At 64.1% G+C, this 111,308-nt stretch carries 108 protein-coding genes, 1 tRNA gene, 4 pseudogenes and 1 riboswitch (2 of these 114 only partly in view); of the genes and pseudogenes, 57 read left to right on the top strand and 56 right to left on the bottom strand.

What is annotated here, in order from left to right; translation table 11 throughout:
• The 4 genes from FNL56_RS02895 to FNL56_RS02880 all read left to right on the top strand — a co-directional run.
• Positions 1-1,240 carry the 3' portion of a cytochrome P450 gene (locus FNL56_RS02895; protein ID WP_143571513.1) on the top strand. The gene continues 137 nt to the left of window position 1, outside the view, so only the last 1,240 of its 1,377 coding nucleotides appear in the window; its start codon lies beyond the left edge, outside the window; the stop codon is at positions 1,238-1,240.
• Between the two features lie 197 nt (positions 1,241-1,437).
• Positions 1,438-2,847, top strand: coding sequence for an adenylate/guanylate cyclase domain-containing protein (locus FNL56_RS02890; RefSeq protein ID WP_143571512.1), 1,410 nt, complete (start codon positions 1,438-1,440; stop codon positions 2,845-2,847).
• 113 nt (positions 2,848-2,960) lie between these two features.
• Positions 2,961-3,434, top strand: coding sequence for a TerB family tellurite resistance protein (locus tag FNL56_RS02885; protein WP_143571511.1), 474 nt, complete (start codon positions 2,961-2,963; stop codon positions 3,432-3,434).
• Positions 3,435-3,552: 118 nt separating this feature from the next.
• Positions 3,553-4,332: an SDR family NAD(P)-dependent oxidoreductase gene (locus FNL56_RS02880; RefSeq protein ID WP_143571510.1), complete on the top strand. Its 780-nt coding sequence runs from the start codon at positions 3,553-3,555 to the stop codon at positions 4,330-4,332.
• Positions 4,333-4,451: 119 nt separating this feature from the next.
• Here the strand turns inward: FNL56_RS02880 and FNL56_RS02875 are convergent.
• Positions 4,452-4,527 (bottom strand) — tRNA-Ala (locus FNL56_RS02875).
• A gap of 193 nt (positions 4,528-4,720) precedes the next feature.
• Between FNL56_RS02875 and FNL56_RS02870 the strand changes: the two genes are divergently transcribed.
• Genes FNL56_RS02870 through folD form a run of 3 tightly spaced genes read left to right on the top strand, consistent with a single transcriptional unit; the run spans position 4,721 to position 6,247 of the window.
• Positions 4,721-5,011 (top strand): YggT family protein, encoded by a 291-nt coding sequence (locus FNL56_RS02870; protein WP_143571509.1) that lies wholly within the window; start codon positions 4,721-4,723, stop codon positions 5,009-5,011.
• Between the two features lie 7 nt (positions 5,012-5,018).
• The gene (locus FNL56_RS02865) at positions 5,019-5,366 is read left to right on the top strand and encodes a DUF167 domain-containing protein (RefSeq protein WP_143571508.1); all 348 of its coding nucleotides are present in this window, start codon (positions 5,019-5,021) and stop codon (positions 5,364-5,366) included.
• Entirely contained in the window at positions 5,363-6,247 is an 885-nt protein-coding gene (folD, locus tag FNL56_RS02860; protein ID WP_143571507.1) for a bifunctional methylenetetrahydrofolate dehydrogenase/methenyltetrahydrofolate cyclohydrolase FolD, read from the top strand. The genes FNL56_RS02865 and folD overlap by 4 nt, the downstream gene beginning before the upstream one ends.
• Positions 6,248-6,368: 121 nt before the next feature.
• Here the strand turns inward: folD and ppa are convergent, their stop codons facing one another.
• Positions 6,369-6,905, bottom strand: coding sequence for an inorganic diphosphatase (gene ppa, locus FNL56_RS02855; RefSeq protein ID WP_143571506.1), 537 nt, complete (start codon positions 6,903-6,905; stop codon positions 6,369-6,371).
• A 103-nt stretch (positions 6,906-7,008) separates the two neighbouring features.
• Entirely contained in the window at positions 7,009-7,518 is a 510-nt protein-coding gene (locus FNL56_RS02850; protein ID WP_143571505.1) for a GNAT family N-acetyltransferase, read from the bottom strand.
• A gap of 335 nt (positions 7,519-7,853) precedes the next feature.
• Between FNL56_RS02850 and FNL56_RS02845 the strand changes: the two genes are divergently transcribed.
• The gene (locus FNL56_RS02845; protein ID WP_246660839.1) at positions 7,854-8,261 is read left to right on the top strand and encodes a thiol-disulfide oxidoreductase DCC family protein; all 408 of its coding nucleotides are present in this window, start codon (positions 7,854-7,856) and stop codon (positions 8,259-8,261) included.
• A 7-nt stretch (positions 8,262-8,268) separates the two neighbouring features.
• On the opposite strand, the gene FNL56_RS02840 is transcribed toward FNL56_RS02845, so the two are convergent.
• Positions 8,269-9,522: a flavin monoamine oxidase family protein gene (locus tag FNL56_RS02840; RefSeq protein WP_143577454.1), complete on the bottom strand. Its 1,254-nt coding sequence runs from the start codon at positions 9,520-9,522 to the stop codon at positions 8,269-8,271.
• Between the two features lie 141 nt (positions 9,523-9,663).
• Here FNL56_RS02840 and maiA point away from each other — a divergent pair, with 141 nt between their 5' ends.
• Positions 9,664-10,326, top strand: a complete 663-nt coding sequence (gene maiA, locus FNL56_RS02835) for a maleylacetoacetate isomerase (RefSeq protein ID WP_143571502.1) — start codon at positions 9,664-9,666, stop codon at positions 10,324-10,326.
• A 197-nt stretch (positions 10,327-10,523) separates the two neighbouring features.
• Here the strand turns inward: maiA and typA are convergent, their stop codons facing one another.
• Together typA and FNL56_RS02825 are read right to left on the bottom strand one after the other, a co-directional pair.
• A complete protein-coding gene (gene typA / locus FNL56_RS02830; protein ID WP_143571501.1) occupies positions 10,524-12,347 on the bottom strand; it encodes a translational GTPase TypA in 1,824 nt (607 codons plus the stop codon).
• A 228-nt stretch (positions 12,348-12,575) separates the two neighbouring features.
• Complete coding sequence (locus FNL56_RS02825; RefSeq protein ID WP_143577453.1) at positions 12,576-14,129, bottom strand: alkaline phosphatase D family protein; 1,554 nt, start codon at positions 14,127-14,129, stop codon at positions 12,576-12,578.
• A 181-nt stretch (positions 14,130-14,310) separates the two neighbouring features.
• Positions 14,311-14,519, top strand: a riboswitch (cobalamin riboswitch).
• A 31-nt stretch (positions 14,520-14,550) separates the two neighbouring features.
• Between FNL56_RS02825 and FNL56_RS02820 the strand changes: the two genes are divergently transcribed.
• Positions 14,551-16,896 (top strand): TonB-dependent receptor, encoded by a 2,346-nt coding sequence (locus FNL56_RS02820; RefSeq protein WP_365947503.1) that lies wholly within the window; start codon positions 14,551-14,553, stop codon positions 16,894-16,896.
• Between the two features lies 1 nt (position 16,897).
• Entirely contained in the window at positions 16,898-18,346 is a 1,449-nt protein-coding gene (locus FNL56_RS02815) for a PepSY domain-containing protein (RefSeq protein ID WP_143571498.1), read from the top strand.
• Positions 18,347-18,473: 127 nt separating this feature from the next.
• Here the strand turns inward: FNL56_RS02815 and FNL56_RS02810 are convergent, their stop codons facing one another.
• A complete protein-coding gene (locus tag FNL56_RS02810; protein ID WP_246661054.1) occupies positions 18,474-19,802 on the bottom strand; it encodes a TAXI family TRAP transporter solute-binding subunit in 1,329 nt (442 codons plus the stop codon).
• A gap of 294 nt (positions 19,803-20,096) precedes the next feature.
• Here FNL56_RS02810 and FNL56_RS02805 point away from each other — a divergent pair, with 294 nt between their 5' ends.
• The 3 genes from FNL56_RS02805 (at position 20,097) to FNL56_RS02795 (ending at position 21,369) form a co-directional block, all read left to right on the top strand.
• On the top strand, positions 20,097-20,402 hold the full coding sequence (locus FNL56_RS02805) for a 4a-hydroxytetrahydrobiopterin dehydratase (RefSeq protein WP_143571496.1): 306 nt from the start codon (positions 20,097-20,099) through the stop codon (positions 20,400-20,402).
• 86 nt (positions 20,403-20,488) lie between these two features.
• Positions 20,489-20,869, top strand: a complete 381-nt coding sequence (locus tag FNL56_RS02800; protein WP_143577450.1) for a YkvA family protein — start codon at positions 20,489-20,491, stop codon at positions 20,867-20,869.
• A 104-nt stretch (positions 20,870-20,973) separates the two neighbouring features.
• A complete protein-coding gene (locus FNL56_RS02795) occupies positions 20,974-21,369 on the top strand; it encodes a host attachment family protein (RefSeq protein ID WP_143571494.1) in 396 nt (131 codons plus the stop codon).
• A 162-nt stretch (positions 21,370-21,531) separates the two neighbouring features.
• Here FNL56_RS02795 and FNL56_RS02790 read toward each other — a convergent pair whose 3' ends face one another.
• A complete protein-coding gene (locus FNL56_RS02790) occupies positions 21,532-22,506 on the bottom strand; it encodes an NADPH:quinone oxidoreductase family protein (RefSeq protein ID WP_143575995.1) in 975 nt (324 codons plus the stop codon).
• Positions 22,507-22,738: 232 nt separating this feature from the next.
• Between FNL56_RS02790 and FNL56_RS02785 the strand changes: the two genes are divergently transcribed.
• The 6 genes from FNL56_RS02785 (at position 22,739) to FNL56_RS02760 (ending at position 29,585) form a co-directional block, all read left to right on the top strand.
• Positions 22,739-23,323 (top strand): invasion associated locus B family protein, encoded by a 585-nt coding sequence (locus FNL56_RS02785; RefSeq protein WP_246661053.1) that lies wholly within the window; start codon positions 22,739-22,741, stop codon positions 23,321-23,323.
• Between the two features lie 191 nt (positions 23,324-23,514).
• Positions 23,515-24,771 carry a 23S rRNA (adenine(2503)-C(2))-methyltransferase RlmN gene (rlmN, locus tag FNL56_RS02780; protein WP_143571492.1) on the top strand — a complete coding sequence of 419 codons (1,257 nt, stop codon included), beginning with the start codon at positions 23,515-23,517 and terminating at the stop codon, positions 24,769-24,771.
• Between the two features lies 1 nt (position 24,772).
• On the top strand, positions 24,773-25,240 hold the full coding sequence (locus FNL56_RS02775) for a hypothetical protein (protein WP_143571491.1): 468 nt from the start codon (positions 24,773-24,775) through the stop codon (positions 25,238-25,240).
• A 115-nt stretch (positions 25,241-25,355) separates the two neighbouring features.
• Positions 25,356-26,153, top strand: a complete 798-nt coding sequence (locus FNL56_RS02770) for a phosphatase PAP2 family protein (protein ID WP_143571490.1) — start codon at positions 25,356-25,358, stop codon at positions 26,151-26,153.
• 72 nt (positions 26,154-26,225) lie between these two features.
• Positions 26,226-27,563 (top strand): argininosuccinate synthase, encoded by a 1,338-nt coding sequence (gene argG / locus FNL56_RS02765; RefSeq protein WP_143571489.1) that lies wholly within the window; start codon positions 26,226-26,228, stop codon positions 27,561-27,563.
• Between the two features lie 267 nt (positions 27,564-27,830).
• Positions 27,831-29,585, top strand: a complete 1,755-nt coding sequence (locus FNL56_RS02760) for an alkaline phosphatase (protein ID WP_143581754.1) — start codon at positions 27,831-27,833, stop codon at positions 29,583-29,585.
• Positions 29,586-29,833: 248 nt separating this feature from the next.
• On the opposite strand, the gene FNL56_RS28695 is transcribed toward FNL56_RS02760, so the two are convergent.
• From FNL56_RS28695 to FNL56_RS02745, 3 genes are all read right to left on the bottom strand, one after another.
• The gene (locus FNL56_RS28695) at positions 29,834-30,757 is read right to left on the bottom strand and encodes an OmpA family protein (protein ID WP_368039328.1); all 924 of its coding nucleotides are present in this window, start codon (positions 30,755-30,757) and stop codon (positions 29,834-29,836) included.
• 1,247 nt (positions 30,758-32,004) lie between these two features.
• Positions 32,005-32,226, bottom strand: coding sequence for a hypothetical protein (locus FNL56_RS02750; protein ID WP_143571486.1), 222 nt, complete (start codon positions 32,224-32,226; stop codon positions 32,005-32,007).
• Positions 32,226-32,711, bottom strand: coding sequence for a pyridoxamine 5'-phosphate oxidase family protein (locus FNL56_RS02745; RefSeq protein ID WP_143571485.1), 486 nt, complete (start codon positions 32,709-32,711; stop codon positions 32,226-32,228). Before FNL56_RS02745 ends, FNL56_RS02750 begins: the two co-directional genes overlap by 1 nt.
• Before the next feature lie 115 nt (positions 32,712-32,826).
• Between FNL56_RS02745 and FNL56_RS02740 the strand changes: the two genes are divergently transcribed.
• Complete coding sequence (locus FNL56_RS02740; RefSeq protein WP_143581752.1) at positions 32,827-33,201, top strand: MAPEG family protein; 375 nt, start codon at positions 32,827-32,829, stop codon at positions 33,199-33,201.
• Between the two features lie 110 nt (positions 33,202-33,311).
• Here the strand turns inward: FNL56_RS02740 and FNL56_RS02735 are convergent, their stop codons facing one another.
• The 15 genes and pseudogenes from FNL56_RS02735 to sdhC form a co-directional block, all read right to left on the bottom strand.
• Positions 33,312-33,896, bottom strand: a complete 585-nt coding sequence (locus FNL56_RS02735; protein WP_143571483.1) for a DUF1989 domain-containing protein — start codon at positions 33,894-33,896, stop codon at positions 33,312-33,314.
• Positions 33,893-34,567 (bottom strand): guanitoxin biosynthesis heme-dependent pre-guanitoxin N-hydroxylase GntA, encoded by a 675-nt coding sequence (gntA, locus tag FNL56_RS02730; protein ID WP_143571482.1) that lies wholly within the window; start codon positions 34,565-34,567, stop codon positions 33,893-33,895. The genes FNL56_RS02735 and gntA overlap by 4 nt, the downstream gene beginning before the upstream one ends.
• Before the next feature lie 124 nt (positions 34,568-34,691).
• A complete protein-coding gene (locus tag FNL56_RS02725; RefSeq protein WP_143571481.1) occupies positions 34,692-36,647 on the bottom strand; it encodes an ABC transporter ATP-binding protein/permease in 1,956 nt (651 codons plus the stop codon).
• Between the two features lie 250 nt (positions 36,648-36,897).
• Positions 36,898-37,668 carry an ABC transporter permease gene (locus FNL56_RS02720; RefSeq protein WP_143571480.1) on the bottom strand — a complete coding sequence of 257 codons (771 nt, stop codon included), beginning with the start codon at positions 37,666-37,668 and terminating at the stop codon, positions 36,898-36,900.
• Positions 37,665-38,453, bottom strand: a complete 789-nt coding sequence (locus tag FNL56_RS02715; protein WP_143571479.1) for an ABC transporter ATP-binding protein — start codon at positions 38,451-38,453, stop codon at positions 37,665-37,667. The genes FNL56_RS02720 and FNL56_RS02715 overlap by 4 nt, the downstream gene beginning before the upstream one ends.
• Positions 38,454-38,480: 27 nt before the next feature.
• Complete coding sequence (locus FNL56_RS02710) at positions 38,481-39,497, bottom strand: ABC transporter substrate-binding protein (protein ID WP_143571478.1); 1,017 nt, start codon at positions 39,495-39,497, stop codon at positions 38,481-38,483.
• A 364-nt stretch (positions 39,498-39,861) separates the two neighbouring features.
• A complete protein-coding gene (locus FNL56_RS02705; RefSeq protein WP_143571477.1) occupies positions 39,862-40,752 on the bottom strand; it encodes a LysR substrate-binding domain-containing protein in 891 nt (296 codons plus the stop codon).
• A gap of 188 nt (positions 40,753-40,940) precedes the next feature.
• Positions 40,941-44,171 carry an efflux RND transporter permease subunit gene (locus FNL56_RS02700; RefSeq protein WP_143571476.1) on the bottom strand — a complete coding sequence of 1,077 codons (3,231 nt, stop codon included), beginning with the start codon at positions 44,169-44,171 and terminating at the stop codon, positions 40,941-40,943.
• A gap of 3 nt (positions 44,172-44,174) precedes the next feature.
• On the bottom strand, positions 44,175-45,287 hold the full coding sequence (locus FNL56_RS02695) for an efflux RND transporter periplasmic adaptor subunit (protein ID WP_168202841.1): 1,113 nt from the start codon (positions 45,285-45,287) through the stop codon (positions 44,175-44,177).
• A gap of 109 nt (positions 45,288-45,396) precedes the next feature.
• Entirely contained in the window at positions 45,397-45,729 is a 333-nt protein-coding gene (locus FNL56_RS02690; protein ID WP_143571474.1) for a hypothetical protein, read from the bottom strand.
• Between the two features lie 690 nt (positions 45,730-46,419).
• Positions 46,420-47,925, bottom strand: a pseudogene (locus FNL56_RS27540) (methyl-accepting chemotaxis protein).
• 570 nt (positions 47,926-48,495) lie between these two features.
• The gene (locus FNL56_RS02675) at positions 48,496-49,278 is read right to left on the bottom strand and encodes a succinate dehydrogenase iron-sulfur subunit (protein ID WP_143571472.1); all 783 of its coding nucleotides are present in this window, start codon (positions 49,276-49,278) and stop codon (positions 48,496-48,498) included.
• A 21-nt stretch (positions 49,279-49,299) separates the two neighbouring features.
• Complete coding sequence (sdhA, locus tag FNL56_RS02670; RefSeq protein ID WP_143571470.1) at positions 49,300-51,123, bottom strand: succinate dehydrogenase flavoprotein subunit; 1,824 nt, start codon at positions 51,121-51,123, stop codon at positions 49,300-49,302.
• Positions 51,124-51,126: 3 nt separating this feature from the next.
• A complete protein-coding gene (sdhD, locus tag FNL56_RS02665) occupies positions 51,127-51,501 on the bottom strand; it encodes a succinate dehydrogenase, hydrophobic membrane anchor protein (protein WP_210245509.1) in 375 nt (124 codons plus the stop codon).
• 41 nt (positions 51,502-51,542) lie between these two features.
• Positions 51,543-51,941, bottom strand: a complete 399-nt coding sequence (gene sdhC / locus FNL56_RS02660) for a succinate dehydrogenase, cytochrome b556 subunit (RefSeq protein ID WP_143571467.1) — start codon at positions 51,939-51,941, stop codon at positions 51,543-51,545.
• 317 nt (positions 51,942-52,258) lie between these two features.
• Between sdhC and FNL56_RS02655 the strand changes: the two genes are divergently transcribed.
• From FNL56_RS02655 to FNL56_RS28945, 5 genes and pseudogenes are all read left to right on the top strand, one after another.
• Positions 52,259-53,221 (top strand): cation diffusion facilitator family transporter, encoded by a 963-nt coding sequence (locus FNL56_RS02655; RefSeq protein WP_143577447.1) that lies wholly within the window; start codon positions 52,259-52,261, stop codon positions 53,219-53,221.
• Positions 53,222-53,266: 45 nt separating this feature from the next.
• Positions 53,267-53,629 carry a ferrichrome ABC transporter substrate-binding protein gene (locus FNL56_RS02650; protein WP_143571464.1) on the top strand — a complete coding sequence of 121 codons (363 nt, stop codon included), beginning with the start codon at positions 53,267-53,269 and terminating at the stop codon, positions 53,627-53,629.
• Positions 53,630-53,751: 122 nt separating this feature from the next.
• Positions 53,752-53,931: a hypothetical protein gene (locus tag FNL56_RS02645; RefSeq protein ID WP_143571463.1), complete on the top strand. Its 180-nt coding sequence runs from the start codon at positions 53,752-53,754 to the stop codon at positions 53,929-53,931.
• Positions 53,928-54,239: a hypothetical protein gene (locus tag FNL56_RS02640; RefSeq protein ID WP_143571462.1), complete on the top strand. Its 312-nt coding sequence runs from the start codon at positions 53,928-53,930 to the stop codon at positions 54,237-54,239. The genes FNL56_RS02645 and FNL56_RS02640 overlap by 4 nt, the downstream gene beginning before the upstream one ends.
• Positions 54,240-54,418: 179 nt before the next feature.
• Positions 54,419-55,951 (top strand): annotated as a pseudogene (locus tag FNL56_RS28945) (efflux RND transporter permease subunit).
• A 70-nt stretch (positions 55,952-56,021) separates the two neighbouring features.
• Here FNL56_RS28945 and FNL56_RS02630 read toward each other — a convergent pair.
• Positions 56,022-57,545 carry a malonate--CoA ligase gene (locus FNL56_RS02630; protein ID WP_143571461.1) on the bottom strand — a complete coding sequence of 508 codons (1,524 nt, stop codon included), beginning with the start codon at positions 57,543-57,545 and terminating at the stop codon, positions 56,022-56,024.
• A 291-nt stretch (positions 57,546-57,836) separates the two neighbouring features.
• On the opposite strand from FNL56_RS02630, the gene FNL56_RS02625 reads away from it, so the two are divergent.
• From FNL56_RS02625 to FNL56_RS02615, 3 genes are all read left to right on the top strand, one after another.
• On the top strand, positions 57,837-58,424 hold the full coding sequence (locus FNL56_RS02625; RefSeq protein WP_143571460.1) for a fasciclin domain-containing protein: 588 nt from the start codon (positions 57,837-57,839) through the stop codon (positions 58,422-58,424).
• 206 nt (positions 58,425-58,630) lie between these two features.
• Complete coding sequence (locus FNL56_RS02620; RefSeq protein WP_143571459.1) at positions 58,631-59,260, top strand: cytochrome b/b6 domain-containing protein; 630 nt, start codon at positions 58,631-58,633, stop codon at positions 59,258-59,260.
• 10 nt (positions 59,261-59,270) lie between these two features.
• Positions 59,271-60,053, top strand: coding sequence for a molybdopterin-dependent oxidoreductase (locus FNL56_RS02615; RefSeq protein WP_143571458.1), 783 nt, complete (start codon positions 59,271-59,273; stop codon positions 60,051-60,053).
• Positions 60,054-60,104: 51 nt separating this feature from the next.
• Here the strand turns inward: FNL56_RS02615 and FNL56_RS02610 are convergent, their stop codons facing one another.
• Entirely contained in the window at positions 60,105-61,277 is a 1,173-nt protein-coding gene (locus FNL56_RS02610; protein WP_246660837.1) for a YbfB/YjiJ family MFS transporter, read from the bottom strand.
• Between the two features lie 141 nt (positions 61,278-61,418).
• On the opposite strand from FNL56_RS02610, the gene leuB reads away from it, so the two are divergent.
• Positions 61,419-62,525 (top strand): 3-isopropylmalate dehydrogenase, encoded by a 1,107-nt coding sequence (gene leuB, locus FNL56_RS02605; protein WP_143571456.1) that lies wholly within the window; start codon positions 61,419-61,421, stop codon positions 62,523-62,525.
• A gap of 176 nt (positions 62,526-62,701) precedes the next feature.
• On the opposite strand, the gene FNL56_RS02600 is transcribed toward leuB, so the two are convergent.
• Entirely contained in the window at positions 62,702-63,118 is a 417-nt protein-coding gene (locus FNL56_RS02600) for a hypothetical protein (protein WP_143571455.1), read from the bottom strand.
• 170 nt (positions 63,119-63,288) lie between these two features.
• Positions 63,289-63,546: a hypothetical protein gene (locus FNL56_RS02595; protein ID WP_143577446.1), complete on the bottom strand. Its 258-nt coding sequence runs from the start codon at positions 63,544-63,546 to the stop codon at positions 63,289-63,291.
• A gap of 180 nt (positions 63,547-63,726) precedes the next feature.
• On the opposite strand from FNL56_RS02595, the gene FNL56_RS02590 reads away from it, so the two are divergent.
• Positions 63,727-64,761, top strand: a complete 1,035-nt coding sequence (locus FNL56_RS02590) for an aspartate-semialdehyde dehydrogenase (protein WP_143571453.1) — start codon at positions 63,727-63,729, stop codon at positions 64,759-64,761.
• Positions 64,762-64,947: 186 nt separating this feature from the next.
• On the opposite strand, the gene FNL56_RS02585 is transcribed toward FNL56_RS02590, so the two are convergent.
• Complete coding sequence (locus FNL56_RS02585; RefSeq protein WP_143571452.1) at positions 64,948-65,583, bottom strand: carbonic anhydrase; 636 nt, start codon at positions 65,581-65,583, stop codon at positions 64,948-64,950.
• A 131-nt stretch (positions 65,584-65,714) separates the two neighbouring features.
• On the opposite strand from FNL56_RS02585, the gene FNL56_RS02580 reads away from it, so the two are divergent.
• Positions 65,715-66,590, top strand: a complete 876-nt coding sequence (locus tag FNL56_RS02580; RefSeq protein WP_143571451.1) for an HpcH/HpaI aldolase/citrate lyase family protein — start codon at positions 65,715-65,717, stop codon at positions 66,588-66,590.
• A gap of 157 nt (positions 66,591-66,747) precedes the next feature.
• Here the strand turns inward: FNL56_RS02580 and FNL56_RS02575 are convergent.
• The 3 genes and pseudogenes from FNL56_RS02575 to FNL56_RS02565 form a co-directional block, all read right to left on the bottom strand.
• Positions 66,748-67,537, bottom strand: a pseudogene (locus FNL56_RS02575) (hypothetical protein).
• Between the two features lie 67 nt (positions 67,538-67,604).
• Positions 67,605-68,210 (bottom strand): 3-isopropylmalate dehydratase small subunit, encoded by a 606-nt coding sequence (gene leuD, locus FNL56_RS02570; RefSeq protein WP_143571450.1) that lies wholly within the window; start codon positions 68,208-68,210, stop codon positions 67,605-67,607.
• A gap of 70 nt (positions 68,211-68,280) precedes the next feature.
• Positions 68,281-68,682: a metallopeptidase family protein gene (locus FNL56_RS02565; RefSeq protein WP_143571449.1), complete on the bottom strand. Its 402-nt coding sequence runs from the start codon at positions 68,680-68,682 to the stop codon at positions 68,281-68,283.
• 116 nt (positions 68,683-68,798) lie between these two features.
• Here FNL56_RS02565 and FNL56_RS02560 point away from each other — a divergent pair, with 116 nt between their 5' ends.
• The 4 genes from FNL56_RS02560 to FNL56_RS28670 all read left to right on the top strand — a co-directional run bounded on the left by FNL56_RS02560 (position 68,799) and on the right by FNL56_RS28670 (position 71,106).
• Positions 68,799-69,107, top strand: a complete 309-nt coding sequence (locus FNL56_RS02560) for a hypothetical protein (RefSeq protein WP_143571448.1) — start codon at positions 68,799-68,801, stop codon at positions 69,105-69,107.
• A gap of 182 nt (positions 69,108-69,289) precedes the next feature.
• Complete coding sequence (locus FNL56_RS02555; RefSeq protein ID WP_143571447.1) at positions 69,290-69,589, top strand: hypothetical protein; 300 nt, start codon at positions 69,290-69,292, stop codon at positions 69,587-69,589.
• Between the two features lie 189 nt (positions 69,590-69,778).
• Positions 69,779-70,303 (top strand): hypothetical protein, encoded by a 525-nt coding sequence (locus FNL56_RS02550; protein WP_143571446.1) that lies wholly within the window; start codon positions 69,779-69,781, stop codon positions 70,301-70,303.
• A 200-nt stretch (positions 70,304-70,503) separates the two neighbouring features.
• Positions 70,504-71,106, top strand: a complete 603-nt coding sequence (locus FNL56_RS28670; RefSeq protein WP_168202840.1) for a hypothetical protein — start codon at positions 70,504-70,506, stop codon at positions 71,104-71,106.
• A 65-nt stretch (positions 71,107-71,171) separates the two neighbouring features.
• Here the strand turns inward: FNL56_RS28670 and FNL56_RS02540 are convergent, their stop codons facing one another.
• Both FNL56_RS02540 and FNL56_RS02535 read right to left on the bottom strand, forming a co-directional pair.
• Positions 71,172-71,819 carry an NrsF family protein gene (locus FNL56_RS02540; RefSeq protein WP_246660836.1) on the bottom strand — a complete coding sequence of 216 codons (648 nt, stop codon included), beginning with the start codon at positions 71,817-71,819 and terminating at the stop codon, positions 71,172-71,174.
• A 2-nt stretch (positions 71,820-71,821) separates the two neighbouring features.
• Positions 71,822-72,391: a sigma-70 family RNA polymerase sigma factor gene (locus FNL56_RS02535; protein ID WP_143571443.1), complete on the bottom strand. Its 570-nt coding sequence runs from the start codon at positions 72,389-72,391 to the stop codon at positions 71,822-71,824.
• 136 nt (positions 72,392-72,527) lie between these two features.
• On the opposite strand from FNL56_RS02535, the gene FNL56_RS02530 reads away from it, so the two are divergent.
• The 4 genes from FNL56_RS02530 to FNL56_RS02515 all read left to right on the top strand — a co-directional run bounded on the left by FNL56_RS02530 (position 72,528) and on the right by FNL56_RS02515 (position 74,718).
• Positions 72,528-72,905, top strand: coding sequence for a thioredoxin family protein (locus tag FNL56_RS02530; protein ID WP_143571442.1), 378 nt, complete (start codon positions 72,528-72,530; stop codon positions 72,903-72,905).
• A 1-nt stretch (position 72,906) separates the two neighbouring features.
• The gene (locus tag FNL56_RS02525) at positions 72,907-73,632 is read left to right on the top strand and encodes a cytochrome c biogenesis CcdA family protein (RefSeq protein ID WP_246660835.1); all 726 of its coding nucleotides are present in this window, start codon (positions 72,907-72,909) and stop codon (positions 73,630-73,632) included.
• A 35-nt stretch (positions 73,633-73,667) separates the two neighbouring features.
• The gene (locus FNL56_RS02520; protein ID WP_143571440.1) at positions 73,668-73,913 is read left to right on the top strand and encodes a hypothetical protein; all 246 of its coding nucleotides are present in this window, start codon (positions 73,668-73,670) and stop codon (positions 73,911-73,913) included.
• Between the two features lie 88 nt (positions 73,914-74,001).
• A complete protein-coding gene (locus FNL56_RS02515; protein ID WP_143571439.1) occupies positions 74,002-74,718 on the top strand; it encodes a DUF6969 family protein in 717 nt (238 codons plus the stop codon).
• Positions 74,719-74,853: 135 nt separating this feature from the next.
• Here the strand turns inward: FNL56_RS02515 and FNL56_RS02510 are convergent, their stop codons facing one another.
• Both FNL56_RS02510 and leuC read right to left on the bottom strand, forming a co-directional pair.
• Positions 74,854-76,020 carry a winged helix-turn-helix domain-containing protein gene (locus FNL56_RS02510; RefSeq protein ID WP_143577445.1) on the bottom strand — a complete coding sequence of 389 codons (1,167 nt, stop codon included), beginning with the start codon at positions 76,018-76,020 and terminating at the stop codon, positions 74,854-74,856.
• Between the two features lie 163 nt (positions 76,021-76,183).
• On the bottom strand, positions 76,184-77,599 hold the full coding sequence (leuC, locus tag FNL56_RS02505; protein ID WP_143571437.1) for a 3-isopropylmalate dehydratase large subunit: 1,416 nt from the start codon (positions 77,597-77,599) through the stop codon (positions 76,184-76,186).
• Between the two features lie 51 nt (positions 77,600-77,650).
• On the opposite strand from leuC, the gene FNL56_RS27530 reads away from it, so the two are divergent.
• Positions 77,651-77,899, top strand: coding sequence for a hypothetical protein (locus FNL56_RS27530; RefSeq protein WP_168202839.1), 249 nt, complete (start codon positions 77,651-77,653; stop codon positions 77,897-77,899).
• Positions 77,900-77,907: 8 nt separating this feature from the next.
• Here the strand turns inward: FNL56_RS27530 and rplS are convergent, their stop codons facing one another.
• From rplS to ffh, 5 genes and pseudogenes are all read right to left on the bottom strand, one after another.
• Positions 77,908-78,306: a 50S ribosomal protein L19 gene (gene rplS / locus FNL56_RS02500; RefSeq protein ID WP_143571436.1), complete on the bottom strand. Its 399-nt coding sequence runs from the start codon at positions 78,304-78,306 to the stop codon at positions 77,908-77,910.
• A gap of 109 nt (positions 78,307-78,415) precedes the next feature.
• Positions 78,416-79,171, bottom strand: a complete 756-nt coding sequence (gene trmD / locus FNL56_RS02495) for a tRNA (guanosine(37)-N1)-methyltransferase TrmD (protein WP_143571435.1) — start codon at positions 79,169-79,171, stop codon at positions 78,416-78,418.
• A gap of 201 nt (positions 79,172-79,372) precedes the next feature.
• Positions 79,373-79,903, bottom strand: coding sequence for a ribosome maturation factor RimM (rimM, locus tag FNL56_RS02490; RefSeq protein WP_143571434.1), 531 nt, complete (start codon positions 79,901-79,903; stop codon positions 79,373-79,375).
• A gap of 137 nt (positions 79,904-80,040) precedes the next feature.
• A pseudogene (gene rpsP / locus FNL56_RS02485) lies at positions 80,041-80,364 on the bottom strand (30S ribosomal protein S16); the annotation flags it as partial.
• Between the two features lie 46 nt (positions 80,365-80,410).
• Positions 80,411-81,928, bottom strand: coding sequence for a signal recognition particle protein (gene ffh, locus FNL56_RS02480; RefSeq protein WP_143571432.1), 1,518 nt, complete (start codon positions 81,926-81,928; stop codon positions 80,411-80,413).
• Positions 81,929-82,325: 397 nt separating this feature from the next.
• Between ffh and FNL56_RS02475 the strand changes: the two genes are divergently transcribed.
• Both FNL56_RS02475 and FNL56_RS02470 read left to right on the top strand, forming a co-directional pair.
• The gene (locus FNL56_RS02475; RefSeq protein WP_210245456.1) at positions 82,326-83,240 is read left to right on the top strand and encodes a hypothetical protein; all 915 of its coding nucleotides are present in this window, start codon (positions 82,326-82,328) and stop codon (positions 83,238-83,240) included.
• A 274-nt stretch (positions 83,241-83,514) separates the two neighbouring features.
• Entirely contained in the window at positions 83,515-84,492 is a 978-nt protein-coding gene (locus FNL56_RS02470; RefSeq protein ID WP_143577443.1) for an MBL fold metallo-hydrolase, read from the top strand.
• Positions 84,493-84,592: 100 nt separating this feature from the next.
• Here FNL56_RS02470 and FNL56_RS02465 read toward each other — a convergent pair whose 3' ends face one another.
• A complete protein-coding gene (locus tag FNL56_RS02465) occupies positions 84,593-85,294 on the bottom strand; it encodes an SIMPL domain-containing protein (RefSeq protein ID WP_143577442.1) in 702 nt (233 codons plus the stop codon).
• A gap of 54 nt (positions 85,295-85,348) precedes the next feature.
• The gene (locus tag FNL56_RS02460) at positions 85,349-86,116 is read right to left on the bottom strand and encodes a GyrI-like domain-containing protein (RefSeq protein WP_143577441.1); all 768 of its coding nucleotides are present in this window, start codon (positions 86,114-86,116) and stop codon (positions 85,349-85,351) included.
• Between the two features lie 196 nt (positions 86,117-86,312).
• Here FNL56_RS02460 and dapF point away from each other — a divergent pair, with 196 nt between their 5' ends.
• Both dapF and FNL56_RS02450 read left to right on the top strand, forming a co-directional pair.
• Complete coding sequence (gene dapF, locus FNL56_RS02455; RefSeq protein ID WP_143571428.1) at positions 86,313-87,179, top strand: diaminopimelate epimerase; 867 nt, start codon at positions 86,313-86,315, stop codon at positions 87,177-87,179.
• Between the two features lie 126 nt (positions 87,180-87,305).
• Positions 87,306-88,007: a hypothetical protein gene (locus tag FNL56_RS02450; RefSeq protein WP_143571427.1), complete on the top strand. Its 702-nt coding sequence runs from the start codon at positions 87,306-87,308 to the stop codon at positions 88,005-88,007.
• A gap of 26 nt (positions 88,008-88,033) precedes the next feature.
• Here FNL56_RS02450 and FNL56_RS02445 read toward each other — a convergent pair whose 3' ends face one another.
• Positions 88,034-88,792 carry a pseudouridine synthase family protein gene (locus tag FNL56_RS02445; protein WP_168202838.1) on the bottom strand — a complete coding sequence of 253 codons (759 nt, stop codon included), beginning with the start codon at positions 88,790-88,792 and terminating at the stop codon, positions 88,034-88,036.
• A 28-nt stretch (positions 88,793-88,820) separates the two neighbouring features.
• Here FNL56_RS02445 and ftsY point away from each other — a divergent pair, with 28 nt between their 5' ends.
• Together ftsY and FNL56_RS02435 are read left to right on the top strand one after the other, a co-directional pair.
• Positions 88,821-89,765 (top strand): signal recognition particle-docking protein FtsY, encoded by a 945-nt coding sequence (gene ftsY / locus FNL56_RS02440; protein ID WP_143571426.1) that lies wholly within the window; start codon positions 88,821-88,823, stop codon positions 89,763-89,765.
• A gap of 13 nt (positions 89,766-89,778) precedes the next feature.
• Positions 89,779-90,390, top strand: coding sequence for a septation protein A (locus FNL56_RS02435; RefSeq protein ID WP_143571425.1), 612 nt, complete (start codon positions 89,779-89,781; stop codon positions 90,388-90,390).
• Between the two features lie 56 nt (positions 90,391-90,446).
• Here the strand turns inward: FNL56_RS02435 and FNL56_RS02430 are convergent, their stop codons facing one another.
• The 6 genes from FNL56_RS02430 to ccmA all read right to left on the bottom strand — a co-directional run bounded on the left by FNL56_RS02430 (position 90,447) and on the right by ccmA (position 94,188).
• Entirely contained in the window at positions 90,447-90,818 is a 372-nt protein-coding gene (locus FNL56_RS02430) for a ComEA family DNA-binding protein (RefSeq protein WP_143571424.1), read from the bottom strand.
• A gap of 306 nt (positions 90,819-91,124) precedes the next feature.
• Positions 91,125-91,709, bottom strand: coding sequence for a DsbE family thiol:disulfide interchange protein (locus tag FNL56_RS02425; protein WP_143581749.1), 585 nt, complete (start codon positions 91,707-91,709; stop codon positions 91,125-91,127).
• Positions 91,706-91,885 (bottom strand): heme exporter protein CcmD, encoded by a 180-nt coding sequence (ccmD, locus tag FNL56_RS02420; RefSeq protein ID WP_143575993.1) that lies wholly within the window; start codon positions 91,883-91,885, stop codon positions 91,706-91,708. Before ccmD ends, FNL56_RS02425 begins: the two co-directional genes overlap by 4 nt.
• Positions 91,885-92,622, bottom strand: a complete 738-nt coding sequence (locus FNL56_RS02415; protein ID WP_143571422.1) for a heme ABC transporter permease — start codon at positions 92,620-92,622, stop codon at positions 91,885-91,887. Before FNL56_RS02415 ends, ccmD begins: the two co-directional genes overlap by 1 nt.
• A 92-nt stretch (positions 92,623-92,714) precedes the next feature.
• Complete coding sequence (gene ccmB, locus FNL56_RS02410; protein ID WP_143571421.1) at positions 92,715-93,386, bottom strand: heme exporter protein CcmB; 672 nt, start codon at positions 93,384-93,386, stop codon at positions 92,715-92,717.
• 199 nt (positions 93,387-93,585) lie between these two features.
• Complete coding sequence (gene ccmA, locus FNL56_RS02405) at positions 93,586-94,188, bottom strand: heme ABC exporter ATP-binding protein CcmA (protein WP_143571420.1); 603 nt, start codon at positions 94,186-94,188, stop codon at positions 93,586-93,588.
• Between the two features lie 228 nt (positions 94,189-94,416).
• Between ccmA and acnA the strand changes: the two genes are divergently transcribed.
• The 3 genes from acnA (at position 94,417) to FNL56_RS02390 (ending at position 98,906) form a co-directional block, all read left to right on the top strand.
• Complete coding sequence (gene acnA / locus FNL56_RS02400; protein WP_143571419.1) at positions 94,417-97,134, top strand: aconitate hydratase AcnA; 2,718 nt, start codon at positions 94,417-94,419, stop codon at positions 97,132-97,134.
• Positions 97,135-97,305: 171 nt separating this feature from the next.
• Positions 97,306-98,058: a DUF1223 domain-containing protein gene (locus FNL56_RS02395; RefSeq protein ID WP_143571418.1), complete on the top strand. Its 753-nt coding sequence runs from the start codon at positions 97,306-97,308 to the stop codon at positions 98,056-98,058.
• Positions 98,059-98,546: 488 nt separating this feature from the next.
• The gene (locus FNL56_RS02390; RefSeq protein WP_143571417.1) at positions 98,547-98,906 is read left to right on the top strand and encodes a DUF2794 domain-containing protein; all 360 of its coding nucleotides are present in this window, start codon (positions 98,547-98,549) and stop codon (positions 98,904-98,906) included.
• Here FNL56_RS02390 and FNL56_RS02385 read toward each other — a convergent pair.
• The 4 genes from FNL56_RS02385 to FNL56_RS02370 all read right to left on the bottom strand — a co-directional run bounded on the left by FNL56_RS02385 (position 98,903) and on the right by FNL56_RS02370 (position 104,097).
• On the bottom strand, positions 98,903-99,451 hold the full coding sequence (locus FNL56_RS02385) for a GNAT family N-acetyltransferase (protein ID WP_143571416.1): 549 nt from the start codon (positions 99,449-99,451) through the stop codon (positions 98,903-98,905). The genes FNL56_RS02390 and FNL56_RS02385 overlap by 4 nt on opposite strands.
• Positions 99,452-99,745: 294 nt before the next feature.
• Positions 99,746-100,534 carry a Bax inhibitor-1/YccA family protein gene (locus FNL56_RS02380; protein ID WP_143581748.1) on the bottom strand — a complete coding sequence of 263 codons (789 nt, stop codon included), beginning with the start codon at positions 100,532-100,534 and terminating at the stop codon, positions 99,746-99,748.
• A 282-nt stretch (positions 100,535-100,816) separates the two neighbouring features.
• Positions 100,817-103,387: an ABC transporter permease gene (locus tag FNL56_RS02375; protein WP_143571414.1), complete on the bottom strand. Its 2,571-nt coding sequence runs from the start codon at positions 103,385-103,387 to the stop codon at positions 100,817-100,819.
• Positions 103,387-104,097, bottom strand: coding sequence for an ABC transporter ATP-binding protein (locus FNL56_RS02370; RefSeq protein ID WP_143571413.1), 711 nt, complete (start codon positions 104,095-104,097; stop codon positions 103,387-103,389). The genes FNL56_RS02375 and FNL56_RS02370 overlap by 1 nt, the downstream gene beginning before the upstream one ends.
• Between FNL56_RS02370 and FNL56_RS02365 the strand changes: the two genes are divergently transcribed.
• From FNL56_RS02365 to FNL56_RS02335, 7 genes are all read left to right on the top strand, one after another.
• Positions 104,084-104,794, top strand: coding sequence for an arylesterase (locus tag FNL56_RS02365; RefSeq protein ID WP_168202837.1), 711 nt, complete (start codon positions 104,084-104,086; stop codon positions 104,792-104,794). The two genes, FNL56_RS02370 and FNL56_RS02365, sit on opposite strands and share 14 nt — an antisense overlap.
• Before the next feature lie 203 nt (positions 104,795-104,997).
• Positions 104,998-105,534 carry an RNA 2',3'-cyclic phosphodiesterase gene (gene thpR, locus FNL56_RS02360; RefSeq protein ID WP_143571411.1) on the top strand — a complete coding sequence of 179 codons (537 nt, stop codon included), beginning with the start codon at positions 104,998-105,000 and terminating at the stop codon, positions 105,532-105,534.
• Between the two features lie 140 nt (positions 105,535-105,674).
• A complete protein-coding gene (gene zapE / locus FNL56_RS02355; RefSeq protein ID WP_143581747.1) occupies positions 105,675-106,859 on the top strand; it encodes a cell division protein ZapE in 1,185 nt (394 codons plus the stop codon).
• Between the two features lie 234 nt (positions 106,860-107,093).
• Complete coding sequence (mdh, locus tag FNL56_RS02350; RefSeq protein WP_143571409.1) at positions 107,094-108,062, top strand: malate dehydrogenase; 969 nt, start codon at positions 107,094-107,096, stop codon at positions 108,060-108,062.
• A 194-nt stretch (positions 108,063-108,256) separates the two neighbouring features.
• Positions 108,257-109,453: an ADP-forming succinate--CoA ligase subunit beta gene (gene sucC, locus FNL56_RS02345; protein WP_143581746.1), complete on the top strand. Its 1,197-nt coding sequence runs from the start codon at positions 108,257-108,259 to the stop codon at positions 109,451-109,453.
• A gap of 4 nt (positions 109,454-109,457) precedes the next feature.
• Entirely contained in the window at positions 109,458-110,342 is an 885-nt protein-coding gene (sucD, locus tag FNL56_RS02340) for a succinate--CoA ligase subunit alpha (RefSeq protein ID WP_143581745.1), read from the top strand.
• A gap of 681 nt (positions 110,343-111,023) precedes the next feature.
• A protein-coding gene (locus FNL56_RS02335) for a sensor histidine kinase (RefSeq protein WP_143581744.1) crosses the window boundary here: on the top strand, positions 111,024-111,308 show its 5' end (the start). It continues 837 nt past the right edge of the window; only the first 285 of its 1,122 coding nucleotides appear in the window; its start codon is at positions 111,024-111,026; its stop codon lies off the right edge, out of view.

Below are 111,308 nucleotides of genomic sequence, written 5' to 3'. Positions count from 1 at the left end.
GCGCGCCTACGAGGACGACATCGTCAAGGGTCGCTTCTTCGGCCATGCCAGCTTCATCCTGAACGCGCCAGACGACATCCGCCATGTGCTGGTGGACAATTACGAGAACTACACCCGGACCCCCGCCGGCATCCGCGTGTTGCGGCCGATGCTCGGTGAAGGCCTGCTGCTGGCCGAAGGGCGCGCCTGGAAGCACCAGCGCCGCACGCTGGCGCCGGCCTTCACGCCGCGCGCGGTCAGCACACTGATCCCACACATGCTCTCGGCAATCGACGAGACGGTCGCCGAACTACACAAGGTGCAAGGCACGGTCGATCTCCGCGAGGTGATGCAGCGGATGACGCTGGAGATCGCCGGCCGCACCATGTTTTCCACCGGCATGGCGCGCCATGGCCGCGCGCTGCGCGACTTCGTGATCGACTACGGCATGAATTTGGCGCGGCCGCATTTCCTCGACCTGCTGCTGCCATTGGGCTGGCCGACGCCGCAGGACATTTCGCGGCACTTCTTCCGCAAGCGCTGGACCCGCTTCGTCGCGATGCTGATCGCCGAGCGTCGCGCCGCCGGCAAGCTTGAGGGCGCCCCGCCGCGCGACTTGTTCGACCTGATGGTCGCCGCACGCGATCCGGAAACCAACGACGCCTTCTCCGATGCGCAGCTAGGCGACCAGGTGGCGACCATGATTTTGGCCGGCCACGAGACGACGGCCACGGCGCTGTTCTGGGCGCTGTATCTGCTGGCGCTCGATCCGGAGACGCAGGATCGCGTCGCCGCGGAAGCCCACGCCGCCGGGGATGGCGCCGGATTCGAGGCCTTGAAATTCACCCGCGCGGTGATCGACGAGACGATGCGGCTATATCCGCCGGCCTTCCTGATTGCGCGTGCAGCCGCCGGCCCGGATTCACTCGGCGGCGAGGCTGTTGTCAAAAACGACGTGATCCTGATCGCGCCGTGGCTGCTGCATCGCCACGAGCGGCTGTGGGAGCAGCCCAATGCGTTCATGCCGGACCGCTTCATGCCGGGCGCGCCGGCGCCGGACCGCTATGCCTATCTGCCGTTCGGCGTCGGCGCCCGGGTCTGCATCGGCGCGCATTTCGCGCTGGTCGAGGCGACGCTGGCGCTGGCTAAACTGGTCGGCGCGTTTCGCGTCGAACTCGACGAGACCGAGCCGGTGCTGCCGATCGGCATCGTCACGACGCAGCCGAACCGCTCGCCGAAGTTTAGAATTTCCCGGCGCTAGCGAGAAGCACCGCCCTCTCCTGTCGTCCCGGCGAACGCCGGGACCCATACACGCCAGCAATCCAAGTAGAGCGTGATTGCCGTCGCTCTGCAGCTTCTCTTTCACTGACGGAGGTTATGGGTCCCGGCGTGCGCCGGGACGACACCGGGTTGTGAAGCCGTCTTTGACACGTTACCGAACAATCCTATTTATATCCGATGAGCGATATCCAAGCCCAACTCGACGCCCTTCAGAAGACTAGCGATCCCACCGTCGTCGCAGCGATCGGACAACTGATCGCGGAGGGCGCCGACGATGCGCTGAACCGCATCAACCTGCTCGACTTCGCCTCCCGGACCGGGCTGCCGGAGGAGCGCGTGATCTCCGGCTTCCTGCAGGCCTCGCGGCTCGGCCTGTTCGACCTCTCCTGGAACGTGCTGTGCCCGGGCTGCCGCGGCGTGCTCGATGCATTCGGCACGCTGAAATCGCTGCGCGACGATGACTATCATTGCGGCCTGTGCGGCAGCGACCATGCCGCCTCGGTCGATGACCAGGTCGAGGTTGCCTTCACGGTGTCGCCAAGGGTGCGCCGGATCGCGGCGCATGATCCGGGCGCGCTGCCGATCTGGGACTATTTCAAGCAGGTGTTCTGGAGCTCGGGCGTCGATTTCGATGCGGCGGCCTTCGCCTCCCTGGCCGACGAGATCGTGCTCGATCACCGCGAAGTCCCGGCCTATCGCCAGAACGAACTGACGCTGACGCTGCCCGAGCAGTTCATGATCGTGTTCGAACCGGTGACCCACGCCGCCACGTTCATCGACGTGCAGGGCGAGCCGACCGACGAGATCCGGCAGCTATCCCTGCAGTATGACGGCGCGCATCGGCCGACCGAGACGATCACACTCCGGCCGGGGCCGCTGCATGTGTCGTTCGACAACCAGACCGATGTCCGCGTGCTGCCGGCGGTGTTCGTCGCCGCCGACGCGCTCCATCATCTGCTCGGCCGGCGCAAGTCGTTCCTGACCGCCAAGCGGATGCTGACCAACCAGACCTTCCGCGATGTCTTCAAGGCCGACAATCTGACCATCGACCAGCGGCTTAAGATCACCTCGCTGACTTTCCTGTTCACCGACCTCAAGGGCTCCACCGCATTATATGACCGGGTCGGCGACCTCGCCGCTTTCGATCTGGTCCGCGCGCATTTCCACGCCCTGCTGGAGATCATCGCATCGGAAGGCGGCGCAGCGGTGAAGACGATCGGCGATGCCGTGATGGCGACCTTCACCCGGCCGGAGCAGGCGCTCGCGGCGGGCCTGCGGATGCGCGCGGCGATGGAGCAGCTCAACGACCAACGCGGCACCCGCGACCTGATGGTCAAGATCGGCATTCATGAAGGACCCTGCCTGGCCGTGATGCTGAACGAGCGGCAGGATTACTTCGGCCAGACGGTGAACATCGCAGCAAGGGTGCAGGGCGTCTCGAATGCGCCGGCGATCCATATCACCGGCACGGTGCGCTCCGCGCAAGGCGTCGAGCAGATGCTGCGCACGGCCGATATCGTGCCGATCGAAAAACACGCGGCCTTGCGCGGCATCGCCGACAAGGTCGTGGTCTACGAGATTCCCTGAATGTGCCTGTCGTGCAGGCATTGCGGAATCGTAATTTGCGGATCGGGAACCCGGGTGGCACGCTTACGTTCCTTACCCACGCTCCGACCGGGGCTATTCGACGGGGAATTTAGATGCTCGAAAAATTGCGTGACTTCATTGCCGAGGTCGTATCGCCGGGCTCGCAGACCCAGGAGTTTGATGATACCGGCTACCGGCTCGCTGCCACGGCCTTGATGATTCATGTGATTTCCCTGGACGGCGAACCCTCCGCGGTCGAGAAGGCCAAGTTGCACAGCCTGATCGAAACCCGGTTCGGGCTTGATCCCGGCACGGCCGACAGGCTGATCGCTGCTGCGACTCTGGTCGAGGGCGAGGCCGTCGATCTCTATCACTTCACCAGCGTGATCATGCGCGCGGTGGATGAACCCGGTCGGATCCGCATCATCGAGATGATGTGGGAGCTGGTGTTCGCCGACGGCCGGGTGTCGGAATTCGAGGAGAATGTGGTGTGGCGCGCCGCCGACCTGCTCGGCGTATCGTCGCACGACCGCATCGAGCTGAAGCGCCGCAGCGCCGGCGGCGCCGCGTTGGACGTGACGGCCTGACGCTCGGTCGGTACCTTGGTGCGCCTTCGCACTTGCGGTTGTTCCGTATCCCTATATTAAAAGAGGATCGTTCATTTCGAGACCCTGCCTGTGATCGTTTTCGCAAGAGCATCGCATTGTGACTGAGCGCGTGGCGTTGATCACCGGAGCCTCGTCGGGCATTGGCACCGAACTGGCCCGAGTGTTCGCGTCACATCGTCATAGGCTGGCATTGGTTGCCCGCCGCGCCGACCGACTGCAGGCGCTGGCCGACGAAATTGTCGCCCGGGGCGGCACGGCCCCGCTCCTGATTACCTGCGATCTCGAAGCGCACGATGCCGGCGACCAGATCGCCGCCGCCCTGACGCAGGCAGGGGTCGAGGTCGAGTATATCGTCAACGATGCCGGCTTCGGCATGTTCGGCCTCGCCACCGAGATGGACCGCACGCAGCAACTCGGCATGGTGGACGTCAATGTCCGGGTGCTGACCGACCTGTCGCTGCGATTTGCCGATAGCATCATCCGCAACAAGGGCGGCATCCTCAACGTCGCCTCGATCGCCAGCTTCATGCCGGGTCCGGGGATGGCGGTGTATTACGCCAGCAAGGCCTATGTGCTGCATTTCACCGAAGCGCTGCATCAGGAGCTCGGCTCCAAGGGCGTCCGCGTCACCGCGCTGTGCCCGGGGCCGGTCCCGTCCGAATTTCAGAAGCGCGCCGGTTTCGAGCCGGGGCTGGATTCGGCCATCCTCAATGTTTCGGCGGCCGACGTCGCCGAGGCCGGTTATCGCGGGCTGATGGCGGGCAAGCGCGTCGTGTTGCCGGGCCTCGGCATTAAGATGGTGCCGTTCCTGCTGCGGTTCTTTCCGCGGGGATTTGTGGCGGGGGCGGTGGCGAGATTGCAGTTGCGGAGGGCGTGAGGCGATTGAGCCGAGGTCCGCCTGCGCCCTTCGGGCTACGGCGCGACATCCTTCGCTTGCTTCGCTTTCGATGGGACTGAGTGGCTTGCCGAGCCGGAGCTTGCGAAGCAAGCGAAGGATGGTGGAGCCAGGCGGGATCGAACCGCCGACCTCGTCATTGCGAACGACGCGCTCTCCCAGCTGAGCTATGGCCCCGATGCGGACCGGCTGCGCACCGCGCGGTCTGCAATCGGCGCCATTTACAATCCCTGTTAACGGCAAGTCAAGAACGACCGCAATCGCCCGTTGTCATGGCGCTTTTGCCGCCCGGTTCCCTTGTTTGCAGGGGGCCGAGACGATATTTACCGGACAGTCGAATCCACGACCAACCCCGCGAGTCCTCCCCATCATGCGTGCCGTTCTCGATATCGTGCTGATCGTTCTCGATCTCTACGTCTGGCTGCTGATTGCCTCGGCGATCCTGTCCTGGCTGATCGCCTTCAACGTGGTGAACACCCGCAACCAGTTCGTTTCGGCGATCGCCGAATTCCTGTTTCGCATCACCGAGCCGGTGCTGGGTCCGATCCGCCGGGCGCTGCCGAGCCTCGGCGGCCTCGACATTTCGCCCATCGTGCTGATCCTGATCATCATGTTCCTGCAGCGGGTCATCACCTATTATATCTACCCGAACGTGATCTGACCTCGCCATGGCTGATCCCTGGCGCTACTCGGCCGACGGGATCAGCATCGCCTTGCGCGTGACGCCACGCGGCGGCCGCGACGACATCGACGGCATCGAGACGCTGTCCGACGGCCGCCCGGTAGTGAAAGTGCGGGTCCGCGCCATCGCCGAGGGCGGCGAGGCCAACCGCGCCGTCACCGACCTGCTCGCAAAGGTTCTCGGCGTGCGAAAACGCGACGTCCGGGTGCTTTCCGGCACCACCTCGCGGCAGAAGCAGGTCGCCGTAGACGGCGATCCCCGGAAACTCGGCGAATTGCTGCGCAGCATTACCGCAGCAAAGCCTGCAAAATCCAGCGAACAGGACCCGACATGACCGCCCGCATCATCGATGGAAAGATCATTGCCGCTGAACTGCGCGAGCGCGTCGCCGGCGAAGTCGCGCGGGTCAAGCGCGACCACGGCCTGACGCCGGGCCTCGCGGTGGTGCTGGTCGGCGCCGACCCGGCCTCCGAGGTCTATGTCCGCAGCAAGCACAAGCAGACCCAGGCCGCCGGCATGGCGTCATTCGAGCACCGGCTGCCGGCCGACGTGAAGCAGGCCGACCTGCTAGCGCTTGTGGCCAAACTCAACGCCGATCCCACCGTGCACGGCATCCTGGTACAGTTGCCGCTGCCCAAGGGGCTCGACACCGACGCCGTGGTCAACGGCATCGATCCCTCCAAGGACGTCGACGGGCTGCATCCCAACAATGCCGGGCGGCTGGCCGGCGGGCTGCCGGCGCTGTCGCCCTGCACGCCGCTCGGCTGCATCATCCTGACCAAGAGCGTGCATCCCTCGCTGGAAGGCATGAATGCCATCGTGATCGGCCGCTCCAATCTGGTCGGCCGGCCGCTGGTGCAATTGCTGTTGAACGAGAACGCCACCGTGACCATCGCGCATTCGCGCTCGCGCGATCTGGCGAAGCTCTGCGCGCAGGCCGATCTGGTCTATGCCGCGGTCGGCCGGCCGGAAATGGTGCGCGGCGACTGGATCAAACCGGGCGCCACCGTGATCGATGTCGGCATCAACCGGCTGCCCGGCGAAGACGGCAAGACGCGGCTGGTCGGCGATGTCGCTTATGCGGAGGCGCTGGAAGTGGCCGGCGCGATCACGCCGGTGCCGGGCGGCGTCGGCCAGATGACGGTGGCCTGCCTCCTGGTCAACACGCTGCGCGCCGCCTGCGCGATCCACGGGCTGGCCAAGCCGGCGGTTTGAGCGTAGCCCGGATGAAACCGTCACGCCGCTTCAGCGGCGGGACGATCCAATCCGGGGATAGCGGACAGGCCGGCCCCGGATTGCCATCCGGGCTACCGACCGCGCTTTCGAAGAGTGAAACCTACTTCTTCGCGGCCTTGGCTCGCTCCATGCCTTCGAGGATCAGGCGGTGGGCGTCGGCAGCATCGCCCCAGCGCACCACCTTGACCCACTTGCCGGGCTCGAGATCCTTGTAGTGCTCGAAGAAGTGCTGGATCTGCTGCAGGGTGATTTCCGGCAGGTCGCTGTAATTCTGCACCTTGTCGTAGCGCTGGGTGAGCTTCGAGGTCGGCACGGCGATGATCTTCTCATCCTGACCACCTTCGTCTTCCATCAGCAGCACGCCGACCGGACGGCAGGCCATCACGGCGCCGGGCACGATGGCGCGGGTGTTGGCGACCAGCACGTCGCACGGGTCGCCGTCGCCGGAGAGGGTGTGCGGAATGAAGCCGTAATTGCCCGGGTAACGCATCGGCGTGTAGAGGAAGCGATCGACGAACAGCGCGCCGGATTCCTTGTCCATCTCATATTTGATCGGCTCGCCGCCGACCTGGACTTCGATCACAACATTTACTTCGTGCGGCGCCTTGGCGCCGGTCGGGATTGCGTCAAGGCGCATCGGAAACTCCGGATCTGGAAACAATGATTGCGACAGGCGTAGCCCGCCACGCGGCCGGATTCAACGCCCGCAAAGGGCTGAATGGCCGAATAGATTTAATGGCTTAATTGGTCCAGGCGAAGGCGACCTTGTCGAGCGACTTGGCCCCGAAACGCTCCGAGGAGCGCGCCACCATGCGCCCGCCGAGGGCGCGGTAGAATTCGGTAGCGCCTTCATTGTCGGACAGGGCCCAGATCACCATGCTCTTCAGCCCGCTCTGCGCCAGATCGCGCTTGGCGGAGGTGAACAGCCGGCGGCCGAAGCCCAGGCCCTGGAATTCCGGACGCAGATAGATCTCGTAGATCTCGCCCTCGAACTGCAGGCTGCGGGCGCGGTTGCGGCCGTAATTGGCGTAGCCGGCGACCTTGTCGCCGAAGCACAGCACGCTGACGCGGCTGCCCTTACGGATCGCCGAATCCCACCATTGCGGACCGCGGCGGTTGATAAGCTTTTCCAGCTCGGCACCGGGGATCAGTCCCTGATAGGCCGAACGCCAGGCTTCATCATGCGTGGACGCCACCGCGGAGGCATCCGCAGCTTTGGCCGGTCGAACCTCGATCAGGGTTGTGCTCATGAGCCAATCAAAGCAAGTCAGCGCGCCGTGTTCAAGCTGTATCGTTAATTATAGGTTACCGTGTGGATTTCACGCATCAGTGTGCAATGCGAATGTTTCAAAAAAATACACTCCGGGTCCCAGCCGGGCGCTCGGGACAGTTCCGGCGGGCCGATGTGTCCAATTGCGAAACGGGCCATCGCCATGTCAGCGAATCAGACCGCGGCGGCGCAGGTGATTCGCGGTCGTGCGGCGCGCCAATTTCGTCCTGCGGACGGATGGCTTAACATCGGAATTCGGACGACCGCTGAGCACCGGTACGCCCGGCTACAGATGCAAATGCGATGGGACCGACCGTGACCGAGCCATGGCCTGACGACGACGTGATCCTGTATGACGGCGTGTGCCTGTTCTGCTCGCACTGGATCCGCTTCATTGCGGCCCGCGACCATGGCCATTTCCGTTTTACCGCGATCCAGTCCGACTACGGTGCCCGCCTCGCCCGCCATGTCGGCATCGATCCGGCCAACCCCGACACCAACGCCGTGATCCATGGCGGCATTGCGCATGTGAAATCCGACGACGCGCTGACCGCGCTGTCGCTGCTGCCGGGCTGGCGCTGGGTGCGGGTGTTGCTCTCGCTGCCGAAGGCGCTGCGTGATCCCGTCTACAATCTGTTCGCGAAAAACCGCTACCGGATTTTTGGGCGAAGCGATGTGTGCATGATGCCGGATGCAGCATTGCGGGCGCGGGTGATCGGGTAGTGCGCAACTACACTTCGCGCGTTACCAGAGTAGCCATGATTTCCCTCGCCGCCCGCTCGCCGGAATCCCTGGCGCCATGCGCGGTCGAGAAGAAGTTCGCCGACGTCGCTTCGCCTGCGAAGAACAGCCGGCCATCCACCGGGGCGGCGAGGATGGCGCGGGCGCCGGCGTGGCCGGGGCGTGCTGCCGAATAGGCGCCTTGCGCGAACGGATCATGCGCCCAGCGCGATTCGGCGAGCGGCGACAGGCGCGTGCGAAAATCCGAACCGAGCAGCGCCACGACTTCATCGATGGCCTGTGCCGACAGCGCGCCGGGCCCGGCGTCTTCCAGCTCGCGCGCAAACGTGCCGCCATAGAAGCCTTCGATCGTGGGCGTGCCGAACGGCCGGATCTGGAAACTGCCGACGCGCGCGCTGACCGTCGGCCCGCGCAGGCCTGAATCGCCCGGCAGCGCGTCGGCGCCAGCAAGCGCCAGCAACACCTTGTTGTTGGTGCCGAGCGGCAGGCCGCGCGCGGCATCGACCTTCGCCGGCAGCGGCGGATCGAAGCGGATGGTTTCATCGGCCAGCAGATTGGTCGGCACGGTGACGATCACCCGGCCGGCGTTGAGCGTGCCCTTCGATGTCTCGATCCGGATGCGCGGGCCGGCATGATCGATCACACGGACCTGCGTAACCAGCGACACCGGACACGGCGCGCCGTAGGCGGCGATCAGCGCGCCGTAGCCCGCCTGCACCCGCCAATTGACCTCGGTATCCTCATAGGCGTCCATGTCGTGCAGCGACACATCGTCGAGTTCGAAACCGTTGATGTAGGTGCTGACGGCGTCGATCATCGGATTCCAGCGGTTGCCTGGTTCGAGGCAGCTAGCGGCGGGGCCGTCCGTGTCGTTTTCCGCGGCAGTTTCGGCGCGGTCGTAGAACGCATCCATCGCACGGAAAAAATCGATCCGGTCGGCCGTGGGAAAGGTGCTGTCGTAGCTCTGCTCGCGCCACGGCGCGCGGGCCTTGTTGATCGCGAAGCCGAGCTGTTGCGAAATACCGACAAACGAGTTGCGGTCGGCGGAATGCAGCCAGCCGCAGCCCATGTCGAACGGGATGCCGGGCGCAGCCATCACGGTATGCGCGCGGCCGCAGATGCGGTCGCGGGCTTCCAGGACGATCACCGACAGGCCGGAGCCCTGCAGCGCCCGCGCCGCGCCAAGCCCCGCGGCGCCGGCGCCGACGATGGCGACATCTATCTCGGAAGGCATGCGGGTCATGGCCGTGGTTCAAATCCCGGATTGCTGCGCGTTGCCTATTGGTCGGTCACGCGTGATTGTATCGACAGCTGGATATCGGCTTGCTTGGATTATTCAAGCGGCGGAATCCGACATCCAAGCCAAGCCAAAGGGAAACGTTCCATGTCTGACACACCCGACTATGCGCTCTACGGGTTCTGGCGCACGTCAGCGACCTATCGGGTCCGCGTCGCGCTCAACCTCAAGGGGTTGACGGCGCGCGAGCACGACATCAACCTCGATACCGGCGAGCAGCTCAGCCCGGAGTTTCTGAACATCAATCCGATGGGTGCGATCCCGGCGCTGGTCGAGACCGGCTATCCGCCGCTGACGGAATCGCTGGCAATCCTCGAATTCCTCGACGACACCCACCCCACCCCGCCTCTGCTGCCGGCCGATCCGCACGGCCGCGCGCGCGTACGCGCGATCGCCCAGATGCTGGCGGTCGATACCCATCCGCTGATCGTGCCGCGCGTGCGCAAATATCTGGCGGGGGTCGGCGGCTTCGACGACGCCGCGGTCAAGGCCTGGATGACGCACTGGTTCGCCACCGGCCTCGCGGCAGTAGAGAAGCGGCTGTCGTCCGAGCCCGGGACCGGCACGTTCTGCCACGGCGACGCGGTGACGATGGCCGATATCTGCCTTGGCAGCATTACCGTGCTGGCACGGGTCAACAAGCTCGTGCTGCCGCCAACGCCGACGATCGACGCCATCATGGCACGCTGCGAGGCGACGGAGGCATTCGCCAAGGCGGACCCGCTGAAGCAGGCGGGCGCGCCGGTTTAGGTTGTCATTCCGGGGCGCGAGGGCGTAGCCCGAGCTAACCCGGAATCTGGAGATGTTCAGCGCAAAACATGTCGGGATTCCGGGGCGCGGTCGGCTGGCGCCGTCCGCGCCCGGAATGACAAGGGCGGAGGCACAACAAACAAGAATGCCCGGCGTGAGCCGGGCATTCTTTAAAGCGCAGCAAAAGCAGCGTGGCGTTACGCCACCACTTCCTTCGACTTTTCAGCGCGCTTGCGGTCGGAAGCGTCGAGGAACTTCTTGCGCAGGCGGATCGACTTCGGCGTGATCTCGACGAGTTCGTCACCCTCGATGTAGGCCAGCGCCTTTTCCAGCGTCATGCGGATCGGCGGGGTCAGGCGAACCGCTTCGTCCTTCGACGTGGTGCGGATGTTCGACAGCTGCTTGCCCTTGAGAACGTTGAGTTCGAGATCGTTCTCGCGGGTGTGCTCGCCGATGATCATGCCCTTGTAGACCTTCACGCCGGGCTCGATCATCATCGGGCCGCGATCTTCCAGCTTGAACATCGCGTAGGCCACGGCCTCGCCGGCATCGTTCGAGATCAGCACGCCGTTGCGACGACCGGCGATCTCGCCCTTGTAGGGCAGGTAGGCATGGAACAGGCGGTTCATGATCGCCGTGCCCTTGGTGTCGGTCATCAGGTCGCCCTGATAGCCGATCAGGCCGCGGGTCGGCGCGTGGAACACCAGTCGCAGGCGGTTGCCGCCGGACGGGCGCATCTCGATCATCTCGGCCTTGCGTTCGCTCATCTTCTGCACGACGACGCCGGAGAATTCCTCATCGACGTCGATGACGACTTCTTCGACCGGCTCGAGGGTCTGGCCGTTCTCGTCCTTGGTCAGCACGACGCGCGGACGCGACACCGAGAGCTCGAAGCCCTCGCGGCGCATGTTCTCGATCAGGATCGCGAGCTGCAATTCGCCGCGGCCCGACACTTCCATCGCGTCGCGGTCGGCGGTTTCGACAACCTTGAGCGCGACGTTGCCTTCGGCTTCGCGCAGCAGGCGGTCACGGATCAGGCGGCTGGTGACCTTTGTACCTTCGGTGCCGGCCAGCGGCGAGTTGTTGACGATGAAGGACATCGACACGGTCGGCGGATCGATCGCCTGGGCCTGGATCGGGGTATCCACCGAGGGGTCACAGAACGTATCAGCCACGGTGCCCGTGGGCAGGCCGGCGATGGCGACGATGTCACCGGCTTCCGCCAGTTCCACCGGCTGTCGCTCGAGGCCGCGGAACGCCAGGATCTTCGTGATACGGCCGGTTTCCACGGTCTTGCCGTCGCGCGACAGCACCTTGACCGTCTGGTTCGGACGCACCGAGCCGGACGAGATGCGGCCGGTGATGATGCGGCCGAGATAGGGGTTGGCCTCGAGGATCGTGCCGAGCATGCGGAACGGGCCTTCTTCCACCACCGGCGGCGGAACGTGCTTGATGACGAGATCGAACAGCGGCTTCATGCCGACGTCATGCGAGGCGTCCGGGCTGTCGGCCATCCAGCCGTTGCGACCGGACCCGTACAGGATCGGGAAGTCGAGCTGGTCGTCGGTGGCATCGAGTGCGGCGAACAGGTCGAACACTTCGTTCACGACTTCGGTGATGCGCGCGTCCGAGCGATCGACCTTGTTGATCGCGACGATCGGGCGAAGGCCGAGCTTGAGCGCCTTGCCGACCACGAACTTGGTCTGCGGCATCGGGCCTTCCGCGGCGTCGACGAGCACGATCACACCGTCGACCATCGACAGGATGCGCTCGACTTCGCCGCCGAAATCGGCATGGCCCGGGGTGTCGACGATATTGATCTGGACATCTTCCCAATGCACCGAAGTGCACTTGGCGAGAATGGTGATGCCGCGCTCTTTTTCGATGTCGTTCGAATCCATCGCGCGCTCAACCTGGCGCTGGTTGTCGCGGTAGGTGCCGGACTGCTGCAGCAGCTTGTCCACCAGCGTCGTCTTGCCGTGGTCAACGTGGGCGATGATAGCAATGTTGCGAAGGTTCATAGGTCTTCTTCTGGTTTTACGGTCTGGGTGCCCGGAGCGGTTCAACAAGACAAGTTCGACAAACGGCTTCAAGCCTCACGCTCCCGCGTCGTCGGTTCTGCCTCGTCTGAAAACGCGCTGGGGCAATCCCTCCAAAAGCAAACCCGGCCAGAAGGGGCCGGGTACTCGGACGCGTTGCGGCGCAATATAGTCAGAACGCGCCGGAAAACAAGCAAATCCACTGTTCCGTTACGTGATTTTCGGGTCCAGAACGGTCGCCCACAGCGCCGTATCGTCCCGATCACGCAGAGTCACGGTCATTTGGCCGGTTTGGCCGTCGATTTTGACGTGTCCGAAGAACTGCATCCCGGCCGAGGGCGGCAGGTTCTGCTGGCCCGGACCCGGCGCCTTCACGAATTTCACCTCCGGACCGAAGGTATTGTCCATTGCGCCGGGCCCGAAAGTACCGGCGTGGAACGGGCCGGAAACGAACTGCCAGAACGGCTCGAAATCCTGGAACTGGGCCTTCTCGGGGCTGTAGTAGTGGGCTGCGGTGTAGTGCACGTCGGCCGTAAGCCACACCGTGTTGACGATCCCTGCCGTCTTGATGAAGCGCAGGATGTCGGCGATCTCCAGTTCGCGGCCGCGCGCCGGGCCGTCGCCCTGCGCGATTGCCTCGGAGCCGGTGTGATTCACCGCATCGTTCTCGACGATGATGCCGATCGGCATGTCGGAGGCGATCACTTTCCACGTCGCCTTCGAGGCCAGCAAGGCGCGCTTCAGCCAGGCCATCTGCTCCGGTCCGATGAAATACGCATCCGGCCCATAGCTGTCCTGCAGGTTCGGGCCGTTGGGACCGCGATAGCTGCGCTCGTCGAGCATGAAGACGTCGAGTTGCGGGCCATAGTTCAGCGTGCGGTAGACCCGGCCGGGCTCGGTCGGGTTTGCGCGGATCGGATACATCTCGTGAAAGGCGCGGGCGCCACGCGCGGCGAGCAGCGAGATGTCGCGGACCTTGTAAGAATCCGACAATTGCTTCGACAGCGACCAGTTGTTGGTGACCTCGTGATCGTCCCACTGGCCGAACACCGGGACCGCCGCGTTGAAAGCGCGGACATGCTCATCGAGCAGATTGTATTTGTGCGCGGCACGGAATTCATCAAGCGTTTCGGCGACCTTGGCTTTTTCCGGAACGGTCGTGGTGTTGTTCCAGACCTTGCCATCGCGCAGTTTGGTCTCTGCGGTGATGACGCCGTCGGCATAGATGGTATCGCCGGAATGGATCAGGAAATCCGGGCTATGCTTGCGCATGGTAGCGAAGGTTCTCATGCCGCCGTCCTCGGCATTGATGCCAAAGCCCTGACCTGCCACGTCGCCGCCCCAGACGAAAGAAACGTCGCGCATGTCGGCCGGCGCGGTACGGAAGCGGCCAATGACGGGCTCGCCGACGATGTCGGTGTGCGACAGGTCGCGGAAGTTGACGCGGTAGAAAATGTCCTGCCCGGCCGGCAGATTGTCGAGCAGTAGTTTTGCGGCGAAGTCGCTTTCCGGCAGAGCCGCGATCGGCGGCAGCGCGCGAACGTTCTTGAAGGACTCCGTGGTGGAGACCTCGACCATCATCTGCGCGGCGCGGTCGGCGCGCGACCAGATCATGCCGCTATCCATTCCGATGTCGCCGGACTGCACACCATGCGACACGATCGGCCGATCGGCGGCGCGGCTGAGATAGGGCATCGCGACCAGCGATGCGCCGGTTGCCGCGGCGGTGGAGAGAAAGCGGCGGCGCGAAAGGCGAATGGTCATGCCGAACTCCTGACGCAAGGCTCTGATGAGAACGGCTCTAGGGAAGTTGATTGACGTGGCTGTGACAGGGGGCCGAGCTGCGGTCGCCGGAGTTTGCATGGCGTTGCGGCAACGCCGGCCGGCAATCGCGTTCGCTGGGCAGTGCTGCCCGCCAAGCGCGTTGACTCGTATCGATCGCTCACCCTATCGTGATCGAGACGGTTCCCCTCGGGGATCAAAAGGGAATGCGGTGAGGGCGGAGTTCTTCGGACCGAGTCCCGATTCCGCGGCTGCCCCCGCAACTGTAAGCGGCGAGCCTTTCGCCATCAGCCACTGGACCTCGCGGTCTGGGAAGGCGGTGACAGGCATTGACCCGCGAGCCAGGAGACCTGCCGCCAGTCGTGGTCACACGCGAAGCGCATTGGGCGGGGTGTCCTGGTGGGTGTCGAGCCGTATTTCCCTGGAAGTATGGATCGACCTCGTTCGCGGTGACGTGCCACGTAACCGCGAGTCGATCATGATCTCCGCCCGTTCTGCATCCAGTCGATGCCATCCTTTCCTGTATTCCGTCGCGTTTTCCTGCCTGCTGGTGCCTGCCGCGGGCTGGGCGCAAAGCTCTCCTCCGACCCAATCGCTCGATCCCGTCGTGGTGCAATCGCCCGCCGCCGCCGCAAAACGTCGCGCCGCCACCGGCACCCCCGTCCGCGCCACGCGATCGCGGTCCAACCGTTCGGCGGCGACAAACGCCGCGCCCGTCGAGGCGCCGCGCGGGCCGGCCGGCTTCGCCGCGCCGACACTGAACCTCACCGGCACGACCTCGACCGGCAGCCGGCTCAATTTGACGCGGCTGCAGACCCCGGCCAGCGTCGAGATCATTACTTCCGAGACCTTGGCCGAACGCGGCCAGCAGAACCTGCTCGACGCGGTCACGCAGAACGCCACCGGCATCACGGCGATCGGAGAGCCCGGCAATGGCGGCGTCGCCTTCAGCAGCCGCGGCTTCACCGGCGTCGATTCGGTGAAGACGCTGTATGACGGCACGCGTCTTTATGTCGGATCGGGCACCGTCACCTTCCCGTTCGATACCTGGTCGGCCGAGCATATCGAGGTGCTGCGCGGCCCGGCATCGGTGATGTATGGCGAGGGCGCGATCGGCGGCGCCATCAACGTGATCTCCAAGATGCCGTCGTGGATCCCGCGCAACCAGGCCGAAATCTCGTTCGACAGCAATTTGACGCGCCGCATCGCGGTGGACTCGGGCGGCCCGATCAACAAGGACGTCGCCTACCGCCTTACAGCCACCGGCAACATGTCGGACGGCTGGGTCGACCGCGACAACAATTCGAATGTCGCCATCCACGCGGCGGTACAGATCAAGCAGACCGAGGACATCGTCTGGACGCTCTCCACGGATTACGGCGATCGCAACCCGTCGCGCTATTTCGGCACGCCGTTGATCAATGGCCAGTTCGACGAACGCCTGCGCTTCAAGAACTACAATGTTGGCGACAGCACCATCCGCTTCCAGGACAGCTGGAATCAGGTCAAGACCGAATGGCAGGTCGCCGACGGCGTCTCGATCCGCAACACGCTGTATTATCTGTACAGCAAGCGGCACTGGAAGGAGGCCGAGATCTATACGCACAATCCGGCGACCGGCCTGATCGATCGCGGTGACTATCTCGAGATTTTCCACGATCAGCAACAGATCGGCGACCGCATGGACGCGAGCTTCAAGGGCCATGTGCTCGGCATGGCGAACGAGTTCGTCGCCGGCTTCGACGTCAACCGCATCGAGTTCAAGCACACCAACAATTCGCCCTACGGCGGCTCGTCGTCGGTCAATCCGTTTAGTTTCGACCCCGGCGTGTTTGTCAGCCCGGATCCGACCACGCCGGGCTTCTCCAGCGTCGCCACGCAATATGCCTTCTTCGCCGAGAACCGGCTGGCCGTGACCGAGCAGCTCTCGCTGATCGCAGGCGTCCGGCAGGACCAGCCGAGCGTCGAGCGCACCGATCTGCGCAACCCCGCCAACAGCTACAACAAAGACTATTCCGCGACCTCGTGGCGCGCCGGCGCCGTGTTCACGCCGGTCAGGGATCTCGCCTTCTACGGCCAGTATTCCACCGCGACCGATCCGATCGGCGGACTGCTCACCGCCAGCAATGCCAATTCGAAATTCGAACTGGCCACCGGCAAGCAGGCCGAGATCGGCGTCAAGCAATCGTTCTGGGGCGGCCGCGGCGAGTGGACGCTGGCGGTCTATGAGATCGTCAAAAACAATTTGCTGACGCGCGATCTCAACAATCCCGGCCTCGTAGTGCAGGTCGGCCAGCAGTCGTCACGCGGCATCGAGGCCTCGCTCGGCCTTGCGCTCGACCACGGCTGGCGGATCGACGCTAATACCGCATTCCTGAAAGCGAAATACGATAACTTCCTGCAGCCGGGCAACGGCGGCACGGTAAATTATGCCGGCAACGTGCCGGTCAACGTGCCGCAGAACGTCTCCAACGTCTGGCTGGGCTGGGCCTTCGCGCCGGACTGGTTCGCCAATGCCGGCGTGCAGATCGTAGGCAAGACCTTTGCGGACAACGCCAACACGCTGGAGATGCCGGCCTACACGCTGGTCAATGCCGGCCTGCAATGGAAGCCCGACGTCAACACCACGGTGTCGCTGCGGGTCTACAATCTGTTCGACAAGATCTACGCGACGTCGAGCTACAGCGACAACCAGTGGATCCTCGGCATGCCGCGCACCGCCCGGCTCGCCGTCAACGTGAAGTTCTAGGGTGCGGCGCGCGGTCACGCGAAAACTGCGGCGGTGGCTGTATATCGGCCACCGCTGGATCGGCATCGTCACCTGCCTGCTGTTTGCGATGTGGTTCGCCTCCGGTGTGGTGATGATGTATGTCGCATTTCCCGGCCTCTCCGATCAGGAGAGGCTGGCGGCGCTGCCGGAAATCGAGTGGTCGAAGGTTGCGCTGTCGCCCGACCAGGCCATGGCGGCGGCCGGCGCGACGCGATATCCCCGTGACCTGCGGCTCACCATGCTTGCCGCCGTGCCGGTGTATCGGCTGACGGGCTGGGACGACAAGCGGCTGACGATTTCCGCCGTCGATGGCCGCGTGATCGACGGCATTACAGAGAACCAGGCGCTGGCGGTTGCGCGCCACTATCCCGGCGCAGCCGACGTGCGCCTGATCGAAATGGTCGATCGCGACCAGTGGAGCGTCACCGCGCGCTACGATGCGCTGCGGCCGCTGTACCAGATCGCGCTGAATGATGCCGCCGGCACAAGGCTCTACGTGTCGTCGCGTTCCGGCGAGGTCGTGCTCGATACCACCGCGACCGAGCGGGTCTGGAACTGGCTGGGCTCGATCCCGCACTGGATCTATCCGACTGTGCTGCGCCGGGACGGCGCGTTGTGGCGTCAGGTGATTTTGTGGGTCTCCGGCATCTGCCTGGTGGTGGCGGTGAGCGGCATCTGGATCGGCATTTTGCGGGTGCGGCTGCGGCTGCGCTACCATGGCGGCGCCATCACGCCCTACAGCGGTTGGATGGCCTGGCACCACGTCACCGGGTTTTTCGCCGGCATCTTTGTGCTGACGTGGATGTTCTCCGGCTGGCTGTCGGTCAATCCCGGCGCGTGGTTCACGGCGCGCGGTCCGTCGCCGCAGATGCTGCAGCTTTATGCGGGGCATGATGCGCCGACGATTGCGGCCGTCTCGCCGGCAACGCCTTCGATGGCGGCGGTCGAGGCGCGCTACGTCTGGGTTGGCGGCACGCCCTTGACGTTGCTGGCGGATCGGCGTGGCGCGCAGAGCGTCCGGGACCCCGTCAGCGGCGCCGCTGCGCCATTGACCGACGCCCGCCTGTTCACTGCTGCGCGCGCGTTGCTGCCGGAGGTGGCGATGCCGATGCAAGCGCGGCTGACGCAGTACGATTCATACTGGTACGCGCATCACGACACCCGGATATTGCCGGTGCTGCGCGCGGGCTTCGACGACGAAGCGCAGAGCTGGTTTCACATCGATCCCGTGACCGGCGACATTCTCGGCCGCAGCGATAGCAACCGGCGCTCCTACCGCTGGCTGTTCGATGCGCCACACCGGTTCGATTTTCCGTGGCTGCTGGCGCATCGGCCGGCCTGGGACATCGTGGTGTGGCTGCTGTCGCTGCTGGGGATGACGATCTCGGTCAGCGGCGTCGTGATCGGCTGGCGGTATTTGAAGAAGTGAAAAATTGTCATTCCGGGGCGTGTACGGCGACAGCCGGACGCGAACCCGGAATCCCAGATTGTTCATCGTCCCATGTCGGGATTCCGGGTTCGCTCGCGCTGGTGCGCTCGCGCCCCGGAATGACAGGTCAGGCCACCTGAACCCGGTTCAGCCGCGCCGGCTCGGGCGGCACCATGTCGATCAGCGCCTTGCGATCGGCGACCGCATTGTGGAACTGCTCGAGCGCGATGTTGAAAGCGGTCAGCGTGCCCTCCTCGATCGCGCCATATTCGTAGCAGTTCAGCGTATCGCGCAGGATCTGGTCGGCCTCGGTCTGCATGCGGTCGAGGTCTTCCAGCGAATTGCTCTTGCGCGCCACCGCCAGCATGTCGAGCAGGCGATCGCGCTGCGAGGTGTTGGCGTTGCGTTCGTCGCGCCGCATGAAGCTGGCAAACCAGGCGCCGGCCGAACCCATCGCGGAAAGCCCCATCAGGCTCCACCAGATGTAATCGCTGTAGCGATCGAGAAAGGTCTTTTCCTCGCCATCGACATAGGCCGCCGCGCCGGGATGCACCGGGATCACGGCGTCCTTGTCGGTATCCGGCGTCTCGATCTTCGCCGCCAGCGGAAAGTCGGCGATCAACTGCTGGCGGATGGAAAACAACTGCCGGGTGAACACCGACACCACGGCATCGGTCAGGCCCTGCCGCGCCACGATGTGGTGTGAGAAACTGATCGTCTTGATTTCATCGTCGGGCCGCGCCGGCGAGCCGCCGAATACGCCGGCGGGAATTTCCGACGCCTCATACACCGGAAAGTTCTGTGCGATCGCCGCGGCCGCATCGATGGCCAGGAAGGTCGGCGCGCCGTCGCGCGACGAGGCGGCGATGGCGTCCGAGGTGATCTTGCTGTTGACCGGGCCTGCCGCGAGGAAGGCATCGACCTTCTGGTCCTTGACGGCTTCCGCCACCTCGGTGGTCGAGAACTGTACCGTCTGCACCTTCTCGGGCTCGATGCCGTATTGCCGCAGCACCATGTTGAGCAGGTTGATATTGGCAGGCGTCCTGCCGATCACGCCGATCTTGCGGCCGGACAGTTGCGCGATCTTGGTGATCTTCGGCGCACCCTTCTTTCCCTTCGCCACGGCCGGCACCCACAGCACGGCAACGTTCTTGCGCAAGGTGGCGACCGCGCGGGCGTTCTTCGGTACTTCCAGATCGCCGCGAATGATGGCGAGATCGGCCTGACCGTCCGCCAGCGCCTTGGCGCTCGCGGTGGCGCCGTCGGTGAACATTGGCCGCAGCCGCACCTTGGAGTGATCGCGCGAGAAAGCCTGCACCAGCGCCTGCACGACCTTGACGTCATCGCTGTTGGTCGGCCCCACCGCGATGCGCAGCGGCACCGGCTTCATGGCAAAGTAATAGGAGCTTGCGACGGCCGCTACGATGGCGAGCATACCGGCGATCACGACCAGCATCATCTTGCGGCGCCGGTTGGTGCGCGGCGACGGCGGGGCTTCCGGCCCGATCACTTCGGGACCGTCCACGATCGATCTGGAAAACAATCGTTTCAGGCTCAAGGTCATCCCACCGTGCGGTTCAGTCGCCGTGTAACAAAGTTCCATCGTCCCCGGTCGGTTCCGTGGGCGGCATGGTGACCGTGCAGCTAGGTCTACAGGGTGAATGTTCCCTGCGCCGGCATTGCTGCCTTATTGTGGCATGGATCCGAACGATGTCATCGGATGTTGGGTTCTGGTAACAGGAGAGTGAGCATGGCTGAGAAACTGACGGCAACGGCCCGGGCGAATGCGCTTCAGGAACTGAGTGGCTGGAGCGAGGTCACCGGCCGCGACGCCATTGCGAAGACCTTCGTCTTCAAGGACTTCAACGAGGCCTTCGGCTTCATGGCGCGCGTTGCTCTGGTCGCGGAGAAGCACGACCACCATCCGGAATGGCGCAATGTTTACAAGACGGTGGAGGTGGTGTTGACGACCCACGACGCCAGCGGCGTGACGGCGCTGGATGTCGATCTGGCCCGGGCGATGAACAGCATCGCAGCCCCGTTCGGCGCGAAGTAACTCTGCCGGCGCTTGCAGCGGCGGGACAACATCACCAAATTGAACACGGACCGCCGCGCAGCGCGGCACTTCTTCTGAGGAAGCCGATGCCATTCGACCATAGCGTGGGTTTCGAGCCTGCCGACCGGCTGGCGGAGGACCAGGAAAGCGTTCGCCGCCGGTTCTGGCACAAATTGAAGCGTTTGGCGGTGAAGCTGCCATTCGTCGAGGATTTGCTGGCAGCGTATTATTGTGCCTTCGACCGGCAGACGCCGCGCCATGTCCAGGCGGCATTACTCGGCGCCATCGCCTATTTTGTCCTGCCGTTCGACTTCGTGCCTGACATGTTGCCGATCCTCGGCTTCGGCGACGACGCCGCGATTCTTGCGACCGCTTTGCGCATGGTCGCAACGCACATCACCCCCGAGCACCGCGAAGCGGCGCGGGCGGCGATGGAACGTGGCCTCGACAAGGGCGACGTGGCCTGATTGCCGCAGCCGCAGACCGGAACTTCGGGGGCTCCGATTTATTGGTGCTGTGAGCCGTACGGGTGAACTCGCCCCGGCACTCCATCGCATCACAGGAAATCCCCATGATCCTTCCCACGGATACTTATGTTGCCGTAGCCGACGGCGAAAAGCTCAACCTGTTCCGCAACACCGGCACCGAGACCGAGATGAAGCTGACCGCAGCTTCGGATCAGGATGTCGAGGTGGTTGCGGGCATGGGCGCAGGCAGCAGCGCCGGCAATCCGGAGGAGAGCCGCGTCGAGGAAGCCGGCTTCGCGACCGGTATCGTCGACATGCTGAACAAGCGCGTGCTGGCAGGCAAATTCAGCAAGATCGTCATCATCGCCGCGCCCAAGACGCTCGGCGAGATGCGCAAGCACTATCACAAGAAGCTTGAAGAAGCCCTGGTCGGCGAGATCGCCAAGGATCTGACGGGCCATTCGATCGCGGATATCGAAAAGTCGATCCACGCCTCGTAAGACACTTCGGAACGAACGGCCTCTCAGCCGTCATTGCGAGGAGCGAAGCGACGCGGCAATCCAGAAGCCACTAACTCGGCAAGGACTGGATTGCTTCGTCGCAAGTGCTCCTCGCAATGACGGTTGAGGGTTGGCGTCGTTTTGACGACGCAACAGTTGCGCCTACGGCTTCAGGATCACCTTGCCCATCGCCTGACGACCGCCAAGTACCTTCATCGCTTCTGCCGTCTGCGCCAGCGGGAAGGTGCGATCGACGTGGGAAGATATCTTTCCCTCCGCCGCCCATTGCACCAGCTTCTCCAGATTGGCGCGGTTCTTTGCCGGGTTCTTCTTCACCCAGGCGCCCCAGAACACGCCGCGGATGTCGCAGCCTTTCAGCAGCGCCAGATTAAGCGGCATTTTCGGAATGTCGCCGGCGGCAAAGCCGATCACCAGGAAGCGGCCTTCCCAGGCGATCGCGCGCAAGGCGGCCTCGGCATATTTGCCGCCGACCGGATCGAAGATGATATTGGCGCCCTCGCCTGCCGTAATGCGCTTCAGGCCTTCCTTGAGATCTTCCGTAGCGTAGTTGAGGCCGAGCTCGGCGCCGTGCTGCTTGGCGAATTCGATCTTCTCGTCGGATGACGCGCAGGCAATCACCTTCAGCCCCATCAGCGCGCCCAACTCACAGGCCGCAAGCCCGGTGCCGCCAGCGGCGCCGAGCACGGCCAGCGTCTCGCCGGGCTTCGGCGAAGCGCGGTCTTCCAGCGCATGCAGCGCGGTGCCATAGGTAATAATGCAGCCGGCCGCGCGATCGAAATCCAGATTGTCGGGAATCTTCACCACCGAGGCCGCCGGCACCGCGATCTTTTCGCGGGCGCCGTTGTGGCCGACCGACGCGATGACGCGATCGCCGACGCGCAGATCGGTGACACCGTCGCCGACGCTGTCGATCACGCCCGCCACTTCGGCGGCCGGCGAGAACGGGAATGGCGGCTTGATCTGGTACTTGCCCTGGATCATCAGGATGTCGAAGAAATTCAGCGCCGCAGATTTGATCGCGATCACCACCTGGCCTTCGGCGGCGACGGGATCCGCGATATCGGCGAGCACGAGATCGTCGGGTTCGCAAAATTGCGAGCAGAGAATAGCCTTCATCGACATTCTGACCTTCTGATCGAGACAGTTGAATCCTTCTTGCCGGATTTGCGCCCGCGCGACAATCTGATTCAGTCGGCGACGCGTACGGTTGCTTTCCAAGCTGGGCTTTCCCGGTTAAGTCAAACGCCGTGACGGCGGGGATTCGGGCATCTTTTCGGGCCATCTTGCAGTCACAATGATAGGGGATCGAGACTTCATGTCCTTCAGGCTAATCCTGACAGTTGTATCGATGAGTGTGGCGTTTGGCGCGGGCGCGAGCTTCGCGCAGGCGCAGACCCCTGCGTCCAAAGGCGCCAAGGCCGCGCCGGCGAAACCCGCCGCAGCCGCCAAGCCGAGCGCCCCCGCGGGCGCCGCGGGCGGCAATGCCGAGCCGACCCTGATCGGGCAGTTCGGCACCTGGGGGGCGTACACCGCGACCCCGAACGGCAAGAAGGTCTGCTTCGCGCTGGCCAAGCCGTCCTCGTCGAAGACCACCCCCGCCGGTCGCCCGCGCGACCCGGCCTATGCCTTCATCTCGACCCGCCCGGCCGAGAAGGTCACCAACGAAGTCTCGATCATGATCGGCTATCCCTTGAAGCCCGGCTCGGAATCGACGCTGGAAGTCGGCGGCGCGCGCTATGCGATGTACACCCAGGGCGACGGGCTGTGGATCAAGAATGCGGCCGAGGAAGAGCGCATGGTCGAGGCCTTGCGCAAGAGTGCCGACGTCACCGTCAAGGGCGTCTCCGCCAAGGGCACCGAGACCTCCGACACCTTCGCCTTGAAGGGCCTGGCCCAGGCGCTCGACCGCCTGGCGCAGGATTGCCGCAGATAGATCGTAGCCCGGATGGAGCGTAGCGAAATCCGGGACCAGCCAACGTCGGACACGCTGAATCCCGGATTGCGCTTCGCTCCATCCGGGCTACAGACCGACCGCCGTTAATATTGCCGCATTTAGCGCCTTTTCAGGGGGCGCCGGACAGCCTATTTGAGGCTGACCTTTCCGCGACATCACAGATCGACGCCATGAATCTTGTTTCAGCGACCCCTGTTTCCGCCGAGGCCGGTTCCATCGACGCCCCTGCGCATGTCCTGCCGCAGGACGCGCCGCTGGAGAAGATTGCGCTGGAGACCTATGTGGCGCTGGCCAAGCCGTCGCTGATCGGCCTGTCGCGCGCAGAAATCGCCGCCGAGCTTGGCCGGATCGGCGTCGCACCCGCCCAGCGCAAGATGCGCAGCCAGCAGCTATGGCACTGGATGTATCTCCGCGGCGCCCGCGAATTCTCGGAAATGTCCAGCATCTCCAAGGACATGCGGGCCGAGCTGGAAAAGCACTTCACCGTCGCGCGGCCCGAGGTGGTGGCCGAGCAGATCTCGAATGACGGCACCCGGAAGTGGCTGCTGCGGCTGCCCTCCGGCACCCAGGGCGAGAAGGCCCATGAGGTCGAGTGCGTCTACATCCCCGAAACCGACCGCGGCACTTTGTGTGTTTCCAGCCAGGTCGGCTGCACGCTGACTTGTTCGTTCTGCCATACCGGCACCCAGCGGCTGGTGCGGAATCTGACGCCCGGCGAGATCGTCGGCCAGATCATGGTCGCGCGCGACCGGCTGAACGACTGGGCCGACCGGGATACCGCCAATGGCAACCGCCTCGTCACCAATGTGGTGATGATGGGCATGGGCGAGCCTTTGTATAATTTCGAGGCGGTGCGCGACGCGCTGCTGATCGTCGCCGACAATGAAGGCATCGGCATCTCGCGCCGCCGCATCACGCTGTCGACCTCCGGCGTGGTGCCGAACATCTATCGCACCGGCGACGAGATCGGCGTGCAACTGGCGATCTCGCTGCATGCGGTTCGCGACGAATTGCGCAACGAGCTGGTGCCTATCAACAAGAAATATCCGCTGGAGCAGTTGCTGCAGGCCTGCCGCGATTATCCCGGCGCGTCGAACGCCCGCCGCATCACCTTCGAATACGTCATGCTGCGCGGCATCAACGATTCGCTGGAAGACGCCAAGCTGCTGGTGAAGATGCTGAAGGGCATCCACGCCAAGATCAATCTGATCCCGTTCAACCCGTGGCCCGGTACGCGCTACGAATGTTCGGACTGGGACCAGATCGAGAAATTCTCCGAATACGTCTTCAACGCCGGCTATTCCTCGCCGGTCCGCACCCCGCGCGGCCGCGACATCCTCGCCGCCTGCGGCCAGTTGAAGTCGGAGACCGAAAAACTCTCCGCTAGGGAACGCCAGGCGCTGCGCGCAATGGCGATGACGGACTAAGATGTCCCTGATCGGCCGCCTGTTCGTCATCGCCTTTGCGTTTCTGCTGGCCTGCTTCATCGCCGGCGCCATTGTCGTGGTCGCGATCCTGTTTCCGGAAGTCAGTTCGATCGACGTCGCCGGCATCGATCCCGCGGCGCTCAACGTCATTCTCGGCTTCGGCTTCATCTTCGTCAGCGGCTTTGCACTTATCCCGGCGGTCGCGGTGGTGACGATTACCGAGGCCTTCGACGTCCGCGGCGTGCTGGCCTATGCGATCGGCGGCGCGGCGGTCGGGCTGGCCTGTTATCTGGGCCTCGTTCCGTTCGATACCGAGGCGATGCGCTTCGACGGCATCGTACGCCGCCATCTCGAAGTGGTCACCGGCGCCGGCATCGTCGGGGGGCTGATCTACTGGCTGATTGCCGGCCGCAATGCCGGACGATGGAAGCAGCCGCGCGCTTTGCCGCAGGCGCCACCGCTATCGTGAGGCCTCTTCCTTCCCCTCTCCCCCGGCGCAGCGAAGCTGCGCGCCGCTGGAGAGGAGAAAAGGACGCGGCTCGCCAGTCTTTTCATCCCCACCCCCGTCGGCTAAACCGCGCGCCATGAACTGTACCGGACTCTATATCGCGCTGGCCCTTAGCCTCGTTATCGGCTTGACCTTCGGGATCTATCCCGAACTCGACCTCAAGCTGGCAGCTTTGTTCTACGACGCCGCCAGCAAAACCTTTCCGGTCAAGGAAGGCGCGCTGGCGATGTTCGCGCGCGATGCGGCGATGTGGATCTGCTGGGCCTTCGCGCTACCGTCCATCGCGGCTTTGATCATCAAGCTGATCTGGCCGAACCGGAAGCTCCTGATCTCCGCCAATACCATCGCCTTCCTGCTGATCACCATCACGCTGGCGGCCGGCATCCTGACCAACCTGACCTTCAAGACCCATTGGGGACGGCCACGGCCGGTGATGGTCACCGAATTCAGCGGCCCCTGGCAGTTCAAGGCGTGGTGGGACCCGACCGGCCAGTGCGGCCGCAACTGCTCGTTCTTCTCCGGCGAGGGCGCCACCGCCTTCTGGACCTTTGCGCCCGCCGCGCTGACGCCGCCGGCGATCCGACCCGTCGCCTATGTCGCCGCCTTCGTGTTCGGGTCGCTGACCAGCGGGTTGCGAATGGCGTTCGGCGGGCACTTCTTCACCGACGTGGCGATTGCCGGGCTGGTGACGTTTCTGGTGATCTGGCTGGCGCATGGCTGGATCTATCGCTGGCCGGCCACCCGCAAGACAGACGCCGAGGCCGAAGCCCGTCTGACCCGCTTTGCCTGGCCGGGCTATCGCTGGCGCCGGAAACTGTTGAGCGGCCAGGACGTTGGCCCGGCGCCCGAGCCTGATACGGCCCACCGCCATTAAACGGGTGCCCGTCCGCGGGAAGTTTGATAGCACAGCCCCCATGCAACCGAAATTGCCCCGATTGGACGTTCGATGACCACGATTCTGAAGAGCCTGCCCCAGGGAAAAAACGTCGGCATCGCGTTTTCCGGCGGGCTGGACACGTCAGCCGCGCTGCTCTGGATGAAGCAGAAGGGCGCCCGCGTCTTTGCCTATACCGCCAATCTCGGTCAGCCTGACGAGACCGACTACGAGGAGATCCCGCGCAAGGCGATGGAGTTCGGCGCCGAGAAGGCGCGGCTGGTCGATTGTCGCGCGCAACTGGTCCATGAAGGCATCGCCGCCATCCAGGCCGGCGCCTTCCACGTCTCGACCGGCGGCATCGCCTATTTCAACACCACGCCGCTTGGCCGCGCGGTGACCGGCACCATGCTGGTCTCGGCGATGAAGGAGGACGGCGTCAACATCTGGGGCGACGGCTCGACCTACAAGGGCAACGACATCGAGCGGTTCTACCGCTACGGCCTGCTGACCAATCCGGAACTAAAAATCTACAAGCCTTGGCTCGACGACGCGTTCATCGACGAACTCGGCGGCCGTGCCGAGATGTCGGCGTTCATGACCGCGCATGGCTACGCCTACAAGATGTCGGCCGAGAAGGCCTATTCGACCGACAGCAATCTGCTCGGCGCGACGCACGAAGCCAAGGATCTCGAAGATCTCGGCACCGGCATGCAGATCGTCAAGCCGATCATGGGCGTGCCGTTCTGGCGCGACGATTGCGCCGTCAAGGCTGAGCGCGTCGTGGTACGGTTCGTCGAAGGCCAGCCCGTGGCGCTGAACGGCCAGACCTTCGCCGACAGCGTTGCTCTGTTCCTCGAAGCCAATGCGATCGGCGGTCGCCACGGCCTCGGCATGAGCGACCAGATCGAGAACCGCATCATCGAAGCCAAGAGCCGCGGCATCTACGAGGCGCCGGGCATGGCGCTGCTGCACATCGCCTATGAGCGTCTCGTCACCGGCATCCACAACGAGGACACCATCGAGCAGTACCGCATGAGCGGCATGAAGCTTGGCCGGCTGCTGTATCAGGGCCGCTGGTTCGATTCGCAGGCCTTGATGCTGCGCGAGACCGCGCAGCGCTGGGTCGCCCGTGCCATCACCGGCGAAGTCACGCTCGAACTGCGTCGCGGTAACGACTACTCGCTGCTCAACACCGAGAGCCCGAACCTGACCTATGCGCCGGAGCGCCTGAGCATGGAAAAGGTCGAGGACGCCCCGTTCACGCCGGCCGACCGCATCGGCCAGCTCACCATGCGCAACCTCGACATCACCGACACCCGCGCCAAGCTGGACCTCTACGCGAACGCCGGCCTGCTGAGCGCCGGCGCGGGCTCGAACATTCCGAAGCTGGAGAACGACAAGGGCTAAGCGATCGACGAGTTATCAGTCGTCATTGCGAGGTCAGGGAAAGCCTTTGGCTTTCCCCTTAGCGAAGCGACGCGGCAATCCAGTAAGCCACGAGTGAAGACTGGATTGCTTCGTCGCAAGCGCTCCTCGCAATGACAGCTGCGGGGCCCGGGAATCGGCATGCTCGCCGCGAGAATAGGATTGCCGGGATGCCCGACCGTCATTGACGCGTCATCCTGTCGTCGTATTGGATGCCACCTGCCCGTGACGGGCGCCGGGGCACTCATCATGAAAAATTCGGTCACCATCGCACTCGCGCTGGCCCTTTCCAGCGCGCCGGCATTTGCGCAAGCCATTTATCCGATCGACCGCGCCGACATCCTCGCCGGCGCCACCTTCGATTTCAAGGTCGAGTTTCCCGGCCTTGTTGATCCCACCAATATCAAGGTCACCGTCAACGGCGCCGACCACGCGAGCGCCTTCGGCAAGCCCGCGACCTATATCGCGCGCGAGGACGGCAAGGACCAGTCCGCGCTGTTGCTGCGCCAGGTCGCGCTTACAAAGCCCGGCGCCTACACGATCGAGGTCAGCGACGGCAGCACCAGCCGCGCGGTCTCGTGGAACGTCTTTGACACCGGCCCGCGCAAGGCGAAGAACGTCATCCCGTTCATCGGCGACGGAATGTCGCCGGCGCACCGTGTCGGCGCACGATTGCTGTCGAAGGGCATTTCCGAAGGCAAGAGCCTCGGCAGACTGGCGATCGACGACATGCCCTACATGGCATTCGTCGCCACCGCCGGTTCGGATTCGATCATCACCGACTCCGCCAATGCCGCCAGCGCCTATGCCACCGGGCACAAGACCGCGGTCAATGCGATGGGCGTCTATGCCGACCGCACCAGTAATCCGTTCGACGATCCGCGCGTCGAGACCATCACCAGCTTGATCCGACGGCAGCGCGACATGGCGATCGGCATCGTCACCAATACCGAGATCGAGGACGCTACGCCGGCGGCGATGGTCGCGCATACGAGGCGCCGCGCCGCCTATGACCAGATCGTCGAGCAGTTTTTTGCCGCCAAACCCGACGTGCTGCTGGGCGGCGGCGCCGCTAACTTCCTGCCGCAGGCCGAGGCGATCTCGAAGCGCAAGGACGACGTCGACTACATCGCGAAATTCCGCGACTCCGGCTACGCCTATGCCGCCACAGCGACCGAGCTCGACGCGCAGGCCGCGAAGCCCGAGACGCGGAAACTGCTCGGACTGTTCGCGCCCGGCAATATGGACGGGGTACTCGATCGCAAATTTCTCAAGGGCGGCGGCGTGAAGAAATCGCCGGATCAGCCCGATCTGACCGTGCAGCTACAAAGCGCGCTCAACGTGCTGTCGCGCAATGACAACGGCTTCTTCCTGATGGTGGAATCCGGCATGATCGACAAATACGCCCATGCGCTCGACATGGAGCGCGCCGTGTATGACACGATCATGCTCGACAATGCCGTGAAGCTAGCCAAGGACTGGGCCAAAGCGCGCGGCGAGGACACGCTGATCCTGGTGCTGGCCGATCACAACCATCCCAACAGCCTGGTCGGCACCGTCAATGACGACATGGAGACGCTGCCGAACACGCCGCTGCGCGAACGGGTTGGCGTCTATGAGAAGGCCGGCTTCCCGAACTATCCGAAGCCGGATGCCGAGGGCTATCCGTCGCGCGTCGATGTCAGCCGCCGGCTGGCGATTTTCTCCGCCAGCATTCCCGATCATTACGAGACGCTGCGGCCGAAGCTCGACAACCCCAACGAGCCCACGCAGAAGGGCGACGAGCCGGCCACGTTCAAGGCCAACGCCAAATACAAGGACGTGCCCGGCGCGGTGTTGAGGCTCGGCAATCTGCCGGCAATGATGAATGCCAGCGTACATTCCGGCGAAGACGTGATCCTCACCGCGACGGGACCGGGCAGCGACCGCGTGCACGGGTCGATGGACAACACGGAAGTGTTTCGCGTGATCGCCGATGCGCTGGGGCTGGCGGAGAAGAAATAGCCGCTCACGCACGCGATACTCTCCGATGTCATCCCGGACAAGTGAGCCTTGGCGAACGCAGATCCGGGATACATTGACTCCGAGCTCATAGCCAACCCGGGACTACTGCCACAGCACATCACGCGGACAGCGTTTATGGGTCCCGGCTCGCGCTCGCAAAAGCTCGCTTGGCCGGGACGACAGCGGAGAGAACTATCAAAAAAAGTGGCCGGGATTGCTCCCGGCCACTTGCATTTGTGTAGCTACCCTCAGCGTCGCGGCGGGGCGGTGCCCGGGGGCGGCGGCGGCAGCGCGGCCGATCCGCCGTTCAGCAGCGGCGTGATGTTGCGGATGGTGACGCGGCGGTTTTGACGCTCTGCGGCATCGGTCGGGATCTTCAGATACTGCTCGCCATAACCCTGCGACGTCAGGTTCTCCGCCGGCACCTGGAATTGCTGGGTAAGCAATTGCGCCGCCGATTCGGCGCGGCGATCCGACAACGACAAATTATCGATGTCCGAGCCGACCGCGTCGGTATGGCCTTCGATCAGAAACACCAGCTTCGGATTGCGCGAGATCGCCTTGTTGAGGCCATCCGCGATGATCTGCAGCTTCGAGGTTTGGTCCGGCGGGATTTCCCACGAGCCTAGATCGAAGTTAATGGTGTCGAGATCGATTGACGGCATGCGCTGGCGCACCGTCTGGCTGTAGCGGATTTCATCGAGCGAATAGCGGCGCTCGATGCGCTCCACCGGCGGCGCCAGCAAGGTGTCGTAGACCAATTCGGGCGAGGCCTGATCGTAGTCGACGATGTAGCGGTTCTGCGGAATCCGGATCACGGGCGGCGGCAGATCGACGTAGAAACCGCCGGCACCGCGCGGACCGCGGAACGAGTTGTCGATGATGATGATCTCGCGACCGCCACGATCGCGACGTACCCGGCGCAGCAGCTGGCCGTCGCGGCCGACCACGGTGATGATCTCGGACCCGTCGGGACGCACGACGATGGTGCGGCTCTCGTCGCCGACCTGCTGGGTGCGGATGTCACGCGCGCCGTAGCGGAAGCGATCGACCTCATTGTGCCGGATGAAGGACTGGCCGGAGGGGTCCTGCACGATGATGCGGCCGGGCTCCGTGAACACCTTGCGACCGCCGACATCGCTCTCGCGACGCTGGCCGCGGAAGTCTTCCATGCGCTGCGGACCCGGAGCCTGGGCGCCCGGTGCGATCGGAGCCAGTGCGGCTGCCGGCGGCGGGGCGGGCGGGATCGGGGCGGCAACGGTCGGCGGGGCGACGCGCGCGGCCGGAGCAACGGCAGGTGCCGCGCCTGCGGCAGCAGGTGCGCCTGGCGCAGCGCCGGGGACCGGAGCGGCGCCGGGGACCGCGTTAGGAGCGACTGGATTCGGTGCAGTGACGGGCGCGCCCGGGGTACCAACGACCGGAGCACCGGGACCACCCGGTCCACGCTGACCATCGGGACCACGCTGGCCTCGTTCACCGTCGCCCCGCGGACCACGTTCACCTGGAACACGCGCGCCGGGAGGCGTGCCGGCTGCCGGAGGTGTGGCGGCGGGAGGTGTCGCAACTGGCGGCGTTGCCGCCGGAGGCGTAGCGGCCGGTGCCGGTGGCGTGGCCGTCGGCGCGCTGCGGGCTGCCGGAGGAGTGACTACCGGCGGCGTTGCTTCGGGCGCCTGTCGTGCCGCGGGGGCGGCCGGGGCCGGAGTCGGAGCGGGTGCCGTGGTCGGAGCGGGACGTGCGCCAGCCGGCGGTGCACCGGGCTCGCGGCGCTCTTCGCGACGTTCCTGCTTTGCAGCCGGAGGGGTCGGCGCGGCGGGGGCTGAGGCAGGCGCGGGTGGCGTCGGACGCACAGCCGGAGCGGCGGCCGGGGGAGTCGGAGGGGCTGCCGCCGGCGGTGGCGGCGTAGGACGTGCAGGCGCCGCGGCTGGCGGAGCAGGAGGGGCCGGACGCGGCGGCGGAGGAGCGGCAGCCGGCGGCGGCGGAGCGTCAGGGCGCGCCGCGGGCGGCGCGGCCGGCGGTGCCGCGGCAGGCGGCGCGGCGGGGCGCGGCGCGGCAGCCGGCGGCGGTCCCTTTGGCTCAGCCTTCGGTGGAGCCTTGGGCTCGCCCTCGGGAGCAGGCGCGGCCTGCGCTACGCGGAACGACGCATCGGCCTCCAGCGCGTGCGACACGGGCGCCGTGAACTGCGCAACGCTGAGCGTTGTCGTGGCCAACAGCAAAAGACGAAGTTTGGTCATGATGGCTCTAAATCCCCGGAAAAATTTTCGACGAAACATTGTTGGCCAAGGCGTGGCGGGACGATCAACTGATATCCGTAGGGCCGCATTGTGGCGGCCCGCACACCCTGCGAACGCTTTATTTTCAACGGCGCGATGGCCGGATCGCGCTTTATTCATTGCGCGTTCAGGCCATCGATCGTTGCAGCTTACATGGTCGGCGACGGCGGCATGTCAGGCTGGCCCGGATTGACGTCCGGCCCTGTCGGCAATTCCTCCGGCGTATAGCCCGGCAGTTCGTCGGGCTGTGACGGCGCATCCGGCTCGCGCACCGGCGTCGGAATTTCCGGGCGCGGGCTACCGGGCGGGCTTTCCTGCGGCGGCTCAGTTGGCTGACCGGGCTTGATCGGCGGATCTTCGATAGGCGACATCAGATTGCGACCTTTCGGTTAGTGCCGAGATCGGGGCGCGTGCCCGATACGGCGGCGGCAGCCATCTTCACATAGCTGATCACGGTGCCCGGCGAATCCCAATACTCGGCTTCCTCTGGCGTGAATTTGAGAACGCGGATGTTCGGATCCTCGGCGCTGTCCCACCACGCCTTGGCCGGCGTCGAGAACAACTCCTTGATCTTGGCGCGATCGTTCGAGACCGCAGCAGTGCCGCTGACGGAGACGAACTTCATGTCGCCGGCGTCGGCGAAGGACAGGTTGACCTGCGGATTGGCTTCAATCTCGTCGTCCTTGTGACGGCGGGCATCGGTGAGAAAGAAGATCGTATTGGCGTCGCGGTCGAGATAGGCCGCCATCGGCCGGGCGCGAAGCTTCTCGCCATCGCGCGTCACCATCATGGCGAAGCCGATCTTCTTCATCAGCTCCCAGGTGCGATCGATATCGTTGGCGTGATCGTCGGTCATGTTTCACTCCTTGAACATTATGACGTTAACGGCCGCGACAGGGTGGAGTTCCATTTCGGTCCAATTGACACGCGGGAGCCGACACCGCATCAAGGCGTTTTCGCAGGAGGGTTCGATGCCGATCGCCTATTGGTGCATTCTCGTGGCCGTTGTGATGCCGCTCGTTCTGGCCGGCTACGCCAAATCCGGCTCGCATGACAACAACACGCCGCGCGATGACGCCGAGAAGCTCTCGGGCGCCAAGCGTCGCGCCTATGCCGCGCACCAGAATGCGATCGAGAATTTTCCGTTCTTCGCCATCGCCGTTGTCGCCGCCATCAGCTTCGGCGCGACGACCTCGACGCTGAACCTGCTGGCGCTGCTCTATCTGGCATTCCGCATCGCACACGCGCTCTTGTATATCGCTGACAAGGCGAGCTTACGCTCGATGGCCTATGCCGGCGCGCTCTTCACCAATGTCGCGATCTTCGTGCTGCCGGCGTTCAAGTAGCGCGTAGCCCGGATGGAGCGAAGCGCAATCCGGGGAAAGCCTAGCGGATCAAGCGAGTACTGATTTGCGCGCCGGCCCCGGATTGCGCTTCGCTTCATCCGGGCTACGGATCAAGTGATCTCGTAATGGATCGGCTTGAAGGCGAAATTGTTGGACTGCAACGCCGAACAGGCTGTGAGGCCGATCAACAGATCGGTCTCGGCCACGAAGGTGATGTGATCGCCGGCCTTGCTGAGCGGCGGATCGACTTTCATCGACCAGTCCTTGGGATCCAGCACCACATTCATGAAGCAGTTGAACGCGACCGGGATCTGGTCGGGCTCGATCCCGTAGGGCTTGAGCGCCTGTTCGAGATTGCCGAAACAGCCCTGATGCGGATGCTCGTCGCCATAGATGATGCGGAAGGTGTCGCGCGAACACGGCGTCAGCAGGAAGTCGTGACGTCCCACGGTATCCTCGACGATCCGCAGCATGACGTTGCTGCGGTTCGAATAGATCGGATCGCCGGTCGTCAGATACAGCTTGCTGGCATAATCGAGGCTGCGGCCAGACGAGATCACCTCGCGTCTGTCGGCGAGATCGAATGCCACGAGGTCGGCGACCTGCTCGCCCTGCGGATCGATCACCGTCAGGCGCTGGCCCTTGTTGAGCGTGAAGCCCGTACCTGATCGCGGCGCGATCGTCAGGGTCGTCATGTTCTCTCCACCGGGTGGAACGGACATTTCCAGTTTTCATCGACCGGCCGGCCGCTGTACTGCCGCGCTTCGGAAATGGTGCCGTGCTGCGCCAGCATCGGATTGATCGAGCCGGAGATCGCGACGTCGCGGCTCAGGATGGTATCGCGCAGTTTTTCGTATTTGCCGAGCTCGCGCAATTGCTCGAACTGGTCGTGCAGGTTGAACACCAGTACCGGACGTTCGAAGCGTCGCGCCAGCCGGCTGGCATGTGGGTGCATGCCAACGATGAAGAACGCCTCGCCTTCAAAGCTCAATGAGAAATGCGGATCGCCGGGATCGCTCGAGACGCGGCGGTCATATTCCTGACCGAGCCATGCGTCCTTGTTCGACAGCGACTCGGCACGCTTCCACAGGAAGTGCTCGAAGGACTCCTCATTGAGATCGCCGGGGCCTTCGAAGATCACTGCGAAACTCTGGAACAGCGCGCGATTGCCGCGGTATTTTTCGACGATCTCCGAAATGCCGTCATAGATGCGGCGGTCGTCCCAGTTGGAACGCATGTCACGCGCGACGATGACGTTCATCTGACCCTTGGCGAGCGCCGATTTGGCGCCGACACAGGGAAACGGAGCAGAAGCAATCAACTCGCGGAACTTGTCCGCGATACGCGAACTCTCATCAACCATCATGGCAGGGCCTCGTTGCAGGTACCCCTCAACGAGCCAATTCGACGTTGGTGCCGCCGACGGAAAAATAAGTTGCATCAGGGTCTTGAGTCGCAATTCCGACGCATCGAGTGCTCCGGCCACAGCGTTATTTCGCCGTTTTTCGTCCTCGCAAGAACCGTCCAAGCAGCTTGCGCTTGCCCTTGCGGGGGATCAGGTCGATGTCGCTGACCAGCTTGGCGCCGCCCTTGCGGCGTTCGAGCACGATCTTGCGGCTGTGAAACACTTCGAGCTCGGCGCGATGCGCCACCGAGACCACGGTGGCGCTGGGCAGCTCCTGCGTCAGCAGCTCCATCATCCTGTCCTGACTCTTGGCGTCGAGCGCCGAGGTCGCCTCGTCCAGCACGATGATATCGGGCTTGTGCAGGAACAGCCGCGCGAAGGCGAGGCGCTGCTTTTCACCGCCGGACAATGTCTGGTCCCATGGCGCGTCTTCCTCGATCTTCTCCTTGAGATGGCCGAGCCCGACCTTGTCGAGCGCCACGCCGATTTCCTCGACGCTCCAGTCTTCCGCGGCGGCCGGATAGGCGGCTGCGCGGCGCAGCGTGCCGGACGGCACGTAGGGTTTCTGCGGCAGCATGAACAGCCGGCGGTCGGGATGGAAATTGATACTGCCGCCGCCCCATGGCCACAGCCCGGCAATGGCGCGCACCAGCGTGCTCTTGCCGGTGCCGCTCTCGCCAGCGACTAGCAGCCGCTCGCCGGGCTCGATCGCGACTTCGGCGTCACCGACCACGGCCGTGCCGTCGTCGAGCGTCACCGACAGATTGTGCAGGCTGAGCATGGTGTCGCCGGTGGTCTCGCCGCGCGTGATACGGCCGATGCCGTCGCCGCGCTCGGCGCGCTCCAGGCCGTCGAGCGACATCATCAGCGAGGAAATCCGCCGCGCACAGGCATTCCAGTCGGCCAGCCGCGGATAGTTGTCGACCAGCCAGCCGAACGCCGCCTGCACGATAGTAAAGGCCGATGCCGCCTGCATCACCTGGCCGAGCGACATGCTGCCGTCAAGAAATTTCGGGGCACACAACAAAAGCGGCACCACCGGCGCAATCAGGCTGGAGCCCTGCGACACCAGCGTCGTCCGCATGTGCTGGTGCGCCAGCCGCGCCCACTGCTTCAGCACAGATCCGAAGGTGCGGTCGATGCCGGCGCGCTCTTCCTCCTCGCCGCCGAGCAGCGCGATGCTTTCGCCGTTTTCACGCACGCGCGTCAGCGCATAGCGGTACTCGGCCTCGGCCTGATTCTTGTCTTCCGAGGTCTGCACGAAGGCGCGGCCGATGGTCATGATCGAGCCGGAGGCAATGCCGGCATACAGCACGGCAGCGATCACGAGGAAGCCTGGGATGGTGACGACCGAGCCGCCGATCGACAACGTCAGCGCGCCGCCGATGGTCCACAGCACGACGATGAAGGTGGTCGCCGACAGGAACGCGGAGATCACGCCGGCGGCGAAATCGACCGGCGAGTCGGTGGCGATGCGCAAATCCTCGGCGATGCGGTATTCCGGGTTCTGGTGGTCGCCGCCGACCAGATTGAGCTGGTAGTAGCGTCCTTGGGTGAGCCAGCGCGACACGACTGAATTGGTCAACCAGGCCCGCCAGCGGCGCTGGATGCCCATCCGGGCGTACACCTGCGCCACGCCGAGCATCACGCTGCCGATCGCCAGCGGAAAGAACACGCCCGTGAGATGCCAGACCGAGGCGGCATCGCGCTTCTCGATGGCATCGAAGATCGCGCGATTCCAGACGTTGATGCCGTATTGGAAGCCGACATTGGTGATGATCAGCAGCAACAGCCCGATCGAGAACGCCCAGGCGAGTCTGTCGCCGGACTTACTCCAGAAGCCGCGGGCGCTGATCCAGAACCGCGTCAGCAGGTAGTCGCGCCGCGCCTGCTCGGCTTCTTCGGGCGTCAGATCCGGATCGGGCTCGACGAGCTCCGGCGGCGGCGGCTCGATTTGCTTGCCGGTCTCGGCGACGACTTCGACGATGGAGGACGTGGTGGAGTCGTGAGCGGCCGATTCGCCCGGGGCATGCTTGTTCATCGCATCATAACGCCAGCGATATCAGAAGGTTCCCTAGAGTTCCCGAAGTTCCATGGCACCTCTGCTGGCGTCATCCTGAGGTGCGCCCCCTTGGCGAGCCTCGAACGAGGCCGTCGCTTGCGCGACTGCGCCTCAGGATGACGGCTGGGTCTGCGGCAAGCTACGCTGGTCCGGCCGACATTGACGAGCCCTGCCGGAGACGGAAAGGCATCACGGATACCGCTCCGAGTCCGTGACAGGTGTCATCGCATCAGCCCGCGTTCATCTGCGATCGAAAGGCCCACTTGGTGAAACGCTGCTCGACCCAGGCAAATACCGCGTACATCAGTACGCCTTCGAAGGCGAGCAGCAGCAATGCTGCGTAGACATTGGCCATGCGGAACGAGGCGCCTTCCAGCGCGATCAGATAGCCGAGGCCGGCATTGGCGCCCAGCGTCTCCGACACCACGGTGCCGACGAAGGCCAGCGTGATCGCCACCTTGAGCGAGCCGAAGAAATACGGCAGCGCGCGGGGAATGCCGACCTTGAGCATGATGTCGAGCTTGCCGGCGCCGAGCGCGCGCAGCACGTCCTCGAGTTCCGGTTCGGTGGTGGCCAGCCCCGTGGCGATGTTGACCACGATCGGGAAGAACGAGATCAGGAACGCGGTGATGATCGCCGGCAATTCGCCGATGCCGAACCACAGGATCAGGAGCGGCACGATCGCGACCTTCGGGATCGTGTTGAAGCCGACCATCACCGGATACATGCCGCGATAGATCGTGCGCGACCAGCCGACCAGCAGACCCAGCATGACGCCGAAGCCGACCGCCAGCGCGAAGCCGACCATCGTCACCCACAAAGTAACCCATGAATTATAGGCGAACACTTTCCAGTATTTGAACATCGCGGCGAACGCCGCCGACGGCGGCTGCAGCACTGAAGAGTTGATGTTGAAGATGATGCACGACACTTCCCAGATCAGGAAGATGATGACGGTGAAGACCCAGGGCGAGGCCCTTTCGAGAATGCGGGAATTCATGCCTGCCGAACCTCCGCGATCTTCATGCGCAATTCGTAGACGATGTCGCCGAAGTCCTTATCGTAGGTGACCTTGAGATCGCGCGGACGCGGAATATCGACCGACTTGACCTGCACGATCTGGCCGGGGCGCGCGCTCATGACATAGATGTTGTCGGCGAGGAACGCCGCCTCGCGAAGGTCGTGCGTCACCAGGATCACGGTGAAGCCGAGCCGCTGCCACAGGTCGCGCAGTACGCACCACAGCTCCTCGCGGGTGAAGGCATCGAGTGCGGCGAAGGGTTCGTCGAGCATCAGGAGCGCGGGTTCGTGAATCAGCGAGCGGCACAGCGAGACTCGCTGCTGCATGCCGCCCGACAATTCCCACGGAAAACGGTCGCCGAAGCCGGCGAGGCCGACGGTGGCCAGCAACTTCTCCGCCATCGCGCGGAATTCTTTTCTGTTGCCGCGGAACTGCGAGCGGTAGGGCTCGACGATCTCCAGCGGCAACAGCACGTTGTCGATCACCTTGCGCCACGGCAGCATGTTGGCGTTCTGGAACGCCATGCCAGCCATCTTGACGGGGCCGGTGACTTCCTTGCCGTCGATCGCGATGGTGCCGGCGGTCGGCTTGTGCAACCCGGTGACCAGCCGCATCAACGAGGACTTGCCGCAGCCGGACGGCCCGACCACGGCGGCGAATTCGCCACGCTCGATTTTCAGCGTGGCATCCTGAAGGGCGACGATGTCCCCGGTGGCGCCACGGTATTTCAGCGTGACGCCATCAATGTCTACGAATGCGACCATGCGCGGTGATCCCCCTCCCCGCGCCGATCAGAACTTCCGGTCGGCGGCAGGAGGAAGGTATTGCGAGGTGAACAGGTCGGAGCCCTTGGGCTTCGCGCTCTTGAACTCATAGGTCACGGCGATCTGCTCGATGGCCTGATCCATGCGCTTGTCGTCAATGCCGCCGACGCCATTGGCCTTCGCCCAGGGGGTGGCGATATTGTCCTTCAGCGACATTTTGAGCCGCGCCAGTTCGATCTTCTCGTCGGCGGTCTCGTTGCGCTTCATCACCGATTTGATCGCGCTGTCCGGATCCTTGATGGTGTCAACGATGCCCTTGACGGTGGCGCGCACGAAGCCTTCGACCACCTTCGGATTGGCCTTGGCGAATTCCGGGTTCACCATGATGGCGTTGCCGTACAATACGATGCCGTAGTCCGACATCAGCATCACCTTGATGTCCTTCTCGGCGATGCCCTTGGACATCAGGTTGAAGTAGGACGAGAACGAGAAGCCGGTGATGGCGTCGACCTTGCCGTCGGCGAGCATCGGCTCGCGCACCGGGAAGCCGACATTCTCGATCTTGACCTTGCTGTCGTCGATCTTGTTTTCCTTGACGAAGGCTTTCCACTGCGCGAACGCGCCATCCGGCGCCGGCGCACCCAGGATCTTGCCTTCGAGGTCCTTCGGCGCGTTGATGCCCGACTTCGCGAGGCTGACGATCGAGAACGGCGGACGGTCATAGACCATCAGCACGCCCTTGATGTCCTTGTCCGGGTTCTGGTCGCGGAAGCGCGCCAGCGAATTGATGTCGAAGAAACCGATCGGATAGGTGCCCGCCGCGACGCGCGCGATGCCGGCGACCGAGCCCGGGCCGGAATCGACGGTGACGTTGAGGTCTTCGGCCTTGTAGTAGCCCTTGTCGATGGCGACGAAATACGGCGCGGAAGGACCTTCGAATTTCCAGTCGAGGGCGAATTTGAGATCGGTTTCGGCGCTGGCCGAGAGGGTGGAGGCGGCGAGGAGCGCGCCCGCGAACGCGGTGAATGCCAGCTTGCGAAACATCTCGGAGATCCCCTGTGGTGGTGTGTCGGCCATAGCTAGCACGCAGCGTGCCAGTTATGAGCGCTGCGGAAAAGTGGCTGTATCAACACGGTCGAGGACCGCGAATGAGAGATCTGCACATGCAAGCCCTCCCGTCCCGCCTCCACATCGAAGGCCGCGCGTCCCGGGAGCGTCGGGCGAAGAGAGGCGATAGCCGCTTATCGGCGGATATCAGGAAAGATCAGTGGCACTTCGCAGCTTGCGCGGGCAACAATCCTACCGAAAGAATAGGCATATGATTATGTTTTAGGCAACATCGCGAAACTGCTTTATCGGCTGCTTCTGAAGCATTCCCTGTGATGCAATCCAGGCCTTCTATGCCAGGCTAGGTGGCGTTGCCGCGTCCGGCCGCAATTTCCAGTGAATGGGTAATATGGTCTGCAAGGAGCTCAGCAGCGCGGGATAAGGTCCCAGGCGCCCGATACAATGCGATTTCGGCATCGAGCATTGTTGGAAGGTTATGTTCTGCGCCCAACATGATCAGGCCTTCCGGCGCCATATCCTTCGACAGCACCGTCACTCCCAGGCCGGCGCGGACAGCAGCCTGAAGGCCCTCGCTGCTCGGGCTGGTATATACGATCCGCCATTCCCGTTTGGCAGCTTGAAGGGCCGCCAGAGCCCGCTTGCGATAGACATCGGGCGCGGGCGCCAGCACCAGGGGAAGGGGACGGGTGGCGTCCAGCACCAGCTTGGGTCCACTCACCCAGACCAAGGTGTCGCGCCAGACGGAAATTCCGCCTGACGGCCCCTGGGGCTCGCGTTTTACCAAAACGAGATCGTACTCCCCCTTGGAAAAGCCCTCGAGCAGATTGAAGCTGAAATTGCAATTGACCTCCAAGGCGACGCGCGGATGGGTTCGTGCAAATCGCGCCAATATGTCCGGAAGGTAGACGGTCGCGAAATCTTCGGGTGTCCCAAGACGAACATCGCCTTCGACGTCAGGCTGGAGGATGCGTGAAGTTGCTTCGTCGGCAAGATGGAGCAACTGCCGCGCATAATTCAGCAGGATCTCACCATCTGGCGTCAGCAGGAAGTCGCGGCCGTCGCGTTCGAACACCTGACGTCCAAGGTTCTGTTCAAGCTTTCTGATCTGCAGGCTGACGGTGGATTGCGTGCGGCCAACGCGCTCAGCAGCGCGGGTGAAGCTGGCATTGTCCACCACCGCGATGAACGTGCGGAGCAGATCAAAGTCGAACGGCGGCAATGGTGTGCTCAAAGCTGCCGCCCGGGTTTACTTGAGGGTGAGGCTGAATGCATCAAACCAATCCCGCTTCATTCACGTTGTGAACCGGTCGGGACGGCACCTTCGCATCGTCTCTGCTTCCACCCCTGGATGAGTATTTACCGTATTCCTTACGGCGAGGCCATAGGCGCTCCAGGATGACGCTGGCTGCCAGGGCGTAGTCAGCCCTCGGCCGTCGCCCGATCGTCAGCAGCCGCAGGCCTGGGGAAAGCGGCCCGATGCGCCGACACGTCCTGCGTGATGATCTGCGCAGGCCGATGCGGGGTGTCCGACGCCTCTCCGACCTGTTCGAGGTCTGGTTCCTGTTCGGCCAGCTTTCGGCGTTCAGCCCGAGGCAACGCAAAGCGGTCGTAAAGGATGGGCAGCAGCAGCAGCGTCAACGCCGTTGCGGTGATCAATCCGCCGATCACGACGATCGCAAGCGGGCGCTGGATTTCCGAGCCCGGCCCATCGGCGAATAGGAACGGCGTGAGGCCGAGCGCCGCGATCGACGCCGTCAGGGTGACGGGTCGCAGTCTGCGTCGCGCTCCCTCCATCACGGCCTCGCGGAACGGCAGTGTACCGCGGGCGCAGACCTCGTTGATGTAGGATACCAGCACCACGCCGTTGAGAACGGCAATGCCCATGAGAGCGATAAAGCCGACGGAGGCAGGTACCGAAAGAAATTCGCCTGACGCCCACAGCGCGACAACGCCGCCGATCGTCGCAAACGGAACGTTACAGAAAACCAGCGCAGCCTGTCTTAACGACCCGAACGTCAAATACAGCAACAGGAAGATGGCGCCTAGTGCAATCGGCACCACGATCGTCAGTCGCGCCGCCGCCCGCTGCTGGTTTTCGAACTGGCCGCCCCAGACCAGCGAATATCCTTTGGGCAGCTCGATGCGCGCCGCGGCCGCCTTGGCGTCGTTGACGAAGCCGACGAGGTCGCGCCCGCGCACGTTGGCCAGTACGGTCGCGAACCGCTGACCGTCCTCCCGGATCACCTGAATGGGTCCGTCCTCGACCTTGATGTTCGCGACCTGGGCCAGTTCGACCGTGCCCCCGCCAGGAAGCACGACCGGCACCCTCGCAAGGTCGGCGGCCGACACGCGGAGACGCTCCTCGCCGCGGACCACCAGTGGCGTGCGCACCTGACCCTCCAGCACGATACCAAGGCGGCGCCCGTCAACCCAGACCCTGAGCGCCTCCTGGACCTCCGCGGCGTTCAATCCGAAGCGGCCCGCCTGAGCGCGATCGACCGCGACCGTGAAGTAGCGCATTCCGGCGTTGCGAAGTGCGAACACATCAATCGCGCCCGGGACGGAGCGGATCGCCGCGGCGACGTCGCGGCCCACCCGGTTCAAGGTAGCGATGTCGTCGCCGAACACTTTGACAACGACGTCGCCGCGCGCGCCGATGATCATTTCCTGAACCCGCATGTCGATCGGCTGGGTCAGCGCGTAGCTTATGCCCGGAACACTGTCGAGCACGCGCCGCAATTCGCCGAGAAACCAGCGCATGTCGTCGCCACGCCACTCGCGGCGCGGCGCCAGTGTCATGAACATGTCGGTCTCGTTGAGGCCGACTGGATCGATGCCGAGTTCGTCGGCGCCGGCGCGGGCGATGACCCGCCGAATTTCGGGAATCTCCGCCTTGAGGGCTTGCTGAATGCGTAGATCTGTCTGCGCCGCTTCGTCGACCGAGATGGTTGGAAACTTGCGGATGGTAATGACAGGCGTGCCCTCATCCATGACGGGCATGAAGGTGCTGCCTATGCGCGGAAAGACGACGACAGCCGCTGCGATGCCGATCGCGACTGCCACGACAACGCCAATGGGCCGCCGCATCACATAGGCGAGCAGCGGATCGTAGCCGGCGTGCAACTTGCGCACCAGCCACGGCTCGGCATGCGCGCCGGCGCGCAGCAGATGGGCGGAGAGCGCGGGCACCACGGTCAGCGAGAGCAGCAGCGCAGCGATCAACGCGACCACGATGGTGAGCGCGACCGGACTGAACAGCCGACCTTCCAGACCCTGCAAGGCGAGTAGCGGCATGAACACCAGAATGATGATGGCGACGCCCGATACGAGTGGCACGGCAACTTCACGCGTGGCCTCAAGGGCGAGGCGCAGACGCGCGGCAAGAGTGGGCTTCTCGACAGTGGAAAGGCGGTGCTCCACATTTTCCACGACCACGACGGCGCAATCGACCAGCAAGCCTATGGCGATGGCAAGACCGCCGAGCGACATGATGTTTGCCGACCACCCCAGCATGCGCATCACGCCGAAAGTCGTCAGCACCGCCAGCGGCAGGATCAGCGAAACCACAAGCGCCGAGCGCAGATTTCCGAGGAAAAGCAGCAGCAGGACGACGACGAACAAGATGGCCTCAAGCAGCACTTTCTGCACGGTCCAGACCGCCTTGCCGATCAGTTCGCTGCGATCGTAGAAAATCACGATGCGGGCGCCCTCGGGTAGCTGCGGCTCAAGAGAAGCGAAACGCGCCTTCACGCCGTCCACTACGGTGCGCGCATTGGCTCCACGCAGGCCGAGCACCATGCCCCACACGGCCTCACCAGCCGCGTCTGCCGTCACGACACCGTTGCGGGCAAGTGAGCCGAACCTTACGTCGGCAATGTCGCTGACGCGCACGGTCACGCCGTTGCGCGTCGCCACCACGGTGTTGCGGATATCGTCCAAGGTCTGGATACGACCTTCCGACCGGACCAGCAACGCTTCTTCGCCGCTGCGGATGCGGCCGGCACCGTCATTGCGGTTGTTGACCTCGACAGCTTTCTCCAGCATCTGCGTGGTAATGCCGCGCGCGGCCATTGCAGAGGCCGCAGGGATTACTTCGAAGGTGCGCACATGGCCGCCCAACACATTGACGTCGGCAACGCCCGGAAGGCTCCGCAGCGCCGGCCGGATCGTCCAGTCGAGCAGCGACCGCTTTTCCTGCGCCGACATGGTCGCCGCCTCGATCGTGAACATCACCATTTCAGCAAGGGGGGTCACGATCGGGGCGAGGCCACCGTCGCTACCGGCGGGAAGCTGGTCGCGCACTTCCTGCAGGCGCTCATTGACCTGCGCGCGAGCCCAGAAAATATCGGTTCCGTCGGCAAACTCGAAAGTCAGCAGCGCGACCGCGTAGCGTGTCGTGGATCGCATGCGCACAAGGTTCGGAATGCCGCGCGCAGCCAACTCGATTGGCGTAGTGACCCGGCTCTCAAGTTCCTCGGGTGTGAGGCCGGGCGCCTGCATCGAAACCAATACTTGGATCGGTGCGACATCGGGAAAGGCGTCGATTGAAAGCTTCTGATAGGCAACCGTTCCCCAGACGGCCAATGCGATTGCCCCGATGAACACGATGAGACGCTGCTGCAGCGCGATTTGAACCAGACCGGACATCATTGCTTAATCCTTGTCTGCAGCCGCGAGTTCGGCGAGCAGCGCGATGATCCCGCGATCGGCCACCTCATCGCCGGTAGCGAAAGCACCGCGAACCGAAGCGCTGTGCGCGGTTTCCGAAATCACCTGTACGGGGCGCGCCAAGAATCCTTGCGGGGCTTTCACGAATACCCAGGCCCGGTCGCGGTGACGTACGACCGATGTTGCCGGTACCGACCATTGCGCCTCGCCGTTCTGGCCGATGCGGATCGTGACGAGAACGGCAAGCCCAGGTCGGATCGCGCCATTGGCAGAGCCGATTTCGGCGACCGCGACGGCTGATTGCGTCGAAGCGTCAACAGTATGTCCGACCCGGACGATGCGGCCCTGCACGCCATAAGCCGGCATCACGACAGCCTGCCCGGCGGAGAGCGCCGGCAAGCGGGCCGCCGGCACCTGGATGTTGATCCACAAGGGGTCGAGCGCCGCAAGAGATATTACGGGCGCTGCAGCCTCTACACGCTGGCCGGGGCTGGCGTCGCGCCGCACCACAGTGCCGGAGATTGGCGCGTGGACCGTAACGGAGCTCTGTATCCGCCGCGAGTTGCGCAGCGTCTCAATGTCGGCCTCCGACATTTCCATCAGGCTCAGGATCTGTGCTCGCTCGTCGAGACGCGACTTGGCATTGATCGCTTCCGTCTCGACGACACGTAGTTCGCGCTCCGGCGCCGCCCTGCTTTCAAAAAGAAAGCGGATGCGACGGAGGCGATCCGCGGATAGCGCCTCGTCGGCGATGGCAGCGAGGTACTGCCGCTGCGCCTCGACGAGGTCGGGCGAGCGCAGGCGCGCGATTGGCTGGCCGGCCGTTACGATTTCGTCGGTGGCGACAAGTACCGCTTCGACGAGGCCGTTTGCGGGCGCAGCGACGACCCGGAGTTGGGAGGGTGGAATTGCCACCGTACCGGGCAGCGACAATTCGGTCTCGCCGCGCTCCGGCACGACAGGCACCGCACCGATCCCCGCCGACCGGATCTCGCGATCTTCGAGTGGGATGACGATGTCATTGGATTCACCGGCGGCAGGGCCCGCCTCGACAGAGGTCGCGGCGCCCAACGACAGCGAGCCAAGCAAGACTATCATGACGATTCGTTTTACAGTAGTAGGCGAACTCATGATGCTGGTCTGGTCCGGATTTCCTGGCGCGTTCCTTGAAGCGGTTTGTCGCCTGCGACTTGCAGACCGACGGCTCTTACTGGTGCTCTCGTGCGCCGTCCGTGACGGGATGACGCATAACCGGATGCAAGAGGCTCGGTTGAAGCCCCGCCGCGTGCGGGTTGCTTGCGCGGCACGCGGGGACGGCTGCACCTGTAGTTTGCCGACTATCGTCGGACGATCTTTCTAGTTCATTCGGAATATCCATCGGCTCCTGCGCGTCGCGCACAGCCGGCAGTCTGGAACGGCGATAGACTTCCACGACAATCGACTTGGATTGTCCGCCGCGCACCGGCATTTCAAACTGGCGAAGTTCTGCTCTCATGATCCGGGATTGAACTTCCATGGGTCGCAGACTGCTCTTCATCATTGCTCCTCCTCTGAACCTGAGTTGTTATCGACTCGGAGGATCAGATTTGGAAACGAGCTTTTCCGCTGTTGCCCATTGAGAAAACCGATGAACGAGCTTCACGCTTGGCGCTCGGGCCCGCGAGAGGCGCCGACCCGCAGGAGCCAAAGACTTCGTATCAGTGAAGCCGCTTCTCCCTCTATCGACCGCAATGATCGATCCAATCGGGTGAAGCTGCACCTGAACGCGAGCAGCAGCGCGATGCGCGCGGATTGGTAAAGACCCGTGTGACGCTCGGTCGCGGCTGACAGCCGCTTTATGGCGATCGGCAGGTCGGCATGCGGCGTGCCGGCAGCCGACGAGCGATGCTGGATTGCGCATCTACTTGCGAGAGATGGCGCCTGGAGTCGGTTTGCTTCTCTCAGCCCACATCGCGCGTGGGCAGGTCGCAATAATGATATCGAGAAGCACCAGGATGATTTCAGAACTGACGCCTGATGCTCCAAGATTGAACGGCAGGAGCTTCCGCGACGCGGACCTGTCCACTCAGGTTTTCCACTCGGCGCGCTCGAACCGGCGGGCGACCGGGTTGTCCGATGGCAGGGAGACCTGTCACCGGACCGGATCGTCGGGATGTTTTCCTGCCTCGGCTAGCGTCACGCCAACGCCGCAGGTCCTAGGGGCAACTTCCGGCAGCCTCGATAGGCAGGCTCAAGCCGCCCGTACCGTGCTAAGGAACTTAGCGACTTCGGTGCGCAGCCTGCCGCTTTCGCCGGAAAGCGACTGCGCGGCCGACAACACCTGCGCCGACGCCGAGCCGGTATCGCCGGCGCCACGCTGAATATCGCCGATGTTCGACGACACCATATGTGTGCCCTGCGCCGCCTGCTGGACATTGCGGGAGATTTCCTGGGTTGCCGCGCCTTGCTCTTCGACAGCCGAAGCGATGGTCGAGGCGATCTCGGACATCCGGCCGATGGTCGCGCCGATTTCCTGAATCGCGTCGACCGACTCCTGGGTCGCGCCCTGAATCCCGTTGATCTGCTGGCTGATCTCACCGGTAGCCTTGGCGGTCTGCTCGGCCAGCGCCTTGACCTCCGACGCCACCACAGCGAAGCCTCGCCCGGCCTCGCCGGCACGCGCCGCCTCGATGGTCGCGTTCAGCGCCAGAAGGTTTGTCTGGCCGGCGATCGTGTTGATCAATTCGACGACATCGCCGATGCGCGTCGCGGCCTTTGCAAGCTCGCTGACGCGGTTGTTGGTCTTGCGAGCCTGCTCGACGGCATTGTTGGCAATGCGTGCCGACTCCTGGACCTAGCGGCTGATTTCATTGACCGAGGAGGCCATTTCCTCGGTGGCCGAGGCGACCGACTGAACGTTTGCGGACGCTTCATCCGATGCGGCCGCGACGGCCGAGGTCTGCTGCTGCGAACGTTCGGCAGTGGTCGATAGTTTGCTCGCCGAGCTCTCGAGCTGGCTGGACGCGGCGGACACGGTATGCACAATCTGGCCGACGGCGCCTTCGAAGTCTTCCGCAAGCTTGTGCATTTCGGCCTTGCGTTGGGCCGCGGCGGCCAGCTCGGTTTTTTTCTGGTCGGCTTCCAGAGCGACGACGCGAACTGCGTTGTCCTTGAAAACCTGAACAGCCTTCGCCATCGCGCCGATTTCGTCCCGGCGTTCCGATCCGACGACGTCGACCGTCAGGTCGTTATCGGCAAGCTTCGCCATCGCGCCGGTCATGCGGATGATCGGGCGGGCAACGCCGCTGTTCAGGACGAGCAGACCGATAATCGCGATAGCGAGCATGCAAACGCCGCCCACGATGATCATCGTATAGGATGACGAAGTTGCTGCAGCGGCTGCCGCGGAACGCGCGCCCATCAACGAGGATTCCTCTTCGGCGGCCTTGTTGGCAAGCTGCCGAATTCCGTCCATGTATTTCTTGCCCGCGCCGCTGGACTCGAGCTGTCGCGCTTCGGACTGCGTCTGCGGATTCTTCATCAGCGCAATTTCCTTTTCGGCGACGTCGACACGCCATCCCTGCGCGGCTTTGGAAATCTCGGCAAAGCGCTGCTGCTGTTTCGGGTTGTCGGAGGTCAGGCGGCTAGCCTTTTCCACGGCCGCCGAGAATTTCTTTTCATGGGCAAGGTACGGTTCGAGAAAACCCTCATTGGCCGAAACAAGATAGCCGCGCACGCCGGTTTCGCCATCGACCATGGCGGCGACCATCAGATTGATTTGTTCGACGACCTTATGTGTGTGGGTCGATTCGCTCTGACGCGTGTTCCGACGTTGCAACGTTGCGCCAGATCAGGCCGCTCGCCGTGAGCGAGACAAGCGTCATCAAAAGGAAAACGACAGCGATCTTCTGGGCAATCTTCAAGTTTGAAAAAAAACTTGGCATCGATCATTTCCTGTAATGGGCCTGGAGCGGCAGCAATAATCGCGCGCTCAAACCGTGGCGGGCTCGCACCCGCCAGAATCCATGAAAATGATTGCCGAGATGTTGCGTCAGACAGACCGGAAAACTACGGAGCGTCCCACCGTGGCAAAGCACCACGGCGGACACCCGAGGCTGTCCGATCATGATGTCAGCGGATGCGGAGAATTATCGGAGTCCGCTCGCTGACGGACGATGTCCGCAGGTCGCGGAGGACATGAAATCGGCGCTTCGCGCCGCAGTCCAATATTAACGGAATATGATACCAGGCGCGGCGCTAGCAGCGCCGCGCGACTTTCTGTCTTTCGTATCGTGCCGCGCTATCGGCGCACGATACACGCCACGCCTCAGATCTGACGCTCGACCATCTTGAGCTTGAGCTCGGCGATCGCCTCGGAGGGGTTCAGACCCTTCGGACAGGCCTTGGCGCAGTTCATGATGGTGTGGCAGCGATACAGCCGGAACGGATCCTCGAGATTGTCGAGCCGCTCGCCGGTCGCCTCGTCGCGCGAATCCTTGACCCAGCGCGTTGCCTGCAGCAACGCGGCGGGACCGAGGAAGCGCTCGCTGTTCCACCAGTAGCTCGGGCACGATGTCGAGCAGCAGGCGCAAAGGATGCACTCGTAGAGGCCGTCGAGCTTGGCGCGATCGTCGTGGCTCTGCTTCCATTCCTTCTGCGGCGTCGGCGTGGTGGTCTTCAGCCACGGCTCGATCGACGCATACTGCGCATAGAAGTTGGTCAGATCCGGCACCAGATCCTTCACCACCGGCTGATGCGGCAGCGGATTGATCTTCACCGCGCCGTCCTTCACGTCGTCCATCGCCTTGGTGCAGGCGAGCGTGTTCTGGCCATCGATGTTCATGGCGCAGGACCCGCAGACGCCTTCGCGGCAGGAGCGACGGAAGGTCAGCGTCGGATCGATGTTGTTCTTGATCCAGATCAGGCCGTCGAGGACCATCGGACCGCAATCATTGGTGTCGATGTGATAGGTATCGACTGCCGGGTTCTTGCCGTCGTCCGGATTCCAGCGATAGACGCGAAACTCACGCGTCTGCGTGGCGCCGGCCGGCTTCGGCCATTCCTTGCCGCCGGTGATCTTGGAATTCTTCGGAAGTGCGAATTCGACCATATTCTCAAGCCTTCGCTGTCATCAGTACACCCGCGCCTTCGGCGGGATGTACTGAACATCATTGGTCATCGTGTAATCGTGCACCGGACGGTACTGGATGTCGGTCTTGCCGCTGGCATCGAGCCAGGCCAGCGTGTGCTTCATCCAGTTGACGTCGTCGCGCGCCGAGAAGTCCTCGCGGGCATGCGCGCCGCGGCTCTCGGTGCGGTTCGCGGCCGAGTCCATGGTGACGACGGCCTGAACGATCAGGTTGTCGAACTCGAGCGTCTCGACCAGGTCGGAATTCCAGGTCAGCGAACGATCGGTCACGCCGACATCGACGATGCCGCTGTGCACCTTCGCGATCAGATCCTTGCCCTCGTCGAGCACTTCGCCGGTGCGGAACACGGCGCAGTTGGTCTGCATGACCTGTTGCATGTTTTCGCGCAGCTTAGCGGTCGGCGTGCCACCCTTGGCATAGCGATACTTGTCGAGGCGGCTCAGCGACTGCTCGGCCGAGTTGGCCGGAAGGTCCGGCTGCTTGGCGTTGGGGGTCAGCTTCTCGGCGCAGCGCAGGGCTGCGGCGCGGCCGAACACCACGAGATCGATCAGCGAGTTCGAACCGAGACGATTGGCGCCGTGCACCGAGACGCAAGCGGCTTCGCCCACGGCCATCAAGCCCTGCACTACCGCATTGTCGTCGCCGTCCTTCTTGGTGACGACTTCGCCGTGATAGTTGGTCGGGATGCCGCCCATGTTGTAGTGCACGGTCGGCGTGATCGGGATCGGCTCCTTGGTGACATCGACGCCGGCGAAGATGCGCGCGGAGTCTGAGATGCCCGGCAGGCGTTCCGCCAGCACGGCGGGATCGAGATGGTCGAGGTGCAGGAAGATGTGATCCTTCTTCTTGCCGACGCCGCGGCCTTCGCGCATTTCGATGGTCATCGCGCGCGACACCACGTCGCGCGAGGCGAGATCCTTCGCGGAGGGAGCATAGCGCTCCATGAAGCGCTCGCCTTCGGAATTGACGAGATAACCGCCTTCGCCACGCGCGCCTTCGGTCACCAGGCAGCCCGCGCCGTAGATGCCGGTCGGGTGGAACTGGACGAACTCCATGTCCTGCAGCGGCAGGCCGGCGCGCAGCGCCATGGCGCCGCCGTCACCGGTGCAGGTATGCGCCGAGGTGCAGGAAGCGTAGGCACGGCCGTAGCCGCCGGTAGCCAGAATGGTGGTCTGCGCCTTGAAGCGGTGCAGCGTGCCGTCGTCGAGCTTGAGCGCGATGACGCCGCGGCAGACACCGTCTTCATCCATGATCAGGTCGATGGCGAAGTATTCGATGAAGAACTCGGCGGCGTGGCGCAGCGCCTGGCCGTACATCGTGTGCAGCATGGCATGGCCGGTGCGGTCGGCCGCGGCGCAGGTGCGCTGAGCCTGACCCTTGCCGTAGTCCAGCGTCATGCCGCCGAACGGGCGCTGATAGATCTTGCCTTCCTCGGTACGCGAGAACGGCACGCCCCAGTGCTCAAGCTCATAGACAGCGGCGGGAGCGTTGCGCACGAGATATTCGATGGAATCCTGGTCGCCCAGCCAGTCCGACCCCTTGACGGTGTCGTACATGTGCCAGCGCCAGTCGTCCTCGTGCATATTGCCGAGCGAGGCGGAGATGCCGCCCTGGGCTGCCACGGTGTGCGAGCGCGTCGGAAACACTTTGGTGATGCAGGCGGTGCGCAGGCCCGCTTCGCCGGCGCCGACAACGGCGCGCAGACCGGCACCGCCGGCGCCCACCACAACCACGTCATACGTATGATCTTCAATCGGATAGGCTGCGATGCCCGTTCCGTTTGCGCCGTTGCCGATTGCGGCCATGCGCTACACTCCCGATGACAATTTGAGGATGGCGTAGATCGAAGCGAGACCGACAACGGACGCGAAGAAGTTGTTGGCCATGATCGTGATCAGCTTCAGCTTCTCGTTGATCACGTAGTCTTCGAGGATGACCTGCATGCCGATTTTCATGTGCCAGACCGAGGCAATGATGAACATGATCAGCAGCAGCGCTACCAGGGGCGAGCCGAGGATCTGTGCGGCGCCGGCCTGATTGCGGCCGAGCAGCATCATGATGATCACGATCACCGGGATCATCAGCAGGATCATCGCCACGGCGGTGATGCGCTGGCGCCAGAAATCCGAGGTGCCGGAATGCGACGAACCGAGATTGCGGACGCGCCCGAGCGGGGTTCGCATCGATGTCGATTTGCGGCCGGAGCCGCCGGATTGTTCGACGCTCATCGCCCGCCCCCGATCATGTAAGCCACGATCCAGAGCAGGACCGTCAGGCTAATACCGCCGATCAGGGCGGCCCAGGTTAGCCATTCCCGTTCAGTCGGCTTGAAGCCGTAGCCGATGTCCCAAACCAGGTGGCGGACGCCGGACAGCATGTGGTGCATCAGCGCCCAAGTGTAACCGAAGGCGATCAGCCGCCCGAAGATGCTGCCGGTGAAGGCCTGCACATGGGCGTAGGCGGAGGGGCCGGATGCGGCGGCGATCAGCCACCACACCAGCAGCGCGGTTCCGGCATAAAGCGCTACGCCGGTGGCGCGGTGCACGATGGAAAGCGCCATCGTCAGTGTCCAGCGATAGACCTGAAGATGGGGCGAAAGCGGGCGTTCGATCCTGGCGGTCATTCAGCAACTTTGACAGGTTGGCGGGCGAAAGGTGGCCCGGAGAGGGATCGCGTAGAGCAATTCTATTTACGTACTCGAAACCGCCAGTGCAATCGCGAAATGATTATTTTTGAACACAGATTCAGAACTTACAAACAACGTTGCGTGTGCAGGTATTGGCAGCTTGGGCTTGCGGCACACGGCTTTCGATGAAGCATGATTCATGAAATTTTCGTTAAGTGATTTGAAACGGTAATCGTTGCTGCAAGGGGTGATAGTATTGCGGCGGGCTTTGCCTTTAATGGTCACTCCACGTGCCCATGCTGTCGAGACCATAAATGAATCCAGCCAGCCCCGACGACGCTCATGGTCATCCTCACGAACATGGCCACGCGCATGGTCATGGCGGCGGGCATTCCCATGCCCCCGTCAGCTTTGGCCGCGCCATCGCCATCGGCATCGCGCTCAACAGCGGCTTTGTGGTGGTCGAGGCGATCTATGGCTATGCCAGCGGCTCGATGGCGCTGGTCGCCGATGCCGGGCACAATCTGTCCGACGTGCTGGGGCTGGTGGCGGCCTGGACCGCGGCGACCCTGTCGAAGCGCGCGCCGACGCCGCGCTTCACGTATGGACTGCGCGGCTCCTCGATCCTCGCCGCCTTGTTCAACGCGGTGTTCCTGTTGGTCGCGGTCGGCGCGATCGCCTGGGAGGCGGTGTTGCGCCTGATCGACCCCGAACCGGTCGCCGGAATTACGGTAATGGTGGTGGCGGGCATCGGCATCGCGATCAACGGGATCACCGCCTGGCTGTTCGCCTCCGGCCGCAAGGGCGACCTCAACATCCGCGGCGCCTATCTGCATATGGTCGCCGACGCCGCGGTCTCCGCCGGCGTCGTGCTGGCCGGCTTGGCGATTCTCTGTACCGGCTGGAGCTGGCTCGACCCGCTGACCAGCCTCATCATCTCGGGACTGATCGTGTGGGGCACCTGGGGCCTGCTGCGCGATTCCACCGCGATGTCGCTGGGCGCGGTGCCATCAGGCATCGATCCCGCCGCGGTGCGCTGCTATCTCGAACAATGTTCCGGCGTCACGCAGGTGCACGACCTGCACATCTGGCCGATGAGCACGACCGACGCCGCGCTGACCTGCCATATGGTGATCCCCGCCGGCCACCCCGGCGATGCCTATCTGGCCGGCGTGGCGCAGCGGCTGCATCGCGAATACGGCATCGAACACGCAACCATCCAGATCGAGACTGCGCCTGCGTCACCATGCTCGCTGGCGCACGGCCATCCGATCTGATTCAAACTTGAAAGTGCCGCATCACAGCGGTTCATTGAAAGCACGATGACAAAGGCCCGCCACAGCGCCAGGACTTCGGCACCCGGACGCCGGCTGCGACGGCTGCCGTTCGTGCTGGCGCTGACGCTTGGCCTGCTGTTGTCCCTGATCCATTGCGCCGGCGACGGCTTCGCTCTGGCCGCTGGCGGCCCGGCCGCGATGACGACGCAGGACAACGGCATCGCGCCGGACATGCCCGACCAGCAATTGCCGGCGCATAGCGGCCATTGCCTGTCGCATGTCACGGCGCCCGCGCTGAGCCACATCAGCTCACCCGCCGAGCAGCCGCTCTGCGCGCTCGCTTTCGCGCGCAGCGAGCCCCCCGCCTCGCTCGCCGGCCTGCCGCCGTTCAAACCACCCCGCGCCTGATGCTTGCTGCGGCCCGCTGAGGCCGAAGGCATGCCCGCCGTCGTGACGACGGCGCGGCAGCCGTTTGCATCGACATTGGATCAACACGACGCTGGCGGCGAACGCCGGCGCGGGACACGCACATGATCAGGATAATTCTGGCAGCAGCCCTGCTGCTCGGCAGCGCATGGCCGTTGCAGGCGCATGACGACACTACGGCGCATGCCGACGAGGCCGACGTCAAACTCAGCACGCAGCAGATCGACGCGGGCAAATTTGCGGTGCAGGAGGTGCGGCCCGGCACGATCGCGCGACGCGCGTGATTGCCACGGTCGACAACGCTGCGCGGCTGTGGCGGCCCGGAGCCTTCGTCACGGCGGAGATTCCTGTCGAGCAAGGCGCCGCCGATCTGGTGGCGCCGCGCACGGCGCTGCAAACGGTCGCGCGCGAGGACGTGGTGTTCGTCCACACGCCGGAGGGTTTTGCGGCGCGCCACGTCACGCTAGGCCGGCAGGATAGAAGCGTGGCCGAGATCAAGGCCGGCCTGAAGCCCGGCGACCGCATCGCCACCGCCAACAGCTTCGTCCTCAAGGCCGACCTCGGCAAGGCCACCGTCGAGCACGCGCATTAGCAACCCGTTGTCATTCCGGGGCGCGAGCGCGCCAGCAGCGAGCGAACCCGGAACCTCGAAATGTTCAGCGCAGAATACTCCGGGATTCCGGGTCTGCATCAGCCGGCTACGCCGTCTGCTGCATCCCGGAATGACAGGGGTGTGGCGCGCCGATCCCCATCCGATGAGCGAAGGTCACGATGATCAAATCCATTCTCGCCTTCGCGATCCAGCGTCGCTGGCTCGTCGTCTGGCTCAGCCTCGGCGCGACGCTGTTCGGCGCGTGGTCGCTGATGCGACTGCCGATCGATGCGGTGCCCGAGATCACCAACAAGCAGGTGCAGGTCAACACGACGGCACCCGCGCTGTCGCCGGCCGAGATCGAGAAACAGGTGACGCTGCGGATCGAGACGGCGCTGGCCGGCATCGCCGGGCTGGAGAGCACGCGCTCGATCTCGCGCAACGGCTTCTCGCAGGTCACCGCGGTATTCACGGAGGCGACCGACATCTATTTCGCACGCCAGCAGGTGGGTGAACGGTTGCTCGAACTGCGCGCGATTCTCCCCGCCGAGGTCGATCCGAAGATGGGACCGATCTCCACAGGGCTCGGCGAGATCCTGATGTGGTCGGTCGCATACGCGCCCCTGCTGCCGGCGTCTACGTCACGCCGGAGGGCGAGCGGCTGACCTCCGACGTCGCCCGCGCGGCCTATCTGCGCAGCGTCCACGACTGGATCGTCAAGCCGCAGATCCGCGGCGTTGCGGGCGTTGCGGGCGTCGATTCGATCGGCGGCTTTGCCAAGCAATATGTCGTGCAACCGGATCCGATCCGGCTGATCGGGCTCGGCCTGTCGTTCGCCGACCTCACCCGCGGCATCGAGGCCAGCAATGTCAGCCGCGGCGCCAGCGTCATCGAGCGCAATGGCGAAGGCATCGTGGTGCGAGCCGGCGGGCGGCTGCAGGATGCCGCCGACATCGAAGGGGTCGTGGTGACGACGCGGGGCGGCGTGCCGATCCGCATCAGCGACGTGGCGTCAGTCGAGATCGGCGGCGAGATCCGCACCGGCAGCGCCAGCATGAATGGCAACGAGGTAGTGATCGGCACCGCTTTAATGCTGGTCGGCAGCAACAGCCGTATGGTAGCCACCGCCATCGAGGCGCGCCTCGCAGACGTGCGCCGGACGCGGCCTCCCGGCATCGAGCTCACCACGGTGCTAGACCGCACCATTCTGGTCGATGCGACCGTGAAGACGGTTGCCAGCAATCTCGGCGAAGGCGCATTGCTGGTCATCGTCGTGCTGTTCGCTCTGCTCGGCAATTTTCGCGCGGCGCTGGTGATCCCGCTGCCTGACCGGCGGCGTGCTGACGTTGTGGGCGCGCGGCATGCCGTTCTCTGTGTCGGCCGCGGTCGGCTTCATCGCGCTGTCAGGCATCGCCGTGCTCAACGGGCTGGTGATGCTGACTTACGTGAAGCAGTTGATGGCGCAAGGCCTGGCGCGGCTCGATGCGTTGCGCGAGGGCGCGCTGACGCGGCTGCGGCCGGTGGCGATGACCGCGCTGGTCGCGTCACTGGGCTTCGTGCCGATGGCGCTCGCCACTGGCACCGGCGCCGAAGTACAGCGCCCGATCGCCACCGTAGTGATCGGCGGGTTGATCAGCGCAACGCTGCTGACGCTATTGGTCCTGCCGGCGTTGGTGGCGTGGTGGGGAAAGGATGAAGCGGAAGCAAGATGAGCAGAACTCAATGTCGTCCCCGCTTTCGCGGGGACGACACGGTGTTTGTGGCGCGTATGCTTCGCAAAACCTACTTCTCGTAGATCTTGCCATATTCGTCGCGCAGCACGTTCTTCTGCACCTTGCCCATCGTGTTGCGCGGCAGGTCGTCGACGAAGAACACGCGCTTGGGCATTTTGAATTTGGCGACACGGCCATCCAGCGCGGCGATCACGCCGGCTTCGGTGAGTTCGGCCTTGCGGTCCGACACCACCACGGCGACCACGCCCTCGCCGAAATCCGCATGCGGCACGCCGATCACCGCGCACTCGACAACGCCGGCCATCGCGTCAATCTCGCTCTCGATTTCCTTCGGATAGACGTTGAAGCCGCCGGTGATCACCAAATCCTTGCCGCGACCGAGAATGTGGACGTAGCCCTTGGCGTCGATCTTGCCGAGGTCGCCGGTGATGAAGAAGCCGTCGTCGCGGAATTCCGCCTTGGTCTTTTCCGGCATCCGCCAGTAGCCCTTGAACACGTTGGGGCCCTTGACCTCGATCATGCCGATGGTTTCCGGCGCCAGTTCCTTGCCGGTCTCGGGATCGGTGACGCGCACCGACACGCCCGGCAGCGCCTGCCCGACGGCGCCGGGGACGCGCTCGCCATCATAGGGGTTCGAGGTGTTCATGTTGGTCTCGGTCATGCCGTAACGCTCGAGAACGGCATGGCCGGTGCGCGCGAACCACTCGCGATGCGTATCGGCCAGAAGCGGCGCCGAGCCGGAGATGAACAGCCGCATATGCGCGGCCGATTCTTTGGTCAGGTTCGGGCTCTGCAGCAGCCGCGTATAGAAAGTCGGCACGCCCATCAGCACGGTGGCGCGCGCCATCAGTTTGATGATCAGTTCGGGATCGAGCTTGGGCAGGAAGATCATCGAGGCGCGGGCCAGCAAGGTGACGTTGCTCGCCACGAACAGGCCGTGCGTATGATAGATCGGCAACGCGTGGATCAACACGTCCTTGTCGGTGAAGCGCCAGAAATCGACCAGGCTCAGCGAGTTCGATATGAGGTTGTCATGCGTCAGCATGGCGCCCTTGGAGCGGCCAGTGGTGCCGGAGGTGTAGAGGATCGCGGCGAGATCGTTATCGGCGCGCACCACCGTGTCGAACGCCGACGTCTGCTGCGCCGCCGCGTCCGTCAGCGAGCCCTTGCCGTCGGCGCCGAGCGTCTCGACCTTCGCGCCGACCTTGGCGGCGATCGCCGCCACGCCTTCGGCCTTGGAGGGGTCGCAGACAATCAGCGTCGGCTCGGCATCGGTGATGAAGTAATCCAGTTCGTTCAGCGTATAGGCCGTGTTGAGCGGCAGATAGACCGCGCCGGCGCGAACGGTGGCGAGATACAGCACGAGCCCCGGCACCGACTTCTCGGTCTGCGCGGCAACGCGGTCGCCCGGCCGGACGCCGCGGGCGACCAGCACATTGGCGATCTGCCCGGCGAAGGCGATCAAATCGCCGTAGCTGATATGACGGCCTTCCGGCGTTTCGATCGCGAGACGCGACGCGTCGTCGAGATCGTCGAACAGGCGGCAAAACAAATTGGCATTGGTGGTGGTCATGAAAGGTCACGCAGTTCCAGGGCGGGGACGCGATGTGGAGCACGTCGCGTCATTAGGACGCGCTTTTTTAGCAACAATGCCCGCCCGAAGGCAATTTTCCTCGCGCGAAACGCAGCTGAGCCGCAAAAGTTTCGCGCTGCGGCAAAATAGATTTCTGAAACTGCCCTGAAACGCTCACGTAACTCGGGCATCTGCGGCACAGACTGGCTCCAAACAGTGTGCGTCGCGGTGTGTGCCCCTTTTAACGCGCCGGCCTTGAGCCGGTCATTTCAATCCAATGGGAGACGATCCATGTCCAAGCGCATTGCACTTTTGTCGGCCGTAGCCTTCAGCACCCTGGCCATCACCGGCGCCCTGCTGGCCCCCGCATCGGCTGAAGACAAGATGATGAAGAAGAGCGAAATGTCCGGCGAGAAGACCGTCATGGTCGGCGGCGCCCCGATGTATCCATCGAAGAACATCATCGAGAACGCCGTGAACTCCAAGGATCACACCACGCTGGTCGCCGCCGTGAAGGCCGCCGGTCTGGTCGACACCCTTTCGGGCAAAGGTCCGTTCACCGTGTTCGCCCCGACCAACGCCGCTTTCGGCAAGCTGCCGGCCGGCACCGTTGACACCTTGGTGAAGCCTGAGAGCAAGGCAACGCTCACCAAGATCCTGACCTACCATGTCGTCGCCGGCAAGCTGAACGCCGCCGACCTCAAGGACGGCCAGAAGCTGAAGACCGTCGAAGGCGAAGAGCTGACGGTGAAGGCTTCGGGCGGCAAGGTCATGATAGTCGACGCCAAGGGCGGCTCCTCGACCGTCACCATCGCGGACGTCAACCAGTCGAACGGCGTCATCCACGTCATCGACACCGTGTTGATGCCGAAGGCCTAATTCGGGCTTCTGAAGCACGAAGCACTTCGCGCACCCTGAAGCGTCCCCACAGGGTGCGCGCGCGCCCCCACGGGCGCAACGAGCGAGTCGGGGAAACCCGGCTCGCTTTTTTGTGATCGGTATCATCCGCAGGATTCGCGTCGATGGTAACGAAATCAGGATTTTGCCGTATAGCTGGCAGAGCCATTTCACAACGGATCATAGCGATGTCGAGCATCCCCTTCAGCGAACAGCAGGCGACGCCTGACAAGGACCGGGTGATCCAGCCCGCCTGGGTGCGGATCGTGCACTGGATCAACGCGGTGGCGATGGTGCTGATGATCATGTCCGGCTGGCAGATCTACAACGCCTCGCCGCTGTTCAATTTTACCTTCTCGCCGATGCTGACGCTCGGCGGCTGGCTCGGCGGCGGCATCATGTGGCACCTGGCCGCGATGTGGCTGCTGGTCGCCAACGGCCTGGTCTATCTCGTCACCGGGGTTGCCACCGGGCGCTTCCGCAAGAAGCTGCTGCCAATCTCGGCAACCGGCGTGATCGATGACGGCAAGGCGGCGCTGACCGGCAGGCTGTCGCATGACGATCTCACCATCTACAACAACGTGCAGAAACTGCTCTATGCCGGGATCATCGTGGTCGGCATGCTGGTGGTATTATCCGGCCTGTCGATCTGGAAGCCGGTGCAGTTTCAATATCTCACGGCGCTGTTCGGCGGCTACGACTTTGCCCGCTACGTGCATTTCGCGATGATGGCGCTGATCTGCGCGTTTCTCGTTATCCATGTCACGCTGTCCTTGCTGGTGCCGAAAAGCCTGCGTGCCATGATCATCGGCCGCTGAGGAGACGATCATGATCAGCCGCATCCGTTCTCTCATCATCCCCGGCGTCGACAAAGAACTGCTGGTGCGCGACGCCGCCAGGATGCTGCCCGATCCGTCGCGCCGGCGTTTTCTCACCGGCGGCGCCAGCCTGGGCGCGCTGACCCTGCTCACCGGCTGCAACGTCTCGGACAGCCTGTCTGCGGAGAATCTCCTGGTGCAGATGTCGAAATTCAACGACGCCGTGCAGGCCGCGATCTTCAATCCGAATACGCTGGCGCCGACCTTTTCGGAGAAGGACATCAAGCGCCCGTTCCCGTTCAACGCCTTCTATTCGGAAGACGAGGCGCCGCGCGTCGACGCCGCCGACTGGAAGCTCGAGGTCACGGGCCTCGTGCAGAACAAAAAGTCCTGGACGCTGGCCGAGCTGCACAAACTGCCGGAGGTGTCGCAGATCACCCGCCACATCTGCGTCGAGGGTTGGAGCGCGATCGGCTCCTGGCAGGGCACGCCGCTGCGCGATTTCCTGAAACTGGTCGGCGCCGATACGTCGGCCAAATGGGTCTATTTCCGTTGCGCGGAAGACTACGCCTCTTCGCTGGACATGCCGACGGCGCTGCATTCGCAGACCCAGATGACCTTCAAGTTCGACAACCAGATCCTGTCCCGCGCCTATGGCTTCCCGATGAAGATCCGGGTGCCGACCAAGCTCGGCTTCAAGAACCCGAAATATGTGACGTCGATGGAAGTCACCAACGACTACAAAGGCGGCTACTGGGAAGACCAGGGCTATAATGATTTCAGCGGAAGCTGAGTGCTTTGCTCCCCACCTTCTCCCGTCGAGGGAGAAGGTAGAAAGAAAAGTTCATCCTACCGGCTTCTGGAACGTCGAGCCGATCGCACCGATCGCCAGCGTCGCCGCCGACGCCACCAGAGCCGATGTCAGGCTGCCTGTCGCATCGGTGATCGCCCCTACCGCAATCGGCCCGAGGGTCTGGCCGATGCCGAACGCGATGGTGACGACGGCGATGCCTTTTGGCCAGGCCTCGGGCGGATAGTTGAAGCGCACGAACGCGGTGGTCGATGCCACCACCGCAAAGAAGGCAACGCCGAAAACCAGCGCTGACGCGCCGAGCAACAGAGGACCATGGCCGAGCAGCGGCATGGCGGCGCCGACCGCATTGACGCCGAGAATGATCGCCATCGCCGATCCGCTGCGACCGCGCGCCAGCACGCCGCGCCACACCCAGGGCGACGCAAAGGCGCTGACACCGATCAGGCACCAGAATGCGCTCTGCGCCCCCGGCCCGCCGCCGCCGTCGCGCACATAGGCGATCATGAAGGTCATGTAGGCAATATAGCCGGCGCCGAACATGAAATAGCTGACGAGGAATATCCATATCGGGCCGAGCGCGAACGGCGCCGGTCCAGCCTGTGACAGCCCGGCAGAGGCCGCGATCGGCCGCAATAACGGCACCGTCATCAACGCCGCAGCCGCGCCGACCGCCAGCCACACCATCCACCACGAGCCCGCCCCGAAACCTTGCAGCATGAACGGCGCCAGCAGGCCCGACAAAATGATGCCTACGCCGGGGCCGGAATAAAACAGGCTGAGCAGAAAGCCGGAGCGCTCCGGCTGCGCATGTCCGATGGTGGCCGCCAACGCCCCGCCGGCCACAAATGCGACGGCGGCGCCAAATCCAGTGATGAGCCGCGCCAAGCTCAGCGCGGCGAAGTTTGCGGTCATGCCGCAAAGCAGCAGCGACAGCACGCAGGCGATGGTCCCCGCGCGAACCACCGCGAACAGCCCGAAGCGCCGGCTCAGCCGCGCCGCCACCAGCGCGCCGGCGAGGTAGCCGGCGGCATTGACGGTGTTCATGAAGCCCGCGGCCGAATACGACCAGTGCAGCGTGTCGCGCATGTCCGGCAGCACCAGCGAATAGACGAACCGGCCAATACCGAGGCCAACGCAGGGCGCCAGCGACAAAATCAGGATCAGCCGCGCGGGGTGCGGCTGCGGGATACTCGGCTTGGTCAAAGTGGAAACTCCGGCAGGGCCTGCACTTTGGCCGTTATTCGCCGCAGACGGCAATACGGCTCGCCGCAACGCTGTCTTGCCATTCCAGCAACAGCGCTTTAGCACTCCGCCCGCATCAAGACATTTCAAGGAACTTCGATCATGGCAACGCACAAACTGCTGCTTCTCCCCGGCGACGGCATCGGCCCCGAAGTGATGGCCGAGGTGGAGCGCCTGATCGACTGGTGCAATGCCAAGGGCGTCGCCCGGTTCGAAACCGAGACCAGCCTGGTCGGCGGCGCCGCCTATGATGCGGACCAGCTCCCGATCACCGACGCCACCATGGCGAAAGCGGAAGCGGCCGATGCCATCATTTTCGGCGCGGTTGGCGGGCCGAAGTGGGACAGCGTGCCCTATGAGCATCGCCCGGAAGCCGGGTTGTTGCGGCTGCGCAAGGATCTCGGCCTGTTCGCCAATTTGCGGCCGGCGGTGTGCTACCCGGCGCTGGCGGAGTCTTCCAGCCTCAAGCGCGAGGTCGTCGAGGGCCTCGACATCATGATCGTGCGCGAGCTCAACGGCGGCGTGTATTTCGGCGAGCCGAAGACCATCACCGATCTCGGCAACGGCCAGAAGCGCGGCATCGATACCCAAGTCTACGACACCTACGAGATCGAGCGCATCGCCCGCGTCGCCTTCGATCTCGCGCGCAAGCGCGGCAACAAGGTGACGTCGATGGAAAAGCGCAACGTCATGAAGTCCGGCCTGCTGTGGAACGAGGTCGTCACGCAGGTGCACGCCCGCGAATATCCCGACGTCAAGCTCGAGCACCAGCTCGCCGATTCCGGCGGCATGAACCTGGTGAAGTGGCCGAAACAGTTCGACGTCATCGTCACCGACAATCTGTTCGGCGACATGCTCTCCGACATCGCGGCGATGCTGACGGGCTCGCTCGGCATGCTGCCCTCGGCCTCGCTCGGCGAAGTGAACGCCAAGACCGGCAAGCGCAAGGCGATGTATGAGCCGGTGCATGGCTCGGCGCCGGATATTGCAGGCCAGGGCAAAGCCAACCCGCTGGCCATGATCGCCTCGTTCGGCATGGCGCTGCGCTATTCGCTGGACCTCGGCGAACTCGCCGACAAGGTGGATGCAGCCGTCGCCGCGGTGCTGGCGAAGGGCCTGCGCACGGCGGACATCATGTCGGATGGCATGACCGCCGTGAGCACCGCGCAGATGGGCGAGGCGGTGGTGACCGAATTGCAGGCGCTGTAGGAAGTCCGTAGCCCGGATGAAATCGGTGCGCCGCATCGCGGCGCGGCGATGTAATCCGGGGCAAGCAGTTCAGCGGATGAGGCGACCCCGGATTTCGCTTCGCTCCATCCGGGCTACATTCCCAAACAAAAATGCCCGGCTGAGCCGGGCATTTTCGTCGATCGATCTGGCTGCGCTCAGAACAGCGAGGGAATCGGGAAGCCGCGGGTCTGGTAGTCGTCGCCATAGCCGAAATCCGAGGCCGGGTTCAGCGGCTGGCGATCCAGCGGGCGGTTCAAATTGCCGCGCGCGAAGGTCTGGCCCTGGGGGAAGGCATAATCGGTGAATTTGCGGTCGCCCGGCAGCACTTCGACGCCGGCATCGAGCCAGGAACGCTTGGTGACATAGACCCGGGTACGCGGACCGGCCTGATAGGAGGCGTTGGGGTTGCCGCGCACCCCATAGGCGGCGTCGCGATCATAGACCCGCGCCTTGCGCTTGGTCTGGGCATCGGCCGGCGACGCCGCGAGGCTGACCGCCAGCACGGCAACCGCCGAAAGCAGCACTGCAAACGTCTTCGCAGCCGAGGTCTTGGCGGGGAATTTCACGGTCATCATGTCCTCATTGGCATTCGGATGGGCAGGCGAAGCAGCATGCCCATGATTTGGTGGCAGTTTAGCTGCCGCATAGGCGCCGCGACAAGGTGAATCGGGCCACACTTGGGCAGATAATGTCGGCCAGGGCCAAATGTTGCATGCGGTCCAGCACCTTGTGGTGCTGGCCCTCACAGGCTGCCGCGCAAAAACAGGCCCGGCACACCGGCAATCGGGATTGCCGGCGACCGCGAACCCGGCTGTTTGGCCGGCTGAACCGAAGCGGGCGCCGGCATGAGACGGCTGAGCTGGCTCACAAGCTCCGGCCCGACCCGGTCGGCCAGGCCGTCGAACGATTGCAGGGCGCCGATGATGATCAGCCCCAGCACGCCCACATAGGCCAGCAGACGCGCCACCAGCGCGCCGCCGTCATCCACGATGCGGCGCAACGCCGGGGACATCCAGGTCTGGGAGGGGTAGCGCGATGTCGGAACAGGATGCATTTAACACACGGGTACGCGGGATTGGGCCGCCGATCATTGTCTCGACGGGGTTTTTCGCATAGAAGCCGTGCCGCTACCCTATCCGCAGCTTGCGGGGGCCAAGCATATTTCTTCGGAGAGTGAACGATGGGTTACAAAGTCGCGCTGGTCGGAGCGACCGGCAATGTCGGGCGTGAAATGCTCAACATCCTGGACGAACGCAAATTCCCCGCTGACGAGGTGGTGGCGCTGGCCTCCCGCCGCAGCATGGGCGTCGAAGTCTCCTATGGCGACCGTACCCTGAAATGCAAGGCGCTGGAGCATTACGATTTCAGCGACGTCGATATCTGCTTGATGTCGGCAGGAGGCGCGGTGTCCAAGGAGTGGTCGCCGAAGATCGCCGCGGCCGGCGCCGTTGTCATCGACAATTCGTCGCAGTGGCGGATGGACCCGGACGTGCCGCTGATCGTGCCGGAAGTGAATGCCGACGCCTGCGCCGGCTTCACCAAGAAGGGCATCATCGCCAATCCGAACTGCTCGACCGCGCAGCTCGTCGTGGCGCTGAAGCCACTGCACGACAAGGCGACCATCACCCGCGTCGTGGTGTCGACCTATCAGTCGGTGTCCGGCGCCGGCAAGGAAGCGATGGACGAACTGTTCCAGCAGACCAAGGCCGTCTACACCAATTCGGAACTGATCAATACCAAGTTCCCGAAGCGGATCGCCTTCAACGTCATCCCCCAGATCGATGTCTTCATGGAGGATGGCTACACGAAGGAAGAGTGGAAGATGATGATGGAGACCAAGAAGATTCTTGATCCCAAAATCAAGATGTCGGCGACCTGCGTGCGGGTGCCGGTATTCGTCGGCCATTCCGAAGCGGTCAACATCGAGTTTGCGAATCCGATCTCGGCCGACGAAGCCCGCGACATCCTGCGCAACGCGCCGGGCTGCCTGGTGATCGACAAGCGCGAGGCCGGTGGCTACGTCACGCCGTATGAAGCGGCCGGCGAGGACGCCACCTACATCAGCCGCATCCGCGAGGATGCCACGGTGGAGAACGGCCTGGTGCTGTGGTGCGTGTCGGACAATCTGCGCAAGGGTGCAGCGCTCAACGCCGTGCAGATCGCCGAGTGCCTGATCAACCGCAAGCTGATCACCGCGAAGAAGAAGGCGGCGTAAGTAGCAACGAACGCTGTAGTCACCCTCCCCCTTGCGGGGAAGGTCGGCAATCGGCGCGCGCAGCGCGATGATTGCCGGGGTGGGGGTAGCCGCAAACGCCGTCGCCTGCGGCTACCCCCACCCCGGCCCCTCCCCGCAAGGGGGAGAAGAGCTACAGCGCTCCGCTTCTAAGCGGTCGCCCTCTCGCTATCTGACCGCCAGGAATTCCTTCGCGTCCTGATCCAGCACCGACAGCGACCCCATCGCGACGCCGAAATAAGCGCCGTGCAGCTGCAACTCGCCGCGCGCGATCGCGGCCTGCACGAAGGGGAAGGTGCCAAGATTTTCCAGGCTGCGCATCACCGCGGCCTTCTCGATCCGTGTCGCAAAATCCGTCATCGTCTCGTGGTCGCGGATTTCCACCGTCTCGCCCGGCTTGACGAACATCGACATCCAGCGGCCGATGAAATCGCCCGGCGACAGCGGCGCGGCATTGTCGACGAAGGCGCGGATGCCGCCGCATTGTGCGTGGCCGAGCACGACGATGTGCTTCACCCGCAAAACCTGCACGGCATATTCCAGCGCCGCCGAGACGCCGTGGGCACCGCCATCGGGCTGATACACCGGCACCAGATTGGCGATGTTGCGCACCACGAACAATTCGCCGGGGCTGGCATCGAAGATGACCTCCGGCGACACCCGCGAATCGCAGCAGCCGATCACCATCACCTCCGGTGACTGGCCACGCTCGGACAATTCGCGGAACCGCGATTGTTCGGTCGGCAGCCGCTGCGACGTGAAGGTCTGGTAGCCAGAGATGAGGTTTTGCGGAAATTCGGTCATAGGTTCGCCTCTTAGGTTTCCCCGGATAACCATAGGACGCCGCCTCGGACAAGCCTTTCGGGCGAAGGCCTGAAATGTTATCGCGACAGCCATAACCGCCCTCGGGGCGCAATATCACAGGGAATGACGCCATGATCCGTCCGCGCCGCAGTGTCCTGTTCATGCCGGGCTCCAACCCGCGCGCGCTTGAAAAAGCCCGCACGCTGCCGGCCGACGGCATCATCCTCGACCTCGAGGACGCCGTGGCACCCGACGCCAAGGCGAGCGCCCGCGACGCCATCGCGCAGGCGGTCAGCGCCGGCGGCTTCGGCCAGCGCGAGGTCATCATTCGCATCAACGCGCTGGATTCGCCGTGGTGGATCGACGACGTCACCATGGCCGGGCGCGTCAAGCCGGACGGCATTCTGGTGCCGAAGATTTCCAGCGTCGCGGACCTGGCAGCGATCGCCGACCGGCTCGGCGACATCAATGCCGACATGTCGATCAAGGTGTGGGCGATGATCGAAACCTCCGGCGCCGTCCTGCATGCCGAAGAACTGGCGGCGGCGTCGCGGGATTCCGAGATGCGGCTGGCCGGCTTCGTGTTCGGCCCCAACGACATCGCGCGCGAAACCCGGATCCGCATGCTGCCCGGTCGCGCGGCGATGCTGCCGATGATCATCCACTGCATTCTCGCCGCGCGCCTGCACGGGCTGGAGATGCTCGACGGCCCCTATAGCGGCATCGGCGACGCCGAAGGATTCCGGGCCGAAGCGACGCAGGGCCGCGACATCGGCTTCGACGGCAAGACGCTGATCCACCCCGGCCAGATCGATGCCTGCAACGAGATCTTCACGCCGCCGCCGGAAGAAGTCGCTTACGCCCGCCGCGTCATCGCCGCGTTCCAACAGCCGGAAAACCAAAGCCGCGGCGCGATCCAGCTCGACGGCAAGATGGTCGAGCGGCTGCACGCCGACATGGCAAAGCGCACCATCGCGATTTCGGATGCGATTGCCGCGATGGGCTGAGCGTGTTCACCCTCCCCTGGAGGGGGAGGGTCGCTCGCTGTCGGCGGAGCCGAAGCGAGCGGGGTGGAGTGACGGCCCCTCATTGCTGCAATAGCTGAAACAAAGCACCGCAAAGTTATTTCGGATGAGCGCGTGGTTCACCCCACCCCGAACTTCATCACGCTTCGCACGGTGTCATTCGACCCTCCCCCACCAGCAGAGGGTAAACGGGTTTCGCGATCCGCTCCATCGCCCACGCATAGAAACTGCCCGCGATCGGCCGCTCCTTGCCTCTGCCCTTGGGCGAGACGTGGAAGCCCAAAATCTCCGGATCCGCAACCAAAGCGGAAAAATCCGACGGCTCGAAGAATAATCGTGGTTCGGCGTGCACCGCGTAATACGACTTTCGCGGCAGCGCATGCTTTGCGTAGCAGAACCGCTTCGACAGTGCCGTGAGCGAGGCCGGGCCGAAGATCGCGACGCGAATGTCGGCGAGGCGCGTGGTGATCCCGCGCATGCTGCGCCAGGCAAACGACAGCCGATGCCGCCACGCCAGCCAGTCCGGCGTCAGTTCGTCCTGCGCCATCAACGCGGCGAAGGCCTTCACGATCGAATCGTCCGGCGGCAGATACAATACGGAGTTGCCTAGCTGGCGCGGCTTCTCCCAGGCGAAATAGGGTTTTGCCGGATCGATCTCGACAGGCCTGAGCAACAGCACGTCAGCGTCGAGCCACAGCCCCGCGCCCAAAGCCATCAGCCGCATCCGGAAGAAATCGCTGAACTGCAGCGTGGTCCAGTCGCGCCACGCACCACCTTTGCCGGAAGACCGCAGCCGTTCGGCGAAAGCGCGCGGCAAAACGGCTGTGGCATCGGCATTTACGACGCCGTGCGGCAGGCCCCGCAGCGGCGCGAAGCTGTACAGCGTGACGCGATGCCCTGCCCTGCGACCGCAGGCACAGCAGCCGCAGCGCATCGAGCCGCCCATCTCAGAAGGTGACGACGTCGGGAATCACACGCGTCACTTGGCAGCTACGATCACGCCCAAGCGCGTGCGGTCTTGGCTTGTTCTTCGTAGGCGTCAATCGAACCCTGCTTTTCCTTGGTCAGGCCGATATCGTCGAGGCCGTTGAGCATGCAGTGCTTGCGGAACGCGTCGATCTCGAAGTGCACAACGCCACCATCGGGACCGCGGATTTCCTGCTTCTCGAGATCGATCGACACCGTCGCATTGGCGCCGCGCTCGGCATCGTCGAACAGATGGTCCAGCGTTTCCTGCGAGACACGGATCGGCAGTACGCCGTTCTTGAAGCAATTGTTGTAGAAGATGTCGCCGAACGAGGTCGAGATCACGCAGCGGATACCGAAATCCAGGAGCGCCCACGGCGCGTGCTCGCGGCTCGAGCCGCAGCCGAAATTGTCGCCGGCGACCATGATCTTGGCATTGCGATAGGCCGGCTTGTTGAGCACGAAATCGGGATTCTCGCTGCCGTCGTCCTTGTAGCGCGCTTCGGCAAACAGCCCCTTGCCCAGCCCCGTGCGCTTGATGGTCTTGAGGTACTGTTTGGGAATGATCATGTCGGTATCGACATTGATCACCTTCATCGGCGCCGCGACGCCTTCCAGCGTGGTGAACTTTTCCATCGTGCTCGTCCCTCGATTGTGGCCGCGTTCTAGCCCGATCGGACGTGGCGTCCAAGGGCGATCTGAGCCCCTAATCGGCCACCTGCGCCTCGATCGCCTCCATGTCGTCGTCCGACAGGCCGAAATGATGCCCGATCTCGTGGATCAGCACGTGGCGGACGATGTGACCGAGGGTTTCGTCGTGTTCGGCCCAGTAATCCAGGATCGGGCGGCGGTACAGCCAGATCATGTTGGGCATCTGGCCGGTGGTGTCATGGCCCTGGAACGGCAGGCCTATGCCCTGGAACAGGCCGAGAAGGTCGAATTCGGTCTCCGCCTGCATCTCCTCCAGCACCTCGTCGGTCGGGAAATCATCGACCCGGATAATGACGCCCTCGCATAATTTGCGAAAACCGTCCGGCAGCAGCGCCAGCATGGCGTGCGCCATCGTTTCCATCTCGGCAAGATCGGGGGCTTTGGCGGAGGACCACATCCATCCTGTGTAGAAGATTGCGCCGGATTGGGCAAAGCCTGGACGCCGCGGCGGTTGACGGGCGGGCGGCAATCGGGGACGTTGCGGCTCGATTTGGACGGTTTGGGGCGTTGAAGATGCGGATTTCGATCGGGGCGATGGGTTTGGCTGCGGCGCTTTGCGCCCTGCCGGCGGCCGGCACGGCGCAGGCGCAATCTGCCCCACGCGTGACGCAGGCTCAGTCCGGCTCAGACCTGTCGGCGCAGAGCCGCCGCCCGCGCGCCCGCGTCCGAATCTACCGCAATGACGAGGTGCGCGGCGTCTATCCGCAATACAATCCCGGCCCGAACGCGGTGCGTGATTGCACGGCCACGCTGGTGCAGGAATTCCGCCCGAGCGGAACCGTGATCGTTCCGCGCATGAACTGCTTCTGGCGCCGCGGCTGATCGCAACAGCGTCGCGCGGATCGTTTGCCGGTCGGCAATTTCGTTTTTGTTTCAGCGACAGGATGTCCGAAACGACATCGCCATCATTCACATCGCGTTCACCGCAGCTGTCCTAGCGTTACTTCAAGCGCGGCGTGTCCTGCCGTGCGGCATCATAACGGTGCCGAAATGAGGAAACGAAAATGAACATCAGGAAGATCTTTGGTTTTGCGGCGATCGCAGGATTGCTGTTCGTCGCGACGCCCGGCCAGCGCGCCGAGGCGATGTCGCTGAACAGCCCCGGCATCGCGGCCACCGTGCAGAGCGGCGTCGGCGCCGGCGTGACCGAAGTACAGTACCGGCGGCACCATCGCGGCTACCGTGCACACCGTGGCTATGGCCGCCCGCATCACGGTTTCCGCCATCACCGCGGCTATTATCGCGGTCCGCACTTCGCGCCGCGCCCGCATTACGGCCATCGCCGCGGTCACTACCGGTTCTGATCGACGCCAAACTGTACTCCGAACAGGCCCGCTCCCGCGGGCCTGTTCACAAACAATTGTCTCGTTCGCGTGTTCGCGGATGGCCTTGTGCCGGAAGATCCGACCTCTCTGCCGCGTCGCTGTGTCGCGGGAAACCGCGTGGCAAATATGAGTTAGCGTGGCGTTGGGGCATCACTGAAGGAAAGCACTATGAAAACATGGATTAGCGCCGCCGTCATGACGGCCGCCGTCGCCTTCGGCGGAGCCTTGGCAGGCACGGCAGCCACCGCCGCGCCGCAGTCTTCGCAGCAAGCCGCGCCCGGCAAGTCCGGCATTACTGATTTTAGCGCCCAGCGCCGTCATCATCACGCACGTCGTCACTATATGCGCGGCCATCATGTGTACCGCGGCTATCATCGTGGCTTCGCACCGCGTTACGTCTATGGGCCGCGTTACGGTTATGCGCCGCGCTATGGCTACGCACGGCCGTATCAGCGCTCCTACTACCTGCCGCCGGCCTATTCCGGTAGCCCCTATGGCTACGGCGGCTATCGCCCGGCCTATTACGGCAGCCCGTATTACGGCAGTTCGTTCGGCGGTTACGGCCGGCCCTATGGTTATAGCGGCTACGGCGTCGGCTTCGGCCATCGCGGCTATGGCTATGGCCATGGCGGTCCCGCGATCAGCGTTGGTTTCGGCTTCGGTGGTCCGGGCTTCGGCTTCGGTCGCTGGTAATCATCCACCCGCGAGTGATGAACATGACGGGCGCCTTCGGGCGCCCGATTTCGTTTGGTCGACCGCATGGCGGTTTCATTCATGAGGCGTTCAGATCGTCCTTCGTAATTTTCACGCAAGGTTAAAGGGAATAGCACCCACGACGCCGGTTCGGCTCGGCGCAGGTGTCCCATGCACCCATGATCGGGAGGACGTCTGCCATGACGACAGGTCAAGGTTTTGCGCGTGGTCTGGTGCACTCGCTCGGCGTGGTCGCCGCGGCAGCGATCCTGCTCTCGACGGCGCCCGCACGCGCCGTCTCGCTGATCGGGCCGGGTACGGCGCCCGCGACGAGACAGGCGCCGGACGGTACGACGCAAGTCCAGATGAAAGTACTGGGCGGCGGCGGGGCTCCCGGCGGCGGTGGCGGCTTTCGCGGCGGCGGAGGTGGTCCTGCCTTTCACGGCGGCGGCGGGTTCCGAGGCGGCTTCCATGGGGGAGGCGGCGGATTCCGCCCGGCCCCGGCGTTTCGCGGCGGCGGCATGGCGATCGGCCGGCCGGCCTTTGCCGGCGGCGGCATTCGTTATGCCGCGCCCTTCATCGCGCGCCGCCACGTCTACGCGCCGGTGCGCTATGGCTACCGCCACCATTACCGACCGCGCTATTACGGCTACGCGCCGATCTATTACGGCCCGCGCTATTATCATCCGCGACGTTTTTGCCGCGTCGTGATGACCTATTACGGCCCGCGAAAAATCTGCCGCTACAAACCCTGGCATCATCGCCACTGGCGCCGCGTTCATCGTTTCAACGTTTCCTGGTAGCAGCAGATACAGCGGTCGTAGCCGGCGCCTGTCCCCGACCCGATCGGGAATGGGCGCCGGCGCCGTTATCGCGGTTGGTCAAGATGCCGCCATCGCAGCAGGCTCGGCCCGGCGCGCCCGGCGATCCAGGTCAGGACGGCAACACTGCCGAGTTGCCAGACGAGCACCATCCAGCCGCCGTCGGCGTTGTGAAAAAGCCGCAGGCCAAAATCACCCAGCGCTGCGGCCGCGAGACCGCCGAGCGCAACGCTGGTGCGGGGCAGCAGGGGCGCGCCTGCACGCAACATCGCCACCATCGCCACGGCGGGAATGGCGCCGACCGCGGCAATGGCGGGCAGGCATAGCCAGTCCGACTGGAAACCGGCGCTTCCACTCAACCATTCCGCGACGCAACCGTAACCGACGCAACTCGCCCAGACCGCAAGCGGAATGGCCGGCAGCACGATCCACGCCCGCGAACGGCCGGGGATGGTGGTAGCGAACGCCGCCAGCGCCGCCGTCGCCGCCGTCAGCAACGCCGAGACCTGTTCGATGACGAAGCGGGCATCGCTCATCTTCATCGCGAGATCGGCCCGCAGCGACATTGCATACACGACGGCACCGACCGAGATCAGCGCGACTGATATCCACAACGCGGCTCTCGCCACCGGACCCGGCAGCCGGCGTGCGGGCGCGTCTTGTGCAAGTCGCGCGATGATCTGGTCGGTATCCATCCTCAGCTCATCCCTCTCATGGTCTTGCGCAGCGAATGCACCGCGCGATGCACCGCGACCTTCAACGCGGCGATGCTCAGGCCACTGGCGGCGGATGCCTCGCGCAGCGAAAGCCCTCTGACCTTGAGCATCTCGATTGCCTTTTTCTGTCCCGCCGGCAGCGCATCGATGGCAAGCGCCATGGCCTCTTGGTCAATCAGATCCCCAAGTGTGTCCTTCGTTTCGACCGGCGAAAAGGTTTCAGGGAATTCCCCGGCATCGACCTCATTTTCGGTGCGCCGCGCATAGCGCCTTGCCGCGTCGGCCATCCGGTTGCGGACAATCGCCATCAGCCACGGTATGAACGGACGGCCGGGATCGTAGGACGACCGAACCGAATGCAACGACAGCAGAACATCCTGCACGATGTCCTCGACATCCGCGAGCTGCAGAAACGGACGCCTGCGGCGAATGACGGAGCGCAGGCCGGTTGCGAGCGTCTTCAACAGCCTGTCATAGGCGGCGTAATCGCCATCCTGCGCCGCGCGCATCCAAGCCGTCAGTTCGCGCTCCCCATGTTCATCGAAGATCATGTCGGCAACCCAGGGTCACAAAGGCGTGAGGAACGCCAACAATCATTGCAGCTCTGTAACTTTTTACAACGCCGCCGAGAATAACGGTCCGAGGGTGCAACGGCGCCCTCGTGTTCACAAACGGGGATCAAGCGCCATGTCAAATCTATTCTCGAAGGTCGTTCTCGCCGCCGGCCTGCTGCTCGTGTCATCCATCGCGCAAGCGGCCCAACCCTTTAGCGCCGACGGATTCCAGGCCGCGCAACGCGCCAACAAGAGCATCCTGGTGGACGTCACGGCGCCATGGTGCCCGACCTGCAAGGCGCAACGGCCGGTGATCGCAGCCCTGGAGAAGAGCAACCCGCAACTCGTGGTGATGGAAATCGACTTCGATACGTCGAAGGATCTGCTGAGGAAGTTCGGCGTGCAGACGCAGAGCACCTTGATCGTCTACAAGGGTGACAAGGAAGTCGGCCGGTCGACCGGCGTAACCGATGCTACCGCCGTCTCCAATATGGTCAAGAAGGCCCTGTGAGTTGACCGACCTGGCCAGCCTTGCATTCAGCTACGGCGCCGGAACGCTGTCCACGCTGTCGCCCTGCGTGCTGCCCTTGCTCCCGATCGTGATCATCGGCGCCATCGAGCAGCACCCGCTCGGCCCGGTCGCGCTGGCGACCGGTCTGGCGGGGTCGTTTGCCGCGACGGGCCTGTTCGTCGCGGCCATCGGGCTCAACCTCGGCATCGATTCCGGTGTGCTGCGCCATGCCGTGGCCGTGCTGATGATCGTGTTCGGCGTGGTTTTGCTGGTACCTGCGTTGCAGATGGCTCTGACGTCGGCGGCGGCTCCGCTGACGGCAGGCGGCAACAACCTGTTGGGGCGCCTGTCATTCACCGGCATCCCCGGCCAGTTTCTGCTCGGGATCTTGCTGGGAGCGGTGTGGTCGCCTTGCGCAGGCCCGACGCTCGGCGCCGCCATCGGACTCGCGGCCCAAAGCACCACGATGATGAGCGCGCTGCTGTTGATGCTGGTGTTCGGCGCCGGCGCTGCGACGCCGGTGTTGGCGCTCGCCTACGGCTCGCGGCAGGCGATGCTGACCCGCCGCAACCGGATGGCCGAGGCATCGCGCTTCCTGAAGCCGGTCGCGGGAGCGGCTTTGCTCGCGGTCGGCCTGTTCGTGATCACCGGTCTCGACAAGATCGTCGAGGCCTATCTGACGAACGCCATGCCGGACTGGCTGGTGAACGTAACGACGCGACTATAAGCGTCGTCAATTCAACCTATCCCGGAGGAAGTCCAATGAGTTCTCTCAAGAAGTCGCTCCAGATGCTCGGTTCGATCGCGGCCGTCAGCGGCATGGTCGCCGCAACGGCGGCACCGGCCCGGGCCCAGGCTGCCAATCCCTGCGCGGCCAAGACTGGAAGGAATCCCTGCGCGGCCAAGGCAGCCAATCCGTGCGCTGCGAAGGCCGCCAATCCTTGCGCCGCCAAGGGTAGCAATCCTTGCGCGGCCAAGGCGGCGAATACCGGCGGAATGAAGAAATAACTTTCGACCGCAGCACGCACCGCTGATTCCGAACCGCGCCGGCGGACGACAAGCCCGCCGGCCTGACACCGAGTACGTGGAAAAGCCGATGGACAATGCACCGGGCCGGGCGGAAGTGATATCCGCCGCACAACTGCGGCTAATGACCGAGGCCGCTGTCAAGGCTGCCGACTGCATCCGCGTGCTTTCCAAGAGCGGGCAGAACCTGGTCGGCGAGGTGTTGCGCTGCGACGAATTCACCGAGTGGGAGCACTATCCGCCCGATGACGTACATGACTCGGAGACACACGCGCATTATTATTTTCACGCGCACGCACCGGATGAGACGCGGGACGGCGACTTCGGACATTTCCATACGTTCCTGATGCAGGATGGATTCCCCGACCATCTGCGCCCGGCCGTGCATTCTGATAGCGCGTCGCCCGCCGGCGTATCCTGTCATCTCATCGCGATTTCGATGACGCCGCAAGGACTGCCGGAACGGCTCTTCACCACCAACCGCTGGGTGACCGGCGAAACTTGGTACGCTGCGCGCGACGTGATCGCGATGCTGGATCGCTTTGACATAGACCTCGCCTCGCCGTCCTGGCCGCTCAATCAGTGGCTGTCGGCGATGCTGGTGCTGTTTCGTCCGCAAATCGAACAACTCATCCTGCAGCGCGATCAGGCCATTGAATGCTGGCGCGCCCGACATCCGGAGCGCGACGTGTTCGAGGATCGCGAGCTCGAAGTCACGTCGTCAATGGCCATATCTCTTGTCGGTCAGATCGAATGGCTGGACAGCCTGGGCAGTCCCGATCCATAGGCGATCCCAATCCCGCGCCAGATCTGCCGCTCCGAATTCCTGGCGCGGATCGATCCATCGTGGTGAGCAGCGTGCTCGCTATTGTCCGGGACCCAGCGGGTACAGTTGTGCGGCAGCATCCGTGAAGCGAATGCCTCACCGGCCAAGCTGGAATTTTTCAAATCGCGCGAGCTCTTCCTCGATGCGGCGCTTCCATTGCTTACGCGGCGACTTGTTCGCGCCGTCGCCGACCCAGCTCCATTTCTGCATCAGCAGTTTCCCTGCCTCGCGGTCGGTCTTCAGATCGAGCGCGGCGACGATCGCGCCATGGACCAGCACCGGCAATGCGAAGTAACCGAGCTGGCGTTTCTCCTTCGGCACATAGGCTTCGAAGCGGTGGTCGTAGCCGAAGAACAGGTTGGTGCGCTTGCGCTGGATGATCAGCGGATCGAACGGCGACAGAATGTGTACCAGCTTGCTGTCGCCTTCGCTTGAATCCTCGATCGCCGCGGGCGCGGCCCAGTGCTCCTGCTTGCCGGCCCCGTCGAGCGCCACCGGCACAAGCTCGCCGCGCCGTATCCGCGCCTCGATCAGCTTTCGCACGGCGGCTTTGGACGGCGCATCGAGATGGCAAATCGAATCCAGGCTGACGATGCCCTGCGAACGCAGTGCTCGGTCGAGCAAATAGGCGATCTTCTCCGGCGCGCTGGCCGCCTTTGGCAGCTTGTCCCAGCCGAAATGACGGAGTGTGAGATCATAGGTCTTCAGCATGCCGGTACGCTCGGAGATCGTCAGCACGCCTTCGTAGAACGCCAGCTGCAGCGCCCGCTTCGACGGCTTGCGGCTGGCCCATTGATGGTCCTTGTCGCGCAGCACGTCGTCATCGATGTCGCGGATCGACAGCGGCCCGGCCCTCGCCAGCCGCAGCACTTTTCGCATGTCGGCCGGCGTCACCGTCGCAAAGAACGAATGCCCGTTGCGACGGTAGTACGTCATGTCCGGCACGAAGTAGCGCAGGTCCGCCGTCGGCACGTAAGACAGAGCGTGGGTCCAGTATTCGAACACGCTCTTGTCGTGCGTCTGCGCCTGCTTGAGATATTCGCGCCGGTAACCGGGCATCCGCGAAAACAGGATATGGTGATGGCTGCGCTCGATGACGTGGATGGTATCGATCTGCACATAGCCGAGATGCGCCACGGCCTCCGCGACGGCCTGCGCGCCGTCGCCAAACGGCGCGCGCACATCGAGCCGCTGTGCGCGCAACCAGATGGCGCGGGCGGTGGTGGGTTCGATGGGGATCGGGCTGGCAGGCTTGCGGAGCATGGCCGCAACTTTAGCAGAATTCGCAGCTGTGCTCACACCGGCCTATCCCCGTCATTGCGAGGAGCCCTTGCGATGAAGCAATCCAGTATTGCCGAGTTTGTGGCTTTCTGAATTTCCTCTTCGCTTCGCTCCTCGCAATGACGGCTGAGAGGTTCGTGCTAACTCAGCGCCACTCGCGAATATCCACAAAGTGTCCGGCAATCGCCGCCGCTGCCGCCATCGCGGGCGACACCAGATGGGTGCGGCCCTTGTGGCCCTGGCGGCCCTCGAAATTGCGGTTCGAGGTGGCGGCGCAGCGCTCCTCCGGCAGCAGCTTGTCGGGATTCATCGCCAGGCACATCGAGCAGCCGGGCTCGCGCCATTCGAAGCCGGCTTTCAGGAAGATCTTGTCCAGCCCCTCGGCTTCGGCCTGCGCCTTCACCAGGCCGGAGCCCGGCACGATCATCGCGCTCAGATTACCGTTGACGGTGTGGCCCTCGACGACCTTCGCAGCAGCCCTAAGATCCTCGATACGGCCATTGGTGCAGGAGCCGATGAAGATGCGGTCGAGCTTGATGTCGGTGATCTTCGTACCCGCCTTCAGGCCCATGTAATCCAGCGCGCGATGCTTGGAGATCCGCTTGGCCTCGTCAGCGATCCGGTCGGGGTCCGGCACCACGCCGGAGATCGAGACGACGTCTTCCGGCGAGGTGCCCCAGGTGACGATCGGCGGCAGTTTGGCCGCGTCCAGCCGCAATTCATGGTCGAAGAAGGCGCCCTCGTCAGAGCGCAGAGTCTCCCAATAACGCATCGCCTCGTCCCACATCGCGCCCTTCGGCGACATCGGCCGGCCCTTCAGGAATTCATAGGCCTTCTCGTCGGGCGCGATCAGGCCGGCGCGGGCGCCGCCTTCGATCGACATGTTGCAGACCGTCATGCGGCCTTCCATCGACAGTGCGCGGATCGCCTCGCCGGCATACTCCATCACATAGCCGGTGCCACCGGCGGTGCCGATATCGCCGATGATCGCCAGGATGATGTCCTTGCCGGTGACGCCGTCGGGCAGAACGCCATCGACGGTGATGCGCATGTTCTTGGCTTTCTTCTGGATCAGCGTCTGCGTCGCCAGGACGTGCTCCACTTCGGAGGTGCCGATGCCATGCGCCAGCGCGCCGAACGCGCCATGCGTCGAGGTGTGGCTGTCGCCGCAGACGATCGTGGTGCCGGGCAGCGTAAAACCCTGCTCCGGGCCGATGACGTGGACGATGCCCTGACGAATATCGAACTCGTTGTAGTACTCGATGCCGAACTCGCGGACGTTCTCGGCCAGCACGGCAATCTGCTCGGCACTTTCCGGATCGGGATTGGGCTTGGAGCGATCGGTGGTCGGCACGTTGTGATCGACGACGGCCAGCGTCTTCGACGGCGCATGCACGTTGCGGCCCGCGGCGCGCAAGCCTTCGAACGCCTGCGGCGAGGTGACTTCATGTACCAGATGGCGATCGACATAGAGCAGGCAGGTGCCGTCATCGGCCTCGTGCACCAGATGGTCGTTCCAGATCTTGTCGTACAGGGTGGTCGGCTGGGAGGCGTCGGTCATGGGATCATGCCTTGAGGAATGTGAACCGGAAATGCTGCGCGGGGTGTCGGAATGCGGCGGGCAGCCAAAGCGAACGATCGGACGGCGTCAGAGCTATCAAAGCTCAGCCGCAACCCCCGTCGTGAAGCGACCGAAGAATCGTCCGGGCAGCCGGCTGTGATCGTCGATCACGATGCGGGCCATCAGTTGGTACAGATCTGGAAACATTCCAGCCATATAGCACCGGCGCAGGCTTTCGCCAATGCGCGGCACAACGCAAAAAAGCGCGGCTTGCGCCGCGCTTTGATTGCAATTCCGTAACGCGAAGTTTACTTCGCGGCAGCCACGGCGGCGCCCTTGACGGGACGCTCGGTCTTCTTCTCGACGATGCGGGCCGACTTGCCGCGCAGGTTGCGCAGGTAATACAGCTTGGCGCGACGCACCTTGCCGCGACGGACCACCTTGATCGAGTCGATCATCGGGGACAGGGTCGGGAACACGCGCTCGACGCCTTCGCCGTAGGAGATCTTGCGAACCGTGAAGCTCTCGTTGATGCCGCCGCCGGAACGGCCGATGCAGACGCCTTCATAGGCCTGCACGCGGGAACGCTCGCCTTCGACAACCTTCACGTTGACGATGACGGTGTCGCCGGGGCCGAATTCCGGGATCACCTTGGTGGCCGAAAGGCGGTCGAACTGCTCTTTTTCGAGCGTCTGGATCAGGTTCATCGAAATCTCCATCGGCGGCGCGCCCAGACGACGGCGCGGGCTGCGCACGAAACTTATACCCTGCCATTGCACGGATTTGGCGCTGCTATACGGGAAAGCGAAGCCCTTGTCACCCATCCGTCGCGATTTTTGGCGGTTTTCGTTTTTTGCCCGATTCGGGCGGCTTTGGACGGGCTGCCCAGAGATCCGGTCGACGGCTTTGGGTCAGCGCTTCGGCCTCGGCCAGCCGCCAGCTGGCGACTTTCGCATGGTCGCCGGACAGCAGGATGTCTGGGATCTGGCGGTCTTCGAAGAGTTGCGGGCGGGTGTATTGCGGGTATTCCAGGAGGCCGTCGGAAAAACTCTCGTCGGTACCGGAGGACAGCTTGCCCATGACGCCCGGCAGCAGCCGCACGCAGGCGTCGATCAGGGTCATCGCGGCGATCTCGCCGCCTGACAGCACATAGTCGCCGATCGAGACTTCCTCGAGGGCGCGGGCGTCGATGACGCGCTGGTCGATGCCCTCGAAGCGGCCGCAGACAATCAGCGCGCCCGGCCCTGCCGCAAGTTCCGCAACCCGCGCCTGGGTCAAGGGACGGCCGCGCGGGCTCATGACGAGTTTCGGTCGGTCCTGCGCGTCGGCGGCGTCTATCGCCGCGGCCAGCACGTCAGCGCGCAGCACCATGCCGGGGCCGCCGCCGGCCGGGGTGTCATCGACGCTGCGGTGGCGGTCGGTGGCAGAAGCACGGATGTCACGGGCCTCCAGCGCCCAGACGCCCGACGCCAGCGCTCGGCCCGCCAGGCTGATGCCGAGCGGCCCGGGAAACATCTCGGGAAACAGGGTGAGCACGGTGGCACGCCAGGTTTTAGAAGTATCTGAGGTCATACGCTGCGGCCTCTGCTCCCCTCCCCCTTGCGGGGAGGGGTTGGGGGTGGGGGTGCCGCAAACGCCGGAGCCCGTGGCACCCCCACCCCGGCCTCCACTTCGCCAATGCTGCGCATCGGCTCGTTCGGCCGACCCTACCCGCCTAGCGAAGCTTCGCTTCGCGCGGGGGGAGGGAGACCATGAACGACGCAGGTATCCTTACTATTCTTCCGCGGTCTTGGGGTCTTCGCCGTCGATCTCTGCAGGCATCTCGATCACCACGTGACCGGCCTTGAGGTCCACGGTCGGCACCACGGCGTCGGTGAATGGCAGCAGCAGCGTGTTGCCTTCGACCGGCGCGATTTCGATGATGTCGCCGGCGCCGAAATTATGGATCGCCAGCACCTTGCCGATCGCGGCACCCGCGGCGTCGATCGCGGCAAGCCCGATCAGGTCGGCATGGTAATATTCGCCGTCCTCGGTATCGGGCAGCCGATCGCGTGGGATGTAGAGTTCGATGCCGTTGAGGCGCTCGGCGTCTTCGCGGCTGGCGACGCCCTTGAAGGTCGCGACCAGATGGCCATTGGCCTCACGCACGGTGTCGACTTCCAGCGTGCGACCGCCGTCCTTGGTCTTCAGCGGGCCGTAGTCGGTCACCGCCAGCGGATCTTCCGTGAAGGTCCATAATTTCACGGCGCCGCGTATGCCATGCGGCGCGCCAATCCGCGCGACGCATATTTTTGCGGTGGTCATGACGCCACCTCACGCCGGACTGCACGGCACAGGCCGCAAACTACCAGGCATGAGGTGTCGTGCATCAATGCTTACTTCGCTGCTGCGGCGGCTTTGGCGGCGGCGGCGGCGGCCGACTTGGCGGCAGCAACTTCAGCGGCCTTGGCTTCCGCAATCACCTTGCGCTCCTTGCGCGGGATCGCCTTCTCAGGATTGCTGCGGGTCTCGCGCTTGGCAACGCCGGCGGCATCGAGGAAGCGCGACACGCGGTCGGACGGCTGCGCGCCCTTGGCGAGCCAGACCTTGACCTTCTCCATGTCGAGCTTCAGGCGAAGCTCGTTGTCCTTGGCGAGCAGCGGGTTGAAGTAGCCGAGACGCTCGATGAAGCGGCCATCGCGGGGGAAGCGCGAGTCGGCGACGACGACGTGATAGACGGGACGCTTCTTGGTGCCGGCGCGGGCGAGACGGATGACGACGGACATGGGATTCTCCTAAAGTGTTCGTTGAATGCGAGTGAATGAGCGGGTGTTATTTCTTCTTCCCGAAGCCGGGAAAACCACCGAGACCCGGTAGCGTCGGTTTGCCTGGTCCCGTGAGACCCGGAAATTCTTTCGGCAGCGACGGCATGCCCTGCGGCATTCCGCCCGGCATCTTTTCAGCCATGGCCTTCATCTGCTCTTGCGACGGCATGCCGCCACCGCCAAAGCCCATCGCTTGCGCAATGCCGGCCATCGGGCCGCGCTTGCCCTGCCCCATGGCCTTCATCATGTCGGCCATGTTGCGATGCATCTTCAGCACCTTGTTGACTTCCTCGACCTTGAGGCCGGCGCCTGCAGCGATGCGCTTCTTGCGGCTGGCTTTCAGAATATCGGGGTTCTTGCGCTCAGCCCTCGTCATCGAATCGATGACCGCAATCTGGCGCTTGACGACACGGTCGTCGAGATTGGCGGAAGCGAGCTGGTTCTTCAGCTTGGCGATGCCGGGCATCATGCCCATCAAACCGCTGAGACCGCCCATGTTGGTCATCTGGATCAGCTGTTCGCGCATGTCCGCGAGGTCGAACTGACCCTTGCGCATCTTCTCGGCGGTGCGCGCGGCCTTCTCGGCGTCGATATGGGCTGCGGCCTTCTCGACCAGCGAGACGACGTCGCCCATGCCGAGGATGCGGCCGGCGATCCGGCTGGGGTGGAAGTCTTCCAGCGCGTCGGTCTTTTCGCCGGTGCCGATCAGCTTGATCGGCTTGCCGGTAACGGCGCGCATCGAGAGTGCCGCGCCGCCGCGGCCGTCGCCGTCGACGCGCGTCAGCACGATGCCGGTGAGGCCGACGCGCTGGTCGAAGGAGCGCGCGAGGTTGACGGCGTCCTGGCCGGTCAGCGAATCCGCGACCAGCAGAACTTCATGCGGGTTGGCGGCGGCTTTGATTTCCGCTGCTTCCGACATCATGTCTTCGTCGAGCGTGGTGCGGCCGGCGGTATCGAGCAGCACGACGTCGTAGCCGCCGAGCTTGGCGGCGGCGAGCGCGCGCTTGGCGATCTCGGCGGGCTTTTGCCCCGCGACGATCGGCAGCGTCTGAATGTCGAGGTCGCGGCCGAGCACCGCGAGCTGCTCCATCGCCGCCGGGCGATAGATGTCGAGCGAGGCCATCAGCACCTTGCGCTTGTCGCGCTGGGTGAGGCGGCGGGCGAGTTTCGCGGTGGTGGTGGTTTTGCCGGAGCCCTGCAGGCCGACCATCATGATGGCCACGGGGGGCACGGCGACAAGGTCGATGCCGCCTTCGCCATCGGCGCCGAGCGTCCGGACCAGCTCGTCATGAACGATCTTGACGACCATCTGGCCGGGGGTGACCGACTTGACGACGGTAGCGCCGATCGCCTGTTCGCGCACGCGCTCGACGAAATCGCGCACCACGTCGAGCGAGACGTCGGCCTCGAGCAACGCGCGGCGCACTTCGCGCATCGCGGCATCGACGTCAGCTTCCGACAGCGAACCGCGACCGGTCAACCGGTCGAGAATTCCGCCAAGCTTTTCCGACAGATTGTCGAACATCAGATCATCGTTTCCAGCGTCGCCATCCGGATGATGGACGAGTAATCAACAGCCTCGTAACCAACCACTTTTGCGCCCGAGGGCGCATCGCGCTGTCGGGCGTTGACCTCCGGTCTCAAGGGCCGGTCGGCGGGTCGAAAAGAGAACTTTCCGAGATTTGCCGGGTGTTTACAGTCGTTCGACGCTGCAAGTCAATAAAACAAAGTGCGCTGGTAGCTGCTTCGCTACGCGCCGACAGATCCATGCGGCGGCGTCGCTAAGGTCAATTTCCCGTTTTGTCCTACCCGCTGGCGCTTTGCCGCTTGCGTTTAAGGCCGAGTTCCATGCAAATACAGGCGCCACTTTAGATAGTATATTACATCCCAGCAATCTTAGATAAACGGATGGGGATAACGCCATGGGAATTGAAATTCACGTCATCACCGGACTGGACGGGCAAAGTGCCTCGGTTAGGGCCTCCGGCAGCGTTCAGCACATCATCACCGATGCCGAACGCAACACCTTCGGGATCAACGACGCCGCGCTGAAAAATGCCGTCGCCCGGTATTTCGGGCAAGCGCCCGATGACGCCTTCCTGCACAGCGACACTCCGTGGGGCGATCTGTACCGCACCTATGGTTGGTCACAAGTCCAGACGGTTTTGACCGTCGCGAGCGCGACCGTCACCGGCATTACGTCGGATCCGGTGATTGTGGCCCAGAATGTTCTGCGCAATGACAGCAAGGTGCCGGGCACGTTCAGCGCCAGCGCGTCGGAATCCGTCAGCGACACGACGTCGAACACCTGGTCGTCGAGCGATTCCATCCAGGTGTCAGAAAAATTCAGCTACGAGGTGTCGTTTCTCGGTACCGGCGGCAAAGGCGAGACTTCACTCGCCTACACGCACAGCTGGGGAGAGAGCAAAACCGAGAGCAAACAGGTCACCGTCGGATCCACCCAAGGCGTCACGGTGACGTTGGCGCCGGGCCAAGCGGTGAATGCCCAGATCACGGCGTCGCGCGGCGTCATGAAGGTCCGGATTGTCTACAACGCGACGCTGACCGGCTTGGTGGCGATAAACTACGGCAACCGATACAAAGGTCACCACTTCTGGGGGCTTCCACTCTCCGGCGCGATGGCAGCGGCAGGATTGTCGATCAACAAGACCTTCACCGAAGACATCGAGATCGGCTTCTATGCCAATGACCAGGTCATTCTGACCGATCCGGTTTCCCAGCAGGTGATGAGCCTGCATCACGGTGCGGCCATGCCCGGCATCGGCGGGGTGCCCACTGAAAGGAAGGCGCTCACTTTTGAGCGCATCGGAGACTGAGCGGAAGGAACCGGGGGGCTGGCGCATCGCGCCCATTGCCGATCGCTGAACGCTGTGGCTTGGAACGCTGTGGCTTGGAACGCTGTGGCTTGGAACGCTGTGGCTTGCGGAACCCGCCGGCGCAATCCATTTGAGAGAAACCGTGCCCGACCGGGCGCGGCTGGTTTTCGTTCAGGCTTGCCCCGCTGCAATTATGATTTCCCGCCGCCACCTTCTGAGCTCGCTAGGCGGTCTCGCCGCCACGGCCGGGCTATCGGCCTTCTGGGCTTCCCGCATGACCTCCTATGACGGCCCCGTCTCCGACCATTTCGACGGCCGGACCTTCTTCGATCCCGACGGCGTGCCGCCGAAGTCGCTCGGCGAGGTGCTGCGCTGGCAGTTCGGCGGCGACCGCCAGCGGCAGGCCTGGCCGGACTGGGTCGAGAACGAACACGCTGACATCCCGCCGCCGCGGGTCACGGCCGGGGTGCGGCTGAGCTTCGTCGGCCATGCCAGCTGGCTGATCCAGACCGCGGGCCAGAACATCCTGATCGATCCGGTATGGTCGGACCGGGTTTCGCCGGTCTCTTTCGTCGGGCCGAAGCGGCACAATGCGCCGGGCATCGCCTTCGACCGGCTGCCTGCCATCGACACCGTGCTGGTGTCGCACGGCCATTACGATCATCTCGACCTCGCCACGCTGTCGCGGCTGGCGGCAACATTCAACCCGCGCGTGGTGACGCCGCTCGGCAATGACAGCACCATGCGATCGGCCGACCGCGCGATCCGGGTCGAGGCCTTCGACTGGAAGGATCGCGTCGACCTCGGCGGCGGGCTGGCGGTGACTTTGGTGCCGACCCGGCACTGGACCTCGCGCGGCCTGTTCGACCGCAACAAGGCGCTGTGGGCGAGCTTCGTGCTGGAGACGCCGGCGGGCAAGATCTACATCGTCTGCGATTCCGGCTACGGCGACGGCATCCACTTCCGCCGGGTGCGCGACGCGCATGGGCCGCTGCGGCTCGCGATCCTGCCGATCGGCGCCTATGAGCCGCGCGGGTTCATGAAGGACCAGCACATGAATCCGGCGGACGCCATGAAGGCATTGGCCGATTGCGGCGCCGGGCAGGCGCTGGCGCATCACCACGCCACGTTCCAGCTCACCGACGAAGCGATGGACGCGCCGGCGAAAGAACTGGCGGTCGCACTGGGCGCGGCAGAAATTCCACGAGAGCGGTTCGTCGCGCTAAGACCGGGACAGATTTTTGAGATTTAGCTCCGTCATTGCGAGGAGCGAAGCGACGCGGCAATCCAGAAGGCCACAAGGAAGAGCTGGATTGCTTCGTCGCAAAGGCTCCTCGCAATGACAGCAACAGCTACTGCGCCGGCTTGATTTCCCAGGCCACGCTGACCGTGACCCGCAGCGTCTCCTCGCCCTGTGCGACGGGCGCGGAGGCGGCAACGCCGGCCATCTTGCGAAATGTCATCGGCGCCGGCGCGCCGCCGCCGTCTTCAGAAATGCTGACGGGCATCCCCAGCGAGACGCCTGCGGCTTTGGCATAGATCTCGGCCTTGCGCCGCGCATCGGCCACGGCTTCGAGGCGGGCCTCGTCGAGCAGCTTCGACGCCTTCTCGACCATGAAATTGATGCCGCCGATCTCGTTGGCGCCGGACGACACCAGCGTGTCGATGGTGGCCGCGACCTTGGTGACGTCGCGCAGCCGGATGGTGACGCGGTTGCTGGCGCGATAGCCGGAGATCACGTTCGGCCCGGGCCTGGTCTGCTGCGCATATTGCGGCTGCAGCGAAAGCCGCGCGGTCTGCACGTCCTTCTCGTCGAGCCCACCGGCCTTCAGCGCCAGCAGCACCTTGCCCATCGCGGCATTATTGGCCTCGGAGGCCTCGCGCGCGGTCTTTGCCTCGCTGCTGACGCCACCGTCGATCAGCGCCATATCCGGCGGCACCGACACGGTGCCCTCGCCGGAGACCGAGATCGTCGGTGGCGGCACGACCTGCGCCAGAGCCGGTGAACCGATGAGTGTGCCGGCGAGTGCGAAGAGAATGACAGGATGTTTCATTCCCGAACCCTCTGAACTGTCCAAGGCTTCTTTATGTCCGACGCAGCCGCGCCGTTACTTCAGCGGGACGTAGACATTGATGACCAGCCGGTCTTCGGCCGTCTTCAACGGATCGGTCATGTACTCCTCGATGAACGTGTCCTTGGCTTCCAGCTTCTTGTCGTCGAGGTGATTGGTGATCGCCTCGTAGGTGTTGTCCATGTTGTCGTAGGAGCCGCGGTGCACAAATTTCAACGCGCGGCCTTCCGGTGACTTGCTGACGCTCATCGCCTTCGGCAGGCCCTTGGGCTCCTGATCGACCGGGATCTCGGCGAGGAACGTGAAGCCGGTATCGTCGGTCGAGGTGTAGACGATCATCGGATTGCCGGAGGGTTTGATGCTTTGCTTGTCGAGCAGCGCCGTCATTTGCTTGAAGGCATCCATCAGGGTCTCGAACGCCGAATCCCAATTGGCCTTGCCGCTGAAGGCCAGCACCTGCTTCGGGGCCAGCGTGATTTCCTCGCCGAACGGATCGGCGGCCTGCACCGCCGGCGGCGGCGTGACAGGTGCCGGAGCGACCGGCGCCGGCGTTTCGACGACGACCGGCGGAGTGACCGGTGCGGCCGGCGTGGCGGCGGAAGGCGCCGGCGCGGCAGGGGGTGCCGGCGTGGCAGGGCTCGGCGTAGCCGGGGCGACGGGCGCCTGGGCCGGCGTCTGGGTGCTGGGAGTGGTCGCCGCCGGCGGGGTGGCGGGTGGCGCCTGGGCGACGGCTGCAAAGTTCAGCGACAGCGCGGCGGCCGGGATCAGCGCCACGGTGGCGAAGCGGAGCAGGGAACGGTTCATCGAAAACTCTCCATCGGCAACGGCACACACTTAAGTGGCACCGTGACATGCGCAATCGGCCATCATGGTAACACGCTGCCGCGCAATTCGTCCCCGCGCAAACCGCCGGCGCCGCACGAAAGTCGCACATGGAACGGCTGCACTGGCCAACGTCCGCCGACTTCGCCATATAGGCAAGGTAATATCGGGACCTGACATGAGCGCGCTGGCTAACCACAGCTTTGCCAAGATGAACGGTATCGGCAACGAGATCGTCGTCATCGACCTGCGCGACGGCGCCGCCGGCATCGCGCCGGACGACGCCCGCACGGTCGCAGCCATCGTGCCCTATGACCAGTTGATGGTGCTGCAGAGACCGGGCCTGGCCGGCACCGAGGCCTTCGTCCGGATCTACAACAATGACGGCTCGGAAGCGGGCGCCTGCGGCAATGGCATGCGCTGCGTGGCGCAGCGGGTGTTTGCCGGCAGCGGCAAGGATGCGCTGACCTTCGAGACCCGCGCCGGGCTGATCAATTGCTGGCCCGGCCCGTCGCCGGACACCTTCACCGTGGACATGGGCGCGCCGAAATTCGGCTGGCAGGATATCCCGCTGGCGGAGGAGTTTCGCGACACCCGCGGCATCGAGCTGCAGATCGGCCCGATCGACGCGCCGGTCTTGCACACGCCCTCGGTGGTCTCGATGGGCAATCCGCATGCAATCTTCTGGGTCGACGACATCGAGGCCTATGATCTCAGCCGCTTCGGGCCGCTGCTGGAGAACCACCCGATCTTCCCGGAGCGCGCCAACATCACGCTGGCCCATGTCGTGGACCGCGATCATATCGTTATGCGAACCTGGGAACGCGGCGTCGGCCTGACCCGCGCCTGCGGCTCCGCCGCCTGCGCCACCGCGGTCGCCGCCGCCCGCCTGCGCCGCACGGGCCGCCTCGTCCACATGACGCTGCCCGGCGGAAAGCTCACCATCGACTGGCGCGAACGCGACGACCATGTGCTGATGACCGGGCCTGCCGAGCTGGAATATGAGGGCCGGCTCGATCCGAAGCTGTTCGGAGCGGCGGTTTAAGCGCGCGAAAGGCCCTACCCGTTTGTGGCACGCTGCGGCTACCTCTCGCCCTTGTCGCAACTAAAGATAGTGATACCTTTCCCCCGGCTGCAGCCGCCATTGGGCCAGCGCAACGGGAGGACGAAGATGCCGCCGGAAATTACGGTCGATTTCATCAACCGAAGCACCGACACCGGAAATAGCCAGGTCGTGCTTTTTGAAACGGCGGAGGGGCCACCGCGGCACACGCTGCGTTTCCATAACCGGAGCGGCAGGACCCAGACCTTCGTATGTTTCCAGCCCACGGAGCACAATTCCGCGAACGGCTATCCCATCGCATGGTTCGCCATGCCCGTGGCCAGCGGCGTCCAGGTCAATTTCAGATGGCAGCCGACCTTCGACCTGGTCTGGATGGAGACTGGCAAACTTGCGCCGGGCATTCAGGCGATGGCGTCCCAGGTCATCCCGGCATCGCTCGGCAGCAGCAACATGGCCTATCTCAGCTATATCGACGAAGCCTTTGCCTTCCATAATCAGGGGCCGGGCGATCCGCCGGCCGACCTGATCATCCGCACCGACACCACCATCCCGCAAAACACCGTCAGCGTCGGGATCGGAATGGCGGGAGCACCGACCCAGGTTCTTCAGACGCAGGCCAATCTGAACACTGTCTTCACCGCCGTTCCGAACTACTGGGTGGCGATTGCAGATGTGGTGCAAGGCGAGGTGCTGGACGAATCGGAATTGGCCGCCAAGGCGCCGGTAGTGTTTCCGCCCAACGTCACGGCGATGACCGCGACCCTCGATGCGGATCAGAAGTTTGTCGTGCAGCAGGGACTTGTGGTCTGAACCTCCGGTCGCCGCGCCCGGGTCGCTTACTCCCCGTTCCAGCCACAGATCCGCAGCCGCGCGTGCAGATGCGGCGGCGCCGGGGCCACAACCCGGATCGGATCCTTGTTGCGCGAGATCGGGATCACGATCTCCCGGGCGTGCAGATGTAGCGTCGGCTCGCCGAAGCGCGGGCCGGAACCGTAGATATTGTCGCCGACGATCGGCCAGCCCGACGCCGAACTGTGCACCCGCAACTGGTGGGTCCGGCCGGTCACCGGTTCCAGCGCCATCCAGACCAGGCCCTCGCCCCGCCCCAACACCCGGAAATTGGTCACCGCCTTCAACCCCTCGGCGTCCGGCTTCATCCACCAGCCCCGCTCGGCATTCAGCCGGCCGAGCGGCATGTCGATGGTGCCCTCGTCCTCGGCCGGACCGCCCTCGACCACCGCCCAATAGGTCTTGGAAATCCGGCTGTGCTTGAACAAAAGGCCAAGCGAGGCCGTGGCCTTGCGATGGCGGCCCAGCACCAGGCAGCCGGACGTGTCGCGGTCGAGCCTGTGCGCCAGCACCGGGGCGCGCGGCAGGCCGTAGCGCAGGAATTCGAACGCGGTTTCCAGATTGGCGCCGCCCTTGGGGCCGCGGTGCACCGGCAGACCGGCCGGCTTGTCGATCACCAGCATCAAGCCGTCACGGTGCAGCACCCGGGACAGGATCTCGGCCTCGGTCAGTTCGACCGCATCGGTGCGCGGCAGCCGGGCTTCGGGCTCGATGTCGTCGTTGATATCGTCGTGGCTTTCGTTCATGGCGCGAAACGGCTAACACAGCCCCGACATGAACGACACTCCCGAAACGCCGAAACTGAGCTGGTGGCGGCGGCTCTCCAGCGGATTGAAACGTACCTCGAGCTCGCTGGGGACCGCGGTCGCCGACCTCGTCACCAAGCGCAAGCTCGACCGCGCCATGCTCGAGGACATCGAGGATGTGCTGCTGCGCGCCGATCTGGGCACCGAGGTTGCGGCGCGGATCGCCGCCGCGGTCGGCCATGGCCGCTACGACAAGGCGATCTCCGCCGACGACGTGAAGGCCGTGGTGGCCAGCGAAGTCGAGAAGGTGCTGTCCGCCGTCGCCAGGCCGCTGGTCATCGACGCCGCGCAAAAGCCCTTCGTAATCCTGGTGGTCGGCGTCAACGGGTCCGGTAAGACGACCACGATCGGCAAACTCACGCAGAAATTCAAATCCGAGGGCCGTAGCGTGATGCTCGCCGCCGGCGACACGTTTCGCGCCGCGGCCATCGAGCAGCTCAAGGTCTGGGGCGAGCGCAACAAGGTGCCGGTGATCGCGGGCGCCCAGGGCTCGGATTCGGCGAGTCTCGCCTTCACCGCCGTCACCGAAGCGCGCGCTGCCAAGACCGACGTGCTGCTGATCGACACCGCCGGCCGCTTGCAGAACAAGTCCGAGCTGATGATCGAGCTGGAAAAGGTCGTGCGCGTCATCAAGAAGGTCGATACCTCCGCGCCGCATGCGGTGCTGCTGGTGCTGGACGCCACGGTGGGACAAAACGCGCTGTCGCAGGTCGAGGTGTTTCATCGTATGGCTGGCGTCACGGGCCTCGTGATGACGAAGCTCGACGGCACCGCGCGCGGCGGCATCCTGGTCGCGCTGGCGGAGAAGTTCAAACTGCCGGTGCATTTCATCGGCGTCGGCGAGGGGATCGACGATCTCGCGCCGTTCACCGCACGGGATTTCGCGCAGGCGATTGCGGGAATCGACAATTGAATCGAGAGCTGAGATGACCGAGATCCTCGACAGGAAACAGCCACACCCGCTGTTCAAGTTCGCCACCGAACTCGGGCCGCTGCTGGTCTTCTTCGTCGCCAACGCCAAGGCCAATCTGTTCGTCGCCACCGGCGCCTTCATGGTGGCGGTGATCATCGCGATGGTGGCATCCTATGTGGTGACGAAGCACGTACCGATGATGGCGATCGTCACGGCCGTCGTGGTCATCGTGTTCGGCTCGCTGACGCTGTTGCTGCACGACGAGACCTTCATCAAGATGAAGCCGACCATCGTCTATGCGCTGTTCGCCGCGACCCTTGGCGGCGGGCTTTTGTTCGGCCGCTCTTTCATCGCCATCATGTTCGACCAGGTATTCAATTTGACGCCGCAGGGCTGGCGCGTGCTGACGTTGCGCTGGGCGCTGTGGTTTGCCGCGATGGCTGTTCTCAACGAGCTGATCTGGCGCACCCAGACCACCGAGTTCTGGGTCGCCTTCAAGGTGTTCGGCATGGTGCCGCTGACCATGATCTTTGCGCTGACTCAGATGCCGCTGGTCAAGCGCCACGCGCTGGCACCGGTGTCGCTGGAAAAAAGCGCTGCCGACGAAGGCGAAGTGACGAAGTAAAAACGCACCGGCGCGACTGCGCCGATGCGTCTGTCTTCATGCGATCAAGGGGTCGCTCAGCTCTTCTGCTTGGCGATCACCTTGTCCTTGATGCCTTCATAGGTCTTTTCCGGCACGATCTTCTTCTGCACCAGCTCGTCCTTGCCCTTGTAGGGACGGCCCTTCACGATCGCCGCGGAATAGGCCTTGCCGATGCCCGGCAGCGTTTCCAGCGACTCGATGCTGGCGGAGTTGAGATCGAGCAGTTCGGCCTTCGGCGCCGGCGCCATCTTGGATTCGGTGGCAGGTGCCATCTTGCCAGGCGCGGCGGGGGCCATCTTGGTGGCAGGCGCCGCGGGCTGCGCGGTCTGAGCCATCGAGGGCGAGGCGGCGAGCAGGCCAAGGGTGAGTGCAGCGGCGGTGAGTGAAGCAATCGAGAAATGACGCATCGAAATGTCCCTCCAAGGACGGTTTAAGTAACGATGCAAGCTAGCTGTCGATTCATGGCGGACGCAAGGCGCGAAAATGAACGGCAGCTAAAGGCGGAAGTTTATTTAGCTGTCATTCCGGGGCGCGAGCGACGCCAGTTGCGAGCGAACCTCAGCTACTCCAGTAGGAGTGGCGGGAAATCTCGAAATGTCCAGCGCAAAACACTTCGGGATTCCGGGTCTGCATCAGCCGGCTACGCCGTCTGCTGCATCCCGGAATGACAGTGTTGGATCGCTCGCCCTCGCCGGGCCGGGACGACGCCGGGTTTAACTTCCCTTGTTCAGCGCCTTCTCGATCTCGACCTTCAGCACGCTGTCGAAATTCGCCGCCGTCACGCCGCCGACCAGTCTGTAGCTGATGCGGCCGTCGCGGCCGACGACGAAGGTCTCGGGCACGCCGTAGACGCCCCAGTCGATCGAGGCGCGGCCGTTGCCGTCGACGCCGACGATGCCGAACGGGTTACCGTAGCGGCCGAGGAAGCGGCGCGCATTGTCGGCGCCGTCCTTGTAGTTGATGCCGACGATCTGGAGGCGCTTGTCCTGCGCCAGCGTCATGAATAGCGGCGCCTCGTCGTGGCACGGCACGCACCACGACGCCCAGACGTTGACGACGCTGACGCGGCTCATGAACAGCGCGGGATCGAGCCCCGGCACCGGCGCGCCATTCGCCGTCAGGCCTTCGAGCGCCGGCAGCGCGGTGGCCGGCGCCGGGCGGCCGATCAGCGCGGAGGGCAGCCTGGCGGGATCGCCGGCGCCGAGCTTGAACCAGAACAGAGCGGCGACCACGGCAAAGCCGAGCAGCGGCAGCGCCATCAGCAGCGGGCGGCGTTTGGGGGCTGCGGTGTCGCTCATGATACGTCCGTGGCGCTGCGGCCGGAGCGGCGGCTGACGCCGGAGGCCTCGAGCTGATGCAGCCTGGCCTTGACGCGGCGATGGTCGATCGCGATCCAGACGATCAGGATCGCAATCACGGCCGCAACCAGCGCGTAGGACGTCACGATGAAGCTGGCATAGGGACCGAGGCTCATCATGGCAGCGCCGGTCGCTGGCTGGCCTGCAGCATCTGCAGCGAGCGCACGCGGCGGCGCAGGATCTCGTTACGCATCGCGGCCAGATGCAGCGTCAGGAACAGCAGCGAGAACGCCACCCCCATCACCAGCAGCGGATAGAGAAACGACTTGTCGAGCGACGAGCCCCCCATCTTCAGCACCGAGGCCGGCTGGTGCAGCGTATTCCACCAGTCGACCGAGAATTTGATGATCGGGATGTTGATGGCGCCGACCAGCGTCAGCACGGCTGCGGCGCGCGCCGCGCGCGACGGATCCTCTACCGCGCGCCACAGCGCGATCAGGCCGAGATACATCAGGAACAGGATCAGCATCGAGGTCAGCCGCGCGTCCCATTCCCAATAGGTGCCCCACATCGGCCGGCCCCATAGCGAGCCGGTAACCAAGGCCAGAAAGGTGAAGGCGGCGCCGATCGGGGCTGCGGCCTTGGCGGCGACGTCGGCCAGCGGATGCCGCCACACCAGCGTGCCCAGCGACGCCACGCTCATCGCGCCCCAGACGAACATCGCCAGCCAGGCGTTGGGGACGTGGACGAACATGATCTTGACGGTGGCGCCCTGCTGATAATCGTCCGGCACCATCGCCGACTGGTACAGGCCGATCGCCAGCAGCAGCGCGGTCAGTCCCGCCAGCCACGGCAGCACGCGCGTGGTCAGCGACAGGAACCGGGTAGGATTGGCGAGTTCACTTAAGCTCATGGCACTTCCAATAATCGCCGCGGCGGCTGCAGGCAATGCGACTGGCATAGCATCGTGCGGCCATGCGGAGAGTTGATCGGGCGCAACACCGGTCAATCCAGTCCGTGGCGCAGGCTGGCGGCGGCGGCGAACGGGCCGATCACCAGGCTCGCCAGCGACAGCGCGCACAGGATCGAGAACGGCGTGCCGAACGACAATTGTCCGGCGTCGATGGCGGCATTCGCCGCGGCGACGCCGAAAATCAGCACCGGGATCGACAGCGGCAGCACCAGAACGGCGAGCAGCAGTCCGCCGCGCTGCAGCGAAACCGCGAGTGCTGCGCCGATCATGCCGGTGAAGGTCAGCGCCGGGGTGCCGGCCAGCAGCGTCAACGCCACGGCCAGCGTGGCAGTGCCGTCGAGATTGAGCAGCAGGCCGAGCACCGGGGTGGCGACGATCAGCGGCAGGCCGGCGGCGATCCAGTGCGCGAAGGCCTTGGCGGCGCAGGTCAATTCCAGCGGCGTCCGGCTCATCAGGATGAGGTCGAGCGAGCCGTCGTCCTGGTCGGCCATGAACAGCCGGTCGAGCGTCAGGAGGCTGGCCAGCAGCGCGCCGATCCACAGGATCGCCGGCCCCAGCCGCGCCAGCAGCGCGAGATCCGGGCCGAGCGCGAACGGCATCAGCACGACCACGGTGAGGAAGAACAGCACCCCGATCAAAGCGCCCCCGCCGACCCGCATGGCAATGCGGATGTCGCGGCGAATCAGCGCGCCGAGGGCGGTCATGAGGGGCGCCCCCTTCTTCCTTCTCCCCTTGTGGGAGAAGGTGGCGCGGCCGCAGGCCGCGTCGGATGAGGGGTAGCTAGGCGACGTCGGTTGCGGCACCCCTCACCCGTCTCGAACATGCTCCGCATGTTCGATCCACCCTCTCCCACAAGGGGAGAGGGAAGGAAGAAGGCCGGTCGAGTTGCCAACATTCGCCCCCTCACGACGCTCCCCCGATGCGCAATTCCCGCGCGTCGATCCCGAGCGGCGCGTGGGTCGCAGCTATAATCATGCCGCCGCGGCCGAGATGCGCGGTCATCAGGCCGGCAAACACCCGCTGGCTGGCCAGGTCCAGCGCTGAGGTCGGCTCGTCGAGCAGCCAGATCGGGCGGTGCACGGCGAGAAGCCGCGCGATCGACAGCCGGCGGCGCTGGCCGGCGGAGAGAAAGCCTGCCGGCAGCGCGGCGGCGTGGCTCAACCCCACCGCGGCAATGGCTTCGGCGGGATCGCCCGGCGTACCACCAAAGAACTCCGCCCAGAAAATGAGATTTTCCGTCACCGTCAGCGCCGGCTTCATGGCGTCGCGGTGGCCGAGATAATGCGCCTGCTCGGGCAGGGTCAGCTCGGCATCGCCGCCGGTGAGCGCGACCGTACCGCCCTCCATCGCCAGGAGGCCGGCGATCAGCCGCAGCAGCGACGTTTTGCCCGCCCCGTTGGGGCCGACCACGGCCAGCGCCTCGCCGCCCTCGGCGTCGAAATCGAGCCCGGCGAACACCTCGCGGCCGCCCCGCACACATCGCAAACCGCGTCCCGAGAGCCGCATCCTTGTCCTTTCACGGCCCTCTGCTAGGTGAAGGGCGCGTTGCCACGTTGCCTGATACCGCATTGCTGCGAAACGATTGTCGGTGTGGCGGCGCCTCTAGAAAGATTCTATAAGCCGGAACTTGATGCAGCACACAATCGAGACCCGCAAGCCACTCAGGCTGCCCTGCTGCGGTGTATTGATACCTTTTACCGGGTATCCTGTAACGAAGAATTGGGACCGCTCCATATGACCTCGCTCGACAGCTTCAAATGCCAGACGACCCTCAAGGTCGGCGACAAGACCTATGTCTATTACAGCCTGCCTCTGGCCGAAAAGAACGGCCTGGCCGGCATTTCGAAGCTGCCCTATTCGATGAAGGTTCTGCTGGAGAACCTGCTGCGCTTCGAGGACAACCGCACCGTCAAGAAGGCCGACATCGAAGCCGTCGCGGAATGGCTGAAGACCCGCAAGCTCGAGCACGAGGTCTCGTTCCGCCCGGCACGCGTGCTGATGCAGGATTTCACGGGGGTCCCCGCCGTGGTCGATCTCGCCGCGATGCGCAACGCGATGCAGGCGCTCGGCGGCGACGCCGAGAAGATCAACCCGCTGGTCCCGGTAGATCTGGTCATCGACCACAGCGTGATCGTGAATTTCTTCGGCAACAACGAAGCCTTCGGCAAGAACGTCGCCGAGGAATACAAGCAGAACCAGGAGCGCTACGAGTTCCTGAAATGGGGCCAGAAGGCATTTTCGAACTTCTCGGTCGTCCCCCCCGGCACCGGCATCTGCCACCAGGTCAATCTCGAATACCTCGCCCAGACGGTCTGGACCCGCGTCCAGGAAATGACCGTCGACGGCAAGCCCGGCTCCTATGAAGTCGCCTACCCCGACACGCTGGTCGGCACCGATTCGCACACCACCATGGTCAACGGCCTCGCCGTGCTCGGCTGGGGCGTCGGCGGCATCGAGGCGGAAGCCGCGATGCTCGGCCAGCCGCAGTCGATGCTGCTGCCGGAAGTGATCGGCTTCAAGCTCGATGGCGCGCTGAACGAAGGCGTCACCGCCACCGACCTCGTGCTCACCGTCACCCAGATGCTGCGCAAGCAGGGCGTGGTCGGCAAGTTCGTCGAATTCTACGGCCCCGGCCTCGATGTCATGTCGGTCGCCGACAAGGCCACGATCGGCAACATGGCACCGGAATACGGCGCCACCTGCGGCTTCTTCCCGGTCGATGCCTCGACCCTGGAATACCTCACCACCTCCGGCCGCAAGCCCGAGCGCGTGGCCCTCGTCGAGGCCTATGCCAAGGCGCAGGGCCTGTACCGCACCGCCGGTTCGGAAGATCCGGTGTTCACCGCGACCCTGTCGCTCAACCTCGGCGACGTCGTCCCCTCGATGGCCGGCCCGAAGCGTCCCGAAGGCCGCGTCGCGCTGCCCGCCATTGCGGAGGGTTTTGAGGCCGCGATGACGGCCGAATACAAGAAGGCCACCGACCACGGTATGCGTTTCAAGGTCGACGGCCGCGATTTCGACCTCGGCCATGGCGACGTGGCGATCGCCGCGATCACCTCCTGCACGAACACCTCGAACCCCTCGGTGCTGATCGGCGCCGGCCTGCTGGCCCGCAACGCGGTCGCCAAGGGCCTGACCTCGAAGCCGTGGGTGAAGACCTCGCTGGCGCCGGGCTCTCAGGTCGTCGGCGAATATCTCGCCAATTCCGGCCTGCAGAAGGACCTCGACAAGATCGGCTTCAACCTGATCGGTTTCGGCTGCACCACCTGCATCGGCAATTCCGGCCCGCTGCCGGAGGAGATCTCGAAGTCGATCAACGACAACGGCATCATCGCCGCCGCCGTGCTGTCGGGTAACCGCAACTTCGAAGGCCGCGTCTCGCCGGACGTGCAGGCGAACTATCTGGCCTCGCCACCGCTGGTGGTCGCCTATGCGCTGGCCGGCTCCGTGACCAAGAACCTGGCAGTCGAGCCGATCGGCGAAGGCACCGACGGCCCGGTCTATCTCAAGGACATCTGGCCGACGACGCAGGAGATCAACTCCTACATGAAGGAATTCGTCACCGCGGAGATCTTCAAGAAGAAGTACGCCGACGTGTTCAAGGGCGACGTCAACTGGCAGGGCATCGAGACCGTCGAGAGCGAGACCTATGCCTGGAACATGGCATCGACCTACGTGCAGAACCCGCCCTACTTCGAAGGCATGAAGATCGAGCCGGAGCCGATCGTCGACGTCGTCGATGCACGGATCCTCGCGATGTTCGGCGACAAGATCACCACCGACCACATCTCGCCGGCCGGCGCGATCAAGCTGACCTCGCCCGCCGGCAAGTACCTGTCGGAGCATCAGGTGCGCCCGGCCGACTTCAACCAGTACGGCACGCGGCGCGGCAATCACCAGGTCATGATGCGCGGCACCTTCGCCAATATCCGCATCAAGAACTTCATGCTGCAGGGCGCTGACGGCAACGTGCCGGAAGGCGGCATGACCAAGCACTGGCCGGACGGCGAGCAGATGCCGATCTACGATGCCGCCATGAAGTATCAGGCCGAGAAGGTGCCATTGGTGGTGTTCGCCGGTGCCGAATACGGCAATGGCTCGTCGCGCGACTGGGCGGCCAAGGGCACCCGCCTGCTCGGCGTCCGCGCCGTGATCACCGAGAGCTTCGAGCGCATCCATCGTTCCAACCTCGTCGGCATGGGCATCCTGCCGCTGACCTTCGAGACCGGCACGACCTGGAAGTCGCTCGGCCTCAAGGGCGACGAGACGGTGTCGATCCGCGGGCTTCAGGGAGATTTGAAGCCGCGCCAGAAGCTGATCGCCGAAATCACGTCGGCGGACGGCACCAAGCGGGAAGTTTCGCTGCTGTGCCGCATCGATACGCTCGACGAGCTCGAATATTATCGCAATGGCGGCATCCTGCAGTACGTGCTGCGGCAGCTCGTCGCCTGAGGCGTTTGATCTGGATCATGCGACGTCGCGCCTCACTGCGAAGTGAGTGGTGAGTGAACGGAAGGCGGCCTATCACAAGGCCGCCTTCCGGCGTTTAGGGCATCTGTACAAGTGGCACTTCCGTATCGAGACACCGTCTGTTACGTGTCGCTATTAAAGCGTGGCAAACCAATGAAAACCTCTCATGGCATTACCCGATGGACGGGCGCAGCCAGCGTCTGCCTCGCTTTTGCTATGAGCGGTGTCGCACACAGCCAGCCCATTGCTGTCGTCGAACTGTTCACCTCGCAGGGCTGTTCGTCGTGCCCGCCAGCCGACAAGATCATCGGCGATCTCGCCCGCGATAGCCGCGTGATCGCGCTCAGCATGCCGATCGACTACTGGGACTATCTCGGCTGGAAGGACACGCTGGCAGATTCCCGCTTCAGCGCGCGGCAGAAATCCTACTCGAACATGCGCGGCGACCGCGACGTCTATACGCCGCAGGTCATCGTCAACGGCACACGGCAGGTGATCGGCAGCGACCGCGGCAAGATCGACATGGCCATCGACGAGACGCGCAAGGGCGCGGTGATGTCGGTGCCGGTGTCGCTGACGGTCTCGGGCAAGCAGGTGAACGTGGCCGTCTCCGCCTCCGAGAAGAGCCCTCACGCCGCGCGTGGCGAGGTCTGGATCTGTTCGGTATCGAAAGCGGTGCCGATCGCCATCGGCCGCGGCGAAAATCGCGGCCAGGCGCTGACCTACTACAATGTGGTGCGTAACTGGCTGAAGGTCGGTGACTGGACCGGAACGGCGGCGACCTGGACCGTGCCGCTGGAGAACATCAGCCGCGACGGCGTCGATGCCGCGGTGGTCTATCTCCAGGACGGCACGCGCGACCATCCCGGCGCCATGCTCGGGGCAACGATGACGTCGCTGCCGTAGCAGCTTGTCGTTCCGGGATGCGGCAGACGACCAAGCCGTCTGACGGAGACCTCAGCCTCTCCAATTGGAGTGGCGGGGAACCTCGATGCGTTCACCCACTTTCCGGGATCGAGCTGTCGATCGAAAACTCGGGGTTCCGGGTTCGCTCGCGCTGGCGCGCTCTCGCCCCGGAATGACAGACACTACTATCCCAAAAGAAAAGGGCCAACTTGCGTTGGCCCAGTGGGATAACCCTGCGCAGGCCCGATCCTTACAACCCCGGGGGGCTGGGGGCTGAGGAATCCAGGATCGAAAGAACCGGGCCCGACGCAGTATCTGTTTTTCGCAACCCGAAAAGGCTGCGGCTGGGCGGAAATCTGGCGGCAATAAGATTTGCCTAACGATCCCGTGACAGCAGGTTTCCACCGGTCAGTCATGCAACGCATCGCGCCCCTTGCAGCCTGCGCCCGACGGGGCGATCATGTGGAATATGTGACAGGAGGCGCTGCATGAGTTCGATCCCAGGGGATAGCGATCCCGGCGAGAACCGCGGGGCGGAGCGCAGTGCGACCGTCTCCGCCGTCACCTTCAACCGCATCGAACTGAACCGAATCCTGAATCTGTATGGCCGCATGGTCGCCAACGGCGAATGGCGCGACTATGCGATCGACTTCTTGAAGGACCGCGCGGTGTTCTCGGTATTCCGCCGCGCCTCCGAAGTGCCTATCTACCGGATCGAGAAAGACCCTCGGCTGGCGCGGAAGCAGGGCATCTACAGTGTGATCTCCGCCAGCGGCCAGATTTTGCGTCGCGGCCATGAGCTTGACCGCGTGCTGCTGGTGATCGACCGCAAGCTGGCGGTGGTCTAGCCGCCGGCAGCCGGATCGGCTGTCGGCAACGTTCGGCCGCCACCGCCGATCGCGCGCTGCATCATCACGACGTCGAGCCAACGACCGAATTTGTAACCGACATCGGGATGCAATCCGATCATCTGGAAACCGGTTTTGGTATGGACGCCGATCGAGCCCGCGTTCGCGGAATCGCCGATCACGGCGATGATCTGCCGGAAACCCAGTCTCTCGCAATCCTCGATAAGCCGCTGCAGCAGTTCCGTGCCGACGCCGCGGCGGTGACTGTCCGGCGCGAGATAAATCGCATTCTCCACGGTGAAGCGATAGGCCGGGCGGGTCCGATAAAGTGACGCATAGGAATAGCCGACCACCCGGCCCCCCAGCAGCGCCACGAGATAGGGAAAGCCGGCGGAAGTGATCTCGTTGAAGCGGCGCGTCATCTCGGCTGCGTCCGGCGGGTCCAGCTCGAAGGTCGCGGTGCCGTGCAGCACGGCTTCGCGGTAGATCGCGGTGATGGCGGGCAGGTCGGCCGATGTGGCGGGGCGGATTTGGGGTTCTGACATACCGCCGAAGGTAGAATCTTTTTACGCGAAGGCAAATCGCGGATTTACGCGAACGCTCTTCGTCCCTCTCCCCCGCGCGAAGCTTCGCTTCGCTAGGTGGGAGAGGGTGGATCGAACCGCGAAGCGGTTCGAGACGGGTGAGGGGTAGCCTCAAACGCCGTTGCCCAGAGCCCCCTCATCCGACGCCGACTTCGTCGGCGCCACCTTCTCCCACAAGGGGAGAAGGAAGGAAAAAAGCAAAGAAAAAGCCCCGGCTTTCGGCCGGGGCTTCGATCTCTTGGAGCAACCGGTAGGTTACTCTTTCTGTCCGAGCAGCTGCAGCAGCAGCGTGAACAGGTTGATGAAGTTCAGGTACAGCGACAGCGCACCGGTGATCGCCGCACGTTCGGCGACGTCGCCACCCTGCGAGGCGTAGCCGTAGATGTAGTCGTTCTTCAGGCGCTGGGTATCGTAGGCGGTGAGGCCCGCGAAGATCAGCACGCCGACCATCGAGACGATGAACTGCAGCATCGAGGAGGCCACGAACATGTTGACCACGCTCGCGATGATGATGCCGAACAGGCCCATGATCAGGAACGAACCCATGCCCGTCATGTCACGCTTGGTGGTGTAGCCGTACAGGCTCAGCGCACCGAACGAGGCGGCGGTGATGAAGAACACCCGGGTGATCGAGGTGTGCGTGTACACCAGGAAGATCGACGACAGCGAGATGCCCATCAGGGCCGCGAAAGCCCAGAACATCAACTGCGCTGTCGCCGGCTTCAGCCGGTTGATGCCGAACGAGATGGCGAACACCATCGCGAGCGGCGCCAGGATGAAAACCCACTTCAGGGGGCTGACGAACATCGTGTAGCCGAAAGGCGTCAGGAACGAGTTGCCGATCTTGGCCGCGGCACCCGACGGGTCGGTGGTCACGGCTGCCATGTACACGCCGAGCGCGGCCAGACCGGTGATGGCCAGGCCGATCGACATGTAATTGTAGATGCGCAGCATGTAGGAGCGCAGGCCGGCATCGACCGCAGCGGTGTCACGCGCAGCGGCCTGGCCGAAAGGAGAAGCATAGTTTCGGTCGAAGTCCGACATGGTCGAAGTCCTGTGTTGTCCGACTGGCCGCAAAGGGTTTGCGCCGTCGGTGCGAATTTATCCCAGATCCGGTGCCCTGAGCCATTAAATCGATGTCACGATCAATGGCTGTTGCGCCGGTCGTCTGACCCAGAGGGTATTTGGTAAACTAACACATTCCGTGCAAGCTTCCATGCGTGGCGGAATGTCGCCCCACCCCTGCATGTCCGTGCGCTTTGGTAAATCTCGCGCAACTGCTTTTGCCGGGATTTCCGGATCTGGCGCTATTCGTGCCAAATCGGGTCACAAATTGCGCAATACGGTCGCCGGCTTCTGATTCAGTGCGACAAGGGTACCTGCCAGGCCCAGCCCCACTGTGACAATTAGCGCGGCCAGCACGACGCCCAGCGCGCTGACGGCCTGCCATTCGAAGCCCAGCGTCATCAGTCTTGTGACGATCAGCCAGGCCGCGACCGATCCGGCGAGCACGCCGAACACGGCGGTGGCCAGGCCGATCATCAGATATTCCAGCGCATAGGCGCCAAGCAGCCGGGCGCGGGTGGCGCCCAGCGTCTTGAGAATCACGGCGTCATAGACGCGGTGGCGATGCCCGGCGGCGAGCGCCCCGCCCAGCACCAGAATGGCGGACAGCAGCGTGACCGCGCTGGCGCCGCGAATCGCCAGAACGAGGTTGGTAACGACGCCGCCGATGGTATCGAGCGCCTCGCGAACGCGGACGCTGGTGACCATTGGAAACGCGTCCGCCACCGCCTTGACCAGCGGGGCATCCTGGGTCGGATCTGGATGTGCCTCGGTCAGGGTGGCGATATGGGTGTGCGGCGCGCCGCGGAAGGTGTTGGGCGAGAACACCAGCACGAAATTGATGCCCAGGCTCTGCCAGTCCACCGTCCGCATATTGGCGATCTTGGCCGAGATGTCGCGGCCGAGCACGTTGACGACGACGACGTCGCCGATCTTCAGCCCGAGCCCGTCGGCGAGCTTCTTCTCGAACGAGACTAAAGGCGGGCCGGCATAATCCGGCGCCCACCAGTCGCCTTCGACCAGCTTGGAGCCCTTCGGCACCTCGTTGGTGTAGCTGAGGCCGCGGTCACTCTGCAGCACCCATTCGGCATCAGACGACGGTTTCAGGTCCTCGGCCTTGACGCCGCGCGCCGAAACGATCCGGCCGCGCAGCATCGGCACGTCCTCGACGGTCGATTGCGGCGCCTTTTCCTTCAGGAACGCGCCGAAGCGGTCGGCCTCGGTGGAGGGGATGTCGATGAAGTAGAACGACGGCGCCTTCTCAGGCAACGCGGCCATGAACTGGCGGCGCAGATTACCGTCGATCTGGGTGATGGTCACCAGCACGGTAAGGCCGAGCCCGAGCGACATCACCACCGACGGTGTCAGCGCCCCCGGCCGGTAGACGTTAGCGAGCGCCAGCCGCAGCATGGTGGCCGTCGGCCGCGGTAGGCGCCGAGCGAACGCCATCATCACCGAGGCAATGCCGCGCAGCAGCGCGAAGATCACCATCGACGACACCACGAACACCGCCGCGACGCGCTTGTCGTAGGCCAGGCCGATCACCACCGCTACCAGCAGCACGATTACCAGGCCCATCCAGAGGAGATAGATCCGCTTGGGACGGTGGACTTCGCCGGACACCTCGTCGCGAAACAGGGCCGCGACCGGCACGTCATGGACCCGCGCCAGCGGCCACAGCCCGAACGCCAGCGCCGTCAGCAGGCCGTAGACCAGCGACAGCGCCAGTTCGCCGGGATGCAGCGACGCCACGATCGGCAGCGGCAGCAATTTGCCGAACAGGCCGACGATCGCAAACGGCAGGCCGGCGCCGAGCAGCAGCCCGATCAGCGAGCCGATCGCAGCCAGCACCAGCACCTGGGTGAGATAGATCGCGAACACGTCGCGGCCGGTGGCGCCGAGCGCCTTCAGCGCGGCGATGACGTCGCGGCGGCGATCGATATGGCTCTTCACCGCGTTGGCGACGCCGACGCCGCCGACCAGCAGCGAGGCAAGGCCGACCAGAGTCAGGAACTGGGTGAAGCGGGTGATGGTGCGCTCGAGCTGCGGCGACGCATTATCGCGGGTACGGATTTCCCAGCCGGCCTGCGGCAGGGCCTTGCGCGATGCATCGGCGAGCGCGCCGGCGGCACGGTCATCGGCCGCGCCATCCGGCAATCGCACGCGATAGATCCAGCGCACCAGGCTGCCCGGCTGCAGCAATTGCGTCGCCCGCAGCGCGTCCTCACTGGCGAGAAAACGCGGCGCGAAGCCGACGGCGCCGGACAGCTTGTCCGGCTCGGACGAGATCACGCTGCGGATCTGGAAGGTTGCTGAGCCCACCGTGACGTGGTCGCCGAGCTTGAGGTCGAGCCGCGCCATCAGCGTCGTATCGGTCGCCGCGCCAAAGACACCGTCGCGTTCAGCGACGAGATCGCGCACCGCCATGTCCGGCGCCATCGTGACCTGGCCCAGCATCGGATAGGAATCGTCGATGGCCTTGATCTCGACCAGCGCCAGATTTCCGTCCGCAGCCTTGGCCATGCCGCGCAGCGACGCCGCCACGGACACCTGGCCGCGCGAGCGCAGGAAGGCGAGTTCGTCGGGGCTGGCCTCGCGCTGCATCAGCGAGAACGCCGCGTCGCCGCCGAGCAGCGTGCGGCCCTCGCGCGCCAGGCCTTCGCTCAGCGACGCCGCCACCGAGCCGACGCCGGCGATCGCCATCACGCCGAGCGCGATGCAGGCAATAAATACGTAGAAGCCGCGCAAGCCGCTGCGCATCTCGCGCAAGGCGTAACGCAGCGCCAGCGACGGGCCGCGGCTGGCCGGGATGGTGTCAGAAATTGTCGTCATCAGGCAGTTTCGATGCGGCCGGAGCGCAGCCGCACCACGCGGTCGCATTTATGCGCCAGCGCGGTATCATGCGTGACCAGCACCAGCGTCATGCCGCGGCTGGCGTGCTGCGCGAACAGAAGATCGACAATCTGGCTGCCGGTGGTCTCGTCGAGATTGCCGGTCGGCTCGTCGGCGACCAGGATCGCCGGATCCGGCGCCAGCGCGCGCGCCAAAGCGACGCGCTGCTGCTCGCCGCCGGACAATTGCGTGGGGTAGTGATGCAGCCGGTGGCCGAGCCCGACGGCTTCCAGTTCCTGCGTCGCCCGCGCCATGGCGTCCGTGCGGCCGGCCAGTTCGAGCGGCACCGCGACGTTCTCCAGCGCGGTCATGGTCGGGATCAGATGAAAGCTCTGGAACACGATGCCGACATGCCGACCACGAAACCGTGCGAGACCGTCCTCGTCCAGTGCATTGAAAGAGGTGCCGTTGACCACCACCTCTCCGCTATCAGGACGTTCCAGCCCCGCCATCACCATCAGCAGCGTCGATTTGCCGGAACCCGACGGGCCGATCAGCCCGATGGCTTCGCCGGATCCGACGCGCAGGCTGATATCCCGCAGGATATGCACGCGTGCGGCGCCGGTGCCGAGCGACAGGTTGACGTTCGAAATGGCAATGGTGTCCGGGCTCAGCCCGGCCGATGATGAGGTCTCGATGAAAGTATCCATGCAGGCTTCATATGGCACTTGGCGACGAAGGGTCGAGGGTCTGTCGTGCACATTTGCGTGGCTGATCGCCGCCGGGCTGGTCCTGTCGGCCCCGATCGCGCCCGCCGCGGCACAGGATGCCGCAGCCAAACCGGTCAGGCTGGTGGTGCTGGGCGACTCGCTGAGCGCGGGCTACGGACTGCCGGCCAATGCGGCGTTTCCGGTCCGGCTGCAGGCCGCACTCAAGGACAAGGGCACCGCGGTCGAGGTCATCAATGCCGGGGTGTCCGGCGATACCACCTCGGGTGGGCTCGGCCGGCTCGACTGGTCGGTTCCGGACGGCACAAAGGGGGTGATCCTGGAGCTCGGCGCCAACGACGCGCTGCGCGGCATCGACCCGAAAGTGCCGCGCGAGGCGTTGAGCGAGATCATCCGGCGGCTGCAGGCGCGCAAGATCGCGGTGCTGCTGGCCGGCATGGTCGCACCGCCGAATTACGGCGCCGACTATGCGCAGAAGTTCAATTCGATCTATCCGGATCTGGCGAAGCAGTTCGGCGTGCCGCTGTATCCGTTCTTCCTCGAAGGCGTCGCCGGCAATACGAAGCTGGCGCTGCCCGACGGCATGCACCCGACCACCGAAGGCATCGACATCGTGGTGAAGAACATCCTGCCCAGCGTCGAGGCATTCATCGGTTCGATCCCTAAGCAACCCGGTTGAAATTGCGGCGCCGGCAACCTTAACATGAGGTTTTCCCGGAGCATTTTCCCGTTCCGGGCGTCGAATGCTTCGCGCTGTCACTGAACTACGCTAGAAATTTATATCGGTGATTCGTCACCGGCCCTGTTGTCAGGACATGATCTTCGCCGAGCAGCGCACGCGCTGTTCGGCGAAGATCGGGTCCTTGCAGTGAGGAGCTTTCAATGCCGCGTTTGTTCACCGGACTGGAAATACCGGCCGAGATTGGCCAGACCCTTTCCCACTTGCGTGGGGGCCTCCCCGGCGCCCGCTGGGTCGATCCCGAAAACTATCACGTCACCCTTCGCTTCATCGGCGACATCGACGGCGTCTCCGCCAACGAGATCGCGTCCTTGCTGGACCGCGTCAACCGCAAGCCGTTCGAGGTGGCGCTGCAGGGGCTGTCGAGCTTCGGCGGCAAGAAGCCGCGCGCCGTCGTCGCCCAGGTGGTGCCGAGCCGGCCGCTGATCGAGTTGCAGGCCGAGCTGGAGCGCCTGGTGCGCCGTGTCGGGCTCGATCCGGAGGGGCGCAAATTTATCCCGCATGTGACGCTGGCCTGGCTGCGCGACGCCTCCAACCAGGACGTCGCCGACTATCTGTCGATGCGCGGCTATTTCCCGACCAAGACCTTCAAGGCGCAACGCTTCGTGCTGTATTCCTCGCGCGCCTCGACCGGCGGCGGGCCCTATGTGGTCGAGGATGCCTATGCGCTGAGCGCGTAGCGCTCTTCCTTTCCCTCTCCCCCAGCGCCGCGGGAGAGGGTGCCTGATCGCAGCGAAGGCAGGAGAGGAAAAGAAGGCGCATATCGGCCCTCCCGATTTCGCACCTTGCATTTTGCGCCCGCGTGGGGCCGTTAGACGCCATGTCATCTGCCCCGCCCCTGTCTTTTCGCCAGCAATACCAATCCCTCGTCGCTTCCGGCACGATCGAAGCCGATCCGGCCCAGGCGCGCGCCGTGGAGGCGATCGCGCAACTCGACGCCGTTCTGTCGGCCTACCGGCCGCCGCGCAAGCAGGGCTTCCTCAGCCGGCTGTTCGCCGACAAGAAGAACGGTGCCCCGCCGCGCGGGCTCTACGTGTTCGGCGAGGTCGGCCGCGGCAAGACCATGCTGATGGACCTGTTCTTCGACGCCAGCCCGGTCGAGCACAAAAAGCGCTGGCATTTCCATGAATTCATGGCCGAGGTGCATGAGCGCATCTACGGCTTCCGCCAGCAGGTCGCGAAGGGCGAACTGCCCGATGGCGACGTCATCGCGCTGACCGCCAACTCGATCTTCGAGGAAGCCTGGCTTTTGTGCTTCGACGAATTCCACGTCACCGACATCGCGGATGCGATGATCCTCGGCCGGCTGTTCTCGCGGCTGTTCGAACAGGGCACCGTGTTGTTCGCGACCTCCAATGTCGAGCCGGTCAATCTCTACAAGGGCGGGCTGAACCGCGCGCTGTTCCTGCCCTTCATCAAGCAGATCGAGCACCACATGGCGGTGATGCGGCTGGATTCGCGCACCGACTTCCGGCTGGAAAAGCTGGCCGGGCTGAAGACCTGGCTGGTGCCGGCCGACCAGGCGGCCGAGCGCGCGCTTGATGCGGCTTTTACAAAGATTGCCGGCGGCGCGGGCCGACCGCGCGACATTTCGATCAAGGGCCGCACGCTGCACATCCCCTGCGAGGCGCATGGCGTCGCGCGGTTTTCCTTCGCGGATCTCTGCGAGAAGCCGCTCGGCGCCTCCGACTATCTGCGGCTGGCGCATGATTATCACACGCTGGTCATCGACCGGATTCCGATGATGGATTATGGCGACCGCAACGCCGCCAAGCGCTTCATCGCGCTGATCGATACTTTGTACGACAACGCGGTGAAGCTGATGGCCTCGGCCGCCGGCGAGCCGCACGCGCTGTACAAGGCCAGCGAAGGTTTCGAGGCGATGGAGTTTGACCGGACCGCTTCGCGATTGTTCGAGATGGGCTCGGAAACCTATCTGGCGCTGCCCCATGGCCGCAGCGACTCGACCGCCGGCGGGGCATCGACCGGGCTGGTGGAGACGTAACGCTCCGGCATCTCCCTGTCGTCCCCGCGAACGCGGGAACGACAGCCGTAAACGCCGGTGCGGCCGCCCGCGCCCCGGAATGACAGGGGGGGGCGCAATCCAATTTTGCAATGCAGCCCGTCGCCCGACATTTGCTCCCGCCGCGACTTGAACGGTTTCGGCGAAAGGGATAACCAGCCACTCGGCAAGTCCTGCTCCCACCTTCACTCCTTCGGCTTCAAAGGATCAACTCCCATGGCGCGTAACAAGATCGCACTGATTGGCTCCGGTCAGATCGGCGGAACGCTGGCTCACCTGATCGGCCTGAAAGAACTCGGCGACGTGGTGATGTTCGACATCGCCGAAGGCGTGCCGCAGGGCAAATCGCTCGATCTCGCGCAGTCCTCCCCGGTCGACGGCTTCGACGCCAAGATGACCGGCGCCAATTCCTACGAGGCCATCGAAGGCGCCAATGTCGTCATCGTCACCGCCGGCGTGCCGCGCAAGCCCGGCATGAGCCGCGACGACCTGCTGTCGATCAACCTCAAGGTGATGGAGCAGGTCGGCGCCGGCATCAAGAAGTACGCCCCCGACGCCTTCGTGATCTGCATCACCAACCCGCTCGACGCCATGGTCTGGGCGCTGCAGAAGGCCTGCGGCCTGCCGCACAACAAGGTGGTCGGCATGGCCGGCGTGCTGGATTCGGCGCGTTTCCGCTACTTCCTGGCCGATGAATTCAACGTCTCGGTCGAAGACGTCACCGCCTTCGTGCTCGGCGGCCACGGCGACACCATGGTGCCGCTGGTCAAGTATTCGACCGTCGCCGGCATCCCGCTGCCCGACCTGATCAAGATGGGCTGGACCTCGCAGGCCCGCCTCGACGAGATCGTCGACCGCACCCGCAATGGCGGCGCCGAGATCGTCAACCTCCTGAAGACCGGCTCGGCGTTCTACGCCCCCGCCGCCTCGGCCGTCGCGATGGCCGACAGCTATCTCAAGGACAAGAAGCGCGTGCTGCCCTGCGCCTCCTATCTGAACGGCGAATACGGCGTGAAAGACATGTATGTCGGCGTGCCCGTCGTGATCGGCGCCAAGGGCGTCGAGCGCATCGTCGAGATCGAACTGTCCGGCAAGGACCGCGAAGGCTTCGACAAGTCGGTGGCCTCGGTCGTCGGCCTGATGGACGCCTGCAAGAAGATCGCCCCCGACCTGCTCGGCGGCTAAGTCCACCCTCTTACCGGCACCCTTTGGGTGCCGGTTTCGGTTCTGACCATCGCTGCAGGCCCCCAACCCCGGGCCGACCAGCATTCGATATTGGATCCCGCCGGGCTTGAATTGTCGCTTCCGTGGTATACGGTATGCCAATTCAAAAACGACGGGACATTCAAGTTCCACCATCCGGGGTTCGGGAGCGACTTATGAACATTCATGAATATCAGGCGAAAGCCGTGCTGAAGGAATTCGGCGTGCCCGTTTCCAGGGGCGTGCCGATCCTCAAGGCCGAGGAAGCGGAAGCAGCCGCGAAGGAGCTCGGCGGCCCGCTGTGGGTCGTGAAGAGCCAGATCCATGCCGGCGGCCGCGGCAAGGGCAAGTTCAAGGAAGCCTCGGCCGGCGAGAAGGGCGGCGTCCGCCTTTCCAGGTCGATCGAAGAGGCCAAGCAGTTCGTCAAGGAAATGCTCGGCGCGACTTTGGTCACCGAGCAGACCGGCCCGGCCGGCAAGCAGGTCAACCGGATCTATCTGGAAGACGGCTCCGACATCGAGAAGGAATTCTATCTCTCCCTCCTCGTCGATCGTGAAACCTCGCGCGTGGCGTTCGTGGTGTCCACCGAAGGCGGCATGAACATCGAGGACGTCGCCCACTCGACGCCCGAGAAGATCATCACCTTCTCCGTCGATCCGGCCACTGGCGTGATGCCGCATCACGGCCGCACCGTCGCCAAGGCGCTCGGCCTCACCGGCGACCTCGCCAAGCAGGCCGGCAAGCTGATCACCCAGCTCTATACCGCCTTCATCGCGAAGGACATGGACATGCTGGAGATCAACCCCTTGATCGTCTCCAAGACCGGCGAGCTGAAGTGCCTGGACGCCAAGATGTCGTTCGATTCGAACGCGCTGTATCGTCATCCCGAGATCGTCGCGCTGCGCGACACCACCGAGGAAGACGCCAAGGAAATCGAGGCCTCGAAATATGACCTCGCTTACATCGCGCTCGACGGCACCATCGGCTGCATGGTCAACGGCGCCGGTCTCGCGATGGCCACGCTGGACATCATCAAGCTGTACGGCGAAAGCCCGGCGAATTTCTTGGACGTCGGCGGCGGTGCCACCGAGGAGAAGGTGACCGCGGCGTTCAAGATCATAACCTCGGACCCCAGCGTGAAGGGCATCCTGGTCAACATCTTCGGCGGCATCATGAAGTGCGACATCATTGCCGCCGGCGTCGTCGCCGCGGTGAAGACCGTCGGCCTCAAGGTGCCTCTCGTGGTCCGCCTCGAAGGCACCAATGTCGAGGAAGGCAAGAAGATCATTCGTGAGAGCGGCCTCAACGTTTTGCCGGCGGACGACCTCGACGACGCCGCGCAGAAAATCGTCAACGCCGTGAAGGGAAAGTAAGCCGATGTCAGTTCTCATCGACAAGAATACCAAGGTGATGTGCCAGGGTTTCACTGGCAAGAACGGCACCTTCCACTCCGAGCAGGCGATCATCTACGGGACCAAGATGGTCGGCGGCACTTCGCCCGGCAAAGGCGGCTCCACCCATCTCGACCTGCCGGTGTTCGACACCGTGGCCGAGTGCCGCGACAAGACCGGCGCCGATGCTAGCGTGATCTACGTGCCGCCGCCGGGCGCAGCCGACGCCATCTGTGAAGCGATCGATGCGGAAATCCCGCTGATCGTCTGCATCACCGAAGGCATCCCGGTGCTCGACATGGTGCGCGTCAAGCGTTCGCTGTCCGGCTCCAAGTCGCGCCTGATCGGGCCGAACTGCCCGGGCGTCGTCACTGCCGGCGAGTGCAAGATCGGCATCATGCCGGCCAACATCTTCAAGCCCGGCAATGTCGGCATCCTGTCGCGCTCCGGCACGCTGACCTATGAAGCCGTGTTCCAGACCACCATGGCCGGCCTCGGCCAGACCTCGGCGGTCGGCATCGGCGGCGATCCGGTCAAGGGCACCGAGTTCATCGACATTCTCGAGATGTTCCTGGCCGACGACGCGACCCATTCGATCATCATGATCGGCGAAATCGGCGGCTCGGCGGAAGAAGACGCCGCGCAGTTCATCAAGGACGAAGCCAAGCGCGGCCGCAAGAAGGCGATCGTCGGCTTCATCGGCGGCGTTACCGCCCCTCCCGGCCGTCGCATGGGCCATGCCGGCGCGATCGTGTCGGGCGGCAAGGGCGACGCACAGAGCAAGATCGCGGCGATGAAATCCGCGGGCTTCGCCGTCTCGCCGTCGCCTGCGCGCCTCGGCACCACGCTGGTGGAATTGCTGAAGGGCTAGGGTTTAGCGCTGGTATCAAAATGAAAAGGCCCGCTCGTAAGAGCGGGCCTTTTTGTTGTGGTGGTCATTCCGGGGCGCGAGCGCGTGAGCGGCGAGAGAACCTCATGCACTCCAATCGGAGTGGCGGGGAACCTCGACATGTTCAGCGCGCCTCATCTCGAGGTTCCGGGTCTCCATCAGCCGGCTTTGCCGTCTGCCGCATCCCGGGACGACAGTTCTTGTGTCGGCCTATTGCAGCGCCGTTGATGGCTCGATCGGGCATGAATCGCCGGTACCCGGGGGAAGATCAGACCAAGCGCGAATTAAATGTCATAAAGCGACCAGGGTACGGAACCGGACGCAGACTCGCATGTTGTTGGAAATTACCGTAGTCTCTTGGCCATTGACGGTGCCAGAGAGTCCGGTAGCGCTCACGCTTTCGAAAAGAGCGCCATGTCCAAAGTTCCTTCATTTTCAGGCTGCTGTCCCAGGCATTTGCCGGACAGCCTTCCATCGACGATCCGGGACGGTCAGACCGCGGCTCATCTCTGCGATCGCCGCGAAGCCTCGACAACATCCGGATATCAGCGGACACGCCAATCGGCATTTGCACGGGATCGCCGACGATCGCAGCACCCGATGCGCGGGCGATCGTTGTGTCAGCGCACCGTTGCCTGCCCGCGTCCTACTTGAAAGCTAGTCATGCGCCTGTCGACCTTCATCCGCGAGAATTCCGCTCCCATCATCGCCGAATGGGAGGCCTTTGCCGGTACGCTTGACCCGTCGCCGGAAGCGGCGAGCCCGCTATCGCTGCGCAACCACATCGCGTACATCCTGCGATTCGTGGCCGACGATATCGACAGCCCGCAGACCGACGCGGAGCAGGTCGACAAGTCGCAGGGCAAAAACGCTAGGCGTTCGACAAACAGCGTGGCCGAAGTTCACGCCGCGTTGCGCCAGGCCGGCGGCTTCAACATGGATCAGATG

Source organism: Tardiphaga sp. vice304 (genome assembly GCF_007018905.1).
GTDB lineage: Bacteria > Pseudomonadota > Alphaproteobacteria > Rhizobiales > Xanthobacteraceae > Tardiphaga.
The sequence above is the reverse complement of the archived record's forward strand: the minus strand, read 5'-3'. Positions and strand labels throughout refer to the sequence as shown.

What these genes read in the sequence shown, in the direction of transcription:
- FNL56_RS02650 (WP_143571464.1), top strand. Translation starts at nt 53,267, where the DNA reads ATGACAAAGGCCCGCCACAGCGCCAGGACTTCGGCACCCGGACGCCGG.
- ppa (WP_143571506.1), bottom strand. Translation starts at nt 6,905, where the DNA reads ATGCGCCTTGACGCAATCCCGACCGGCGCCAAGGCGCCGCACGAAGTA.
- FNL56_RS02370 (WP_143571413.1), bottom strand. Translation starts at nt 104,097, where the DNA reads ATGGATACTTTCATCGAGACCTCATCATCGGCCGGGCTGAGCCCGGAC.
- folD (WP_143571507.1), top strand. Translation starts at nt 5,363, where the DNA reads ATGACCGCCCGCATCATCGATGGAAAGATCATTGCCGCTGAACTGCGC.
- leuD (WP_143571450.1), bottom strand. Translation starts at nt 68,210, where the DNA reads ATGGAAAAGTTCACCACGCTGGAAGGCGTCGCGGCGCCGATGAAGGTG.
- rplS (WP_143571436.1), bottom strand. Translation starts at nt 78,306, where the DNA reads ATGAACCTGATCCAGACGCTCGAAAAAGAGCAGTTCGACCGCCTTTCG.
- FNL56_RS02690 (WP_143571474.1), bottom strand. Translation starts at nt 45,729, where the DNA reads ATGATGAAGAGCAGTCTGCGACCCATGGAAGTTCAATCCCGGATCATG.
- FNL56_RS02850 (WP_143571505.1), bottom strand. Translation starts at nt 7,518, where the DNA reads ATGAGCACAACCCTGATCGAGGTTCGACCGGCCAAAGCTGCGGATGCC.
- FNL56_RS02365 (WP_168202837.1), top strand. Translation starts at nt 104,084, where the DNA reads ATGAAAGTATCCATGCAGGCTTCATATGGCACTTGGCGACGAAGGGTC.
- FNL56_RS02870 (WP_143571509.1), top strand. Translation starts at nt 4,721, where the DNA reads ATGCGTGCCGTTCTCGATATCGTGCTGATCGTTCTCGATCTCTACGTC.
- FNL56_RS02715 (WP_143571479.1), bottom strand. Translation starts at nt 38,453, where the DNA reads ATGGTCGCATTCGTAGACATTGATGGCGTCACGCTGAAATACCGTGGC.
- ftsY (WP_143571426.1), top strand. Translation starts at nt 88,821, where the DNA reads ATGAACGACACTCCCGAAACGCCGAAACTGAGCTGGTGGCGGCGGCTC.
- sucD (WP_143581745.1), top strand. Translation starts at nt 109,458, where the DNA reads ATGTCAGTTCTCATCGACAAGAATACCAAGGTGATGTGCCAGGGTTTC.
- trmD (WP_143571435.1), bottom strand. Translation starts at nt 79,171, where the DNA reads ATGACCTCAGATACTTCTAAAACCTGGCGTGCCACCGTGCTCACCCTG.
- FNL56_RS02470 (WP_143577443.1), top strand. Translation starts at nt 83,515, where the DNA reads ATGACCTCCTATGACGGCCCCGTCTCCGACCATTTCGACGGCCGGACC.
- sdhD (WP_210245509.1), bottom strand. Translation starts at nt 51,501, where the DNA reads ATGCGAACCCCGCTCGGGCGCGTCCGCAATCTCGGTTCGTCGCATTCC.
- FNL56_RS02645 (WP_143571463.1), top strand. Translation starts at nt 53,752, where the DNA reads ATGATCAGGATAATTCTGGCAGCAGCCCTGCTGCTCGGCAGCGCATGG.
- FNL56_RS02385 (WP_143571416.1), bottom strand. Translation starts at nt 99,451, where the DNA reads ATGTCAGAACCCCAAATCCGCCCCGCCACATCGGCCGACCTGCCCGCC.
- FNL56_RS27530 (WP_168202839.1), top strand. Translation starts at nt 77,651, where the DNA reads ATGCGGCGGGCAGCCAAAGCGAACGATCGGACGGCGTCAGAGCTATCA.
- FNL56_RS02530 (WP_143571442.1), top strand. Translation starts at nt 72,528, where the DNA reads ATGTCAAATCTATTCTCGAAGGTCGTTCTCGCCGCCGGCCTGCTGCTC.
- sdhC (WP_143571467.1), bottom strand. Translation starts at nt 51,941, where the DNA reads ATGACCGCCAGGATCGAACGCCCGCTTTCGCCCCATCTTCAGGTCTAT.
- FNL56_RS02710 (WP_143571478.1), bottom strand. Translation starts at nt 39,497, where the DNA reads ATGTTTCGCAAGCTGGCATTCACCGCGTTCGCGGGCGCGCTCCTCGCC.
- FNL56_RS02550 (WP_143571446.1), top strand. Translation starts at nt 69,779, where the DNA reads ATGAAAACATGGATTAGCGCCGCCGTCATGACGGCCGCCGTCGCCTTC.
- FNL56_RS02380 (WP_143581748.1), bottom strand. Translation starts at nt 100,534, where the DNA reads ATGTCGGACTTCGACCGAAACTATGCTTCTCCTTTCGGCCAGGCCGCT.
- thpR (WP_143571411.1), top strand. Translation starts at nt 104,998, where the DNA reads ATGCCGCGTTTGTTCACCGGACTGGAAATACCGGCCGAGATTGGCCAG.
- gntA (WP_143571482.1), bottom strand. Translation starts at nt 34,567, where the DNA reads ATGATGGTTGATGAGAGTTCGCGTATCGCGGACAAGTTCCGCGAGTTG.
- FNL56_RS02450 (WP_143571427.1), top strand. Translation starts at nt 87,306, where the DNA reads ATGCCGCCGGAAATTACGGTCGATTTCATCAACCGAAGCACCGACACC.
- FNL56_RS02620 (WP_143571459.1), top strand. Translation starts at nt 58,631, where the DNA reads ATGTCGAGCATCCCCTTCAGCGAACAGCAGGCGACGCCTGACAAGGAC.
- FNL56_RS02865 (WP_143571508.1), top strand. Translation starts at nt 5,019, where the DNA reads ATGGCTGATCCCTGGCGCTACTCGGCCGACGGGATCAGCATCGCCTTG.
- FNL56_RS02745 (WP_143571485.1), bottom strand. Translation starts at nt 32,711, where the DNA reads ATGACCGACGATCACGCCAACGATATCGATCGCACCTGGGAGCTGATG.
- FNL56_RS02725 (WP_143571481.1), bottom strand. Translation starts at nt 36,647, where the DNA reads ATGAACAAGCATGCCCCGGGCGAATCGGCCGCTCACGACTCCACCACG.
- FNL56_RS02435 (WP_143571425.1), top strand. Translation starts at nt 89,779, where the DNA reads ATGACCGAGATCCTCGACAGGAAACAGCCACACCCGCTGTTCAAGTTC.
- leuC (WP_143571437.1), bottom strand. Translation starts at nt 77,599, where the DNA reads ATGACCGACGCCTCCCAGCCGACCACCCTGTACGACAAGATCTGGAAC.
- FNL56_RS02750 (WP_143571486.1), bottom strand. Translation starts at nt 32,226, where the DNA reads ATGTCGCCTATCGAAGATCCGCCGATCAAGCCCGGTCAGCCAACTGAG.
- rlmN (WP_143571492.1), top strand. Translation starts at nt 23,515, where the DNA reads ATGAATCTTGTTTCAGCGACCCCTGTTTCCGCCGAGGCCGGTTCCATC.
- zapE (WP_143581747.1), top strand. Translation starts at nt 105,675, where the DNA reads ATGTCATCTGCCCCGCCCCTGTCTTTTCGCCAGCAATACCAATCCCTC.
- FNL56_RS02825 (WP_143577453.1), bottom strand. Translation starts at nt 14,129, where the DNA reads ATGACCATTCGCCTTTCGCGCCGCCGCTTTCTCTCCACCGCCGCGGCA.
- FNL56_RS02590 (WP_143571453.1), top strand. Translation starts at nt 63,727, where the DNA reads ATGGGTTACAAAGTCGCGCTGGTCGGAGCGACCGGCAATGTCGGGCGT.
- FNL56_RS02390 (WP_143571417.1), top strand. Translation starts at nt 98,547, where the DNA reads ATGAGTTCGATCCCAGGGGATAGCGATCCCGGCGAGAACCGCGGGGCG.
- FNL56_RS02695 (WP_168202841.1), bottom strand. Translation starts at nt 45,287, where the DNA reads ATGATAGTCTTGCTTGGCTCGCTGTCGTTGGGCGCCGCGACCTCTGTC.
- FNL56_RS02535 (WP_143571443.1), bottom strand. Translation starts at nt 72,391, where the DNA reads ATGATCTTCGATGAACATGGGGAGCGCGAACTGACGGCTTGGATGCGC.
- FNL56_RS02460 (WP_143577441.1), bottom strand. Translation starts at nt 86,116, where the DNA reads ATGAACCGTTCCCTGCTCCGCTTCGCCACCGTGGCGCTGATCCCGGCC.
- FNL56_RS02375 (WP_143571414.1), bottom strand. Translation starts at nt 103,387, where the DNA reads ATGACGACAATTTCTGACACCATCCCGGCCAGCCGCGGCCCGTCGCTG.
- FNL56_RS02785 (WP_246661053.1), top strand. Translation starts at nt 22,739, where the DNA reads ATGAGTGTGGCGTTTGGCGCGGGCGCGAGCTTCGCGCAGGCGCAGACC.
- ccmA (WP_143571420.1), bottom strand. Translation starts at nt 94,188, where the DNA reads ATGCGGCTCTCGGGACGCGGTTTGCGATGTGTGCGGGGCGGCCGCGAG.
- maiA (WP_143571502.1), top strand. Translation starts at nt 9,664, where the DNA reads ATGTCTGACACACCCGACTATGCGCTCTACGGGTTCTGGCGCACGTCA.
- FNL56_RS02430 (WP_143571424.1), bottom strand. Translation starts at nt 90,818, where the DNA reads ATGCGTCATTTCTCGATTGCTTCACTCACCGCCGCTGCACTCACCCTT.
- FNL56_RS02625 (WP_143571460.1), top strand. Translation starts at nt 57,837, where the DNA reads ATGTCCAAGCGCATTGCACTTTTGTCGGCCGTAGCCTTCAGCACCCTG.
- FNL56_RS02760 (WP_143581754.1), top strand. Translation starts at nt 27,831, where the DNA reads ATGAAAAATTCGGTCACCATCGCACTCGCGCTGGCCCTTTCCAGCGCG.
- FNL56_RS02735 (WP_143571483.1), bottom strand. Translation starts at nt 33,896, where the DNA reads ATGACGACCCTGACGATCGCGCCGCGATCAGGTACGGGCTTCACGCTC.
- FNL56_RS02555 (WP_143571447.1), top strand. Translation starts at nt 69,290, where the DNA reads ATGAACATCAGGAAGATCTTTGGTTTTGCGGCGATCGCAGGATTGCTG.
- FNL56_RS28670 (WP_168202840.1), top strand. Translation starts at nt 70,504, where the DNA reads ATGACGACAGGTCAAGGTTTTGCGCGTGGTCTGGTGCACTCGCTCGGC.
- sdhA (WP_143571470.1), bottom strand. Translation starts at nt 51,123, where the DNA reads ATGGCCGCAATCGGCAACGGCGCAAACGGAACGGGCATCGCAGCCTAT.
- FNL56_RS02890 (WP_143571512.1), top strand. Translation starts at nt 1,438, where the DNA reads ATGAGCGATATCCAAGCCCAACTCGACGCCCTTCAGAAGACTAGCGAT.
- FNL56_RS02720 (WP_143571480.1), bottom strand. Translation starts at nt 37,668, where the DNA reads ATGAATTCCCGCATTCTCGAAAGGGCCTCGCCCTGGGTCTTCACCGTC.
- ffh (WP_143571432.1), bottom strand. Translation starts at nt 81,928, where the DNA reads ATGTTCGACAATCTGTCGGAAAAGCTTGGCGGAATTCTCGACCGGTTG.
- FNL56_RS02465 (WP_143577442.1), bottom strand. Translation starts at nt 85,294, where the DNA reads ATGAAACATCCTGTCATTCTCTTCGCACTCGCCGGCACACTCATCGGT.
- FNL56_RS02445 (WP_168202838.1), bottom strand. Translation starts at nt 88,792, where the DNA reads ATGAACGAAAGCCACGACGATATCAACGACGACATCGAGCCCGAAGCC.
- FNL56_RS28695 (WP_368039328.1), bottom strand. Translation starts at nt 30,757, where the DNA reads ATGGAAGACTTCCGCGGCCAGCGTCGCGAGAGCGATGTCGGCGGTCGC.
- FNL56_RS02540 (WP_246660836.1), bottom strand. Translation starts at nt 71,819, where the DNA reads ATGGATACCGACCAGATCATCGCGCGACTTGCACAAGACGCGCCCGCA.
- FNL56_RS02795 (WP_143571494.1), top strand. Translation starts at nt 20,974, where the DNA reads ATGATCCTTCCCACGGATACTTATGTTGCCGTAGCCGACGGCGAAAAG.
- FNL56_RS02565 (WP_143571449.1), bottom strand. Translation starts at nt 68,682, where the DNA reads ATGTGGTCCTCCGCCAAAGCCCCCGATCTTGCCGAGATGGAAACGATG.
- FNL56_RS02600 (WP_143571455.1), bottom strand. Translation starts at nt 63,118, where the DNA reads ATGACCGTGAAATTCCCCGCCAAGACCTCGGCTGCGAAGACGTTTGCA.
- FNL56_RS02775 (WP_143571491.1), top strand. Translation starts at nt 24,773, where the DNA reads ATGTCCCTGATCGGCCGCCTGTTCGTCATCGCCTTTGCGTTTCTGCTG.
- rimM (WP_143571434.1), bottom strand. Translation starts at nt 79,903, where the DNA reads ATGACCACCGCAAAAATATGCGTCGCGCGGATTGGCGCGCCGCATGGC.
- FNL56_RS02615 (WP_143571458.1), top strand. Translation starts at nt 59,271, where the DNA reads ATGATCAGCCGCATCCGTTCTCTCATCATCCCCGGCGTCGACAAAGAA.
- FNL56_RS02740 (WP_143581752.1), top strand. Translation starts at nt 32,827, where the DNA reads ATGCCGATCGCCTATTGGTGCATTCTCGTGGCCGTTGTGATGCCGCTC.
- FNL56_RS02560 (WP_143571448.1), top strand. Translation starts at nt 68,799, where the DNA reads ATGCGGATTTCGATCGGGGCGATGGGTTTGGCTGCGGCGCTTTGCGCC.
- FNL56_RS02475 (WP_210245456.1), top strand. Translation starts at nt 82,326, where the DNA reads ATGGGAATTGAAATTCACGTCATCACCGGACTGGACGGGCAAAGTGCC.
- FNL56_RS02800 (WP_143577450.1), top strand. Translation starts at nt 20,489, where the DNA reads ATGCCATTCGACCATAGCGTGGGTTTCGAGCCTGCCGACCGGCTGGCG.
- FNL56_RS02515 (WP_143571439.1), top strand. Translation starts at nt 74,002, where the DNA reads ATGGACAATGCACCGGGCCGGGCGGAAGTGATATCCGCCGCACAACTG.
- FNL56_RS02675 (WP_143571472.1), bottom strand. Translation starts at nt 49,278, where the DNA reads ATGGTCGAATTCGCACTTCCGAAGAATTCCAAGATCACCGGCGGCAAG.
- FNL56_RS02770 (WP_143571490.1), top strand. Translation starts at nt 25,356, where the DNA reads ATGAACTGTACCGGACTCTATATCGCGCTGGCCCTTAGCCTCGTTATC.
- ccmB (WP_143571421.1), bottom strand. Translation starts at nt 93,386, where the DNA reads ATGACCGCCCTCGGCGCGCTGATTCGCCGCGACATCCGCATTGCCATG.
- FNL56_RS02510 (WP_143577445.1), bottom strand. Translation starts at nt 76,020, where the DNA reads ATGCTCCGCAAGCCTGCCAGCCCGATCCCCATCGAACCCACCACCGCC.
- FNL56_RS02840 (WP_143577454.1), bottom strand. Translation starts at nt 9,522, where the DNA reads ATGACCCGCATGCCTTCCGAGATAGATGTCGCCATCGTCGGCGCCGGC.
- FNL56_RS02520 (WP_143571440.1), top strand. Translation starts at nt 73,668, where the DNA reads ATGAGTTCTCTCAAGAAGTCGCTCCAGATGCTCGGTTCGATCGCGGCC.
- leuB (WP_143571456.1), top strand. Translation starts at nt 61,419, where the DNA reads ATGGCAACGCACAAACTGCTGCTTCTCCCCGGCGACGGCATCGGCCCC.
- mdh (WP_143571409.1), top strand. Translation starts at nt 107,094, where the DNA reads ATGGCGCGTAACAAGATCGCACTGATTGGCTCCGGTCAGATCGGCGGA.
- argG (WP_143571489.1), top strand. Translation starts at nt 26,226, where the DNA reads ATGACCACGATTCTGAAGAGCCTGCCCCAGGGAAAAAACGTCGGCATC.
- FNL56_RS02700 (WP_143571476.1), bottom strand. Translation starts at nt 44,171, where the DNA reads ATGATGTCCGGTCTGGTTCAAATCGCGCTGCAGCAGCGTCTCATCGTG.
- acnA (WP_143571419.1), top strand. Translation starts at nt 94,417, where the DNA reads ATGACCTCGCTCGACAGCTTCAAATGCCAGACGACCCTCAAGGTCGGC.
- FNL56_RS02585 (WP_143571452.1), bottom strand. Translation starts at nt 65,583, where the DNA reads ATGACCGAATTTCCGCAAAACCTCATCTCTGGCTACCAGACCTTCACG.
- FNL56_RS02790 (WP_143575995.1), bottom strand. Translation starts at nt 22,506, where the DNA reads ATGAAGGCTATTCTCTGCTCGCAATTTTGCGAACCCGACGATCTCGTG.
- FNL56_RS02655 (WP_143577447.1), top strand. Translation starts at nt 52,259, where the DNA reads ATGAATCCAGCCAGCCCCGACGACGCTCATGGTCATCCTCACGAACAT.
- dapF (WP_143571428.1), top strand. Translation starts at nt 86,313, where the DNA reads ATGAGCGCGCTGGCTAACCACAGCTTTGCCAAGATGAACGGTATCGGC.
- FNL56_RS02415 (WP_143571422.1), bottom strand. Translation starts at nt 92,622, where the DNA reads ATGAGCTTAAGTGAACTCGCCAATCCTACCCGGTTCCTGTCGCTGACC.
- FNL56_RS02810 (WP_246661054.1), bottom strand. Translation starts at nt 19,802, where the DNA reads ATGCTGGTCGTGATCGCCGGTATGCTCGCCATCGTAGCGGCCGTCGCA.
- FNL56_RS02580 (WP_143571451.1), top strand. Translation starts at nt 65,715, where the DNA reads ATGATCCGTCCGCGCCGCAGTGTCCTGTTCATGCCGGGCTCCAACCCG.
- FNL56_RS02885 (WP_143571511.1), top strand. Translation starts at nt 2,961, where the DNA reads ATGCTCGAAAAATTGCGTGACTTCATTGCCGAGGTCGTATCGCCGGGC.
- typA (WP_143571501.1), bottom strand. Translation starts at nt 12,347, where the DNA reads ATGAACCTTCGCAACATTGCTATCATCGCCCACGTTGACCACGGCAAG.
- FNL56_RS02425 (WP_143581749.1), bottom strand. Translation starts at nt 91,709, where the DNA reads ATGAGCGACACCGCAGCCCCCAAACGCCGCCCGCTGCTGATGGCGCTG.
- sucC (WP_143581746.1), top strand. Translation starts at nt 108,257, where the DNA reads ATGAACATTCATGAATATCAGGCGAAAGCCGTGCTGAAGGAATTCGGC.
- ccmD (WP_143575993.1), bottom strand. Translation starts at nt 91,885, where the DNA reads ATGAGCCTCGGTCCCTATGCCAGCTTCATCGTGACGTCCTACGCGCTG.
- FNL56_RS02805 (WP_143571496.1), top strand. Translation starts at nt 20,097, where the DNA reads ATGGCTGAGAAACTGACGGCAACGGCCCGGGCGAATGCGCTTCAGGAA.
- FNL56_RS02630 (WP_143571461.1), bottom strand. Translation starts at nt 57,545, where the DNA reads ATGACCACCACCAATGCCAATTTGTTTTGCCGCCTGTTCGACGATCTC.
- FNL56_RS02395 (WP_143571418.1), top strand. Translation starts at nt 97,306, where the DNA reads ATGAAAACCTCTCATGGCATTACCCGATGGACGGGCGCAGCCAGCGTC.